Genomic DNA, 115,343 nt, shown 5'->3' on the forward strand with positions numbered 1-115,343 from the left:
AGCGCCGCCGCGTTGACGATGCGGGCAGCGCCGGAGACACCCAGGTTGGGCAGGTAGCTGAACCAGACCTGACGCTTGCCGATGCGCGCCAGCTCCACCGTCTCCTTCGCCGCGGCCACGTCCGCCCGTGCCTCGAGCGAGCGCTGGATGAGCTGGTCCGTGTCCGCCTTCGGGGGCACCTGCGGCTCGGGCGGCGGGGCCACCGTGAAGTTCGCGTCATCGAACGCCAGCAGGGTGGCGAGCACCAGCCGGGCGGAGGCCGCCGCGTTCTGCGCGCGGATGAGGTCCTGCTCGGCGCGGGACAGGTCCTGCTCGGCGCGCAGCTGCGCCACGCGCGTCACCGTGCCGGCCTCGAAGCGCACGCGGGTGTCCTTTGCCCGCGCGCCGTTCAGCTCCACCAGCCGCTCCTGCACCGTCACGGCCTGGGCCTGCGCCGCGGCGCCGTAGTACGCCTGCGCCACGCCGAAGAGGATTTCGCGGCGCGCCTGCTCCACGTTCAGCTCCGCCACGCGCTCCGACTTGTAGGCGCCCTGGATGGCGGCCCACAGCTGCGGGGCGATGAGGGCCTGACGCACCTCGAGCTGCGCCTGCCGCTGAATCAGCGGCTGGATGGTGACGGGCACCGGGCCGTCGGGGGTGGGGAAGGCCGCCGTCACCGACGTGTTGTTGCGGATGATGGCGCCGCTGGCGGTGATGGTGGGCAGGTAGCCCGCCCACGCCTTGCGCGAGGCCGTGTCCGCCTGCTTCAGGCGGGCCTGCGCGGCCCTCAGGTCCAGGTTCTCCTTGCGGGCCCGGGAGAGCGCGTCCTCCAGGGTCAATACGGGCGGCGGTGCCGCGGCCATCGAGGCCGCCAGGGTCAGCGCCAGAAGTGAGCTCATACCGCCTCTACCTCCTCAAGGGACTCGCGCCGGCGCGAGCCCAGGACGTCCAAGATGGACTTGCAACGGGTTGTGTCTGCACTCCGAGCGTCGGGCTTCTCACCCGGGTGCCCTCGAAAGGACAAGAAAAAGGCGGCGTGCGTCATGGCGGGGCTAATAGGACTCATCCACCGCATGACGACCGCCGTCCTCCTGTCCTTCAGGGCCCCGGACGCATAGGCCATGACGTCGGAAATTGGAAGCTCCGGAATGTATTAATCGTCAAAGGTTGATGAAGTCAATTGTTTAGGTGCTCGGAGGGTATTACATTGAAGGACATGAGCAGCGAGCACCTGGAGCGGAAGACGAAGTCAGCGGACTCGCGGCGGCGCGCCGAGGCCGTCACGGAACCGGAGCAGCGGGACTTGCCACGGCAGGCGTGGGCGCTCCTCTTCGAGCTGATGCACGCGCACATGCGCAACTTCCCCGCGCTGGCGGCGGAGTTCGAGCTGTCGCCGGTGCAGGCGCACGTGCTGAGGCAGCTCGGCGAGGCGCCGCTGGCGATGAGCACGCTGGCGGGCTACCTGTCCTGCGACGCGTCCAACGTGACGGGCCTGGTGGACCGGATGGAGGCGCGCGGGCTGGTGGAGCGGCGCAGCTCCGAGCAGGACCGGCGGGTGAAGATGCTGGTGCTGACGGACGCGGGCGCGGCGCTGCGCGAGCGGCTGCTGGAGCGGATGGCCGAGCCCCCCGAGGCCATCGCCGGGCTGGGTGACGACGACTTGCGCGCCCTGCGCGACATCATGCGCCGGGCGCTGCACTCGCAGTAGGCGGAGGCCGGAGCGGCCACGCTCCCCCGGGAAGGGGAGGGCCGCTCAGTCCAGCAGGAAGGTGTACGAGTACTTCATCTCCGTGGAGACGGCCTCGCCGCCCTTGAAGGCGGGCTTGAAGCGGAAGCGGCGGATGGCGTCGCGCGCCGCCTCGTTGAGCCCGTAGCCGGGCCCGTTGAGAATCTTCGCGGCCACCACCTTGCCCTCGTTGTCGATGGTGATGGACAGCGTCACCGTGCCCTCGACTCCGGCGCGGCGGGCCTCCTCCGGGTAGGGAATCTTCACCTCGGAGGCCACGGTGGGCTCGGAGTCCACCTGGTAGATGGGCGTGTACTTCGGCGCCGAGTACCCCTTCACCTCCTTGGGGTCCTTCGCGGTGCGGTCCACCCTGCCGTAGGACGTGTTGCCCACGGGCGCGGCGAAGGTGCCGGCGCTGGTGGTGGACGACATCGTCATGCCCACCACGAGCGGCGGAGGCTTCGCCTGCGGCTCCGGCGGGGGCGTGTTGTTGGGCGGCGGCGGGGCCTCCACGGGCGGAGGCGGCAGGGGCTTCGGGGCCTCGGCCACCTTGATGGGCGGAGGCTTCACCGGCTTCACCTTGGGCGGAGGCGGCTTGGGCTCCTCCTTCTTCTCCTCGGGCGGCGGCGGCGGGGGCGGCTTCTGCACCTCCACCATGACCAGCTCCACCGGGCGCTGCGCCACGGGCCGGGGCCGGTCGGCGATGCGGCCGAGCATCCAGAAGCCCCCGCCGTGAATCACCAGCGACACGAACAGGAAGACGCCCACCACGACGGTGGAGCGCTCCCGGCGGGGAGGAGAGAGGGACGAGCTGTCGAGGACCGCCTGGCTCATGGGCTGACGTCTCTCAGGGCGCGGCGGGCGTGGCCGCGGGGGTCACGTCCTTCTCGATGTTGAGCGCGAACTTGGCGATGCCCTGGCCCTTCACCACGTCGATGAGCCGCATGACGCGGCCGTAGGGAATCGACTGGTCGGCGCTGATGATGGCGCGGGTGTCCTTGTCCTTGGCCACCTGCTCGGCCACCTTCGCGGACAGGTCGGTCTCGCTCAGCTCGGTGCCGTCGAAGAAGAGCTTGCCGTCCTTGTCCATGACGACGTTGACCAGGCCCTGCACCGTCTCACCGCCGTTGGCGGCGCGGGGCAGGTCGACTTCCACCGTCTCGCGGACGATGAAGTTCGCCGTCACCATGAAGATGATGAGCAGCACCAGCACGATGTCCACCAGCGGCGTGACGTTGATGCCGGTGATTTCCTCTTCGTTGTCCTGCTGGGCTCCTCCGGCCATGGCCTAGCGGACCTCCGCGGCGCGCGCCGCGTCCGAAGCCGGGCGCTCGGCGCGCATGCTGCCCACCAGGGCGTAGCCCAGGGCGTTGGCGCGGCTGGTGAGCGTCTTGAGCTGGCGGTTGAAGATGTTGAAGGCGACCACCGCCGGAATGGCGACCGCGAGGCCCACCGCCGTGGCGACGAGCGCCTCGGAGATGCCGGCCATGACCGTCTGTTGAATCGCCGCGCCCTTCACGTTGGCGGAGCCCAAATCATGGAACGCCTTGATGATGCCGAGCACCGTGCCGAACAGGCCGATGAACGGGGCGTTGTTGCCCAGCGTGCCGAGGAAGGAGAGGAAGCGCTCGTACTGGGGGCGCTCGCGGGACATGGTGGAGGCAATCACCTGCTCCACGGTGTCCGCGCCCTGGGCGGTGGACGCCAGCGCCTCGCGGACGACGGCGGCCTCCATGCCGCTCTTGCCCTCCACGGCCTTGCGCGCGGCCTCGAAGTCACCGCGGGCGAGGCGCACGGCGAGGCCTTCCGAGTCCGGCAGCCGGTTGCGCACGAAGTACACCGTGCGCTCCAGCATGATGGCGATGGAGAGCACCGAGAGTACGACGAGAATCCAGAGCACCCACTCGGCGGAGGTGAGCGTCACGCCGAGCAGCTTGCTGCTGAGCCAGCCAAGCTCGGGTTGACCTGCCTGGGACAGAAGGAGATAGGGCGTCATGAAGGGAAGCCTGGGTAAAGGTGGGCTACGAGTCTCACGTAACCCGGTTGCCAACTCGCGCGCCCATCTCTTGTTCCCCTGGCGCGGAAAGTCAAATGCAACGGCCGGGTTGGAGCCCTTCCGCCTGCTGGGAGACTGGAGCGCGAAGTGGGGGAGGGAGGGAGCACGTCCCTGGTACGTCCCAGGGCTCATCGTGTTTCCGGGCGCCGGTGACAGACGCGTCACAGGGGGGCGCCGCCCTCCCTGCCCGCCCCCTATATAAGGATACGGCTCTACGGGCGGCGAGGCGGGCTCTCGGTGAGGGCCGGGTCCTTCTCGACGACGGGGCCGAGCACCGCGTCGATGCGGCGCAGCAGCTCGGTCTCCAGCTTCACGCCGGCGGCCTTCACGTTGTCGTGCACCTGCTCCGGGCGGGTGGCGCCGACGATGGCGGAAGAGACGCTCTTGTTCTGGAGCACCCAGGCGATGGCGAGCTGGGCCATGGTGAGGCCCGCCTCCTTCGCCAGGGGCTGGAGCTGCTGCACGCGGGTGAGTACGTCGTCCGTCAGCAGGCGGGTCATGAAGCGCGAGCCGCTCGGGTCCGTGGCGCGGCTGCCGGACGGAGGCGGCTTGCCGGGGAGGTACTTGCCGCTGAGCACGCCCTGGGCGATGGGGGACCAGACAATCTGCCCCAGCCCTTCCGCGTCGGACGCGGGGATGACCTGGGACTCGATGACCCGCCACAGCATGGAGTACTGCGGCTGGTTGGAGATGAAGGGCACGCGCAGCTCGCGGGCCAGCGCGGCGCCCTTGCGAATCTGGTCGGCGGTCCACTCGGAGACGCCGATGTAGAGCGCCTTGCCCTGGCGGACGACGTCGGCGAACGCGAGCATCGTCTCCTCCAGCGGCGTCTCGAAGTCGAAGCGGTGCGCCTGGTACAGGTCCACGTAGTCCGTCTGCAGGCGGCGCAGCGAGCCGTCAATGGACTCCAGGATGTGCTTGCGGGACAGGCCCCGGTCGTTCTTCCCGTTTCCGGTGGGCCAGTACACCTTGGTGAAGAGCTCGTAGCCGGCGCGGCGCTGGCCCTTCAGCGCGCGCCCGAGCACCTCCTCGGCCTTGGTGCCCGCGTAGACGTCCGCGGTGTCGAAGGTGGTGATGCCCACGTCCAGCGCCGCGCGCACGCACGCGAGCGCTGATTCCTCTTCGACCTGGGAGCCGTGGGTAATCCAGTTGCCGTAGGAGATTTCACTGACGACCAGACCGCTGCGACCGAGATGTCGGAAGTGCATGCGGCGCAAACTAGCCGTGGGCCTCCAGCCTCGCACGCGTCCTGATGCGCCAGAGTCCACCGGCCCACGCTACCCAGGCGACGTAGACGAGCTGGAAGGGAATGCGCAGCCAGAAGTACCAGTCCGGGAAGGGGAGCACGTGGGAGGCTGAGTTCGCCCGGGCCTCGTGGATGTTGGCCGGGAGGATGGCGAGCAGCAGGGCGATGAGTCCCAGGGACGCGAGCCGCCGGGTGCGACGGAGCAGCATTCCCACCCCGCCCGCCACCTGGAAGGCGCCGGAGAGGAGGACCCAGAAGCGCGGCGACGGGAGCTGCGGGGGAATCATCGCGTCGTAGCGCAGGGGCATGGCGAAGTGCATGACGCCAGCGCCGATGAAGAAGAGGCCCGCGGCCACGGCGGCGCGGTCCTGGGGCGTGGCGAGCGCCGGCAGGCGGCGCAGCGGGGGCAGGTGCAGCAGCGCGAAGAGGGTGAGCAGGACGATGGCGAAGGACATGACGGCGCTCCTCGAGGGGCCGCGGCGGGACGAGGTGTCCGCCGCTGTGCCTTCAAGATGCGGCGCCGGGCCGGGCCTTCGCTTGAACGAACTGGCTACGTCGTTGGAGGGAGGAGGGCGTGGTGCCGAACATGCGCCGGAAGGTGCGCGTCAGGTGCGCCGAGTCCGAGAAGCCGGCCGCGTGCGCCGCCTCTCCGAGCGTCCGGCCGGCGGCGATGGCGCCCGCCGCCCGCTGGAGGCGGAGCCAGAGCAGGTAGGGGCGCAGGGGGACGCCCATCGACTCCGTGAAGGCGTGCATCAGGCGGCCGGGGGACAGGCCGACCACCGCCGAGAGGGCTTCGAGCGAGGTGTCCTCCGGCGCCGGCTCGGCGCGCAGGTGGCGCAGCAACTTGCGCACGCGCGGGTGGACGCGGCGGGGTGGCTCGGGCGTGCCGGAGAGGGACTCCAGGGCGGACTCCATCCACGGGCCCACGGCGTCGTGGGGGATGGAGCCTGAGCGGGGCAGGGCGCCCAGCAGGGCATCGCGCCGGGCCTCGTCGAAGATGCGCACGGGGCCTTCGCCTTCCAGGGACGCCTTGAGCCGCAGGCCGTCGTCGCTCTCGGGCTCGATGAAGAGGAGGAGGACCTCGCTGCCCCGGGCGTCGATGGCGTGGGAGACGTCGGGGCCGACCAGGACGCCCGCCACCTGCTCGGCCGCCTTCATGCCCTGCGCGCGGACGGAGAGGGTGCCCTGGCGGCAGAGCACCAGGTGCATGGCGTGGTGGGCGTGCTTCGTCGACTGGTCCCCCGGGCCCCACATGGCGAGCGCGGCGGGCCAGACCACCAGCGGCATGTCCGGCCACGGGGCGCGTGGCGCGAGGTCTGGTGGTCGGGCGAGGAGCATGCGAGGCGGGTTCTACCAGCGGTCTCTCGAAAGGATGACCGCGCTGTAGCTCCCGAGCGCCAGGCCGCCGCGCGCGGGCAGGCCGTCCCGCCCGCCCCACGAGGCCCACACGTCATGGGTGGGCGTGTTGCCGAAGTCGGGCGCGTAGCCCGCCCAGTCGCTGTTGAAGCGCACCCGCCACAGCCCGTCCGAGGGCAGGCCCAGTTCGTACCAGGAGAAGGCGCGGTGGCCGAGGTTGACCAGCACCACCACGTCATCCCCCGGGCCGCCCTGCTGCCAGCGGTGGAAGGCCAGCACCTTGTCGGCGGGGTTGAGGTGGAAGACGTTGAGGTGCTCTCCGCGCAGGCCCGCGCTGGTGTCGTGCCAGTTGCGGCGCAGGCGGACGAGGTCCCGGTACGCCTGGCGGATGCCGCTGAACCAGCCGGCGCGGTTCCAGTCGAGCGGGGTGCCGTCGTCGAAGTGGCCGTCCTGCATGAACTCCTGCCCCATGAAGAGCATGGGGATGCCGGGAGTTGTGAGTGTGAGGGCCGCGCCCAGGAGGGACTTCTTCTTCGCCAGTCGGCCTCCGGTGTCGTGCGGCGCGACTTCCGAGGGGATGCGGCTCCTGCCGTTGGCCACCTCGTCGTGGCTCTCCGTGTAGATGATGCGCTGGGTGGCCTGGCCGTTGTATCGGGCGTACAGCGCGTCACGGACGGCGTTGAGGTCTCTGGCCTCATCGAACGGTGCGGTGAGCGCGGCGCGCACGGGGTGGACGAAGGAGGCGTCCCACTGCGAGTCGAACCCGGCGCCGTGGGAATGCGTAATGGCGGGGTCTCCGCCCATGTCCTCGGCGATGAGGAGCTTCCAGGGGAACTCGCGCTTCACGGCCTCGGAGATGGAGCGGAGCACTTCCCAGCCTGCCGGGTTGACCGCGCCGTTGGCGTTGCGGATTTCCTTCGTGGCGTCCAGGCGCAGGCCGTCCATGTGGTAGTCGCGCAGCCACATGAGTGCGTTGTCGCGCAGGTAGTCGCGCACCTCGGGGCGGCCGTAGTCGGGACGCGTCGCGCCCCAGGGCGTGTTCGCGCGCTCGTCCGTGTAGAAGTACATGCCGCCCCGGCCGAACGTCTCGCCGTCGAAGTCCCAGTGGGGCAGGTCGCTGGGGCCGAGGTGGTTGTAGACCACGTCGAGGATGACGCCGATGCCGCGCCGGTGGGCCTCGTCCACGAAGCGCTTGAGGTCGTTCGGCGTGCCGTAGGAGCTCTCCGGCGCGAAGGGGAAGGTGGGGTTGTAGCCCCAGGAGAAGTCGCCGGCGAACTCGGAGGAGGGCATCAACTCCACCAGGTTGACGCCCAGGTCGCGGAGGTAGTCGAGCTTGTCGATGGCGCTCAGCCAGTGGCCGGGGCCCCAGCCGGGCGAGTCGTGGAAGGTGCCCACGTGCAGCTCGTAGAGGACGACCTCGTGGAAGGCCGGCATGCGGAAGTGGTGGTCGTAGCGCCAGAGGAAGTCGCGGTGGTCGACGATGACGCTGTTGCCGGTGGAGTTGGTGACGTCCGCGGCGCGCGGGTCATTGCGCCAGCGCCAGTCGCCGTACTTGCCCTGGATGACGAACTGGTACTGGTGGCCGTTGCGGGCGCCGTTGATGTCGCGGGAGAAGTTGCCGGAGGGCTCGCGGGCGAGCTCCACGGCGTGCCAGTGGCTGAACTCGCCCACGACCTGGACGCGCTGGGCATGCGGGGCCCAGACACGGAAGGTGGTGCCGCCGTCGTAGGGGATGGCGCCCATGCCGGCGCGCCAGGAGGGCTGCGGCCAGGGCTCGGCGGGGACGAAGGCCGTGAGATTCGCTGGGGCCTGGAGTGTCTCCGCCGGGCCGAAGAGCTCCGGTGCGGAGCGTGTCCGCTGCGAGCGCTGGAGGACTTCATTGCCGCGCGCCTTGCAGACGGACTCGTGGAAGTCCTTGCGCCACTGTTTCAGTTCGTTCGGCTTCACCGTGCTCGTCGCCATGTCGTTCCTCGTCGCCATGTCGCCCCCCCGAGGCTTCAGGCTGCTCGATTGCGGGGGACATTCCGACAGCGCGGCGGAGCGAGGGCAACCCGGGGCAGGTGGGACGGGTTCAGTTCAGGGCAGTGGCCTTCGCGGGGCGTAGCGCTCAGTGGGGTGTGTTCTTCAGGGTCTGTGCCGCGACCTTGAACACGTGGAGCGCCCGGGCATAGCCACCTGGCCGAAGCGTGAGCTCCCCATCGCGCCGGGAGCAGTACTCCGCCTGGAGACGCAGGCTGCCGTCCTTCGCGGGGCTGGAGGGACAGGCCCACTCGATGACCACTATCCTACTGCTGGTCGAACCGCAGTCGGTCGGAGCCTCTTCATGAGTGGCCGCCTCCGCAACCTCCCGGACGATGCGCTCTCCCTCGGCGCGCGAGAGCTTCAGTTGCTCGACGCGCACGGAGTGGGGCCCCGCCAGGCTCGGCTCTTCCATCGTCCCCGAGAGACTGGCGCCGTCCCGGGTGAACTCCAATTGGAGCGCGTTCTTGACGGAGTGGAAGCAGCCCTGGTCGGTGAATCGAATCTGCATGGAGGCCGTCGCGGTGGACAGCAGGCACCCGAACGGGGCGCTCTCGAGGGGCTCACCCGTCGTGGGCTCGGCGTTCACCGCGAAGTCGTAGGCGTCCAGACCGTCCGTGGTGGTCACCCATTCGCGCCCGAAGAGGAGGTCCCTGGAGCGCAGCAGCGTGCCCCCCGCAGTCCTGGCCAGGGCCGTGCCCGTCTTCAGGAACACGAGCCGCTGGACGGGCGTCTGTGGGAAGCGCCCCACCGTCACCCAGCTCCGGCCCGCATCAAAGGTGGCGGCAACGTGCTCACCTGCCCATCCGAGCCACTCCTCCTGCGACTTCTGGGCGATGCCGTCCAGCGGCGTGAGGACGCCAGTACCCACGGTCCTCAGGCGGCCCGCCCACGCGAGCCGGCCCGAGACGTGGGTGCGCAGCTGGTTTCCCCCGAGCGTCACCACCGCGTCTCCTCCCATGGCGACCGCATCCTCGTTCAGGGCGGGAACCCACGTGTCCGGGGCCCCACGGGCCAGGCCCACGGTGATGACGTGTTGCCCGCCGGGTGTCACCGCGATGCCCAGACCCGAGTTCTGCTCTTCGGAGGTCAGGGCGCGGGCGTGCCACGTCTTCCCGCCGTCGGTCGTCTGGAAGCGGCTCGCCTTTCCAGCAATCCAGCCCACCTCGGGCGTGAGGCGGACCACTTGGAGGAGCCGGTCGGGCTCCGGGGGGAGCAAGGAGCTGTCGACCAATGGAGGGACGGGAGCCGTCAGTTGCCGCCAGCGCTCCCCGCCGTCCTGGGTCTCCCACAGGGTCCCGGTACTCCCCAGGGCCCAGCCCCGCTCCGTGTCGAGGAAGGACATGGACCTGCAGCGGTCATGGTCATTGAAGGGGGTGCCCGTCATCGCACGCCAGCTCGCACCGGCGTCGTCGCTGCGGTGGATGCCTCCGGAGGAGCCACAGACCCACGTGCGTCCGTTCGCGCGCTCCAGGTCATAGATCCACAGGGCCTCCGGCAGCGACACGGACTTCCAGGTGCGCCCCGCATCCACCGTGCGCAGCACCCGCGCCCCCATGTACCCCGCGATGACCCCGATTTCCGGCGTGTACCAGACGAAGACGTCGAGGCGGGGGGGATGGAGCTCGTCGGAGACGACCCGACCGAGCGCAGCGGACAGCTCCGGGTCCTCGCGCCAGGAGCGACCGGCATCCGAGCTACGGAATAGCTGGAACGAGGGCTCTCTTTGATTCGGGCTGTTCCCACGCGAGGCGTTCACCACGGCCCACCAGTCCCCCTCCGTCCGCTGGGAAACGCTCGCGATTCGCTGGTAGTCGAACTCCTGGACGCCCAGGTCCACACGGATGGCCAGGTCCATCGGACGGGCCGGCTCATTCGAGAGAAGAGGCTCATCCCGGGTGGGGCACCCGGACTCTGTCAGCAGCATCAGACCGAGCAAGACGGGCGGCCACGAAGTCAGCTGCATGAGGGAACCCTCCAGACACGCCAGTATACACCGACCTGGTGGCACCCTGCGCCAGGCCGCTCATGTGGCGTGAGATTGTTTTGGCGATGCTTGTGCACGCAGTCAGCGCTGCGCGCGCCTGGCTCCAGGGGCTTGAATGCCTGGCTTACGATTCCGGCAGGCCTTGAAGTCGTGCGGTGGGCTGTTCCCCGGCATCGAGGATCGCAAGGGCGAGCGGCTTCGCCTCGCGGTTCAGGTTGATCGGGCTCACCCCGCGAATGCGCTGGATGGACTGGTGGTCCCCGAGCAGCGCGAGTCCCAGAGCGGCCAATGCACACTCGTGCAGCGAGTTCGTCATGGCGAAGCCCGGCTCATCGAAGACGCGGCGCAGCGTGGTGACCATGCTGAGATCTCCCGCAAGTGCCCCCCTGACCGCGGCGTCGAGTTGGTCGTAGCTACTCTGCGGCTCCCCGGGAGTCGGCGGTTCGCAACGGCGCACGTGCTCCAAGAGGATGGAGCGAGCGCGGTCTATGAGTCTCTGTTTCTCCGCAGGGGGCATGGCGTTCACGAGGGTAGACCCACTCGTGGCCTACGGACAGGGGCGTGAGCTGGGCTCAAATCCTCTGCTCCGGAGGAGGTCCGCCCTTGCGTCTTGGAGCCAGCACGGACCGCGAAGACTCGCTCGCGGGCTGGAGTGGCCCGCCTGAGCAGGCCTGTGCTCCAAGCGGCTGCAGGGCTTCTCCGCCCGCCCGGCGTAACGCCCGCGTCTCACCCGGCCGCAGCCCTCCTCGGCTCCTCGTCACCTGCCTCGCCCCTCAACAGTGATTCAGTTCGTCTCGTGCTCTCGTTTGTTCCTCACCTGGGAGTGAGGAGCGCTCACTCCCTGGGTTGCCGAAAGGCCACCGTGACGAGGGGACGCCCGAGCGGCCTGCGGGTGTGCCTATCTCCGCCTCGGCACCTAGTTTGAGTCGGCTGCCCACTGCCGGACAGCGCTCCCCATGGGACGGACGAGATGACGACCCCTCCATCTGGAAGCATGTTCAACAGACTTCGCGCGCTCGCCATCGCTGGCGGGGCTGTCCTCGCACTCACCTCGCTGGCCGCGGGAGTTGCTCAAGTGTGACGGGCCGGTGGGCATGCTCATCCGCCAGGCGTTGACGGGCCGGCTGGTGTCGCCTGGCGCCGGAGCCCTGGCACTGAGCCTGCTCAGGTCCGCTTTCATGGAAGGGATTCAGCATGTCAAGCAAGCTTGTCTGGGGAATACTCTTCGGAGTTGTGTTGGGGACTGTGTTCGGCCAATCGGGCGGCAACCCAGGACTCTTCATTGCAATTTGCATCGCAGCCGGAGCCCTGGCCGCCGGGGTCTGGCATTATCTGGAGACACGCGGGAAGCGGGCTTGAGCCTCAGGTAACACCGCGCCGTGACGACACCCTCTCGCGAGGTCCCGACGCGCCCCCGCGCCCGGAGGCCGGCGTATTTGGGGGTCTTGACGTCATCGACATGAAGAAGCTGGGTCTCCACTGTCCATCATCACGGTGGCGCCAGATGGCGATCATGGCCTGAGTCCCACCGCGACAGTTTGTCAGCCCCTGCTGGTAATTCCGAAGCGCGCCCCTTGGCTGGACAGGCGCCCATGCGGGAGGACAGCAATGGCGTGTCGATGGGCCGTATCGCTGCTCCTGCTGCTTGTCGGGACGGGTTGTTCGACGTCCCGGGTCATTCGCCTGAACACCGGAGACGGCGTCCCCATCATCGTCACTCCCAGAGAGGAAGAGGGCGCCGAGCTGGAGGAGGCCGAAGTCGAGGCCGAAGAGTTCGAGGAGAGCCTGGTGGAGCTCGCTCGGGACGTGCGGCCCGTTGCGCACCCGCTACGCGCGGCTCGGGAGCTCTTCGATGTCCCGGCGAGAAGCGGAGTGTACTGGTACGAGGGGCGCAGCCAGAAGCTCATCCCGCAGGAGGAAGAGGACCCTGACGGCCCACGTTTGCTGGAGTCGTACGCGGACGAGGAACTGACGCGTGCCTATGGCCGTTGGTGCGAGCGCAAGGACCAGCCCGGAGACTGCCTCCGCCTGCTGGACGAAGGCCCGCTGCTGGCGAGCGACGGCAAGTACACGCTGGCCATGGCCATCGCCATGGACTCGGTCTGGGAGGAGACGTCAGGGGCGCTGAAGGACATGGCCGACCCTCAGGCGCTGCTCGCCACGGTGACGGCCTCGGTCAGCATGTATCTTCTTTTGTGGGCGCTCCCCGAGCCCGTGAGCAAGGGCGTGGCCGCTCTCGTCACGGCCTGTGCCATTGCATACCTGGGAGTGGACACGGTGTGGCGCTTGCTGGACGGGTGGGTGACGCTGGTGCGGAAGGTGGACCGGGCCACCACCTTCGAGCAGCTCAGCGATGCCGGTGAGGCGTACGGAGAGGTGCTCGGAGTGAACGCGGCGCGCGTCTTCGTCATGCTGGCCACGGCAGCCATCGGGAGCACGGCGGGACTGGCGGCGAAGGCGTCCAGGCTTCCCGGCTCCGCGCAGGCGGCCCTCGCCGTGGAGTCTCAGGCGGGCTACACGTATGCGGCCATCGGCAGCGTGGAGTCGGTGGCGATGACAGCCGAGGGCTTCACCGTCGCATTGGCGCCCAATGCCGTGGCGATGGCAGTCAAGGGGGGGCGGAGCCGCGGAACCCACGACCACCACCTCGCCACGGACAAGAACAGCGTCTCCTCAGCGCGTGGTGGGCCGTGGACGCCGAGGTTCAGGAAGATCTTCAAGAAGGCCGGGATGGAGCTGAAGGACCCCGAGAATGTCGTGCCTGTCAAAGGACACCAGGGGCCTCACCCCCAGAGGTATCACGAGATAGTCTTCGAGGAGTTGGATGCCGCAACGGCCCATTGCCGGACTGTCCAGGCGTGCCGTGCCTCCCTGGAGGTCGCGCTCCGGCGACTGGCCAGGGAAGTCACTACACCGGGAACAGAGCTGAACCTGCTCGTCAGCCGAGGTGCAAAACCGTAGGTTCCCACTCATGTCTCGGCGTTTCTTCCAGCTGTGCGACGATGTCCATGTCCCCGGACGCTGGCACCTGGACACTCCCACGGATGATAGGGGGCGCGAAGTCAGTGACCCTGACCGCTTCAGGGTAGGCGCTCCCGTTCAAGGAGTGGGGCGCCTGAGGATTCCCATCGAAGAGCCAGGCCGACCGCTGGACTTCACCGAGGCGGGGCTGCGCATCCCCGTCGTTCACGTCAGGGTGGCGGCTCTTTTTTCGGAGTTGGCCTCCGGAGACGTGCAGCTCATCCCCGTGGATATCAAGGGCCATCCGGACCAGTACCTCGTGCTGGTGGCAACCCGCCTCATCCGCTGCATTGACGAGAAGGCCTCCCGCATCCAGCGCTGGACGCATGAGGACGGAGTGCCCGAGAAGGTAGGGCACTACGCCTCGGTACGTGATTTGCGCATCGACAAGGCGAAGGTGGGGAGCGCCAGGGTACTCCGGCCAGAGGGCTGGACTGGAGCACTCATCGTCTCCGAGGGCATCAAGACGGCCATGGAGCGAGTGAAAGCCATGGGCGCGAAGTTCACGGAGGTCTGACCCGGCCGGTTCAGGCCCCTGTTTCGACCGCTCGGGGTGGGTCCGCGACGCATCGGCCGGGCGTCGCTTGTGGGCGCGGGCCGAGTGTCCGACACTCCTTCCCCTACATGGCTGCCAGCCAAGAACGCCGCTTCCAGGCCCTGGTGCTCGCGCCCGTCCGGCGTGTGCAGCGGCGTCTCAATGCCGTGGCCTGGGCCGACGCAGGCCTGGCTCCGGTGTGGGCCACCGCCACCGCGTGCGTGCTTGCTCGGCTGCTCCTTCGCGGCGCCGTTGTGTGGGCCCTGCCGCCCCTGCTGGCCGCCGGCCTCGCATGGTGGTTCTTGCGCGCTCGCTCGCGCGGCGTCTCGCTGGAGCATGCCGCCGTGCTCGCGGACCGCTCGGCCAACGCGGGGGGCCTGCTGCTCACGCGCCTGGAGCGGCCCGTCGGGGAGTGGGAGCTCACCGTCAACCAGCTCGCCAGCGCGGTGAAGTCCCCCGAGCTTCGGTGGCGCCGTCCCGTGGGCGCGCTGCTGGGCGCGGTGCTCTTCGGTGTGGCCGGCTTCCTCCTGCCGCTGCCCGCCCCGCGCGTACGCCCCGCCAATGCCGCTGCCGCCGCGAAGGTCGCCGCCGTGCAGGCCCAGGCGGAGGCGCTCGCGAAGGAGGAGGTGCTGGAGGAGGCCGTCCAGGACGAGCTGCGCCGGCTGGCCGAGGAGGTGGCTGATGGCCGCTTCGACTCGGGCGACTGGGAGGCCGCCGATGCGATGGAGAAGCGGCTTGCGGAGAAGGCCGCCGAAGCCGCCGCCGAGCTGTCCCGCGCCGCCGAGGCCGCGCGCGAGCTCGAAGATGCACTCGGCGCCGCCGGTGGCGCCGAGGCTGCCTCCCGCGAGCGCGAGGAACTGGAGCGCGCGCTGATGGAGCTGAGCGGCGGAGACTCCAACGCACCCACGGATGGCAGCGGCGACACGGGGACGCAGGGCCAGCAGGGTGGCGAGGAGGGGACGCCCCAGCAGGGCCAGCAGGCCCAGGCCCAGCAGGGACAAGGGCAACAAGGCCAGCAAGGTCAGCAGGGACAGCAGTCCGCCGCCGCGCGGGCCCGCTCGCAGGCGTCCGGCGCTCCGGACCAGATCGCCAACCTCCGCCAGTCACTGGAGCGACGGCGACAGGCGCTGGAGAATCGCTTCGACCCCCAGAAGGGCAACAGCTCCGAGGCCCAGGCCCAGCAGGGCTCCGGCCAGGGACAGAAGGGGCAGTCCGGCAAGGGGCGCAACGGCTCCGGCTCGGACGGGGAGGGGGAGGGGGAGGGGGAGGGCTCCGGACGGGGCCATGCGAGCCGGGGCGTCGGCAAGGGCGCGGGCGCGGGGCGCGGGGGAGAGAGTCAGCCGCTCGTCTTCGGTGACGAGGCGGCGATGGACCCGGAGCGGCTCGCGTTCGAGCCGCTGCCGCAGGGCAAGGGCGGCGACGAGGCCGAGGAGTTGTGGGGCCTCAAGGCCGCGGACCCGGAGCGGCGCGCGGGTCCGGCGGGGCCATCGGGAGCGCAGGGCACCAGCGCACAGGGTGATGCGACGGCGGGGCCCGGTGCGGCGCCGCTGCTGCCTCGCAACCGCGACCTGGTGAAGCGGTACTTTGGGGGCGAGTAGTCGGGGAGTCGTCCAGAAGGGGTGAACACGTGGCAGCGGAGCTTCTCAGTCCCGTCGAGGCGCAGGGTGCGGCGGAGGTGGCGGCACGGCTCAAGGACGGGCTGAACACGGTGCTGCTCGACCAGGAAGCCGTCGTCGAGCAGGTGGTGGTGGCCGTGCTCGCGCGCGGGCACGTGCTGCTCGAGGGCCTGCCCGGCCTGGGCAAGACGGAGCTGTGCAAGGCGCTGGCGCGGCTGCTCGCGCTGCCCTTCCGCCGCATCCAATTCACCCCCGACCTGCTCCCCGGCGACATCACCGGCACCTACGTGCTCGAAGGCGAGGGCCGCCGGGACTTCGTCTTCCGCGAGGGCCCCCTCTTCGCCAGCCTCGTGCTCGCGGACGAAATCAACCGCTCCAGCCCCAAGACGCAGTCCGCGCTGCTGGAGGCCATGCAGGAGCGCAGCGTGACGGTGCTCGGCCACACGCGCTCGCTGCCGGACCCGTTCTTCGTGCTCGCCACGCAGAACCCCATCGAGCTGGAGGGCACCTATCCGCTGCCCGAGGCGCAGCTGGACCGCTTCATGTTCCGCATCCAGGTGCCTCCCGTGGGCGCGAAGACGCTGCGCACGCTGCTCACCACGCGCGTGCGCGGCACCCCGCCGGACCTGTCCCCCGTGCTGGACGCGAGCGGCCTCGCGCGCCTGTTCACCGCGGTGGACCGCGTGCACCTGCCCGGCCCCGTCGCGGACTTCATCGGCCGGCTGGTGGAGGCCAGCGACCCACGGCAGCCGTCTGCTCCGGACGCGGTGCGCCGCTTCGTGCGCTATGGCGCCAGCCCTCGCGCGGCGCTCGCGATTGCGGCCTCCGGACGTGCCCTGGCCCTGCTGCACGGCCGTCCCAACGTGGGCTTCGACGACGTGGTGGCCACCGCGCCCGCCGCCCTCAACCACCGCCTGGTGCTCGCCTACGAGGCGTCGCTGGAGAAGGTCACCGCGCCCGACGTGGTGCGAGCCCTCCTGCAGGCCGTGCCCGAGGTGCCCCGTGCGTAGCGCCCTGCCGGTCGCGCTGCTCCTCGTGCTGCTCGGGGCCTCGCGCGTCTCCGCCTCGTCCGTTCCAGCCCTCGAGGAGCGGGTCCGCGCGGGCTACCGGAATGCCACGGGGAAGATGGAAGCGCTGAATGCGGGGCCCCTGCGCGCCTCCGTCCGCACCGGGATGCTGAAGCCTCCGCGGGGCTACACGCCGCTGGAGGTGGTGCTCCAGAACAGCGGTCCGAGGCCGCTCCAGGTCCGGCTGTCGTTCCAGGGCCACTACGGCACGGGCGCGCGCACCTCCCAGCGCACCTTGGAGGTGGGGCCTCTCAGTCGTGTCGTGGCCTGGCTGCCCGTCCCCGCGGTGCTGCAGGCCGGCAACCTCACGGTGGACGCTTCCGGGCTGGAGCGGATGGTCCAGCCCATGTACCTGGACGACGGAGGCGAGGCGTCCGTGCTGGTGCTGGGCACGGCGAAGGACTTCGAGGCGGGCCTCGGCATGCAGGAGACGCAGGAGGAGCAGGAGCCGCTCTTCGCCGTCCGCTTCGTCGAGGAGCGCGACGCCCCGCGCGAGCTCTCCGCGTACGTGGGCTACTCCGCGGTGGTCATCGCCGGGGATGCCACCCAGGTGCCCGCGGACGTGTGGGCCGTGCTGGAGGCGTACGCCGCCTCCGGAGGCCGGCTCCTCCTCACGCGCACGCCTCGTGACGTGAAGGAGCGCCTGCCGCTGCTGCCCGACGGTGCGTCCTCCCTGCCGAAGCTGTACGGCTTCGGAAGTGTGAGCCAGTGCAGCGCGTCGGCGGCCTGTGGCCCGCTGCTCACCGGCCTGCTGTCGGACATCAGCGGGGGGCCGGTGACTCCCATCGGCCCGCCGCCGCGCTGGGAGCGGGGCAACGCGCTCCAGGGGGGAGAGCAGCCCCTGCTGTCCAATGCCCGCGCTCCCGTGGGCCGCTTCCTCCTCCTCATCTTCGCCTTCACGCTGGCGGTGGGCCCGGGAGGGCTGATGCTGGCCCGGCGCAGGGGGCCGGTGTCGGTGCTCGTGGCGGTGCCGCTGGTGTCGCTCGTCACGTGCCTGGCCCTCGTCGCCTGGTCGGTGCTGGTGGATGGCTTCTCCGTCCACGCCGCGCGCTACAGCCTCACGTGGTTGGATGGCGAGCGCTCCCGCGCGGTGACGCTCGGCGTGGCGGCCTGGTACGCCAACCTGCCGCCGGACGCGGTGAAGCTCCCCGCCTCCAGCACGCTGCTGCCGCCGGATGGCAGCGACGAAGCACCGGCGGACCTGGACTGGACGGAGGGCCTGACGGTGACCGACGGCTTCCTGCCGCCGCGCACCTACCGGGAGTGGGGCGAGGTGGCCGTGCTGCCTTCGCGCGCACGGCTGGTGGTGCGGGACGAAGGTGGCGCGCTCCGGGTGCAGAACGCGCTGGGGACGGCGCTGGAGGACGGCTACCTGAAGCGGGGCGGCGTGCACTACCGGCTGCCCGCGCTGGAGGACGGCGCGGAGGGGACGCTGGGAGGGCCGGTGCCGGAGGCGGAGGTGCCCGTGCCCTCGGATGACCTGCTCCGCAATCTGGGAGAAGGGCTGTACGCGCGGCTCCTGAAGGACAAGACGCGCTTCCGTTCCGACCTGCCCGAGGGAGGCTTCCTCGTGCGCACCGGCGGACGGGGCATGACGCCCACCGCGACGCTGAAGGTGGAGCTGGATGCCGGCGTGCACCTGGTGCGGGGCCAGGTGGTGGAGGCGAGGCCATGAGTCTGCTGGAGGTGAAGGGGCTGCGGCGTGACTTCGGCACGCTGCGCGCGGTGGATGAAGTGTCCTTCCAACTGGAGGCCGGCAGCATCCTGGGCTTCATCGGCCCCAACGGCGCGGGGAAGAGCACCACGCTGCGCATCATCGCCACGCTGGACGTGCCCACCTCCGGCGAGGTGCTGCTGGACGGGCACTCGCTGGTGGATGCGCCGGACCGGGCCCGGCCGCTCATCGGCTACATGCCGGACCGGTACGGCACCTACGATGACGTCACCGTCTTCGAGTTCCTCGACTTCTTCGCGCGCGCCTACGGGCTGAAGGGGCCCCAGCGCCGGCAGCGGGTGGACTCCGTCATGGAGTTCACCGGCCTCACCCCGCTGGCGGACCGGCTCACCACGGCGCTGTCCAAGGGCATGCGGCAGCGCGTGGCGCTGGGGCGCACGCTGCTGCACGACCCGCGGCTGTTGCTGCTGGACGAGCCCGCCGACGGCCTGGACCCGCGCGCCCGCATCGAGCTGCGCGAGCTGCTGCGCGCGCTGGCGGACCAGGGCAAGGCGGTCATCATCTCCAGTCACATCCTCACGGAGCTGGCCGAAATCTGCGACACGTGCGCCATCATCGAGCAAGGGCGCCTGCTGGCCACGGGCAAGGTGGAGGACATCCTCCGGCAGGGCGGGGGCGCCACCGTGGCCCCGGAGCTGACGGTGCGGCTGGCGGCCGGCGTGGAGGGCGACGCCATCTGGGCGCGAGCGGAGCGGCTGCTGCTGGAGCAGCCCCGGGTGGCGCACGTGGCCCGCGAGGGTGAGGCGCTGCGCGTGCGGCTGGAGCTGGAGGCGGGCACCGGGCCCGCGCAGGTGGACGCGGCGGCGGCCGTGCTGCTGGCGGCGCTGGTGTCCGCGGGCCTGCCGGTGTGCGCGTTCAACGCCCGGGAGCGGAACCTCGAGGATGCGTTCATGACAGTGACGAAGGGGAGGGTGGCGTGAGCACGCCCATCGACCCGGCCGCGAGCGCGGCCCCGGAGACGGTGGCGTCCACGGCGGCGGGCGCGGTGGCGTCGGCCCCGTGGTGGGAGCGCTGGGGCGACCGGCTCAACCCGTTGGTGGTGAAGGAGGTCCGCCAGGGCCTGCGCACGCGCGTCTTCTGGGTGTGCTTCGGGCTGATGCTGCTGGCGTGCCTGGTGCTGTCGCTCATCGCCTACGTCGAGACTCGCGAGGCGGCCTTCGCCCGCCATGGCCAGGGCTTCTTCTACTCCTTCTTCTTCTGCCTGGGCGTGGTGCACTTCTTCGTCATCCCCTACAACGCCTATCGCTCGCTGGCCCGGGAGCGGGAGGACGAGACGTGGGTGCTGCTGGTGCTCACCGGCCTGGGGCCCCGTCGCATCCTCCGCGGCAAGGTGACGTCGTACCTGGTGCAGGCGGCCCTGTATGCCTCCGCGGTGGGGCCCTTCCTCCTCTTCAGCTACTTCCTCAACGGCATCGCCCTGCCCACCATCCTCATCATCCTGGTGCTGGGGGCGGCGTGGCTCGTCTTCCTCACCGTGGTAGGGGTGTGCGCGGCGACGCTGGCGGACGGGCGCCTGGGACGTGCCTTCATCCACTTCGCGCTCCTGGCCGTGCTGGGCACCGCGCTGGTGCAGGGACTGGTGGCTGCGTTCGTCGTGAGCGACGACGGGGACCGGCTGCTGCGCAACGACGACTTCCTCTACGTGGCGGGAGTCTCGCTGCTGCTGATGCTGTCCGACGGGTGGCTACTCTTCGAGGCGGCCGCGGCCCGGCTGGCGCTGCCCACGGAGGACTACACGCGAGGAGTCCGCCGCGCGCTGGTGGTGCAGTTCCTGGTGGCCGCGCTCTGCGGTGTGGGCGGGTGGTGGGTGGAGGGCCGCGAGCACGTCATCCCTGAGGTGTTCGGCATCATGGGCGCGCTGCACCTCGTCGCCGTGGGGCTCTTCGTCGTCACCGACGTGGACGGCCAGGCGCGGCGGCTGCGCGCGTCCACCCGGCCCTGGTCGCTGCTGCGCCCGGGGGCGCTGCGGGGCTTCCGGCTGGTGGTGCTGTTGCTGGTGGCCTGGGGGCTGCTGTGCGTGGGGCTGGAGTTCCTGTCCCTGGACGTCCCGCTGCGCCGCGAGTCGATGCGGATGGCAACGGCGGCGGCGCCCGCGTACGGCATCCTCTTCCTGTCGGTGGCGGTGCTGTTGGGGCGGATGGGCCGCTCGGACCGGCTGTCCTCGCCGGTGGCGTTGCGCCTGCTCTTCGTGGCGTCGGTGGGCCTTGCGTCGGCGCTGCCTCCGCTGGCGGCCGTGCTGCTGAACCTGGACGCGGGTGACGAGCTCCTGAACCTGCTCAACCCCGTGGTGGGCCTCGTCAACTTCGGCTCGCACGACTATGCGTCGGAGGGGCCGAAGCTGACGTGGGCGCTGCTGGGCTTCCTGGTGGGGGTGGCGGGGCTGTCCGCCTTCGCCGCGGACCGGGTGCTCGCCGAGCGCGAGAAGCGGGCCCACGCCTCGTGAGCGCGAGGATGGACGAGGCGGCCGTCGCGCGGCTGGTGCCGGGGCTGGCCCTGGCGCTGCCCCGGGTGCCCCACCGGGGCCGGGTGGGCGAGGTGCGTGCCACGTCCGCGGGCAGCTCGCTGGAGCTGCACGACTTCCGCACGTACCAGCCGGGCGATGACCTGCGGCAGGTGGACTGGAACGCGGTGGCTCGCACGGGGGAGCTCATCCTCCGGATTCGCCAGGACGAGGTGTCCCCGCGCGTGGAGGTGGTGCTGGACGGCTCCCGCTCCATGGCGCTGTCTCCGCGCAAGGCCGCGTGCGCGCGCGAGCTGGCGCTGCTCACGGCGGAGGTGGCGGCGCGGCAGGGACTGGCGCCCACGCTGCTGGTGGCGGGCGTGAGGCCCGAGCGGGCGCAGGGCACGGCGTGCCGGGCCGCGCTGCAGGCCGCGGACTTCGAGGCGCGGGATGACCTGTCGGCCTCGCTGGGGCGGCTGCCTCCGCTGCGTCCGTGCGGCCTGCGCGTGGTGGTGAGCGACTTCCTGTTCGAGGCGGACCTGCCGGCGCTGTGCTCGCGGCTGTCTCGCGGGGCGGCGGGGCTCTTCCTGGCGCAGGTGCTGGACGCGGAGGACCTGGACCCCTCGGGCGGAGAGGGCGCGCGACTGGTGGATGCGGAGAGTGGCGCGGCGCTGGAGGAGCTGCTGACGGAGGACGTGTTGGCCGCGTACTCGCGCCGGTTCGCGGAGCACCAGCGGGGCTTGAGGGCGGCGGCGGTGCGGGCGCGGGGGACGCTGGTGACGGCGCCTGCCTCCGAGTCGCTCTCCGCGCTGGTGGCCGGGCCGCTCCGGCCCCTGTTCCTCGCGGGCGGTGGCGCGTGAGCTTCGGCTTCCCGTGGGGGCTGCTCGCGCTGGGCGCCCTGGCGCCGCTCGTCGCCGCGTACTTCCTTCGACGCAGGCAGAAGCCCGTGGTGGTGAGCGCGCTGTTCCTGTGGCGCACGCCGCGTCCTCGCGCCGAGGCGGGCCCTCGCTTCGAGCGCTTCACGCGCGAGTCATCACTGCTGCTGGAGGCGCTGGCGGTGATTGCCGCGGCGCTGTTCCTCGCGGACGTGCGGTTCGGAGAGACGGCACGGACGCGGCACCTGGTGCTCGTGGTGGACGGCAGCCTCTCCATGTCCGCGCGGGGCCCGGACGGAGTCACGGTGCTGGAGCAGGCGCGCCGCGAAGCCGCGAAGCAGGTGGAGGAGGTGGGCGCCACGCAGGTGACGGTGCTGGCGACCGGTATCGCGCCGCGCGTGCTGGCGGGGCCGGAGGCGGAGCCGTCCCGTGCGCTCGCGGCGCTGGAGTCCTTCCAGGCGCTCGGCGCGGACCACGACTCCATGCCCACGCTCATCTGGGCGCAGGAGCTGGCCGGGGCGGGGCGGCGCGTGGTGTTCCTCACCGACGTGGCTCCCGAGAGCGCGGACCTCGTGCCGGCCTCGGTGCGGTGGCTGGCGCTCGGGACGGGGCGCGACAACGTGGCGCTCGTCTCCGCGCAGCGGCGGGACGAGGGCGCCACGGCCACGGTGACGCTGCGGGTGGCCCGCTTCGGCGCGGGGCCACAGGAGGTGGAGGCGCGGGTGCGCGCGCTGCCCGGCCCCGGCGCGAAGGCGGGCACCGAGCGCGTGGAGCGGGTGCGCCTGCCGGACGAGGGCACCGCCACCGTGCGCCTCACCTTCCAGGGGGCGGGAGACGTGGAAGTCTCTCTGCCGGACGACGCGCTGCCCGAGGATGGACGCGTGCGCCTGCCGCCCGCGCCTGGCCGTCCGGTGGCGGTGGGGCTGGCGGAGGGACTGGGCGCTCCCGAGCGTCAGGCCGTGGAGCGCTTCCTCGCGGTGGCGCCCGAAGTAGACCGGGGCGCGAAGGAGGGCACGCCCGAGGAGGAGCTGCTGCTCGTCGGCCCTCGGGGGACGGACGCGCGGATGACGGTGGGGGCGGCGGGGAAGCTGCGCACCTTCGTGGGGCCGTTCTTCTCGGAGAAGGGGCACCCGCTGCTGGATGACGTGCAGCTCGCGGGCGTGCGGTGGACGGCGGGCGACAATCCTCCGGGGCGTCCGCTGGTGACGGCGGGTGACGCAGTGCTGGTGTCCGAGGAGGAGGGTGGCCGGCTGCACCTCAACGTGGACCTGACGCGCTCCAACGTGCAGCGCGTGTCGGCCTGGCCTGTGCTGCTGGGCAACCTGGTGCGCGAGTCTCGGCGCACGCGCGAGGGCTTTCCCCGACGGCAGCTCACCCTGGGTGAGCCCCTGCCCGTGGTGACGGTGCCCGGTGCGCGCTACACGCTGGTGGGCCCGGGAGGAAGCCGCCCCGTCTTCGGCGCCGGAGCGGTGGACCTGCCGCCTCCCTCAGGCCCCGGTCGCTACGTGCTGGAGCGCGAGGGTGACGAGGTGGATACGGCGGAGGTGCTGGCGCTGGACGCGCGCGAGTCGGACCTGCGCGGGCGGGGCAGCGCGGACGTGCCGGCGCGCGAGTCCGGTGAGGACGACGAGCGAGGAGCACCGGGCCGTTCACGCTGGCCCCTGGTGCTGCTGCTCGCCGCGCTGGTGGCGGACTTCTACGTCACGCGGAGGGTATGACAGGAACCACGGTGTCCTGGCGGCCGGACCGGGCGCGGTGATGGTGAAGGTCTCCAAGAGGAGGTCCACGTGCTTCGATGGGCTCTGGTGTTGGGAATGCTGGCCGTTGCTGGATGCAATGACAGCGAGGTGCGGACCTACCGCCTTGCTCCGTATCTGGAGCCGGGGAAGGCAAACTGTAACGAGTGCAGCATCCAGCTGACGCTGGTGGGCGTCGAGGACGGGAAGGACCTGTCCACCACGCGGAACTTCTCCCCCGGCGCCTTCGCGAAGGGCGGCTTCACCTTTCGCTGGGGCGTGGAGCAGCTCGTCGAAGTCAAGGTGGTGCAATACGACACCGGCGGCATGGAGGATGCCCCCAGCGTGGGCTACCACTTCATGAGGGTCCTGGAGACACACCCGGTGGAGCCGGGCGGCCGCTTCGAGATGCGGTTCTGGGACGCACCGCCCGGCGTCTACGCCGACGACCTCCTCGTGCGGACTCCCGAGGGCTTCAACCTCGGGCCTGGAGAGGTCATCGAGTGCGAGTCGGAGGCGCTGTGTGAGCAGCTCGCCGAGAAGACGCTGGGCGAGGACGCCTTCGCGCTCGAGCTGTCGTACCCCGACGCGGAGATTGGGCGGCTCCTGCTCCATTCCCTCCGGGAGCTGTCCCGACCTTGAATCCCTGCCATCCAGACAGGCTCTGGCGCCGGGCGCTCCGGAAACCCTTCCCGCAAGGCGCTAGGCTCCCACGCTGATGACCTTCTCCCTCCCCCAGGCGTGGGTGCTGCTCCTGCCCCTGGGCCTGTTCCTCTGGAAGTACGGCCGCCGGCCCGGCCCGCCCATGTGGCTGCGGGCCGCGCTGCTCGTGCTCGCGGTGGGCGCGCTGGCCGGGCCGGAGCTGCGGCTGGCGGACGCGGGCAGCGACGTGGTGGTGGTGGTGGACCGCTCCGCCTCCATGCCCCGGGACGTGGACCGCACCGCGCAGGAGCTCATCACCCTGCTGGAAGCCCAGCGGCGCCCGGGAGACCGCGTCGGCGTCATCACCTTCGGCCGCGAGCCGCGAGTGGAGCATGCACTGTCCGCCACCGGCCGCTTCGGCGGCTTCACCCGTCCCGTCGACGTGGAGGCCTCCGACTTGTCGGCCGCGCTGGACGCCGCGGGGGGCCTCATCCCCGATGAGCGCACCGGCCGGGTGCTGGTGCTGTCAGACGGACGCGCCACCGGCGTGGACGCGCGCGGCGCGGCGCGGAGGCTGGCGGCGCGAGGGCTCGCCGTGGACTGGCGCCAGGTCGCCCGGCCCGAGCCTCCGCTCGACGTGGCCGTCGTCTCGCTGGACGTGCCCGCCGCCGTGGCCGTGCGTGAGCCCTTCCAGTTCTCCGCCGTGGTGCAGGCGTCGGCGGCCGTCACCGGCACGGTGCGCCTGGAGCGCAATGGCCGCGTGCTGGTGCAGGGCCCCTTCGACTTCGTGCCCGGCCCCAACGTGCTCCCGCTGCGAGACCTGGTGGAGGAGCCGGGCCTCGTGCGCTACCAGCTCACGGTGGAAGCACCCGGCGACGGCGTGGTGGAGAACGACAAGGGGCTCGCGGTGCTGCGCGTGGAGGGCCCGCCGCGCGTGCTGCTGCTGACGAATCAGGCTCGGGGGACGCTGGCGAAGGCGCTCGCGGCCACGGGTATGCAGCTGGAGGTCCGCGCGCCCTTCCGGCTCACGCTGGATGACCTGGATGGCGTGGGCTCGGTGGTGCTGGAGAACGTGGACGCCAATGCGCTGGGCGAGCCGGGGCTCAACGCGCTGGCGGCGTACGTGGAGCAGGCCGGTGGCGGGCTCGTCATGACGGGCGGGCGGACCAGCTTCGGCGAGGGCGGCTACCGGCGCTCTCCGGTGGAGCCGCTGCTGCCCGTGTCCCTGGAGATGCGCGAGGAGCAGCGCCGCGCGGCCGTGGCCCTCAGCGTGCTGATGGACTGCTCGTGCTCCATGGGCGTCACCGTGCCGGACGGGCGCACGAAGATGGAGCTGGCCGCCGAAGGCGTGGTGGCCGCCCTCACGCTGCTCAACCCGAAGGACGAGGCCTCCGTCCACATGGTGGACACGGAGACCCATGAAATCTTCCCGCTCAGTCCCGTGGAGTCCGGGCTTCCCCTGGGTGCGGTGGCACGCGGCTTCAGCGGCGGTGGCGGCATCTACGTGGGCGAGGCGCTGCGCACGGGCCGGCGGGAAATCTTCCGCAGCGAGAAGCCCACCCGTCATGTCCTGCTGTTCTCCGACGCGGCGGACTCCGAGGAGCCGGACGACTACCAGCGCACGCTGGCGGAGCTGCGCGCGAAGGACGTGACGGTGTCCGTCATCGGCCTGGGCACGCCGAAGGACCCGGACGCGGACCTGCTGAAGGAGGTGGCCACGCGCGGCGGCGGGCGCATCTACTTCGCCGAGGATGCGATGAGCCTGCCACGCATCTTCAGCCAGGAGACGCTCACCGTGGCGCGCGCCACCTTCGTGGACGAGCCCGCCTCGATGGAGGGCGCCCCGGACCTGTCGCTGCTGGGCCGCCTGTCCCCGCAGGGACTGCCGCAGGTGGGCGGCTACAACCTCACGTACCTCAAGCCCCGGGCCAGCGTGGCGCTGCGCACGCTGGACACCAACGCCGCGCCGGTGCTGGCGATGTGGCCGCGCGGCGCGGGCCGCACGGTGGCCTTCACCGCCGAGGTGGACGGGCCCTACACGGGCGAATTGCGCCAGTGGACCGCGCTGCGCGCGGCGCTGGAGGCCATGGTGCGCTGGACGCTCGCGGGCTCGGCGCCGGTGGGCGAGGCGGTGGTGCGCTCCGAGCGGCGGGGCCACCTGCTGCGCGTGACACTGGACCTGGCCCCGGGTGAGGCGCTGCCGGGCGCGCTGCCCACGCTGGTGCTGCTGCCCGGGGACGGACGCTCCGCGCCGGTGGAGCGGCCCATGCGCTGGGAGGACGAGGACCGGCTGGTGGCCGAGTATCCGCTGGAGGGCAGCGGCACCTGGCACCCCGTGGTGCGCCTGGGCTCGCGGGTGCTGCGCGCGCCGCCGGTGACGCTGCCGTACGCACCGGAGTTCGAGCCGGGCAGCGCGAAGGAGGGACTGGCATTGCTGCGCGCGGTGGCGGCCGTGGGCGGCGGGGTGGAGCGGCTCTCCATGACGGGCCTGTTCATGGAGGCACCCGAGTCCCAGGGACGCCTGGCCCTGGCCCCGTGGCTGGTGGGCCTCGCGCTGGCGGTGCTGCTGGCGGAGGTGGCCGTGCGCCGCTTCCTCTCCGGGCCTCGCGTGCGCAAGGTGGGCGCGGTGTCGGCGGCGAAGCCCGCGTTCGCTGGAGCGCCGGCCGCGGGGGCAGCTCCCGTTCGAGTGACAACGCCGGTGGAGCGGAAGGGTGATTCCGAGCGCCAGCCCCAGGTCGGAGTCGAGATTGCCGCCAACACGGAAGGCGAGGCCGCGAAGCCGAAAGAGGGAGGTGTGGATTCCGCGCTGGAGGCCGCGCGTGCCCGGTCCCGCCGACGACTGGACCGGTAGGACTGGCAGGGAAGGTACGGAGCGGCCCTCTCAGCCCCCCCCCGACGCCCAGCCCCAGCGCCCAACGCCCGGAAGGAACGTTCATTCCACGAGACGCCCCGCCCCGCCCTGCCCCGGAAGGAACGTTCGTTCCACAAGACGGTGGAGTCGGGACCTGTCCCGGGTGGACCGAGGACCTCCCCGCAACGCTGGACCGGGGCCTGAAGCCGTACCCGCGTACCCGCTGCGTGCCGAGAGGTCCGGTCGTGCAGGACTCGTCTGCTGGCTGAATCAGCCGGGCGGCCCGACGTCGGCGGTCCGGGATGAAGGTGCGAGCCGCCTCAATCTGGAGAGGGTCACGGCTGAGAGGCGGCTCGCGGTGAAGCCAGGTGCGGGCTGCCCCGAATCTGGATGCGCGTCGTGCTGGGAGGCGGCTCGCGGTGAAAAGGTGCAGGCCGCCCCTGGTCGAGCTGAGGAGTCACAGGTGAGGGGCGGCCTACGGTGAAAAGGTGCGGACCGCCCCTGGTCGAGCTGAGGAGTCACAGGTGAGGGGCGGCTCGCGGTGAAAAGGTGCAGGCCGCCCCATGTCGAGATGAGGAGTCAGGTTGAGGGGCGGCCTGCGGTGAAACGGTGCGGATCGTCCTTGCCTCAGGGTGCGGAATCACAGTTGAGGAGCGACCTGCGGTGAGGCACGGATGACCCCAAGACTTGGGAGGGGTAAGCACAGATGTCGGGTAATCCGTTCCCCGTGGGTCTCACAGGGCGAAGAGGAAGATACACAGGACGTGTGTTTCGGGCAACACAATTGGAATATTCTTTAGTGGTCAGAATTAGCGAGGGCCCCGGGGCATGATTGACCCCGCCTGGGCGCGCGTCCTGAGGCTCGGGCCCGTCCTGGGCTTCGTGGCCCTGGGCGGCTTCGGCGTCCAGGTCCTGCGGCTGGCGCTGCACAAGGCCTTCAGCATCGACGAGTTCCAGTACGCCCACGCCGCGTGGCTCGTGTCGCGCGGGCAGGTGCCCTACCGGGACTTCTTCGAGGTCCACTTCCCGCTCGTCTACCAGGTGCTGGCGCCGCTGTTCTCCCTGCTGGGGGATGCGCCGCTCAACGTGCTCGCGTTGCGGGCCGCCATGCTGGTGCCGCTCGCGGGGGCCTGTGTGGCGGTGGCGGTGCTCAACCGGCGCGAGGGCCGGGTTGCGGCGCTGCTGGCTCCGGTGCTGCTGCTCTCCCTGCCTCCCTTCGTGCGCTTCGCCACGGAGGTCCGTCCGGACGCGCTGGCCATCGCGCTGTTCCTGGGCGCGCTCGCCACGCTGTCGGCCCGTCCCGCCACGCGGGTGAAAGGCTTCGCGGCCGGGGCGCTGCTCGCGGCGTCCGTGTGGGGCTCGCAGAAGGTGCTGTTCTACGGCGGCGCCGTGGGGGTGGTGCTCGCCGTGGACCTCGTGCTGCGGCGAGGGAGGGCGCCCGCGCTGGTGTCCACGCCTCGCGCCTTCCTGGCCGGAGCGGGCACGGTGCTCGCGGCCGTGGCTGCGTACCTCACGGTGAGCGGCTCGTGGGCGGCGTGGTGGCGGTGGTGCTTCGCCTGGGCCTCCGAGCACCAGCGTCACTACCCTGGCTTCTCTCCGAACAAGTACCTGCTGCCCGCACTGGAGGAGCAGCCGTGGCTCTTCACCCTGGCGGCGCTGGGCTTCGTCGCCACCGTGCGCCGGTGGTGGCGCTCCGGCAGCGCACGCTGGAGTGATTTGGACCTGCCGCTGCTGCTCGCGGTGCCGGCGACGTTCGGCTCGTATGCGCTCCAGCGCGCGCCCTTCCCCTACAGCCTGCTGCCCTTCCTTGGCGTGCTCGCCCCCTTCATGGCGCGCGGCGCGGTGGAGGTGCTCGGGTGGCTGCGCTCGCCTCCCGCGCAGGTGGCGGGGGCCGTGGCGCTGGCGGTGCTGCTGGCCGTGCAGGGACTCCGGCTGGAGGCGCTGCTGGACGGGGACGGCAATGCCCGGCAGCGCGAGGTGCTGGCGCGCATCGCCACGCTCACCGGGCCCGAGGACGTCGTCTACGACAACTCCGGGGGCTACGTGAGCCGTCCGCACGCGCACTTCTACTTCTATACGGATGCGTACCTGCGTGGCTCCGAGGCAGCCAGGCTGGCACGCGAGGTTCCGGAGGCCCTGGTGGCCACCGGGTGTGTGCTGCGCGTGGATGACCTGCGCACCTCCGGTCTGCCTCCCACGCTGCGGCGCTTCCTCTCCGAGCACTATCAGCCTCTCGATGGGGACCTCTCCTTGTGGGGCCAGCGCTACGAGGTGTCCGGGAGCGGACCCTTGGAGGCCCGCTTCCTCGCCGTGCGTGAGGACCGCTACTTCGTCGAGCCCGAGTCCATCCTCTCGCGCGGCGCGCTGTTCATCGACGGTGCGCGCGTGACGGAGCCCGAGTTCGTGCTGAGCCGGGGTGAGCACTCCGTGCGCTACGAGGGGCCGGGGAGCCGGTTCCACCTGCTCTGGCTGCCGCGCGACGGACGGCGGTGGACGCCGCGGCCGGGGCTGCCTCCCACGTACTCGCGCCTGTTCTGAGGGCCAATGTGTGAAGCACCCGTCGCTCCGCGAGGTGTCACCCCTCACGCATGAACCGGAGCAATTCCCCTCGGCTCCGGTCGTGGCAGACTCGCGCCATGGACCTCCAAGAGACGATGCGGGAGCTGGAGTCGTTGGGCTCGGAGCAGACCCGGAAGACGTTCCTCCGTCACGGCGCGCCGGGGCCCCTCTTCGGCGTGAAGCTCGGGGACCTGGAGAAGCTGCGCAAGCGCATCAAGACGAATGCCGGCCTCGCCGAGGCGCTGTGGGACACCGGCAACGCGGATGCCCGGATGCTGGCGACCCTGGTGGCCGACGCCGCCTCCATGTCCTGGGAGCACCTGGATGCGTGGGCCCGGGCGCTGGACTGGCACACGCTCGTGGATGTCTTCATCAACAATGTGGCGCTGCGCTCGCAGCACGCCCGCAAGGCGGTGGAGACGTGGGCTCCGCTGTCCGGGGAGATGCAGAGCCGCGCGGGCTGGCAGTTGCTGGCGGCGCTGGCCACCAAGACGGAGCAACTGGCCGACGACGAGCTCTCCGTCTGGCTGCCGCGCATCGAGCAGGGCATCCACTCCGCCCAGAACCGGGTGCGCGAGTCGATGAACAGCGCGCTGATTGCCATTGGTGGGCGGGGCGGCGCGTTGCGGGACACGGCGCTCGAGGTGGCGAAGCGCATTGGCAAGGTGGAGGTCGACCACGGCGACACCGCCTGCGAGACGCCGGACGCGGCGGAGTACATCGAGCGGATCATCGCTCGCAGGGAGGGAGGCGTGGCGAAGGCCACCGCCCTGGCGAAGAACGCGGTGGACAGCGTCAAGGGCATGGCGGCGAAGGCCACGGCCGGCGCGCAGAACGTGGCCTCGGGCGCGATGAGCGCCGTGGCCAGCGCGAAGAATGTGATGGCGGAGGCGAGGAGCGTCGTGAGCAGCGCGCAGGACGCGGTGTCCGACGTGGCGAAGAAGGCGGCCGCGGGCGCGAAGAACGTGGTCGCCAATGCGCGGAATGTCCCGACAGGCGCGAAGACGGCTGGCGTGGCGAAGAAGGCCGCAGCGGGCGCGAAGGCGGCTGGCGCGGCGAAGAAGGCCGCAGCGAGCGCGAAGCAGAACGGCGCGGCAGGCACGTCGCAGGCGGTCGCCAAGAAGAGCAGCGCGGCGGGCAAGGCGCAGACGAGCGCGAAGCAGAACGGCGCGGATGGCAAATCGCAGATGAGCGCGAAGAAGAACGGCGCGGCAGGCAAGGTGCCGACGAGCGCGAAGAAGGCTGGCGCGGCCGGTAAGGCTTCGCTGAGCGCGAAGAAGAAAGGGCCCTCGGAGGGATCTCCCGCGGGCGTGAAGAAGAAGGGCGCGGCGAAGAAGGCCTCTCCGGCCCGCAAGGCGGCGGTGACGAAGCGCGCTCCGGCGGTGGCCAGGAAGGCCGCCGCGAAGCGCGGCGCACCCGCCCCGGTGAAGAGGGCCACGGTGAAGCGGGCCGCTCCCGCGCCGAAGAGGGCCAGCGCGAAGAAGGCCACTCCCACGTCCGCGAAGAAGACGACTTCGACCCAGAGCAGGACTGGTGCGAAGAAGAGCGCGCGGCCTCGTACCTGATTCCTGCTCCAGCCCGGAGCACGACGGGCGCGAAGGCGCGCGCTCGGCCACGCTCTTGATGCGGCGGCCGGGGCGGCTCGAAGCGATGCGGCACGAGGACCCGGCCCCGTGCCCTGCCTGTCCCGGGTGACGGCGCCACCGCGCCGTCCTCGACGTCACCGGGCCACCGAAGCTCTCGATGGCCCGGCGCTCACCCGACTACGGCACGCAGAGCCGCTGTCCGCCGCCCTGCTTGTAGCTGCGCACGCGGGCAATCAGGTTGCCCTCGTCCGACTCCGGCGTGGTCGTCTCGTCATTGCCGGCTCCGAACGCGAAGCCCACGGAGTGGGCCGCGGCCAGCTCGGCGGTGTGCGCGAAGAAGTAGTCCACGCGGTTGTCCTTCCAGGCCTGGCCCGAGTTGGGCAGGCCGGTATTGCCCACCGGGAGCTGCCACCAGAAGTTCGGCTTGTTCAGCCGCTCGGAGAGGGCCTTGGCCCAGGCGAAGGCCTGGTGGAAGTGGGGCAGGGTGGCGTTGGTGGCGTCCCACCACGTGTCGTCACCCCGCTGGACCTCGTACCAGCCCGCGTCGCGGTCCGACGCCTCGATGACGATGAAGTCCGTGTCGGCCGCCCCCAACTTCAACAGGAAGTCGGCCACCTTCCGGGCCTCGCCCGCCACGTCGAAGGACGTCTGCGTGTTGAGGTACACGTCGATGCGCGTGGCCCACGGGCTGGCGTGCAGGCTCACCTTCGCGTTGGGCGCGTACTTGCGCGCCATGGCAATCATGCAGCGCCCCAGGCCCGCGGCGTTGTTCGCCATTCCCGCGCAGTCCGTGGCGTTGGCGCTGGCCACCTGTGCCGGCACGGTGGCCGGGTCGCCATTCGAGTTGAACTGCAGGTAGCCCCACAGGTCCGGCTCGATGTGGAGCAGCGCGGGCTCGCTGCCCACCTGCTGCAGCGCATAGCGCCAGTCATTCAGGTAGCGCCGCATGAAGGCCACGTCATTCAGCGCGCTCAGCTGAGCCGCGCCCTCGCCCAGGCGGCTTCCCAGCAATTGCTGGTAGTAGCTGATGAAGGGAAGCTGGCCGCGCTCCTTGGCCGTGGAGACGAAGCTCCGCACGTAGGCTCCGGGGCGCTCGGTGAGGTCCTGCCAGCAGCCCCACCACAGACACTGGTACTGCCCGCAGGAGCCCTCCTGCGTCGTGCAGGTGTTGTCGCAAGCGGTACAGACGTTGGTCGAATCGACGAGGCGGCTCGCCAGGTACAGGTAGTGGACGTCGAAGGGCGTGTCGATGGCGGTCCGCTCCTCCATCTGCGCCCCCACCAGCAGCCGGTTCTTCCCCAGCGACGTCAGGAACGTGTCGCCCAGGCATGCCGAAGGCCCCGTGCCACCGTCCGTGTTGCCGCCCGTGCCCGCGTCCGTGTTGCCACCGGTGCCGGCATCCGTGTCCCCGCCGGAGCCCGCATCCGTGCCGGCATCCACGCCCGCGTCCTCCGAGGGCTTCTTGTCGTCGTCATCCGAGCTGGAACAGCCCGTCAGTGCCAGCAGGCCCAGGGTGAGGAACGCCAGCCGCTTCATCCGCTTCGCTGTGGGAGTGCGCATTCGGGCCTGACGCTACCGCGCGGCCGTCCCGTCGACCCAGCCAGGCGGAGCGCCTTCCGGGCCCACGCGCCCGCCTGCCCGTCCTCCGTCGCCCCATCCAGTCCGGAACCAACAATCCGCCAATCTTTCAAATCAAGAAATTCTTGAGAAGTGGTCAAAATCCCGGCTAGACGCACCCCTCCCCCCATTTCCCCCCTGAGGACGCGATGAAGACGCGAGTGTGGATGCTCCTGGTGCCCGTGCTGCTGGCGGCCGGCTGTGGCCCTGTCGAGGACGCGGAGGCCCCCGTCATCGACGAGCTGACCGGGCAGGTGCTCCTGGAGGCCACGACGAAGTACGACATGCACCGCCTGCTGGAGGACGCGGACATCACCGGCGGGCAGTGGATTACCACCGCGCAGGTGCAGGCCTTCCTCCAGCAGAACGGCTCGTACCTGGCCACCTACAAGGACCCGGTCTGGAGCAACAAGACGGCCGCCGCGCTCATCGTCGAGCGCTCCAAGGCGTACAGCATCAGCCCCCTCTACATGCTGGCGCGCATCCAGGTGGAGTCGAGCCTCGTGCAGAGCGGCACCTCCACCAACCTGGCCAAGGCCACCGGCTGCGGCTGTCCGGACACCAGCGGCTGCGACGCGCAGTACACGGGCTTCGGCAACCAGATTGAGTGCTCGGCGAAGAAGCTGCGCGGCTACTTCATCGACCTGGACGCGGGGCGCACCACCGTGTCCGGGTGGAAGGTGGGCCTGACGAAGAACACGTCGGACCCGTGCTCGGTGAAGCCCGTCAACAAGGCCACCGCGGCCCTCTACACGTACACGCCCTGGGTGGGCGCGTACGCCATCCAGTGTGGCCGCACCACGGTGGGCGGCTCGTCGCTCGTGGCCGTCATCTTCAACCGCTACAAGACGGCCTACAACTGGGGCAGCGCCCCCGCCACGTGCGTCTCCGAGACGGCGGGCACCGCGGTGCCGGAGCGGGGCTGCGTGCAGAGCTCGTCGGACGCCATCTGGCGGCAGTGCCTGTCGGGCACGTTCACCGCCGGCACCACGGCGAAGCCCACCAACTGCACCGTGTCCTATCCGTGGTGCTCCTCCGCCACGCTGGGCCGCTCCGTGCCCGCGCGCACCTGCGTGCAGTCCTCGGGTGATTCGCAGTGGCACCAGTGCGGCGTGGAGGGCGCATGGCAGAGCGCGCCCACGGCGCCCACCTCCGGCTCCGGCCCCGTCGGCGCCTGCTTCGCGATGTACGCGCTGTAGCCCGCGCGCCCTGGCTCCCGTCCGCCCGGGTGCATTCCGGGCCGGGCGGGGGCCGCCTCGCGCCTCAGTACTCGTTGCTCCAGATGAGGTCCAGGCCGCCCGAGCGCGCGTCGCCGTAGTTGCCTTCCAGGCTCCAGCGCGTGCCCAATTGGTACTCGAAGCGCACGGCGTTGGCATTCTCCCCCTGCTGGGGATTGGCGCCGACGCGGCCGGTGTAGCCCACGTAGATTTTGTCCGTCACGTACGTGCCCACCTCCAGCTTGGTGCCGGCGATGCCCGAGTCGCCCGCCTCGATGGAGAGCACGTCCAGCGGCAGCTTCGCCGCCAGCGCCTTGCGTGCCTCGTTGGCCACCAGCGAGCCCACCACGGAGGCGGCCTGCGCGCTGGCCGTCATGGACGCGCCCGAGCCGCGCTCCAGCGTGCGGCGGCCGGTGGCGAGCAGCGTATAGATTTCCGACTCCGGCAGCGGCGGGTCGCTGGTGGGCTTGAGGGTGAGGTCCTGGCCCTGGCCGCGGATGGTGACGAAGACGGTGACCTTGGCGGAGTCGTTGCGGTGCTCGGCGGTGACGTTGATGTACGGCACCGTCGCTGGCCCGGTGAAGCGCACCTGGCTGTCCCGCTGCACGTCGAAGCGGCGGCCCAGCACGTCCACGCGCCCGCGCAGCACGCGCACCTCGCCGAACAGGCGCGCCTCGTCGCGGTACTCCACCCGGAAGTCGTCGGACAGGCCCAGCTCGACATTCACGTCCGAGCCCTTCACCCAGAGGTTGCGCGGCGCATTCACGTTCACCCAGTACGTGCGCAGCGGCGCCTCCTGCTCCACCTCGACGTCCTCGTCGGCCCCGGCCTCGTCCACGGCCCGGGCCAGGTCCGCCGCCTGCGCCGCCACGCCGCTGCCGCCCACGGCGGTCCGGTCAGGCACGCTGGGGGTGGGGTCGGGGAGGTTCTCCTCCTGGTCCTTCTCGGGCGTGCCGGGGGAGGGCTGCTGTTGCCGCTTGCGCTTCTTGCGCTCCACGGGCACGCCGTTGCGCACGAGGACGACATCGCCGGGCCGCTCCAGCGGCTGCAGGTCCTTTCGCCTCAGCTCCGGCAGGACGATGGTGGCCTCTGGGACGGAGACGTTGCGCAGGTTGACGAGCCGCCCCGTCAGCGTGCCTTCAATCTTGGCCCGCATGCTCACCACGGCCATGAGCTGGTCGTCGAAGACGATGGGGAAGTCCTGCGTCACCAGCGGGTGCTCGTTGCCCTTGGGGCTGGACAACTCGTACTCACCCCTGCGGCTGCGCACGGCGGTCAGCGGCGCCTCCAGCCGCAGCGAGCCATTGCCGGCCTTCGCCGACAGCGTCCGCAGGGCGAAGGACTCCTCGGTGGCCTCCAGGGCGAGCTGGATGTCGCGGTACTCGCCCAGGCCCATCAGCCCCAGCAGTCCGTCCTTCCAGGCCAGGGTGCCCTGGAAGGTGGGCGCTCCCACGGTGCCGGCGACGGCGGCGTCCGCCTGCACCACGCCGCCCAGGCTGCGCACCATCTCCGTGACGCCGGAGAGGAAGGACGGGTCGAAGTCGCGCGCCTTGAGCGTCACCTCCAGCGGCGCGCGCGTGTACTGCAGACCCTGTTGTAGCGCGGGCAGTGACACGTCCAGGTCCACGCCGCCGTTCACCATCATCGTTCCGCCCGCTGGCGCGGTGAGGAGCACGTCGAAGTCGGAGCGGGTGCCCTTGTAGACGTAGTGCAGCCGCGCCTGTCCCAGCCCCAGGTCCCCCACGCCCAGCTTCTGCACGCCGGCGGTGAGGTCCAACTCAGGCGTGTCCAGCGTGCCGCGCGCGGCAACCTCCATCGCCAGCACGCCTTGCACGCCCTGGGGGTTGGTGCCCGGCGTGGGCGGAGCGCCCCCCTGGGAGCGCGCCAGTCCGGGCAGCTCCTGCAGCGACACCGGCATCAGCCTGCCGCGGATGCGGAAGGGGATGCGGCCATAGACTTCGCGGTCCTGCAGCGCGCCGAGGGGCGCCAGCAAGGTGGCGTCCAGCTGCGCCAGCGGCCCTTCCTGGCGCTGCACCGCCAGCGCCACCTTCACGTCCTTCTCTCCGCCCGTCACGGTGAGCTGGCCATTCTGCGGAGGGATTCCGTTGGCGGTCGCCCCGGCCACCTGCACGGCCAGCCGGCCCTGCGGCACCAGCACCGAGCCCTGGATGTCCACCTGCGCGGACACCGCGCCGCCCGGCTTGTCCACACCCGGCATTCCTTCGAGCAGGGTGAGGGGCAGCTCGGCCACGCGGGCCTCCAGCTCCAGCGCCGCCGCGAAGACGTCGTCGGGCGTGGGCGGCTTCGCCAGCAGTCCGCCCAGCGTGAAGGGCGTGCGCAGCGCCACGTAGGCCTGCTTCGCCAGCCCCTGCAGCTCCAGGCGCGCGTCCAGCGTGCCGTCCTCCGCGTCCGATGCCGCGCGCAGCTCGAAGGCCAGCGGCGCCTTCAGCGAGAAGCCGGGAGGCGGCACCTCGTAGCGCACGTCCCGGCCGCGCAGGGTGAAGTCCAGCCGGGGCTCGCGCGCCGGGCCCACCACCGCCAGCGTGCCGGCGACGTGGCCGCTCGGGCCCGCGGGCTGCTTCGCCAGCTTCATCACCCCGGCCACGTCCAGGTCCTCCAGGTTCACCTTGAGGGACATGGCGTCCCGGCGGCGCTTCAGCACGCCCTGCACGGGCACGTCGAAGTCCGCCGTGAGCTTCGCCACGGGCAGGTTCGCGGACAGCGTGCCGGTGGCGCGGTCCTTCACGTAGCGCCCGTTCAGCGCCGCCTGGAGTCCCTCGTACCCGCTCACGCGCCCGTCGTCCCAGCGCAGGTTCGCCTCCGCCTCCGGACGGGGCAGCCGCCCGCGCGCCGACACGAAGCCCGTCACCGTGCCGCCCAGGCCGAGCGACTCGGGGACGAAGGCGCGCGGCAGCTTCGTCAGGTCGAACGCGCCCAGCTCCACGCGCGCGGTCACCTGCTCACCCTCCTTGGCGCCGCGCAGCGACAGCGACTGCGGGCCCGAGGTGAGCGTCAGCGCGGGCTCCACCTCCACCCGGCCGCCGCCGAAGCCCACGTGCGTGGGGCGCTGCAGGCTCCAGGTGGCCTCCGGCCAGGACAGGGACAGCGCGTCCACCGCCAGCCCCTGTCCGTCCTCATCCACCAGGCCACCCAGGGTGATGCCGACCTGCGCGTCTCCCTGCACTCGCACGGTGGCGTCCAGCTCGCGCTCGCGCGTGGCGACGGTGGCCGCCAGGTCCTTGAAGGTGCGCCCGCCCGTGCGCAGCTCGGCCACCACCAGCGACGCGTCCGTGTCCAGCGGCCGGGTGACGTCCGGCAGCTCCACCTTCACGGTGATGTCTCTCAGCGCCAGGTCCGCGCCATACGCCAGCGTGGCGAAGCCGCCGTGCGCCTCCAGGCCCGGCGTGCGCAGCGGGCCCTCCACCACGAAGTCCAGCGTGCCGCTGCCCGCCATGGGCGGCACCGCGCCCGGCAGCAGCCGCGACAGCGCCTGCGACAGCAGGGCGAGGTTGCCTGCGGTGAAGCCGCCGTCCACGCGCATCCTCTCCTGGGTGCCCTGGCCCTGCGCGCGGAGCGACGCGCCCGGCAGCAGCACCTGGAGCCGCGACAGCGCGAACTGCCCGTCCTTCGCGCTGGCCTCCAGCTCCACCGGGCCCAGCGGCTGGCCCTGGTACTCGGACGGGGAGACGGTGAGGTCCACCTCGCCGTCCAGCGTCTCCAGGCTCGTGCCGCCGCCTTTGGCGAGCAGGTCCGCGTGGAGCTTCGTCTTCGGGCCCTCCTCCACCAGCTGCGACAGGTCCACGTCCCGCGCCTTCGCGGTGAAGCCGCGGGTGCGCAGGTGCTCCAGGTCCAGGTCGCCTTCCACGTCCAGCGTGGCGTCCGCCGCCTTCGCCAGCGCGTCCACGCGCACCACGTCCCCGTCCAGGCCCGCCGTCCCCTCCAGCGACACGGGCACCACGAGGGGCCACGTGGGTACGAAGCCCTTCAGCAGCGCCGGTGGCGCGGAGAGCTGGCGCACCGTCACCTGCCCTTGCAGTTTCCCCTCCGGCTGGCCCGGGGCCACCTCCGGAGGCAGCTTCAGGTTGCCGCTGGCATCCAGCACCAGCCCGGCGACGCCCAGGTCCACGTCCGCCTGGAGCGCGCCCTCCTCGCCGCCGCCCTTCAGCACCAGTCGCACCGGCCCGGCGACGGGGCGCGTGAGGCCGCCCGTGGCCTCCAGGTCGGCGCCAAAGCCCTGCGTGGCCGCCGCGTAGCGCGCGGAGCCCTTCGCGTCGAAGTCCTCCAGCCGCACCTGGCGCTCGGGGCCGTCCTCCACCTCCTGGCGGAAGTCGACGTAGCCGTCCTCCAGCACCAGCTCGCGCAGGTCCAGCTGGAGCTTGCCCCGGCCCTGGGGGGGCTCCTCGGGCTTGGGGTTGCGGGGCTCCAGCGCGCGGGACAGGTTGAGGCCGCGCTCGTCCTGCGCGAGGTACAGGCGCGGACGCTCCACCTTCACCGAGGTGAGGTCCACGTGCTGGCGCACCAGCGGGCCCAGGCGCACGCGCGCGTCCACCCGGGCGATTTCCGCCACCAGCTCGCCCTCCGGGTCATACAGCTTCAAGTCGGTGAGGACGGCGCCGCCCGGCGACAAGTCCAGGCCCCCCAGCTCGAGGCGCCCGGAGAGCTGCTCGTTCGCCAGCGCCACGCCCTTGCGGACGAGCCACGCCTCTCCGCTGGGGCTGGTGAGGTAGATGAGCGCACCCACCACCAGCAGCACCACCAGCCCCACCAGGCCGAGCAGCCCCCACAGCAGGCGACGCCCCCAGCGCTTGCGGTCGCTCAAAACGCCTCTCCAATCGACAGGTGCAGCGCGCACTGCCCGTCCGGGGCACCCGCGAAGGCGGCGCCGCGGGTCTTCGGGCCGTTGGTACTCCAGCTGCTGCCGATACCGAAGCAGCCCCCGGAGTCGGGATAGATGTACCCCGGGGTGGAGACGGGCAATCCCCCGCCGATGTCCAGGCGGCGCGCGATGTCCAGTCGGATGGGGCCCACCACCGTGAGGTAGCGCAGTCCCACCCCCAGCGCGTGGTAGTGGTCAGGACCGAACAGCTTGGGCGCCTGGCTGTGGCCGAAGTTTTCGATGCCCACCAGGCCCGAGTCGTAGAAGGCCGCCACCATGATGCTCTCCGTGAACTGGTAGCGCAGCTCCAGCGAGCTCTCGAAGTAGCTGTTGCCGCCCACCGGCACGGTGTCCCACTGCTCGTTCTGGGAGATGACGAGGTTCTCCTCATCCCCCACAATCGGCTCGTTCTCCGTGCGTGGCAGGGCGGCCATGGGGGACAGGCGCTGGCCGTTGAAGCCGCGCATGGCGGTGGCGCCGCCGGAGAAGAAGCGGGTGACGATGGAGCTCTGGCCCCCACCCGCCGGGTTCAGCGTGCCCAGCCGCACCTTCGCCGCCAGGATGAGGCGCCGGTCGTTGTCCAGCGGCCGGTAGTAGCGCATGTCCGGCAGCAGGCGCACGTAGGTGTACTTGCCGAAGAAGGGGCCGCCGCCCTTCTGCACGGACAGGCTCAGGTAGTAGCCCTCGCGGGGCTCAATCGGGTCGTCCCGGCGGTCCCACGCGAAGGCCACCTCCAGGTAGCTCAGCGCCTGGTTGCACTGCTCCTGCGCGTCCTCGCAGCCCAGGACGATGGGCGGCACGCGCGCGTCGGCGGAGACGCGGCCCGTCAGCCGGTAGATTTCGAGGTTGTACGAGGGGAAGATGGAGAAGCTGCGGTGGGGCTGCCAGATGACGCCCGCCTTGAGCTTCCCGCCCCAGTAGTCGTACGCCTGCTCCAGGCCCCGCTCCGCGGTGAGCGACGTCTGCAGGCGCAAGTCACGGAAGAGGAAGCGCGGCTGCTCGAACTCGGTGGTGACTTCGAAGATGGGGCCGGCCTTGCTCCGGTCGAGGATGTTGGGGATGAACGCGTAGCCCAGGCGACCGCGCACGGTGAAGCGGCGCAGGCCGCCCCGGAAGTTGCGGTGGGTCCACTCGCCCAGCACGCGGACCTCCTGGCGCGCGGCGTCCACGCCCACGCCGCCGCCCAGCCGCACCGAGCGGAAGGGCGCCTCGCGCACGTCCACCACCACCGGCACCGTGCCGGACTCCCGGTCCGGCGCCCCGCGGTTCACCTTCACCGCGCCGAACACGCCCATGCGGAAGACGCGCGCCTGGGCCTCGGCCAGCGCCGTCTCGCTGTACCAGTCCCCCTTCTTCAGGCTGCCCTGCACCTGCTCGATGATGCGGCGCGGTGGCACCTGGGGGTTGGCGTCCGTGGCCACGAAGGTGTTGCCGAAGCGGTAGCGGACACCCGGCTGGATGCGCAGGTCCACCCTGGCCTCCTGCCGCGTCAGCTCCACCTGCACCTCGCCGCCCACCTCCGCCTCGGCGTAGCCCAGCTCGCGCAGCCGGCCCTCGATGAGCGTCTTCGTCTCCTCCCAGGCCGCCTCGCGGAAGATGTCCCCCTTCTTCAGGGGCAGGTCCGCCAGCACCCGGTTGCGGTGCTCCTCGCGGAACTCCGCTGGCAGCGCGTCCAGGCCGGAGTCATGGATTTCGACAATCCTGGTGGGCTCACCCTCCTTCACCTGGACCTGGAGGGCGACCTCGTCGGGCCCCTGCGGCTTCACCTCGCTGGAGACGACCTCCGCCTCGTAGAAGCCCTGGGCCTGGTAGTAGCGCTGGATGCGGCGCAGGTCGGCCTGCCAGGCGTTGGCGTCGAAGTAGCGCGGCCCGCCAAAGGGCCAGAAGCCCCACCAGGGCGTCTCCGAGGTGAGGATGCGTTCCTTGATGTCACCCTCGCCGACCTGGTCCGTGCCCTGGATGGTCAGGTCATTGACCTTGGGGCCCGAGGGGCGCTCCTGCGTCGTGGCGCAGGCGGCCAGCAGCAGCAGGGCGGTGGTGGTGGCGAGGCGGAGGGTTCGGGGATGGGCGGCGGCCACGGGGTGTTCATAGCCGGAAGGCCCGCCGCTGACTCGCTCCTTGCCAGGGGAAAGACGCGACATTGTCGCATTCCGAGACCTGCGCCGGGGCAACAGTGTCCGGTGCCTCGCGCGGGAAACCCCTCGAAATATACCGAGACGTGCAAGCCGGGCCGAGGTGCGCAAGATTGGCCCCCTATGCCCCTGTCCTGGCGAATGAGAGTCCTGGTGTTCTCCACGCTGGCGGTGCTCGGCTCCGCGTGCGGCGTGGACGATGACGAAGTGGTGCGGCTGAAGGATGGCGAGAGCTTCGCCGACGCGCCCTACTGCGGCTCCTTCGGCTGCGAGGACGTGTTCCAGTTCTGCGCCGAGGTGTTCCTGGAGTTCGGCCGCTCGCCGGCCATCTGCGTCAGCGATGACATCTGCGAGCGGCTGGAGTGCGCCAACCCCGGCCGCCGCTGCGCCGTGTTCGACGGCTTCCCCGGCCAGGTGAAGTGCATCGAGTGACGGCGCGCCCGGAGGCTGCTGGCGTCCGGGTGGGGGCTGCCGCCAGCGCCCGCGTGGGCGGAGGACTCCTCGCGGGAGGTCCTCCGGCGCGGGCCGTGCGGGACTTCAGCGCCGCGCGGAGGCGGTGAGCCACGCCAGGCGCTGACCGGCGTCACGCGTCTGCTCGTCCGTCAGCAGCGCGTCCGCGTTCTGGGTGATGCGGTAGGCCCAGTTCGAGTCGCTCATGGAGCCCGGCAGGTTGATGCGGTCCCTTGTGCCGAGGATGTCCTGCCAGGGCAGCACGCACAAATCGCTGCCGGAGTTGAGCGCCGAGGCCAGCATGGCGCGGTGGACTTCCGGGGTGAACTCGCGCGTGACGGGCACGCCGTTCATCTCCGGCCACGCGCGGGCGGCCGCCTGGCGCTCGTCGTCGCGGGCGCCCTCCCACCACTCGGCCACGGTGTCCGTGTCATGGGTGCCCGTCGTGACGAGGGACACCGCGGGGAACTGGTGCGGGTCCCGGTAGGTGTTGTCGTCGCGCTCCCAGCGCATCACCCGGTAGCCCGGCAGCTTCAGGTCCGCGAGGATGCGGCGCACGAAGGGCGGAATCACGCCCAGGTCCTCGGCGACGATTCCGGCGCCCTCCGACAAGAGCCGGAAGTGCTTCTCGCCCAGGCGCTTGTGGCTCTCCTCGTCCGGGGGGACGAAGCGGCCGGTGGGCGTCTGCTCGTCGCGAATCCACTGGCGGAAGTAGCCCACCGCGTGGTCCACGCGGCGCAAGTCGTAGTAGCTGGCCGCCTTCTTCGCGCGCTTCTTCAGCCACGCGTAGTCGTCCTTCTCCATGGCGGCGAAGTTGAAGTAGGGCAGGCCCCAGTCCTGGCCGGTGGCGGAGAAGTCGTCCGGGGGCACGCCCAGGCGCGCGTCGCGCGGGAGGATGTCCGGGTGGGCCCAGCAGTCCGCGCTGTCCTGGCCGATGATGAAGGGCTCGTCGCCGCACAGCAGCACGCCGCGCGCCCGGGCCTGCTCGCGCACCGCGTCCCACTGCACCTCGGCCACCCACTGCAGCCACGCGTGGTAGCGCACCCGGCGCTCCAGCTCCTTCGACTTGATGCCCAGCGCCTCGGGCTGGCGATGCTTGAGGCCCTCCGGCCACTCCCACCAGGGGCGGCGGTCCTCCTGCTCGCTGATGGCGGTGAAGAGGGCGTAGCTCTCCAGCCACTCGCCCTGCGCGTCGCGCCACTGGCGGAAGGCCTTCGCGCGCTCGGACTGGGGGGCCCAGTGCTGCTGCTCGAAGGTGTCGAAGGCGCGCGCGAAGGCGGCGTCCTTGAGCGGGAAGACGAGGTCGTAGCGCACGCGCGGGGCGGCGCGGGCCTCGGCGAGCTGGCCGCGCTGCGCCTCGGAGAGGGCGGCCTCGCCTCCGGAGGCGATGAACTCCGGCAGCTGCCGCAGGTCGATGAAGAGCGGGTTGAGGCCGAAGGCCGAGCGCGTGGAGTAGGGGGACGGGTCGCCTGGCGCGGTCGGCAGCAGCGGGAGCACCATCAGCAGGCGCTGGCGCGCGGACTTCATCCAGGCGAAGAGGCCGTCCATGGCGCCGAAGTCGCCGATGCCGAAGTCCGTCTGGGAGCGGAGTGAGAAGAGAGGAAGCAGGAGACCGGAGAGCCGGCCAGGTGTGGACATGGTGCGGCGCAATCTGCCCCAGCGGCGCCCCGGTGTGAACTCCTCCGACACCGGGGAATGCGCGGGGGCTCCACTGGCTGACGGAAGGGATTCCGAGCGGCGGCGCCTGTTGTCCGAGGGTACAATTCCCCTGTGAATTGGTTGCTGGAAGACTTCTATGCGCGGCCCGCGCTGGTGGTGGCCCGGGAGCTGCTCGGTACCCTGCTGGTGGTGGAGGAGGGCGGGGTGCGGCGGGTGGGCCGCATCGTCGAGACGGAGGCCTACATCGGGGAGCACGACCTGGCGTGCCATGCCGCCAAGGGTGTCACCCCGCGAACGGAGGTCATGTTCGGGCCGCCGGGACGGGCGTACGTCTACCTCATCTACGGCATGCACAACTGCTTCAACGTGGTGACGGATGCCACCGGGGTGGGGGCGGCGGTGCTGATCCGCGGGGTGGAACCCGTGGAGGGCGTGCCCGAGGGCGAGCGCACGGACGGGCCCGGGCGGGTGTGCAAGGCGCTGGGCCTCACCCGGGAGCACAACCGGGTGGCGCTCTTCTCCCCGGGGCTGCACCTGCTGCCGGGCGAGCCCGTCCCGGAGGCGCGGGTGACCCGGGGGCCTCGAATCGGGGTGGACTACGCGGGGGCCTGGGCCGCGGAGCCCTTCCGGCTATGGGTCCGGGACAGTCGACACGTCAGCAGGCCGCCGTCCAAGAGCGGGGCGCGGAAGCGACCTTGACGGAAGCCCTCCCGGCTGGTTGGGTGCGCCCCGCCATGTCCGACGAGGCCGCCAGGGAAGAGGACCGCCAGCTCCTCGCGAGGGCACAGGATGGGGACGTCTCCGCTTTCGAGGCCCTGGTGGATGCCCACCGGGACAAGGTGTACGGCCTGGCCCTGCGGATGACCCGCTCCGAGGCCGACGCCGCCGAAATCACCCAGGACACCTTCCTGTCCGCCTACCAGCACCTGAAGGACTTCCGGGGGGATGCCGCCTTCGGCTCCTGGGTGCATCGCATCGCCGCCAACCATGCCCTCATGCGCCTGCGCCACCGGCGGGTGGCCCAGGCGGCCGAGCAGGAGCTCCAGGGCCCGGAGTTCACCGAGCGGGGCTCCCTGGCCGAGTACCCCGTCTCGGACTGGAGCCGGGACGCCGAGGAGAAGGCCCTGGACGCCGAGCTGGGCACGGCCATCCAGCAGGCAACCGACCTGCTTCCGCAGGGTTACCGGGAAGTCTTCCTCTTGAAAGACGTGGACGGCCTCAGTTACGAACAGATTGCAGAGACAACGGGGGACTCCATCCCCGCCATCAAGAGCCGTTTGCACCGTGCCCGGCTCGCGCTCCGTGAAGCCATCGATGATTTCTACAACCGGGACAGTCGCGGGGCGTGAAACGCGACGCGGCGCTCGGCATCTTCGACAGGGACGAGGGCGCGCCGCAGCCAGCCGAGGTTCGGATGTACAACTGTAAAGATTCGATCAACCTCCTGCTGGAATTCCTCGATGGCGAGATGTCCGCCGAGGAGGCACAGCATCTGAAGGAGCATCTGCGCGGGTGCAGCCCCTGCGTGGACTTCCTGCGCACGTACCGGGCGACGCCCGGGCTGTGCAAGAAGGCCCTGGCGTCGAAGATGCCCAAGGAAGTCTCCGAGAAGCTGACCGAGTACCTTCGCTCCAAGATCAAGTCCGCCTCGTGAACCTGAAGCAACTGTCGCTCCCGGAGCTGGAGGCCGTGCTGGCCCCGCTCACCCCTTCGCCCACCGCCGTCCGCAAGGTCTTCGCGGCCGTCTTCGCGCATGGCGCGCAGACGGTGGAGGACGTGGCCAACGCCCGGCAGGTGCCGCGCCGCGTCGGAGACTTCCTGCGGGCGCAGGCGGAGCTGCCGAAGCTGGCGGTGGTGGAGCGGCGCCGGGCGGACGACGGCTTCGTGAAGTACCTCTTCGACTCGCCGCTGGGCGGGCGCGTGGAGGCGGTGCGCATCCCCATCTTCGACGAGAAGTACGTCATCTGCGTGTCCAGCCAGGTGGGATGTGCGCTGGCCTGCGACTTCTGCATGACGGGGAAGCTGGGCTTCAAGCGCAACCTCCAGACCTGGGAGATTTTGGACCAGGTGCTCCAGGTGCGCGCGGAGGCGGACCGGCCGGTGCGCGGCGTCGTGTTCATGGGGATGGGCGAGCCGCTGCTGAACTACAAGGAGACGCTGCGGGCGGCGGACATCCTGCGTCACCCGGCGGGGCTCTCCATCGCGGGTGACGCGATTACCTTCTCCACGGCGGGCCATGTGCCGGCCATCCGCCGCTACACGCGCGAGGGCCACCCGTACCGGTTGGCCTTCTCCGTGACGAGCGCGATTCCGGAGAAGCGCGCGCAGGTGCTGCCGATTGAGAAGACGCACCCGCTGCCGGAGCTGATTGAGGCCATCCGCGAGTACAGCACCGTGCGGCGCGAGCGGGCCATGATTGCGTACGTGGCCATCAGCGGGTTCAACCTGGGGCTGGAGGACGCGGAGGCGCTGAAGGCGGCCTTCGAGGGCATCCCCATCAAGGTGGACCTCATCGACGTGACGGACCCGACGGGGAAGTACCTGCCGCCCACGCCCGAGGAGCTGAGCGCCTTCCGGGACCACCTGCAGATTCTCAAGTCGCCGGTGGCGCGGCGGTACTCGGGCGGCAAGGAGATTGGCGCGGCGTGCGGCACGCTGGCGGCCACGCAGTACGGCGGCACGGTGATGCCGCGGCCTGAGTCCACTCCGTAGGCTGTGCTCGGTGGGGCGGCGCTGGAGCCCACGCTCAGCGGGGTGGCTCCGACGGCTGCTCGCGAGCGCGCCGCTCGGTGAGCAGCTCCAATTGGAGTTGCTGGAGCTCCAGCATGCGCTCCCACTGCGCGTGCATCAGGTGGTCCAGCTTCTCGTGCAGCGTGGCCACCTCCAGCTCCGCCTTGAGGTTGACGCGGTAGTCCTGGTCCGCCTGCCGCCTGTCGCGGAGGGCCTGGCGGTTCTGCGACATCATGATGATGGGGGCCTGGAGCGCGGCGACGCAGGACAGGACGAGGTTGAGGAGGATGAAGGGGTAGGGGTCGAAGGGACGCTCTCCGCTCCAGCCTGAATTGAGGAGGACCCAGACTCCGAGCGCGGAGAGGCCGCCCAGCACGAAGGCCCAGGAGCCGCCGACCCGGGCCACGGCGTCCGCCGCGCGCTGGCCGAAGGTGAGGTTGCGGGTGAACTCGCGCTCCAGGTCCTCGGCGACGGTGGAGTGCTGGGCCGCGCGCCGTGCCACGTCCGCTTCGACGGCGGTGAGCTGGCCGCGCTCCTCCTCCAGGCGCGCGGTGACGAGGGCGAGGCGCTCGGCGTCGCGACAGCTCCGGCAGATGACGGCGCCGGGCTCGGCGGCCTCCGGGTGACGCTGGAGGATGTACTGGGAGAGCCCGGCGCGCAGGGCGTCCAGGCGCGCGCGCTCGCGGGCCGGACGCTCCTGGCGGCACACGCTGCACTGGAAGGTGGGCGGAGGGTGGGCTCCGTGGTGGTGCCGCCCGTTGTGCCCGTCTCCGCCGGTACTGGTCGTCATGGCGCCTCCCGCCGGGGTGACTTCTCCCCGCCGTTACTGTGCCACCCCTGCGGGGTGTGAGGACGGAGAGGCTCATGACGCTTCTGATTCCCGGTCCTGGCGGAGGAGCGCACGCGTCCTCATTCAAGGAGTTCGCTGCGCTCCAACACCGAAGCAATCCTGCCCTCCCTGATGACGATGCTCCAGCTCACCCGGTGCCGAAGGAGCGTGACGGGGTCGGTCCCCTCCACCACGAGCGAGGCAGTGTCGCCAGTGATGGAGCAGGATTTCACGTCAGCGTGTTCCCAGGGAGGACTCTGCTCGATGAACCACACGGCGTCATCGCCGGACAAGCCGGCGGGCTCCATCTGATAGGTGAACCCTGGTTCAAACCGACTGCGAAGGTCTGGAACGCTGGTTGGATTCGCCCACCAGCGCAGGAAGTCGGATGCAACCTGTTCTGAATCGTCCACAATGCCCTCGTACCCGTGTGCCCATGGAAGAGGCAGCTAACCTTGGCCTCCTTGATCATCGTGGTGACAGCGCTTTCGATGGCCTGCAACCTGACCTTCCTCCTCAAGGTCCGCTGAGTGCCGAGGTTGAAGACCGTTGGACTGGCTCTCCGAGAGGTGGACCTTCGGGTCCTGCCCATCATCATCAGGTGGTTCGGAAAGAAACCTCACGCTGTGCTGGGTAGATCTGCAGATTCCCCACAGGGAGAGCCTCCCCCTCGGCAACCAGTAGCTGCGCACCGAACTGGGAGATCTCGGCCTCCAAGTCGTCCACCAGGGACAGCATCTGCCCGTTCACCAGCTCCTCGAATCGAGTGAAGAGCGACACGATGCTCGGTGCAGAGCCGGTGAGGTCAATCTCGCCCGACCAAAGACCGCCCAACATCGACACACGAACCAAGCCAATGAGGTTGCCTTGAGCATCGACCAACCGTCCCTTGAGCTTGGAGCGCGACATCGTTGAACGCCTCGGAGAGCCGACACAGGCTACTGTCACAGATGCCGGCGGCACGAGTCTTATCGAGCGTCGGCAGCCATCCGGCTCATTCGGCCATCAACAAATATGCGAGGTAACAGCACAGCCGGGAACGTCCTTGGATTTCCCCAGCCCGCCTGAGCTTTCATCCTCATGCGCCAAGTCTGAGTTCAGCTCTACTCTCGCGGAAAGGAAACCTTCCAATTCTCATCAACGAACTCCACCCGCGCATCGGCTTCTGAATGGCCCAAGGATTTCCACGCTGCCAATGCGGCAGCACATTCGACCGCGTCTGGGCGTGTATCGGCAGTCGCTTCAATGATCGAGATTACCTCTATCGACTGAGGCATACCCCCGCGAGCTTCATGCTCGCGCGCAGCTGACTTCACCCCCCTCTCGACGGCCGCTCCATACTCACGCTTGAGCGCCTCCTGCGTGATACTCCAACCGACTTGCCACGCGTCACCAGGCTGGGACCGCACTCCAACAACAGCAAAGGACGGAACCCCTCCCTGATGGCGCAAGAACTTGTATTCGACTACGCTCATATTTCCTCAGAATTTGAATTGGTGAAATACGTCTTTCGAGAAGAAGAACTCGGGTCTCAGCCGAGCCGAACGGCTGGGCCGCTCACTCTCCGACGGATGTAGAACTCACCCCCGTCGCTTGGCCCTCGAGCAGAAAGATGTTCGGGGCTACCTGCTTGGCACAGAGGCCGGTCAAATCCACCTCGACAACGTGGCGCAGCTTCCGGGTGTTCCAGGGCACGCGGAAGCTATCGCCACGCTCCTTGTGGGGGCAGTGGTGCTTTGGCAGGCGCTGCAACGTGACGAGTCATTTGCTTTCGGTTGCCCACTCACGTAGCGGCGTCCAATGCTCACGAGGTTGGTCCTCAACGGAGCTTATGCGCGCGACCATATGGTCAAACACTTTCAACGCATTGTAGATCGCGTACAAGAACCGTCCTTGCGCTGGGTCAGCTCGAAGGGTGACGAGCAGGTCCACGGAGCGTCTCCCAGTCAGGTCAATTCTCACGTCAAAAGCGTCTTGACTCATGACCCTCTCGGCTGAATCCAGGATGGCCCGTTCTGTGGGAATATCGACGTCCGTTTCTACTCGCCACCTCTGGCCCCATGCGCCGCTGGAGAGTTGCTTGGTCGGCGGGAAGTGCACCTTGACAATGCTCTTTGCCGCATCGCTGTAGTCAGTTTCCATTGAGTATCAAAAGGAGTTCTTGGCCGCCTCGCGGCGAAGCCGCGCGACCAGTTCGCGCAGTCGTACCACGGCAACATGCGGCGGCAGGGGCGGAGGCTGAGACTGGGGCGGCGGTGGGTTGGAGCGACGTGCCATGGCACGAACAAGGTTGCCACAGGCGTGGGGCATCGGCACAGAAGGCAGCGGTGCCAAGGTGCACCGGCCCGCACTGGACGCGCTGAAGGCCGCCGCCCAGAGGGGGAGGCCCGGCCATGTGCTGGTCTTCGCACTCGACCGACCGGGGCGCTCCCTGCGCGACCTGTTGATGCTCCTCGATGACCTCGCCGCCAGCGGCGCCTCCGTCATCACTCCGGGAGCCGTCCATCGACCTGTCCACCCCCACCGGCAGCCTGCTGGTCCACCTCCTCGCCTCCCTGGCGGAGTTCGAGCGGGAGTTGCTCCGCGCCCGGCTGCGTACCGGCCTGGCCCGGGTGAAGGCCACGGGCCGCACGCGCTCGGGCCGGCGTGTGGGCCGGCCCAGGCGACAGGTGGACCTTCAGGCCGTCGCGGGGCTGCGCGCCGCCAGCCGGAGCTGGCGGGAGGTGGCCATGGCCCTGTACGGTCCCAGGCGCACGCTGACGCGCGCCTGGGCACTGGAGCAAAGCCGTGGACCGGTGACGGCATTCCATAAAGCCGTGCGCCAACTGAGGGGCGCCAGCAGGGGACCATTGCCCCCGAGCCCTGCCCAGCACAACCACTCGAAGGACAACGATCAACCGTCGCGTGCTCTACGGAATTCCTCAACCAAACGCCAGAATAGCTCCCACGCCGCCTCCTCGCTGCCCGCAGCCCTAAGAACAGCGGCAGCAATTCCGGCTGACGCACTCCACTCCCTCGTCTCCCAAAGAAACGCACCAAAGTCCCGCGGAAAATCGACCACCGACTCCTGAATGCCGTGCTGCCGCAGCGCGAGAGAATACCCATGAATGAGCTGCTCAAGGCTACGCAGACGCAACGCGCCCTGAGACTCATCCCCGTCGACATACATACTGGGCCGCCTTCGGACCTCCTCAAGCAAATCGAAGATCGACATCATTCCCCTCAGAAGCCGAAATTAATTGCATCGCCATACTCCCAGAGCTGTTTATACGCTGAGGCCGACATTCCCTGAGGGCCAGTAAGCGCATCGTACACCCGGCCCTCCTTGAATACGGCCCTGTGAAAAATCCAGCCGGGAGCCGAATTGCCCGCAGGATTTACAAGCTCGCCAGCAGAGTTACGCACGCGCCCGAGCCAACGCGCCTGCCCGGTGATGTTCTTGATCTCGCCTCCAATCGCCTTTTGGATCGATCTTGCGACAGCTTCGCATCCGTATTGGCACGCCTTCGCTCCTGGCTCTAGCGCAGTCCAAGGCTCACCGCCAACCTTTACGCCCTTTGCGGCTGCCGCGCTGACACCGGAAGCCGCCGTGGTCGCCTTGGTTTCCGAAAAGAGGACGGCGCGGCCCAGCGAGCCAGGGTTCCCCACACCGCGAGTTCCGTAGACGCTCGCCGCGAGCGAGAGGGTCGTGAGGGTCCTGGGGAACCGCTGCGACAAGTCCAGGAGGCCTCCCAGGCCCAGGCCCCGCATGATGCGATGCGAGTTGTAGCCATGGACAGGGACGTTCTGCATCACGCCTGCTTCGAAGTTCCCTATCGAATAGGCCGCGCCGTTGATGAAGTTGTCGCCAAGGAGGGCGTTCCCCAGGTCATTGGCGAAGGTCTCGCTCGTCAGGTACTCGCGGTTCATTTGGCCAGCTGGCGAAGCTCGCCAGAGCGCCTCGCCGAGCATGAGCCCCGTGTCGAGGAGGCTAGGCTGCGGCCCCGGTGTGGGGGAGGCGCTGCTGCCGGAGTCGTCCTTGTACTGGTTGGGCAGGTGGGTGCCGTCATCCACCGCCCAGGACGGGGCCTGGGGAGCGGCGGTGACGTCGAGGAGCGGGTCGCGTCGGGGATCGTTCGGAGACGGGCCGACGGGGAAGACCTGGGCCGTCCAGCCGCCGCCGTAGTCATAGGTGTCGCGGAAGCTGACTCCGGGCAGCCCGCCGCCTTCGGGCGTCAGTCCGCTCGGGTCCGTGTACTTCAGGGGGTTGTTGAGAACGTATGCGTAGGGGTGGAAGGCCTGGCTGCGAGTGGTGTCCACCACCACAGGGTCCGGGCTCAGAAAGCGCGCCAGCCGCGCGTCATACAGTCGGCCGCCCATGTTGGTGAGGCCTCCTGCTGCTTCTTCATGACCTGTGAAGCCCGTGCGGACAGCCGCCCCTCCACTGGGACGCTGCATCAAATTGGACGCGCTTCGTCGCTCGCCGAAGGGCTCGTACTTGATGCGCTCGACGAGAGTGCCCTCCTGACTCACCACGGTGTCCGGGCTACCCAATCTGTCGGAGAGCAGGAACAGAGGGGAGACAGAGGCATTCGCCGCCAACGTCACCTCTGCGACGGTGCCGGTGGGGCCCTGGACGCTCATGCGATGCGTCACCGTGCCGCCCTGGCGGCGGCGCTGGTAGAGGCTGCCGACGGAGACGACGTCCTCGCTACCGCCATTCACGGACGTACGCACGCGGGAGCCAAACGCGTCGTAGGCGTAGATCCAAGTGTGACCCGTGCTCGTCTCATGGAGCGTCTTGGGCAGGTGGAACGACGTATAGCTCGCTTCGCGCACGAGCGCGCCCTGGTCGCTCGTCACCCTCACCTGGTTGCCACGCGTGTCGTAGTCGTAGCGGAAGCTGGCGCCGTCCAGTGATGCTGAGTCAACAGCATTGCGAGGGAAGGTGCCGACGGACGTGGGAATGTACGAAGCCGACACCTGGCCGCCAGTGGTGCGCGTCTTCAGGTTGCCCGCGTCGTCATAGATGTACTCGACGGCAGCGGAGGTGCCGCAGGTACCCTGTGCCACCTCCCAGCGCTTGAGCCGGTCGAGCGCGTCATATGTGAAGGACTCGGAGGCGGGGTTGGGGCCCAGCACGTCATGGCGCGCGGTCAGATTGCCGCCGGGTGAGTACTCATAGGCCAGGCGCTGCACGGGCGTCATTCCATGCCGTGCGTCGAGATAGCGCAGTCGCCCCAGGCCGTCATAGCGATGCACCCGCTCCACCCCGGTGCCGAAGAGCTCCTTCGTCAGCTGGCCAGCGCCGTTGTAGGCCAGCGCCGTCCAGTACACGTCCCCGGTGTGGGCGTTGTGCACCGCTTTCACGCCACCCTCGGACGCATACGTGTAATTGATCGCGAAGCGCGGCAGGCCCGGCACCTCGGGGTACAGCAACTGCGAGGGACGTCCCAGGGTGTCGTACCGCTGCTCAGTGGTGAAGCTCTCCGTCCCCACGCTCAGGGTGGTGGTGGCCGGGCGTCCCAGTCCGTCGTAGGTGTAGCGCGTCTCGACCACGGGCTGTGCCGGTTGGGATGCCTCGGGAGTCATCTCGCGTCGGGCCTCCCCAAGGAGTCCCCGTGCCTTGCTGTCGGAGTTGCCCAGGTCCGCGGTGTCCCAAAGGAAGGTGACACGCTCGAGGAACGCATCGCCCATGTGGTGGGGGGCCCGCACCACTTGCTGGGTGACGCGCCCCACTGCGTCGCGCGTGAAGACCGTCCGCAGGCCGAACGTCGCCGTCGGGAGAGGCTCGGGCAACGGCGGGGACAGCGGTCGCCACGCTCCTTCCGCCTCCCACTTCACTTCACCAAAGGCGTTGTACGCCAGGAAGCGCTCGCCTGCGGACTCGTCCGAGGTCCACTCGGTGCGGCCCAGCACATCGTGACGCTGGAGGAGGCGTGCGCCGTCAGGCGCCATCGTCGCTGACAGCCGGCCGAAGGGGCCATACTCGTAGCGGGTGGTGAGGAGGCGTCCGCCGTCGGCCACCTCGTTGCTCTCCACCAGCAGGCCACGGGTGTCCGTCAACTGCTCGCGACGACGGTTGTCTGCGTCTGTCACGGACGTGCGCACGCCCGAAGGGGTGGCCAGATAGCCGTAGGTGGTGGCGCTTCCGTCGGGCTGCGTTTGCCGAACGAGCCGGTCGAGGCCGTCATACTGGAAGGTGACGTAGCGCGGCATCTCCGTGGTCTTCCAAGGCAGCGACTGTGTTTCCACCCGCCCCAGCCCGTCGTACGTCGTATCGACGAAGATGCGCGCGCCTTCGAAGCCACTGCCCTCCTGCTGCACCACGCGTCCGCGGGCGTCGTAGCGGACGAGGCTGTCGCCGCCACCCTGTGTCCACGTGCGAACCAGCGGCAGCCGCTCTTCCCAGGCGTACTCCACGGACTGCCTGCCACCGATAGCCGTGGACGCCCCGCGCGGGCGGCCAAAGCCGTCGTACTGCATGTGCTGCCACACCCCGTTGGCATCCTCCACCGCCGCGAGCACCCCCAGACCTGGAACGAAGGCGTAGCGCGCCCCGTTGCCCATACTGTCGTAGGTGTGGCGCAGGGTGATGGCCTCGGAGTCGTCGTAGACGTACGACTCGTCACGCGTGACCCCCAAGCCGTCCGTGCGCACCACGCGCGTCACCAGTCCGCGCCCATCATGCTCGTACGTGGTTTTCAAGTAGAAGGCTGACGTCTTCTCGTCGCCCCCCTCGCCCATTCTGTCCGGCATCAGCTCGGTGTTGGTGACTTCGCCGCGGCTGCCATATGTCGCGCGGGATACCTGTTGCAAGGGAGCGGAGGGCGGCACGCCGTCGCATGGACCCATCGACGCGCGCACGCACTCCACCCAGTGGGTCCGGGCCACCCAGGTGCCTCTGGGAAGCCACGTGGTGACGTCGAACAGGGGCCCATCGCCCGCGAGTGGTTCCACCGTTCTCCGAATCTCCTCCACCTTGTTGCCGGTGAAGAGTCGCGAGAAGGCGGTCGTGACCATTCCGTCCGCGTCTCGCGTCTGCCCCATCTCCTTGTTCGAGAGTGTGACCGCCTCACTGTTCGACCGCTGCTCGGTCACCACCTCGTGCATGCTGGACACGTACTGCTGGTAACTGCCTGGGCGCTCGGTGGTGTTGGCCGGTGTTCTGGACGTCTGCTGGTACGTCCAAGTCAACTCCCGCCTGCGCACGGTGCCGTTACCCACCTGCACCGTTTCTAGCTGATAGGTGGGCCGATGCGCCTGGGCCGCCCAGGACTGGCCCTGGGTACCCGCCGCATTCAGGCCAACGAGGTAATTGCCGTTGTCCCTTCCATCCTTGTCCTGATGCCCGTTGTTGTAGCGCGTCGTCGTCGTGTCGCCCGTCAGGGTGTCCGTCGCGGTGCGCTCCGCGAAGCCGAGCCACCCTCGGCCCTGCACGTCCACGCGGCCGTCCTTGTACGTGTAGGTCCACGAGCGCTGCGACATCGCATCATTGAGGTGCTTGACGACGTGCATCGTCTCCGAGGCACGCCGAAGGTGCCACATGCCGGGAGCGAAGCTCTCAGTGAAGCGTGTGGTGTAGACCGATGGGTCCGCGAGCGATGCATAGGTGAAGCTGATTTCCGGCCCCGTCCTGCCCTCTGCGTCCGGGAGTTGAGTGCCTGGCCTTACCGCTCGCAGCACGTCGGGCCTGTCCTTGCGGAAGGCTACGTGCAGCCGGTTGCCCTGCCGGTGCGTCACATCGAGCAGTCCATCATTGTCGACATCCGCCACCTGGACCCACGCCAGGTCGCTGCCTGCGGGTACGGCCAGTTCTTCCACTCGAGAGAACGTGCCTTCCGCATCTGCCAGCAGGACGCGCACCGGCAAGCCTGGCGACACCACCAGCACATCCTGACGCCCATCCTCGTTGAAGTCGCCACTCCGTATTCTACTGCCCACCTGCGTGTACGGATTCAGCCCGGTGAAGTGCTGCACTCGAGGAGGGAGGAAGGAACTCTCCCCCACCACTCGTCCCTCCTGGGTCGCGTTCTCCTTGAGGCCCGAATTGACCTGGGAGTCCAGGCGGGTCGCGTTCTCCTTATCGTCGTACCCGAAGGACACTGCGTCACCGAGGCCGTCCCCATTTACGTCAGCGAAGAAGAATTCATGCGGATGGAGTGCCAGTTTCAGGTCCGTCTGCGTGTTCCAGAAGGGCCGCTGAATGCTTGTCTTCACCGGCACCAGTGTATGCGCCCTGTTATCGTTGTACACGGACCAGCGCTCATGCCGGTATGCGTAGAGGGTGGGGGGCTCTAGAGGCGACGTCCCATCGCCTGAAGAAGGTAGGAGCGCCTCGCCGACAACCGCCATCTTCCCATCGCCATACAAATCGACGACGCGAGCACCGAACTTTGTTTCGGCAAGGCCTGGTTTTGCCATGACGTGCAGTTCGGACGTGTCAAGATGGAGTTCACGCTGGTCGCTCGCCGTAGGAAGGCTATATGCGAAGTCGTTCCTCCGGTCCCCGTCCATGTCCAGCCAGAGGGCCATTTTGGAGACGGTCCCAATGTTGCGAGGCCTGTCGGGAAGGCCACGGATGGTCCCGATGAACATGTGGGTCCATCCGGTTGGTTGAGCTGAAGTTGCATATGTAATGCAAGACAGTGCCGCCAGCGACGACTTTCCGTGGCCATCCCAGTCCACGACCTGTGGGTGATAGTCACCCCAATCCATCGTCTGGCATCCGGGATGGTCCTCATCCCAGATGGAGGTGCCGCTGCTGACGTGATAGGTGCTCTCGAACGTGCCTCCTGGCCTGAAGGTGAGGAGTCGGTGCCAGTACCGGCGCCAGAACTCGCACGGCACGGGCTGGTCCGGGTCGCACGCGTCCTCTGCGGGGCTGGTGTGGGTGAAGAACGATAGCCCGGTGCGACCGGCTCCGAGTCCGAAGGCATGCACTCCCACGCCGGGCCGGGCGTCGAGGAGCTCCGTCACCGGCTTGTCGACGAAGTCCCAGCTGCCAAGCTGCCAGTCAAAGCGCACTGGTGACTTGCATATGCCGGCACCGTCACACTCCTGGACAGAGGACAGCAGGCTGCGTCCGCTCACGCTCATGTTGACGTATGTGAAATCGTAGCTCCGCAGCACGATCCCCCCCGAAGCTCCAGTGTCGTCCGTGGGACCTGACATGACCACCTGCGCGAGGCGGTGTGCGCGCCCGAGGCGTGCGCCCTTCTGGTATCCAAGGAACGTGTCTGGGCGATCCTCATAGATGAAGCCCACGGCGCGCCGAGCCGCCAGGCCTCCGGACTGGGGACCCTCCACGGCATGGCGCGTGTACTCAATGCGCTCAGGCCGGTGCCAGGAACCGTGTCCGTCCTCAGGGGGGGCGGATTCGTAGAAGACATCCATCCGGTTGCCCCACCTGTCGCGCACGCTGGAGAGTCGCCAGGCGAGAACCTTATTCTCCTGGGTCGGGTACAGACGCGCACGCCAGACGGCGTCTTCGCGTGCTCCGTCCTTTCCGTAGGTGGAGATCCGCCCGTCCGGTGTGCTCACTTCGAAGCTGGATGCAGTCGAACGCACCCGAGTATGGGAGTCTACCTCAAGGCGATACTCGTCCGCCGCTATGGGCACCAGTCGCATGCCGTCCAGACACAGGGGCGCGGCGGGACGTGCATAAATGCCATCCTGTGCGGTCGTCTGCGGGCAGCCCACAATCTGAGACAGTCCAGCCAGCTGGAACCCCACGCCCAGCCAACCGTCCTCCGCCCGGCTATTGTAGGACAGGGAGAGGCTTGGCTGGATGCCCGCACGCCCGGGCGGCACCCACAGGGGTAGCACCACGGAGGCGGCGCCGTCAGCCGTCACATCTGCATGTACGGGGGTGGTGCCTGTCGCCAGGGTTTCGGCGGGGGCCGAAGGTAGCAGCGTATCGGAAGGTACGGACAGCTTGGGAGTGTTCGCGTCGAGCGCGACGACGATACGCCCCGAGCTCGTTCCGACCGGAATCGATTCATCGTAGGTCATTGCCCCATTGGGGCCGCAGCTCACAAGTTGTACCCAGTACACCAGGGTCAACATGCCAGCAGCCCATTTGCGACGGATCACTCGCGTTTCCGAACGTGGAGAAGTCTTTCGAAGCGTCACTGAGGTGTACCTCAAGCAGAGAATGGAAGAGGAAGATGAATCGCAGGCCCGCGCGTCTACAGCGGGGGCTGCCTCGTGCTGCTATGGCACTACCGTCCACTTCTGATTGAGGCCGCCATTGCAATCCCACAGCACCGTCCGTGTGCCGTTGGGCCAACTGTCGTTCCAGAAGGCATCGAGACATCTGCCAGTGGCACCGCGCAGGCTTCCATCCGCCTGCCGCAGCCACTTCTGGTTCAACGTCCCGGTGCACTGCCCCAGGACCACCGGGGTGCCGTTGGCAATGCCGTTGCGCCAGTCCACGGACAGGCACTTGCCACCCGGGTCCTGCACGGTGCCGTCCGACTGCAGCGTCCAGCGTTGGTTGCCCTCGCCGTGGCAGTCCCACAGTTGCGTGGGGACGCCATCCGCCCCCTGATAGTTCCCATCGGCGTCGAGACACTTGTTGGAGACGCCGCGCAGCATCACCGCGCCTCGCTCCGCGCACACGGCTGCTGCCCGGCACACCCCCGCCTCGTCGATGCTCCCATTGCAGTCATTGTCCTGACCGTCACAGACGTCGGGGGTGCCCGGCGCCACGTCAGGAGCTGCGTCGTCGCAATCCCCTGCGCTGGCGGAGGTGTTCGCCGGCCTCCGACACGCGCGGTGTGGCTCGCTGGAGGAGCCGTAACCGTCATAGTCCCGGTCCGTGAAGAAGGTGACCCATGCCGTGGGGTTCGTCGAGTCGTCTGCGGCGCCGGTGCAGTCCTCGTCGATGTTGTTGTTGCAGACCTCTGCGGTTGGTAGTCCTGGGTTGCACACGCCGTGCTCGCCCCACTCGCAGACCTGCCTTGGAGGTTTGCCGTCTTGCGTCTCCTCCATCCAACAGAGGTTGGCACACGTGGGAGCGGTGCGCTCGCAGGCTCCCGTGCCACAATGAAGGGCAGGCACGTTATCGACCTGCTCGTCGCAGTCGTTGTCGATGCGGTCGCACTGCTCGGCGGTCGGGAGGCCAGGTTTGCATGGTCGTTCCACCCCGTCGACGCAAGCCTGGACTCTGTCGGCGCATGCGCCTATTCCGCATGTCTTCCACGCCCCGGGCTTTACGGCTGCATTGCCATCATTGCAGTCCTGGTTGTTGAGAGACCGACCGGCGGGCACGGTGCAGGCAGCACCCATCGGGGCTCCTGCGCCGTAGCCGTCCCCGTCAGAGTCGCGGTAATAGTTGCGAAGGACGCCTTCATCGATGAGACCGTCACAGTCGTTATCGAACCCGTCACACATCTCCGGTTCGCAGATGGTTTCAGGTGGTGGCTCGCAGCCGTTGAGCGGACAGAGTGAGGTGTCGCCGGAATCCGTCCCTCCATCTCCACCATTTCCGGCAAGAGACTCGCTGGCCGCCAAAGCCCAGGACGCGGTCATTGTGAGCGCCAGCACCAACGCGATAGGGATACGGCCACATCCTGGCACCAGGACGTTTTTCTTTGAGGACATGGAGCGCTTTCGTCTGTGGCCAACTGGCTGCATTTCCTCCACGGCGTCGTTCACAGCAGGCGTTTCGTGGCTTCGGTGCCGTCTTCGGGCAGCACCGAATGGGCATCACGCCTGCTGATGGGCTGGAATACGGCTTCTTCAAGCCCTGCGGAGGAACGGGTCGGAGGTACCCGTGAGCGTTGGCGAACCGACTATGTGCAACGGGTGCGCCATTGGCTGTGGCGTCAGGTGCAAGGGGCGGGATGTGCGAGCGCTGCGTTGGACATCGTCCGAGAAATGAGACGTGGGTCCAGGTTCAGACACGCCGTGAATCCGCCTTTCCTGCTGCTTCCGGCGCGCACGCGGCGCCTGTCACGCAGTGTCGGCGCAGGCGGGTGACCCGGTGCCGAGCGGCACGCGGAGAATCACCAGGGAGCCCGGGATGTCGTGATGGGGCTTTTCTCAGGGTCGCCCCCGGTCCGAGGGCCCACGACGCCCTGACCACCACGTGACATCCGCCCCGGTGGGCTGGCGCTTCAGCTCCGAGGCGCCGGGTAGGGTGCCGCCGCGTGGAGTCGGGCCGCCGGCCGTCGCCGGGGGGCACGCGGCTCCTGGTGGAGCTCTTCCATGTCCGTGCTCTCGGAGTTCAAGCAGTTCGCGCTGAAGGGCAACGTGGTGGACCTGGCGGTGGCGGTGGTCATCGGCAACGCGTTCACCTCCATCGTCAACGCGGTGGTGGCGGACCTGGTGATGCCGGTGGTGGGGCTGGTGCTGCCCGGCGGGGACTGGCGCAACGTCACCGTCACGCCGTTGCAGCTGCGCCTCGGCCACCTGCTGGGCGCGCTGCTGGACTTCATCATCATCGCCCTGGTGCTGTTCATCGTGGTGGTGAAGGTGGGCTCGCTGTGGAGCCGCAAGGAGGCGCCGCCACCGCCCTCGACGCGGGTCTGCCCGGAGTGCCGGGAAACTGTCCCCCTGGAGGCGCGGCGCTGCCGGGCGTGTACGTCCGTGCTGGAGCCCCTCGCACCCACACCCGCCTGAACGTTGCCGCGGAGCTCTACGCGAGCGGGCTGACGCAGCGGGAGCTCGCCGAGGGCCAGGGCTCTGCCCTTGGGCATCGTGCAGTCGTGGATTTGCCACGGAGATGCTGCAGCGCCGCACGTCGCGGTGGGCCTGGCCTCTTCACCCGGCATGAAGCTCGGCACCAGGGGCGTCAGAGGCCATAGCGCCCGGTGTATTCGGCACGCAGGGTGCCGAGATACCAGTCATCCAGCGAGTCGAAGAGCTGGGACGGTGCGTCACTCTGGCCTTCGAACCATGCATAGCGCCCGTCACTCGCACGGAAGGCGGACATTCCGAGCCCGACGTGGAACACAACCCAGTCTTGGGAGAGGCCCTTCTCTCGATGCACGCGTGTGACGCTGTCGATATCGTCACCCATGGCCGGCTCGCCCAGGGGTGAGAGGAGGGTCTCTGATTCGAACACCTCACCTCCCCCCGTCGAGGTCCAGAACGACAATAACTCCTCGGGAACAGGTCCGTGGCTCCTGACCCACCCCTCCAGTGCTTGAGCAGAAAGCGGACCATTCCATCGAAACAGCTCAGGCCGCTTTCGCGCGTCCAACTCCATTCCGCTATCGCGACGCAAAGGATTTCCTCCAGGAAGCCAATGAACTCGCCAGTCGACTTGTTGAAGCGGAGTCCCATCTGGTCGGGGCCATGAACATCGACGGTCTTCCCCCAATTTGGGTTCTCGTGGGGGCCTGCATGATGCTCTGGATGACGTTTTCGGCGGTCTCCTGCGTCGCCGAGACTGTTCCCCTGGAGGCGCGGCCGGGCGTGTACGTCCGTGCTGGAGCCCCTCGCACCCACCCCCGCCTGACGGTGTTCACCTCCGGCAGGCCGGAGCGGATGTCTCTTTCCCCCCGAGCCCCCCGGCCTTAAGTCTGCCCCAGGGTCGGGTCGCCGGAGGTCGCACGCGCGGATGGTGGAATACATCGACCAGCTCATCTCCTCGCTGGGGCCCCTGGGGCTGCTGGTCCTCGGGCTCGCGGCGGCGCTGGAGTACATCGTCCCGCCCTTCCCTGGGGACACCGTCACCCTGCTGGGAGGGGTGTACGCGGTGCGTGGCACGCAGCCCTGGCCGCTCGTCTTCCTGGTGGTGACGGCGGGCAGCGTCGCGGGCGCGGCCATCAACTACTGGGTGGGCCACTGGTTGGCGAGGCGCTTCGCCGCCCACCCCGAGTGGAGCTTCTTCGGCATCACCCACGCCCGGCTCGAGCTCGTGCAGGCGAGGATGCGGCGCAACGGGCCGTGGCTGCTACTGGCCAACCGTTTCCTACCGGGCATCCGCGGGCTCATCTTCGTCGCGGCGGGCGCCGCGAACATGCCCCGCTTCAACGCGCTGCTCCTGGGAACACTGTCGGCCATGGCCCACACCGCGCTGGTGCTGGCGCTGGGCGCGGCGGTGGGCGGCAACCTGGAGCGGCTGGCCTCGCTCGTCAGCCGCTACCAGTACGCGGTGGTGGGCCTGGTCGGGGTGGGCGTGGTGGCGGTGGTGGTGCGCATGCTGGCCCGGCGTCGCACCCCCGCGCCCGAGCCCTGAGTCCGGGGGTAGGACGCGGCGGAAGGCCGGGATTGCGTGCCCCGGGCGGGCGCGCTTGAGTCGGGGCCATGGCCTTTTCTGCCCGCATCTGGACTCCCCTGCTCGTGGCGCTCGTGGTCGTCAGCGGCTGCCGCTGCGGCGACCCGGGCCTGGGCGGCACGCGCGAGGGCTTCCGTCCCCAGGAGGAGTCCGTGGACTTCGGCCGCGTGCTGCAGGGCGAGCAGGCCCGCCGCCAGGTGACGCTGCTGGCCACCGCCCGCGCCAGCATCACCGTGACGGCGTCCGCGAACGCCCCCTTCTCCGTGGCGACGCCGGAAGTGACGGTGCCGGGCAGCGGCACGGCCACGGTGGAGGTGGTGTTCACCGCGGGCAACGGCGTCGCGGAGGGGACGCTGACGCTGGAGGGCGGCGGAGACTCGGAGTCCGTGCGCCTCACCGGCATCGGCGTGCCGTCCAAGCCCTGTCCGGCCCCGCAGTGCCGTGACTCGCGCTTCGACGTGGAGTCCGGCGAGTGCGTGGAGACGCCCCGCGAGGACGGCGCCAGCTGCATTCCCGCCAGCCGCTGCGAGGAGCTCGGCCTCTGCGAGTCGGGCGTCTGCGTGGGCCGCCCGCGCACGTGTGATGACAACAACCCGTGCACGGTGGACGCATGCTCTCCCACGCAGGGCTGCGTGACGTCGCAGGTGGCGTGCCCCGCGCCGAGCAACCCCTGCAGGGTGGGCCTGTGCGACCGCGACGAGGGCTGCACGGAGGTGGACGCCGACGACTTCAGCCCCTGCGGCCCGGTGAACTGCAAGACGGCCAATGTCTGTGTCAGCGGACGCTGCACCGGCGTGCCCACACCGGATGGCACCGTCTGCGCCCCCGCCACCGCCTGCCAGGGCGAGGGGACGTGCCAGGAGGGCGAGTGCGAGCGCCCGGACGCGGGGGACCTCGAGCCCGAGTGGGAGCGGCAGGTGGACGGCGAGCCGGTGGAGGCGCCCGGCGCGCCCGTGCTGCTCGTCCAGGACGGCGCGCTCTTCGCCTCGGTGTGTGGCGGTGATGCGGGCTGCCGGCTCGTCTCGTACACGGCCGGCGGGCTGGTGCGCTTCGAGTCGCCCTACCCGGATGGTGGCGCCCGCTCGCTGCTGGCTGTCTCGGGCGCGGGCGTGGTGGTGCTAGGCCCGGAAGGGCTGGAGGGCTACGCCCCGCGTGAGGATGGCGCGCGGCTGTGGGAGTCGACGTGGGAGGCCATGGGCACGCCGCCCGCTTCGGACGCGGGGACGTGGCGTGGCGGGACGGGCGCTGGGCGCGTGGCCGTCACCGTGGAGGGCGACGTGCTGGCGTACGTGGACTGGCGAGCCGTGCCGGATGCCGGCGTGGACGGAGACCCGGTGCCCCTGCCGGAGCCGGAGGCCTCGCGGCTGGTGTGGCTGGCCGGGAGTGGTGACGCGGGCACGCTGCTGCGCGCGTCGCCGGTGGAGTCGTGGCCCGGTGAGGCGCGGCTCGCCCTGGACGTGACGGGCGAGGCCTTCCTCTACTCGGTGGACGGACGGCTGGCGCGCGCCGAGGCAGAGGAGGATGGCGGCACGGCGTTGCTGCTGTCCTCGTGGGTGGACGGCGGCGTGCCGGACGGGGGCGCGTCGCTGGCGGTGGCGGGCGGGACGCTGCTGGTGGGCGGCCGGGCCTTCGTGCCCACGGAGCGCGGAGACGGCGGCACGGACGGCGGCGCCGCCGTGGTGACGGTGGACTGGGACGCTGGCACTCGCACGCGGGTGCCGCTGGCGGAGCCGGCGCTGCTGTCCGTGGCGGGCACACCCGGCTACCTCTTCGCGCGCGCGTGTGAGCGCACGGACGGAGTGCCCTGCACGCCCGAGGAGGAGCGCGTGGTGCTGCGCGCGGTGGACTCCGACACGGGGCAGCTCGCCTGGGAGGTGGACGCGCTGCCGGACCTGGAGCTGCCCGGCGCGCTGCACGACGCGACGCTGGTGCGGGGCGGGGCGGTGGGAGTGCTGGCGGCCGCGGAGCAGGAGGACGGGCCCCGCGTCTGGTACCAGCTCTTCGTCCGGGGAGAGCGGCTGGGCATGTGCCCGCTGCCGGGCCGCCCGCGCGTGGCGGGCTCGGCCTTCGTGGAGAACCGGCTGTACGTCCTGGCGGAGCGCGACGGCGCGTGGCTGCTGGAGTCCTACACAGTGGACGGGAGCGCGGAGACGCTCGGCTGGCCCCAGCGGCACGGTGGCGCGGGTGGGGCGCGGCGCGAGTCGCCCTGACTCAGGCGCCTCAGGAGGCCGCGCCCGGGTCCACCCAGAGGTCCTCGAAGCGCACCTGCGGCGGCGTCTGGTGCAGCCGCAGGTTCTGCACCGTGGGCGTGGCGGCCGCGTGGATGCGGTCGTGGTACAGGGGGATGAGCGGGCAGTCCTCCAGGAAGAGCTTCTCCGCGCGCACGTAGAGCTGCAGGCGCAGCCCCGGGTCGATGGACACGCGCGCTTCCGTGGTGATGCGGTCCAGCTCCGGGTTGCGGTAGCCCAGCGGGTACACCGTCTGCGCGCTGGAGTTGAGGAGGAAGTAGAGGAAGGTGTCCGGGTCGGGGAAGTCCGCCAGCCACAGCGTGCGGAAGGCGGGAATCTTCCCCTCGCGCAGCCGGGCCGTGTACTCCTCCGGCGTCAGCTCCACGTGGCGCAGCTCCAGCAGGCCCGCCTGCAACAGCGGACGGAAGAGCACCGCGTCCTCGGCGGAGGTGTCCCGGCCGGTGGGCTGGTGCAGCGACAGCCGCAGCCGGCGCAGGCCCGCGTCGCGCAGTAGCTGCTCCGCCAGGCCCACGTCCGGAGCGGGCGTCGGCCCCACCTCGCTGTCGTCCAGCAGCTCCGGGGGCGTCAGGGTGCGCGCCAGGCGGGCGCCCGGGTGGAACTGCTCCACCATGGCGCGGATGTCCATGCCCGCGCGCAGGGCCCGCCGCACGCGCACGTCGTCGTACGGGGCCTCGCGCTGGTTGAGCGCCACGAAGGCGGTGGAGGGCGTGGTGCTGGCCACCACCTGGAAGGACTCCAGGCCGGGCACCTCGACGTGCTCGGCGGCGAGGAAGGACACCAGGTCGAGCGCGCCCTGCCGCAGGCGCGTCACCGCGTCCTGCCGCGAGTTCAGCAGCTGGAACTCCAGCCGGTCCACCAGCGGTCCCCCGGCGCGCCAGTAGGCGGGGTTGCGCTCCAGCACCGCGCGCTCCGGGTCCAGGGAGATGAGGCGGAAGGGGCCGGTGCCCACCAGCCGCCCGCTCGAGTCCGTCCGAGCTATCGCCGTGGGCGTGAGCGCCATGAGGTGCAGGAAGAAGGCCTTGGGCTCGCGCAGGCGGATTTCGAGGGTGCCGTCGTCCAGCGCCTCGAGGCCGGACACCTCGCGGGCCAGGCCGGAGGTGAACTCGGGCGCGCCCTCGACGTCCTCCAGCAGGCTGCGGTCCGGCGAGCGCACCGCCGGGTCCAGCAGCCGCTCCAGGTGGCGCTTCACGTCGGTGGCGGTGAGCAGCGTGCCGTCGTGGAAGGTGACGCCGCGGCGCAGGTAGAAGCGGTAGCGGCGCGCGGACGGGTCCGCGTCCCAGCGCTCGGCGAGGTCCGGCTCCAGCCCGCCGTCCTCCAGCCGCAGCAGGCTGGAGAAGACGCACGAGGTGAGCTCGGCGACCTGGTTCTCCACGCTGAAGAGGGGGTCCACCGCCTGCCGGTTGCGCAGGGACGCCGCCTGGTGCAGTCCCACGCGCAGCGTGCCGCCCGCGCGGGGCGTGGGCAGCTTGAAGCGGAACACCTCCGTCTCCAGGCCCACGGCCTCGTGGCCGAGCTGGTCCACCGTGCGCGTCAGCCCGTCGCCGATGCGGATGACCCGGCGCGCATCCTCGCGCACCTGCGCCACCTCCTCGCGGATGGAGGCGTCGCCCTTGGTGAGCACCACGTTGGCGGAGCGCAGCTCTTCAATCGCCGCGCTCAGGCGCACCACGGAATCGGACAAGTCGCGTCCGGTGCGGGCCTGGGCCTCCGCCTTCTGCGAGGCGCCCTGGCCCACGCGCGCCATCTCGTGCGTCTGGCGCACCAGCTCGCGGGCGTGGCCGGACTGTTCAATGGCCATGCGCGTGACGTCTTCCACGCGCCGGGCCACGCGGCGGCTGGCCTCCACGACGGTGGCGCCCTGCGTCTCCAGCCGCTGCGTCTCCGCCACCGTGGCCTCCACGGCGGTGAAGGTGCGCTGGGTAATGGTGCGAATCTCCACCAGCGCCTCGGCGGCGCGGTCCCCGAGCGCCACGCCGGCGGTGGCCTGCTCGCGGCCCTCCTGCACCAGCGTCACGGCGGTCTGCACCGCGTCGCGCACGCCGGACACCATCTTCGCGATTTCGCGCGTGGAGCGCGTGGTGCGCTCGGCGAGGTTGCGAATCTCGTTGGCCACCACGCCGAAGGGGCGGCCGTGCTCGCCTGCCTGGGCGGCGATGATGGCGGCGTTGAGGGCGAGTAGGTTCGTCTGGTCGGCGATTTCCTGGATGACGTCGACGATGCGGCCAATCTCGGTGGAGCGGGTGCCCAGCGTGCCCATCAGCTCGGCGGCCTTGCGGACCGTTTCCTCCACCCGGTACATGCCCTGGACGCTGTCGCCCACGAGCACCTCGCCGCGCTCGGCGGTGGCCGTCACGGCGATGGCCAGCTGGTTCGTCTCGCTGGCGCGGCGGCGCACGGAGTCGATGCCGCCCTCCACCGCGGCCACGAAGTCCTCGGCCTCGCTGGCGAAGCGGCCCAGCTCGTCGCCGGAGGAGGCGATGTTGGCCAGCCGCTCGGCCATGGCCTGCATCAGCGCGCTGGTGTTGTGGGCGAAGCTGTTGACCTGCTCGAGCGCGTGCACCACCTGCTCCAGCCGCTCGGTCATCTCCAGCAGCGCGCCGGTGGTGTCGACGGCGAAGACCTCCAGCTGGTGCACGCGCTTGACGGCGACCTGGAGGCTGCCGCCCATGCCGCTGACGGCTTCGAGGGTGCGCTCCACGGCGCCGCCCTGGCGGCGGGCGGCCTCCAGCAGGATGCGGGCCTGCTCGCTCACCTCGTTGCTGGTGCGGTGGAGGTTGGCCGTCACCCGCTGCACCTGGGACAGCGCGCGGCGCAGCGACAGGATGAGCCGGCGCATGTCTTCGTGGCCCTCGTAGCGGGTGCTCACCGTGTTGGTGAGGTCCCCCTCCGCGAGCCGGGACATGACCTGCTGGCGCACGCGCCGACGGCGGGCCGCCCAGCGGAACCACGCGAGGTAACCGCCCACGAGGTAGAGCGTCGGCGTGCCGACGAGCAGCACCGCCCACGTCGAGCCTGGGAGCGGGGCGCCGTGAACAGCCCGTAGCAGTCCCCCCAGGACGAGCGCGGAGATGAGGCCTGCCGCCAGGCCGAAAGCGAACAGGTACCGTTTTGCGCCCATGTACGGACGCCACGCTACCCCGCCTTCTCGCGCCGGTCCTCAAAACGCCGCACACTGACGTCCGTGGCCGCCCTCCTCGCCTTCCTCCTCCTCGCGCTCCCCGTGAAGCCCGTGAACCCTGGTGCGGAGGGCGGGTCGCCCGCGCCTCGCGAAGAGGCACGCTTCGTCTTCGCCTGGCGTGGAGTTCCGGTGGGGATGGTGACGCTGAAGTTGTCACAGGGACACTTCACGTACGCCAGCCAGCACCTGCACACGCGCGACGGCCAGCCGGGCGAGCGACGGCGCGAGGTGACGCTGGCGGTGGATGCCGCGGGGCGGGTGAAGGAGGAGCGGGGCGCGAAGGCAGGCGAGGCGGGACGGATGCGCGGCTCAGGCGTGGAGGCGGGCGAGGCGGCACGCGGGCCTGACGCGAAAGAGGTGGTGCCGCAGTCGCTGTGGCTGTGGCGCGGACCGCCAGCGGTGGGCTGCGTCGTCGCGCGAGAGGAGCTGTCCGGCCGCGAGGGCCCTCACTGCGTCACCCGGGCGGAGGGACATCGGGCGGAGGGCACCCTGCTGGGCGCCCCCTTCCGTGCGAGCTACGGAGAGAGCGGCCGGCTGGAGGCGCTGGAGGTGGGCGACTCCCGCTTCACCGCGGCGGCACCCGACGAGCGACTGCGCGCGCCGCCGGAGCTCTTCGCGCAGGGCCTGCCGGTGGAGGGCGCGCGAGGCCCGCTGGCGCTGGAGCCTCCGCTGCCGGTGCCCGAGCGCCTGGAGGCGATGACGCCCTGGGAGGCGGGCGCGGCGAAGGCGCTGGCGGCGCGGGTCCACGCGGCCTTCACCGACAAGGCGCCGGGCGCGGCGGACTGGAACGAGGACGGCGAGGGCGAGGCGGGCGGGTGCCTTGCCCATGCGCTGCGCTTCGCGGCGCGAGCGCGGGAGCGCGGGGTGAAGGTGGCGCTGGTGCACGGGCTGCTGGTGGTGGACGGAGGCCCGGCGCGCCCCCACGCCTGGGTGCGGGTGGCGCTGGCGCGGGGCGGGACGTTGGATTTGGACCCCACGTCGCTGGACGCGGTGATGCCGGACACGCACCTGCCCCTGGCGCTGGCGGACGCGCGAGGCCCGGCGCTGGAAGCCGGGCAGCGCTGGCTGGCCCTGCTGCGCGGGGCGCACCGGGTGGTGCGCCGGCCGTGACGGCGAGGCGGGCTACTCGAAGGGGATGAGCGACAGCTTCACGCCCGGCTCCGCGCCGAGGATTTCCTTGGCGCGGGCGGGCAGGTAGGCCACGGTGTTGTCCAGACGGGCCTGGCAGCGCACGGAGCGGAAGCGGTTGCGGCCCGCGTCGCGCTCGAAGGCGACGAGCACGTCATCGCCCTCCAGCTCGAAGTCCTCCTCGGCCAGCTTCACCGTGCGGTACTTGCGCACCAGGGAGATGTCGGCGGTGTTGGCCTCGAAGTGGGGGCCGCCGTCGAACGGGTCGATGCGCTCCACGTACCTGAAGCCGATGCGCTCCAGCATGCGCTGCACGCCGCGCGTCTGGGGGCCCACCTCGCCGAGCACCTTCTGCACGCGGTCCGGGAAGAGCGACGCGTAGATGTCCGAGGAGGGGAACAGCTCCTTGATGAACTCCTTGTTCTGCCGGCTGAGGCGGTCCGCCTCCTGGTAGGTGAGGGCGGTGAACTTCTTGCCGCACGCCTCCCACAGCAGGCTGCGCCCGTCCGGCAGCAGCGGCGGCAGCAACTCCGCCAGCACGCGCGGGCGGAAGATGCGCCGGTGCATGGCGACGAAGAGGAAGCGCACGTAGGACAATTGCTTGCCGGGCTTGTCCGGCGTGGCGCGGTAGGGCGGGTCCACCACGAGGCCGCCGACTTCGGTGGGGCCCTCGTAGTTGTAGGCGATGGAGAGCACCTTGTGGCGCAGGTGCCGCTCCAGGGACGCGGAGTAGTGCTCGCGCTCGCTCACCTCGTAGTAGATGTGCGGGGCCTCGTACGTCCCGTGCTGGGCGATGATCATCGACGTGCCGATGATGAGGTTGTTGCGCACGTCCTCCAGGACGAAGAGGTACTCGCGGTCGAAGGGGTTCTTCACCTTTCCCGCGAAGCTCTTCACCGACTTGTCGATGATGGCCTCGAGCGTCTCTTCGTTGTTCGGCAGGTTCACCGTGTTGAGCACGGCGGCGAGCCGCTTGAGGCCGGCCAGGTCGGTCTTCTGGACGTCACGCAGGACAAGCATGGGTGCACCGGGGACGCCCCCTTCAGAGGGGGTGCCGGAAGGGTGGGGACCATACACCACGCCTGCCGTCAGTCAGCCCCTTGGTTGCTCGGCCTGTCGGTGGCGCGCTGCGTTGACGGGTTGACAGGCCGGGCCGCCTGGGGGGTGGCCTCGGACGGCTCCGGAGGTGAAACATGTTTCACGCCGCACGGGGGCTTGTCTGGTTGGCTGCCCTGTTGTCAGGCAGGTGGGAAGGAATGGGCGGCGGAATGAAGTGCGGAATGCCTTGCGCTACGGTGTGTCAATCGTTGGATGTCAAACCTTCGCAAGGACACAGCATTGAGAGCCTTCGTCCCCGTAGCGCTTGCGATGTGCCTGGTTCCTGTTCTGGCCTCGGCCGGAATCGTGTGGCGCGGTGACTTCGAGTCGGGAGACCGCTCGCAGTACTCGGGCACGCAGATGGTGAGCGCGGACCGCTTGCAGGTGGTGACGTCGCCAGTCGCGGAAGGGAAGTACGCGCTGAAGGCGACGGTGCGGCAGGGCGATGACCCCATCAACTCCAGCGGGAATCGCAACGAGCTGGTGTACCAGGGCAAGGAGGCGGTGGGCTCGGAGTACTACTACCGCTGGAAGGTGATGTTCGCGACGGACTTCCCGAGCGTGGACACGTGGCAGCTCTTCACGCAGTGGCACCATGACGGGTGCTGCGGCTCGCCGCCGGTGGAGTTCTACGTGAGGGGCGAGGAGATTCGCCTGTCGCTCCCCGGCACGGGTGAGGTGCCCTGGCGCACGAAGCTGGTCCGCGGCGTGTGGCACGAGTTCATCATGCACGTGAAGTGGGGTGCCACCGCGAACACGGGCTTCATCGAGCTGTGGCACAACAAGGAGCTCGTGCTGCCCAAGCGGGGCGCGGTGACGATGTACTCGGGGCAGAAGAACTATCTGAAGCTGGGGCTGTATCGGAATGACACCGTGAAGCCGGTGGGCGTCGTCTATCACGACGGTTTCGTGCAGGCGACGACGCTGGCGGATGTGATGCCGGTGGTGGTGCCGCCGCCCGTGGACGCTGGGACGCCGCCCGTGGACGCCGGGACGCCGCCCGTGGACGCCGGGAGCCCGGGGAATGTGGATGCCGGTGCTCCCGAGGAGCCGGGTGACGTGGATGCGGGAACGCCGCCGGTGGAAGAGGCCCCGGAGGACCCGGAGCCGATGCCGGGGACGGGCGTGCCGCCCGCTCAGGGCTTCCCGACGGAGGAGGCGATTGCCGGTGAGGTGGGGTGCAGCAGTGCCGGAGGTGTACCGCTCGCGGCCTTCACGTTGCTGGGCCTGCTGGGACTGGCGCGGGTCCGGCGTCGGCGGAGCTGAGGAGTTACGGGGCGCGCGAGCCGTGGGCTCGCGCGCCTCTGTCGTGAAGGCGCGTGGCATGGGCCCGTGGTCGCCCGCCGCGAGCTTGACTTGATGGACCCCTCCTTCTGGAGTGGCGCGGCTCGAACGCAGGCGCCCGGTTGGAGGGGTTCACGTGAAGTCTCTCGGATGGTGGCCGCTGCTGTGGGTGCTGTTGGCCGCGTGTGGCGGAGCCCGGCAGGTCGTGCGTCTGGAGACCGGGGAGGGTGCTCCCCTCGTCCATGTTCCGCGTGACGCGGACGCCGCGCCGGTGTCGCTGGACGAGGACGACTTCCAGGAGGGCGTGGCGGAGCTGGCGCGCGATGTGCGTCCTCCAGTGCGGCCGCAGGAGGCAGCGCGGCGGCTGTTCGAGATGGATGCGCGCGGCGGCACGTACACCTTTGAGCCACGCAGTCGCCGCCGCACTTCGGTGGAGCCGGGCGAGTAGCTGGAGGCGGAGCTGCCAGCGGCGGAGGTGTCACTGACGCGCGCCTATCTGGCCTGGTGCGAGCGGACAGGGATGCAGGGCGACTGCCTGCGACTGCTGGTGGAGAGTCCTGTCGTCACCGGGGATGGGCGCTTCGCGCTGGCGTTGGGTATGGCTCGAGGGGCCGTGCTGGAGGAGATGCTGGAGGCCTTCAAGGACATGGCGGACCCGGAGGCCATGGTGGCCGCGGCTCTGTGGACGATGACGATGTACGCAATCTTGTGGACGGTGCCGGAGCCTTTTTCCAAAGGCCTGGCCGCGACCTTGACTGCGTCCCTCCTCGTCTACGTGGGAGTGGACACGTTCAGGGGGCTCATCCTGGGCTTCCAGCGGCTCTGGGAGGAGTCGGAGCGGGCGACGAGCTTCGATGAGCTGCGCGAAGCGGGGGAGCGGTACGGGAAGGTGATGGGAAGGAACGCGGCGAGGGCGTTCGCGATGCTGGCCATGGCGGCGATGGGGAGCACGTCGACGGCCTTCGCGGCGAAGTTGCCGAAGCTGCCAGGGGCCGCGCAGGCGACGGTGCGGGCCGAGGCGCAGGCCGGACTCGTCTACGGAGCGGTGGGGCAGGTGGAGACGGTGGCGGTGACGGCTGAAGGCGTCACGCTGGGGCTGGCGCCGGGTGCCGTGGCGATGGCTGCCCGTGGGACGCGGGGCGGGGGCACATCGGCTTCGTCCCAGCCGCCTGGAGTCAGGGCCTGGAAGTCGCACAGCGGCTTCAAGAAGGCGATGGGCAAGGCGGGCCCAGGGAAGGAGTGGCACCACATTGTCGAGCAGACGCCGGGGAACGTGCAGCGGTTCGGGCCCGAGTCCATCCACAACACGCGGAACGTCATCCCCCTGGACGAGGCGCTTCACACCCGAGTCAGCGCGCTCTACTCATCCATCCGACGAGGTATTACCAGTTCGCGCAGTCTGACCGTGCGACAATGGCTGAGGACGAAGTCGTACGAGGTGCAGCGCGACTTCGGGTTGCTCGCCATCGAGAATGTCAGGAAGGGCATCTGGTGATGACTCTCGAGAAACTTGTGGAGCAGTTCGCGGAGCATGTTGCCGAGCAGACCGATGCCATCTGGCGAGGTGATGCCAGGACCGGTAACAAGCACGCTAGAAAGTATGGTGCCGCTGTCGACAAGCTTCTCGCTCAAGGCGACGCAGGTCGTGACGCGCTATGCGTACTACTCAAGCACCCGCGCATGGATGTGCGCGTCATGGCCGCAGCGCATTTGCTCCGTTACCGGACGGCTGAAGCCAAGGCCGTGTTGGAAGATGCGGCCAAGGGGGAAGGGTTGGTGCCCTTCGAGGCCGGCCAGGCCCTGAAGCGGTGGGAAGAGGGCACATGGGCGCTTGACCCAGAGTAGCGACGCAGGATGGAGGGCTTCGCTGTTTGCAGGAACTCTGGAGATGAAACTGGAAGACCTCGCAGAAGAGTTTGCGGCAGGCGTGGCCGCACAAACTGATGCGCTCTGGAACGGGGATGCCAGGACAGGGAATCGGCATGCCAGGAAGTACATCGCCGTGTTCAAGAAGCTCCGCGAACATGGTGAGGATGGGATGGATGCTCTCTCCACGTTGTTCGCCCACCCCCGGATGGATGTCCGGGTCAAGGCCGCAATCTACCTGCTCAGCGAAAGACCTGAGCAGGCCAGGCCCGTGCTGGAAGATGCAGCGAAGAGCGAAGGGATGATTCCATTCGAGGCTGCCCAAGCCTTGAAGTACTGGAGCGAAGGTACGTGGACCCTGGACGTGGACTGACTCTTGCTGCCTGCGATGGATGACCCATTGGAAGCCGCGCTCACCGAACTCGTGGAAGAGTTCGCCCGCCATGCGGCCGCGCAGACCGATGCCATCTGGCAGGGGGATGCCAGGACCGGTAACAAGTACGCCAGGCAGGTCAACATCGCGTTCGACAAGTTGTGCGCGCATGGGAACGCCGGAAGGGACGCGCTTGCGGCATTGCTCACCCATCCCCGAATGGACGTACGGGTCAAAGCGGCGGCCTTCCTACTCCGCCACCGAACTGATGAAGCGAAGGCGGTGCTCTCTGAAGCCGCAGGGGGCGAAGGAATGGTTTCCTTCGCGGCCTCCGAGGCCCTGAAGCGGTGGGAGGAGGGTACCTGGGCCCTCGACCCTGAGTAGCACTCCGCCTCCGCACCCATGCGCTTGAAGCCTTGCGCCACCCGTGGGAGGAACCGCGCCCATGAGCCACGACGCGCGTGACGCTGACGGAGCGGTGCCCCACCTGAGCCCGGAGGAGTTTCGGAAGCTCGGGCACCGGATGGTCGACTGGATTGCCGACTACTGGTCCCGCCTGGAGTCCTTCCCCGTCCGCTCCCAGGTCGCCCCGGGCGGCGTCGCATCGAAGCTCCCCATTCATCCTCCCGAAGAGGGCCTCGACGGTGAGCAGGGCTGGGACGCTGTCTTCCGAGACCTCGAGGACGTGGTGCTGCCCGGCCTGACGCACTGGCAGTCCCCCTCCTTCTTCGCCTACTTCCCCGCCAATGCCTCCGGCCCCGCCGTGCTCGGCGAGCTGCTGTCCGCGGGCCTCGGCGTGCAGGGCATGCTCTGGTCCACCAGCCCCGCCGCCACGGAGATGGAGACGCGGGTGCTCGACTGGCTCGCCGAGCTGACGGGCCTGCCCGCGTCCTTTTACTCCACCTCCGCCACCGGCGGCTGTGTCATCCAGGGTACCGCCAGTGAGGCCACCCTCGTCGCCATGGTGGCTGCCCGCGAGCGCGTCCGCCGCCACGGCGCACCCGCTGACACCGAGTGGGTCGCGTACTCCTCCACGCAGGCCCACTCGTCCGTGCTCAAGGCCGCCATGCTGTGCGGAGTCGCCCGGGGCGCCGATGACACGGTGCACGTGCGGCAGCTCGAAACCGACGCCCACTATGCGCTTCGCCCGGACGTGCTGGAGCGCGCCATCCGCGAGGACCTGGCGGCGGGCCGGCGCCCCTTCTTTGTCTGCGCCACCCTGGGCTCCACTTCCTCCGGAGCGTTCGACCCGGTCCGCGCCGTGGGCGCGGTGCTGGAGCGCACGGGCGTCACCGCGGCGGGTGGCTGGCTGCACGTGGACGCCGCATGGGCGGGTGCCGCGCTCGTCTGCCCCGAGCACCGGGGCCTGCTGGACGGCGTGGAGGTCGCGGACTCGTTCGCCTTCAACCCGCACAAGTGGCTGCTCACCAACTTCGACTGCAACTCCTTCTACACGCGAGACCGCCGTGCCCTCCTCGACGCACTGAGCGTGACGCCCGAGTACCTTCGCAACGCGGCGAGCGCGAGCGGCGCCGTCATCGACTACCGCGACTGGCAGGTACCCCTCGGCCGCCGCTTCCGCGCGCTGAAGCTCTGGTTCGTGCTGCGCCACTACGGTGCGCGCGGCCTGCGCGCCCATGTGCGGGGCCACATCCGGATGGCCGAGCAGTTCGAGTCCTGGGCGTCCCACGACGCCCGCTTCGAAATCGCCGCGCCCCGCTCGCTCTCCCTGGTGTGCTTCCGCCTGAAGCCCGAGCCGGGCGAGACGCCCGAGGCCACCGACGCGCGCAACCGCGCCCTGCTGGAGCGGGTGAACGCCTCGGGGAAGCTGTTCCTCACGCACACGGTGCTGCCCTCCGTGGAGGGACGGCCGGCCCGCTACGTGCTCCGCATGGCCATTGGGGGCACGTACACGGAGGAGCGCCACGTGCGCGCCGCCTGGGAGGCGCTCGCCGCCGCCTCGGGCTGAACCCCGGTCGAGCGGCGGCGGTGCGCCTGCCCGCCCGCTCACTGAAAGCGTTGCGGCGCGGCCCGTGTGGCATCATGCCCTCCCTGTATGGAGCCCCACCGCCGCGTCGCGCTCGTCCTCAGCTACCAATACCCGGGCAAGTACGCCTTCACCGTGCTGGCCGGCGCCGTGGAGTCGGACCCGGCGCTCGCGGACGTGTCGCTCCACTTCCCACGAGACCGCGAGACGCTCCTCGCCACCGTGCGCGAGCGCGCCGACGCCGGGGACACCGTGGTGGCCGCGTGGTCCTTCTACTCGGCCAGCTTCGGCCCCGCGGTGGAGGAGCTCGCCTGGGTCCGTGAGCGGCTGGACGGGCGGAGCGTGCTCTGCATCGCTGGCGGCGTCCATGCCACCGCCGAGCCCCTCCAGACGCTCCAGGCCGGCTTCGACGTGATTGCCGTGGGCGAGGGCGAGCACTCCCTGCGCGAGTTGCTCGGCCGCGTGCTGCGCGGTGAAGACCCGCGCGCCACGCACGGCGTCGCGTACCTCAAGGACGGGAAGCTGGCGCAGAACGGCCGGGGCGAGGGCGTCCAGCTCGACGACTTCCCTCCCTTCGCCGCGCGCAACGCCATGTACGGCGCCATCGAAATCACGCGCGGCTGCATCTACGCCTGCCGCTTCTGCCAGACGCCCTTCATGAGCAAGGCGCGCTTCCGCCACCGCTCCGTGGCCAACGTGGCGCACTGGGCGCGCGAGCTGCGGCGCTCGGGCCGGCGCGACATCCGCTTCATCACCCCCACGTCCATGTCCTACGGCACCGCGGACGAGTCCGTGAATCTGTCCGCCGTGGAGGAGTTGCTCGCGGCGGTGCGCGAGGCCATGGCTCCCGACGGGCGCATCTACTACGGCACCTTCCCCTCCGAGGTGCGCCCCGAGCACGTCACCCCCGAGGCGCTGGCGCTGCTCAAGCGCTACGTGCACAACGACAACCTCATCATCGGCGGGCAGTCCGGCTCCGAGCGCATCCTCCAGAGCACCCGCCGGGGCCACGACGTGGAGACGGTGGTGCGCGCCACCCGCCTCGCGGTGGAGGGAGGCTTCGTGCCCAACGTGGACTTCATCCTCGGGCTGCCCGGCGAGGAGCCCGCGGACGTGGACGCCACCGTGGCCCTCATGGAGCGGCTGGCCGCGCTGGGCGCCCGCGTGCACGGGCACACCTTCATGCCGCTGCCCGGCACGCCCTACCGCGACGCCCCCGCCGGCCGGGTGGACGGGGAGACGCAGCGCAAGCTGGATCGGCTCGCCTCGCAGGGCCGGCTGTATGGCCACTGGAAGCACCAGGCCGTGCTGGCCGAGGGCATCGTCTCGCGCCGCAAGCCCCGGGCGAATCGGGCCTCCACCCCCTGAGCCCGGCACTTCCTCGGGCCCGCGTCCCCCGAGGCGTTTAGGATGGGAGCGCGATGTCTTCCGACCAGGCTCCTCCCTATTGGGTCCTCATCTCCGTCCTGTTCAGCTCCCAGCCGCTGACGCCGGCGCTGGCGATGACGCTGCACCAGGCCGCCTACGAGCTGCACCAGCGCGGTGACGGGATGAAGGAGGTGGCGGGCGACATGCTGAGCGGCCGGGTGGTGAACCTGCGCAAGGACGTGTCGCTGGGTGGCATCTACGGCCCGGCCTTCGAGGCGGAAATCGACACCGAGCGGGGCTCGGGCGTGGTGCGCTTCGTCCTCACCCGCCAGGGGCTGGAGATGATGAAGCAGCAGCCCGCCGAGCCGCCCCGGCCGAAGTACCTCAACTAGTCCAGCGGGGGCTCGTCAGGCGGCTCGCTCCCTGCGCGGGGTGGGCGTCCGTCCCCACCTTCGAGGCAAGGCGTCAACGTCCCCTTCCCGAAGGAGCCCCGCATGGACCCGAAGGACGAATACCTCAAGCGCAGCGTCGGCATCCCCCTGGACCCCGCGAAGCAGAAGGACCCGGAGGCGGCGGGGGACGAGGTGCCCGCCGAGGGCCGCGCCGAGTACCTCAACGACATCTCCGAGCAGCACGGCGGTCAGCGCACCGAAGCCAGCCTGCCGTGGAACGGCACCTCCGAGATTCATGAGGAGTACCGGAAGAAGTACGACAAGAGCAGCAACAAGAAGAAGGGCTAGCCAGGGCCCCTGTAAATCGAAAGGGCGGGGCCACCACTCGCGTGGTGCGCTCCCGCCCTTCAGACCTTCGACTCGAGGAACAGCTCAGGTGTCGAGGCTGATCTTGTTCTTGTTGCCCATGTGGATGATGGAGTTGCCCAGCGTCGCGGCGGAGAGCGCGGCCAGGTCCATCATGGCCTGCTCCTGCTTCGCCTGCTCCGAGCCCGGCTGCGCGGTGGTGGCACCCTGAGTCTGCGCCGCGGCGCCCTCCGGGGCGATGGGCTTGCGGCCCACGGCCGACAGGTAGGAGTTCATCAGCCCGCTGTGCGGCGAGCTGCCCACCGACGCCAGCGCCGAGGACACCACGGCGCCACCGGACATCATCAGCGGGTCGCCCGGCCGGTTGGCCGCCGCCGACATCCCGCCCTGCTGCACCAGCGAGCCGAAGCCCGTGCGGGAAGGGCCGCTGCTGGCCTGGGTGGCGGGCGTCTGGACCCGGGGACTCGTGAAGGAGTTGATGCGGCTCATGGCGGCTCCGTCGCGGCCCGGGGAGCGCACACCTCGCGCGCTTCAGGCCTCTGATCCACATTATCGCCCGGACCGGCCGGAAGTTGCGTCCCCCCGAAAAAGGCCGAAGGCCGCGGACTTACGGGCGTGCTGCCCGCCGTCCACGGCCTCCGGGTGTGGCTTTCCGGGGCCCTTCAGGCCCCCGGGAGTCCTAGAACTGGTGCGCCTCGGTGGACTCGTGCAGGGCGAGCGTGCTGGCGTTGCCGCCGGAGATGACCTCGGCCACCTGGTCGAAGTAGCCGGTGCCCACCTCGCGCTGGTGGCGCGTGGCGGTGTAGCCGTCCTTCTCCGCGCTGAACTCGGCCTGCTGCAGCTCGCTGTAGGCCGCCATTCCGCGGTCCTTGTACTTCCGGGCCAGCTCGTACATCGCGAAGTTCAGCGCGTGGAAGCCGGCCAGGGTGACGAACTGGAACTTGTAGCCCATGGCGCCCAGCTCACGCTGGAACTTCGCGATGGTGGCGTCGTCCAGGTTCTTCTTCCAGTTGAAGGACGGCGAGCAGTTGTAGGCCAGCAGCTTGTTCGGGTACTTCGCGCGGATGCTCTCGGCGAACTTCTTCGCCTGGGCCAGGTCCGGGGTGCTCGTCTCGCACCACACCAGGTCCGCGTACGGGGCATACGCCAGGCCGCGGGCAATGGCGCAGTCCAGGCCGCCGTTGAGGCGGTAGAAGCCCTCGGGGGTGCGGCCGCCCTTCTTGTCGATGAAGGCGTGGTCGTATTCGTCCGCGTCGCTCATCAGCAGCTTGGCGCTGTCCGCGTCCGTGCGGGCGACGACGAGCGTGGGCACGTCCATGACGTCCGCCGCCAGGCGCGCCGCCGTCAGGGTACGGATGAAGTGGCTGGTGGGCACCAGCACCTTGCCGCCCATGTGGCCGCACTTCTTCTCGCTGGCCAGCTGGTCCTCGAAGTGGACGCCCGCGGCGCCCGCCTCAATCATGCTCTTCATCAGCTCGAAGGCGTTGAGCGGGCCGCCGAAGCCGGCCTCCGCGTCCGCGATGATGGGCGCGAACCAGTAGCGGTCATCGCGGCCCTCCGCGTGGTCAATCTGGTCCGCGCGGCGCAGCGAGTTGTTGATCTTCTTCACCACGGCCGGGACGCTGTCCACCGGGTAGAGGCTCTGGTCCGGGTACATCTGCCCGGCCGAGTTGGCGTCCGCCGCCACCTGCCAGCCGGAGAGATAGATGGCCTTGAGGCCCGCGCGGACCATCTGCACCGCCTGGTTGCCCGTGAGCGAGCCCAGCGCGTTGATGTAGTCCTCGGTGTGGAGCAGCTCCCAGAGCTTCTTGGCGCCCATCTCCGCCAGCGTGTAGCTCACGGTGATGGAGCCGCGCAGCTTCTCCACATCCTTCTGCGTGTAGTTGCGGGTGATTCCCTCGAAGCGCTGGGCGTGGAGCTTGGCGTGAGGGGAGGCTTCGGTGGTCGTCGGCGTGGCGTCGTACATCGCAGGCTCCTCGCTACAGTTTGAAGTGGTTGACTGAAGGTGCTGCTGGGTCATCCCCGCGAGTCCAGGGCCTCGTAGGCCGGCAGGGTCAGGAAGTCCTCGAAGGTGGACGCGGTGGACAGCTGCTCGAAGAGGACGCGGGCGCGCTCCAGGTGGGCGGCGCCGTAGCGCTCCCTCGCGCCCTCCTTGTCGATGCGAGCCATCTCCTCGACGAGCAGCGTGCGGAACAGCTCCGCCGTCACCTTGCGGCCGTCGTCCAGCGAGGCGTCGTGGTGAATCCACTGCCACACCTGGGCGCGGGAGATTTCCGCGGTGGCCGCGTCCTCCATCAGGTTGTAGAGCGGCACGCAGCCCAGGCCCCCCAGCCACGCGGCGGTGTACTGGATGCCGACGCGGATGTTGTGGCGCAGGCCGTCCTCGGTGCGCGTGCCGGACGGCACCTTGAGCAGCTCCGCCTCGCCGATGCGCACGTCCTCGCGCTTGTTGGCGAGCTGATTGGCGCCCTTCATGTGCTCGTCGAAGATGGCCTTCGCCACCGGCACGAGGCCCGGGTGGGCCACCCAGGTGCCGTCGTGGCCGTTCTTCACCTCGCGCAGTTTGTCGGTGCGGACCTTCTCCAGCACCGCCTCGTTGGCCGCCGCGTCACCCTTGATGGGGATGAAGGCCGCCATGCCGCCCATGGCGTGCACGTTGCGGCGGTGGCAGGTCTGGATGAGCAGCTGCGAGTAGGCGTTGAGGAACGCCTTGTCCATCGTCACCTGCCCGCGGTCGGGCAGGACGACGCCGGTGTCCGACTGGAGCGTCTTGATGAAGCTGAAGATGTAGTCCCAGCGGCCGCAGTTGAGGCCGGCCGAGTGCTCGCGCAGCTCGTAGAGGATTTCGTCCATCTCGAACGCGGCGGGCAGCGTCTCGATGAGGACGGTGGCCTTGATGGTGCCGCGCGGGATGTTCAGCTCCGACTGGGCCAGGTGGAACACGTCGTTCCAGAGCCGGGCCTCCAGGTGGCTCTGCATCTTCGGCAGGTAGAAGTACGGGCCGGTGCCGCGCGCGAGCTGCTCGCGGGCGTTGTGGAAGAAGAAGAGGGCGAAGTCGAAGAGGGAGCCGGAGATGGGCTTGCCGTCGATTTCGACGTGGCGCTCGGGCAGGTGCCAGCCGCGGGGACGCACGAAGAGGACGGCCGGCTTCGGGTTGAGGGCGTAGTGCTTGCCCCCCTCGGCGGTGAAGCTGATGGTGCGGCGGACGGCGTCGCGCAGGTTGAGCTGCCCGCGCACCACGTTGTCCCAGGTGGGGCTGTTGGCGTCCTCGAAGTCCGCCATGAAGACATTCGCGCCCGAGTTGAGCGCGTTGATGATCATCTTCCGCTCCACCGGGCCGGTGATTTCCACCCGGCGGTCCTGGAGGTCCTCGGGCAGCGGAGCCACCGTCCAGTTCCCCTCACGGATGGCTTTCGTCTCCGGCAGGAAGTGGGGCCGCTCGCCCTTGCGCCACGCCTGCTGCACCACCTTGCGGCGCTCCAGCAGGGCCTCGCGGCGCTCTCCGAAGGTGCGCACCAGCTTCGCGACGAACTCCATCGCCTCGGGGGTGAGCACCTCGGCGTAGTCGGGGTGCCAGGGCCCCTTCACCACCACGCCCGCGCCGAAGGCCGGGGTCTGCTTCGAAGGGGCTGCGGGGCTCATCCGGACTCCTTGGCTTGGTGCGTTGTAAATCGGTTCGACGGTTCGGAAAATGGATCTTCCGAGGGAGGAATGGAAGTGCTGGTGAAGTTCTGCCTGCTTGCCTGTAATCCTGTCAACAGGGATGGGATTAAATCTGTAAATCAACAAACGCGCTGTGGGCAACCCACCCACCCGGAGGGGGCGAGCGGGGGCGCAATCGGGAGCGCCAGCCTCCGTAGGTAGGAATGCGGGCCGCTGACGCCAAGGGGGCCCGCAGAGGAGTGACGCACCATGGACGCAATGAAGCGCTGCACGGCTTGCGCGGAGGAGATGAGGGTGGAGGCCCGGAAGTGCCCGCACTGCGGCTCGCGCACGGAGCCACTGCACCGGGACGTCGAGGGGCGGAAGCTGTTCGGAGTGTGCGCCGCGCTCGGCCACCACTTCGACGTGGACCCGGCCCTGGTGCGCGTGGGCTTCGTCGTGGCGCTGGCCGTGTCCTTCGGTACCGCGATGCTCGTGTACCTGCTGCTGTGGGCCTTCACGCCGCCTTCCCTCCACGGGACGGCCCCCTTGCAGCGCACCGTGGACTGGCTCGGCGGCCTCGGCAACGCCGACTCCCCCGAGGTCGAGAAGCGCGTCTAGGCGCTCCGGTTGTGGTGGGAGTGCTCACGGGACAACGGTAGTCAGGCGGGGCTCGTGGTCGCGAGCCCGGCCTGTTATTCGCTGACGCCCCGCCTTCCACCCTTTCGAGGAGTCCCGCGCGTGAGCACGAAGAACGTTCGCATCGAGAAGGACACCTTCGGCCCCATCGAGGTGCCCGCCGAGCGCCTCTGGGGCGCGCAGACGCAGCGCAGCCTCCAGAACTTCGCCATCTCCACCGAGCGCATGCCGCCCGCGCTCATCCGCTCGCTCGTGCTGGTGAAGAAGGCCGCCGCGCTGGTCAACATGGAGAACGGCTCCCTGTCGCGCGAGAAGGGCGAGGTCATCGTCAAGGCCGCCGACGAGGTCCTCGCCGGCCAGCACGACGGCGAGTTCCCCCTGAGCATCTGGCAGACGGGCAGCGGCACCCAGACGAACATGAACTGCAACGAGGTGCTGGCCAACCGCGCCTCGGAGCTGCTCGGCGGCGAGCGCGGCGAGGCCCGCAAGGTCCACCCCAACGACGACGTCAACAAGGGGCAGAGCTCCAACGACGTCTTCCCCACCGCGATGAGCGTGGCCGCCGCCACCGCCCTCGTCGAGCACGTGCTCCCCGAGCTGAAGTCGCTCCGCGAGGTGCTCGCGGAGAAGTCCCGCGCCTTCAAGGACATCGTCAAGATTGGCCGCACCCACCTCCAGGACGCGACGCCGCTCACCCTGGGGCAGGAGCTCAGCGGCTACGTGGCCCAGTTGGAGCACGCGCGGGGACACCTGGAGCGGACCCTGCCGCACCTGTACGAGCTGGCCCTGGGCGGCACCGCCGTGGGCACCGGCCTCAATGCGCCCAGGGGCTACGCCGAGCGTGTCGCGAAGGAGATTGCCCGCCTCACCGGCCACCCCTTCGTCACCGCGCCCAACAAGTTCGAGGCGCTCGCCGCCAACGACGCGCTCGTCCAGGCGCACGGCGCCCTGAAGGGCCTGGCCGCGGTGCTCTTCAAGGTGGCCAATGACGTGCGCTGGCTGGCCTCCGGGCCCCGCTCCGGCCTGGGAGAAATCACCATTCCGGAGAACGAGCCGGGCAGCTCCATCATGCCGGGCAAGGTGAACCCCACCCAGAGCGAGGCGCTCACCATGCTGTGCGCCCAGGTGATGGGGAACGACGTCGCCGTCACCGTGGGCGGCGCGTCCGGCAACTTCGAGCTGAACGTCTTCAAGCCCCTCATCATCCACAACACCCTGCAGACCTGCCGGCTGCTGGCGGACGGCATGCGCAGCTTCCGCCTCAACTGCGCCGTGGGACTCGAGCCCAACATGCCGCGCATCCGGGAGAACCTGGAGCGCAGCCTGATGCTCGTCACCGCCCTCAACCCGCACATCGGCTACGACAACGCGGCGAAAATCGCGAAGAAGGCCCACAAGGAGGGCAAGACGCTCAAGGAGGTCGCCGTCGAGCTGGGCCTGCTCACCGCGGAGCAGTTCGACCAGTGGGTCCGCCCGGAGGCGATGACGGGGCAGAAGGACTGATTCTCGCGCGCTCCCGCTTCACCGCGCCGGGGCGTGTGCGGGAAGGTGGGCCTGACCTCCAGGCCTCGAAGGCCTCGCCCTCCTTCCGGGGAGGCAGGCCCCAAGCGTGGTGCAGCGCACGCTCCGGGAAGAAGGGACGGGCGCGTCGGGGGGAGGGAGATTAGGGTACTGAGGCCATGAACGTCCCCTTCGTCATTGAGACCACGCACCGCGGCGAGCGGGCGTACGACCTCTACAGCCGGCTCCTCAAGGACCGCATCATCATGCTGGGCACGCCCGTCAACGACGACGTGGCCAACATCATCGTCGCCCAGCTCCTGTTCCTGGAGTCCGAGGACCCCGACAAGGGCATCAACCTCTACATCAACTCGCCCGGTGGCTCCGTGACGGCGGGCCTGGCCATCTACGACACCATGCAGTACGTGAAGTGTCCGGTGTCCACCATCTGCGTCGGGCAGGCCGCGTCCATGGGCGCGCTGCTGCTGCTGGCCGGGGCCAAGGGCAAGCGCTACGCGCTCCCCAACAGCCGCATCATGATTCACCAGCCGCTGGGCGGCGCGCAGGGCCAGGCCACGGACATCGACATCCAGGCCAAGGAAATCCTCCGCCTCCGCGCCTACATCAACGGCCTCATCGTGAAGCACACGGGCCACACCATCGAGCGCATCGAGAAGGACACCGAGCGCGACTACTTCATGAGCGCCGAGGATGCCCGGCAGTACGGCCTCATCGACGAGGTGGTGGAGAAGCAGCGCGTCATCACCCCCACCCCGGGGAAGTAGGCTCCCGCCGCCCCCGCTCCAGCCGAGCGGGGGCCGGGCCGACCGGGTTCGCTCCAGGCAGGGCGAGGCCGCCCGCCCCCGGTCATACGTAGCTTGAGGCGTGGCCGTGGTGGTGCACCTGCCCGGCGCCTCGCATTCCCGCCATTTTCGTGGCGCAGGCTCCGCGCTGGAGGCCCTGGCAGGCGCAGGTTCTGCGCGGTCCGCGCGCCCGCTCCCTCGGCTGCGCGTGGCATGGCGCATGCTCAAGCTTCAGGCATGCCCCCGCCCCGCATACTCCTGTCCTTCGCTTCGCTCGTGCCCGCGCTCGTGGCCGGCCTCGCGTGCGGTACGACGCCCACGGGCCGCCCGCCCGAGCCGCCCTCGGCGTACACCATCCAGCAGGAGCTCGGACAGCGGGACGTCATCCAGGCGGGGCAGGAATACGCCCGGCACAACAGCCTCCTGGTGGCCGAGGCCAGTGAGGCCATCGAGATACGCCCCAACTACTGGCGGCTGCGCTTCGGGCTCCCGGACCAGCCTGGCCGCCTGCTGGAGCTGGAGTTCGACGAGCTGGCCCGCCGCGTGACGCGCGCCCAGGAGATTGAAGTCATCCCGCGTGACCTGCCCAGCGACGCGGCTGTGGGCGGGAGCGGAGACCCGGGCAGCAGGGGCCCCATTCCCTGACGTCAGGTGGCCGGGCTCTCGTGGCCGGTGTCTTCCGCTTCAACGAGGCCGGTCGGCAGGCCATCGATGCTGAGCAGGTTCTTCTGGTGCCGGTAGGTCTTCAGCCCCTCCGGGCCCTTGGCCTCGGCCCACTTCGTGAGCGTGGGACGCTCGCCGCCGTACTCGTAGAGCGGGACGCCATAGCCGCAGGAGGTCTGCACGAGCTCGAGGTCGAGCCACACCATCTGCCGGGCGCCCACGGGCTCCACGCCGCCGAAGTCGGAGGCCAGCAGGCGGGTGTACTCGGGGCCGCCACGAGGAAGCACGCGGCCGCGTCCGTAGAGGCGCAGAATCAGGGGCGGCCCCTCGAAGGCGCAGAACATGAGGGTGAGGCGCCCGTCCGCCAGCAGGTGCGCCGCCGTCTCGTTGCCGCTGCCGGTGCGGTCGAGGTAGGCGACCGCCGTGTCACTGAGGATGCGGAGCGCGTCGAGCCCCTTGGGCGAGAGGTTCACATGCCCGGTGGACGCGGCGGAGGCGGTGAAGAACAGCCGCTGGCGCTGGATGAACTCACGGTGGGTGGGCTCGAGGTGCGGGAACTGTTTCGCCACGACTGCGTTCCTCCTGCCGCGAGCGAGGTGCCACGCCGCGGTCGTGGGCATGCTAACGGCCGCGTCGTCCGCCCCGCCAGACTTCAGGGGATGACGCGGCGCCGCCGGAAGTCGTCGAAGATGCGCAGGAACATCGCCTCGGTGTCCACGTACTCGTGGAAGCCGAACCGGCGGGCCTTGGTGCCGTCGGCAATCACGTCGTAGTCCCAGGCGAAGACGAAGTCGCCGAAGCGCCAGGACGACACGTCCTTGTAGGGGTGCCGCTCCAGCCCGTGCTTCTCCTGCATGGCCTTCCACAGCGGCTCCTTGTCGGCCATGACCACGTCGAGCGACATCGGCAGCGGTGGGGCCACCTCCAGCTCGAAGTAGCGGGCGATTTTCGGCCACAGCTCGCTCCACCGGAACAGGTCGCCGTTGTTGATGTTGAAGGCCTGGTTGGCGCAGCGCTCGTCGGTCGCCGCCCACACGGTGGCCTTCGCCAGCAGGTCCGCGTCCGTCATCTCCAGCAGCTTGTCGTAGGCGCCCGGCTTGCCCGGGAAGCGCAGCGGCAGCCCCAGCTCCTTCGAGATGGCCGCGTACACGGCAATCACCATCGTCAGGTTCATCGGGTTGCCCAGTCCGAAGCCGCACACCACGGACGGGCGGATGGCGGACCAGCTCCACGCCTTGCCCCGCTGCCGTGACTCCAGGAAGGCCTGCTGGTCCACGTTGAACTCGGGCGGCATGTGGTGCGCGTCCGTCTCGCGGGCCGGCGTCTTGAACGGGCCCAGGTGCGCGCCGTAGACCTTGTAGCCCTGCATCAGGCTGACGTGCCGCAGGCCGGGGGCGATGGGCTCGAGGGCGTCCACCACGTTGACGAGCATGCCCAGGTTCGGCGGCACCAGCTCCGCCCAGGTGGGTCGGTCCTGGTACGCGGCGTAGAAGATGTGCGTGACGTGGGAGAGCGCGCCCAGCTTCTCGCGGGTGTCGTTCCGGTCGAGCAGGTCCACCGCGAGGTACCGGACGCGGCCCTCGGACGCGCCGCCCCGGCGCGACACGCCGATGACGTCCCAGTCGCCGAGCGCCGCGAGGTGGGTGACGAGGTTGCGGCCGATGACTCCCTGGGCTCCGACGACCAGGGCGACCTTGCGCTGCGTGCTCATGACTCACTCCTGTGGGAAGGGCGCCTGCCGTGCGGCGGTGGCGGAGGGGCCACGCACGGCGGGCGGGGAAGGCTGGCCTCGCGGCGACAACCGCGAACGCACCTGATAATGGGCGCGGCATCGCTCGTGGGCCATGCCGCCGCACGGCACAGGACTTGTGAGGTGAACTCACGATGGCGCGTCTGGACGTCAACCGCTCTGGGGAGATGGAGGTGTTCGTCCGGGTCGTCGAGCTCGGCGGCTTCTCCGCCGCGGCGCGCGCGTTCCGGATGACGCCTTCCGCGGTCAGCAAGCTCGTGGCACGGCTCGAAGGCCGGCTGGGCGCCCGGCTCATCAATCGCTCGACGCGGCGACTCCAGCTCACCCCCGAGGGCGTCACCTTCTACGAGCGGAGCGTCCGCGTCCTCGCCGACCTGGAGGAGGCCGAGCGTGGGGCCGCCACGAGCGCCGCGCCGCAAGGCCGCCTGCGGGTCAACGCCAGCGTGCCCTTCGGCACACACTTCCTGCTGCCGCTCGTTCCGGAGTTCCTCTCACTCCACCCCGCCATCACCCTGGACCTCGTCCTGACCGACGAGGTGGTCAACCTCCTGGAGGAGCGCACGGACGTGGCGATTCGCAGCGGGCCGCTCAAGAGCTCGGACCTCGTCGCGCGCAAGCTGGGCGAGACGCGGATGGTCGTCGTCGGGGCGCCCGCCTACCTGAAGCGCGTGGGGACTCCGGCGACTCCGAGGGAGCTGGAGCGGCACAACCTGCTCCGGTTCGGCTATGCGCGCGCGGTGGAGGGGTGGCCCTTCGTGCACCGTGGCGCCGAGGTGGTGATTTCCCCCGTCGGGAACGCGCAGGCGAGCAATGGCGAGGCGCTGCGGCAGCTCGCGCTCGGGGGGCTCGGCCTCGCGCGGCTCGCGGCCTTCCAGGTGAAGGACGACGTCGCCGCCGGGCGACTGGTGCTGGTGCTGGAGGACCACAACCCCGGGGACACCGAGGCGATTCATGCGGTGTTCCTCGGCGCGGGAGGGCCGCTGCCTCCCCGCGTGCGGGCCTTCCTGGACTACCTGTCCGCGAAGGTGCGGCTGGACTGACGGGCCCGGCGCACGCGGCGAATTCTTTCGCCCGCGCCTGAGACAATTTCCCGGTCATTACGTTTCCTGGATGTCCGCACCTGGAGACCCCGGACACGGGGCCCGGGCGGGGACGCCGCTGAAGTCCCTCGCTCAGCGGAGTCAGGAGCCCACGCCAGCGCCGCGCACGCGCTGTCTGGCGTTACGAGCCAGGTGACCGGGCACTCGTGTGCGCGCGAAGTCCCGGACGGCTGGCTCTCGTGGGGCTCCGCAAGAAACACCTCTCACGGCTGCACCCACCCCAGCGCCTGCCGGTTGGCGGATGCCTGGACCTCGTTTGTCAGGAGATGGCAATGAACATCAGACGCATGCTGCTTGTGATTGCAACGGTGGCGGTTTCCTCTCTCAGTGCCTGCGGCACGGACGGCTCCGAGACGGCCGCGGATGGCGCGACGTCCGTCGTCGACCCGGCCACCGGCGAGCCCGTGGCGACCAACTACCCCACGGACGCGAAGTTCGTCGACGTGTCCATGGAGACGGCCAGCTCCCCGCTGGTGTCGAGAATCTGCCCGGTGGATGACCCCTTCTGTGTGCCCCGCGAGTGCTTCCCCTGGGACCCGGACTGCATCTGCGACCCGGTGAACGACTTCGGCTGCGAGCCCTGCGACCCGACCAATGAGCTGGCGTGGTGCTACGAGCCGCCGCCCCCTCCTCCCTGCACGGCCGCGGACGGGCTCATCAGCCAGTACCGCGTGCAGCGCACGGGCCGTGAGGCGAGCGAGCAGGCCGAGGTCACCATCTTCGGGGGCAGCCGCTGCAACCGCTTCGTCGTCACCGGTATCGGTGGTGCCATCGTCTCCGACAGCAACTACGAGACGCTGCACATCGAGTACCGGCAGCTCTACGCGGACGGCACCATGGGGCCGCGCACCATCCACCGCACGGGCAGCAACCCCAACCGCATCCCGGAGGCCTGGGTGCAGGCGCCGGACGGCTACGCCATCGTGGGCGTGGCGGCGGGCCAGCAGAGCTCGCATGACCTGAAGACCCTCATCGGCTACTCCCGCCAGGTCGTGGTGACCTCGGCCGGCGTGCGCATGAGCGGCCCGTACCAGCCCATCCATGGCGGCGTGAACCCCTACGGCACGCTCGACTCCCTCGCCGTCAACCAGACGCCGAATGACAACGAGGTCTTCGTCGGCCTGGGCCTGCGGTCGGCCGTCCAGCAGACCAAGACCCTCGTCGCGTTCATCGGCACGCTCCCGTAGTCCGCACGCTCTCGGAGCGCTGACAGGGACCCGCGGCGGCGGTGTGGCCGCGGGTCCTCGTGGCGTACCCCTCCGCGGGTGGCCCTGAAGGGGGTGACGGCCCTTCAGGAGCCGTAGCGCTCAGCTGGGATGTCGCAGAAGAGCAGCTCCGCCGGAGCGCCCGTGCGGCCCACCAGCACCGCCACCTGTCCGTAGGCGCAGCCGAAGCGCTCGGCCTCCGCGCGAGGCAGGCCGGGGACGAAGAGGCTCTGCTCGGACCAGCTCCCGTCCTCCGCCTCGCCGATGGCCGCGGCCACCACCCAGCCTCCGGCCACCAACTGGGAGACGAGGCGCTCCTGCGCGCGGCGGTTCTCGTCCTCGCCGCGTGGGCGCGAGCCCGGGTTCCACGCCGTCAGGAAGCTCCACTCCCGGTGGCCGCGCGCCGCGAGCGCCGCGTCCAGTGCGGGGTGGAGCGCCCCCACCCGCAGGAGCAGCTCGTGCCCCCCGGTGGACGCATGGGGACGGACGACGTAGCGCGTCGTCCGGTAGGCCTCCATCAACCGCGTTCTCTCGGGATGGCTCATTCCCGCATTGTCGCGCCCGCACGGTGTCGCTGTCAGCCCGGGGGGCTCCGAAAGTGTGGGCTCCATCACGGGAGCGCGCGTCATCGTGAGGGCTTCACCCCGCCAGTGACGCGCTTCACCGTGTGTCCCGCGGGCAGCGAGTCCCCGGGCTGCACGCCGTTGATGAGGGCCACCTCCTCCAGGGGAATGGTGGAGGGGTAGCGCTGGTGGAACTCGCGCACCGTCATGGGCGCGTCCAGCTTCACCAGCTCGATTCGCGCCGGCTGCATGTTCAGCGCGGCCGGGTCGGTCAGCTCGCCGAAGCTGGTGAAGGTGGCGCGGAAGGCGTCGTCATACGCCGGGAGCTGTTCCGCCACCGTGTAGCCCAGCAACTGCAGCGTGGCGCCCGCGTGCCTGAAGAAGGTGGTGACGCCGCGGATGACGCCCTGCTCGGTCTGCGCCTGGAAGTACGCCGAGCCTCGGGGGTAGCCCTCGGCGGCCGCGCTCAGCGGCTGGATGCCCTGCTGCGAGAGGAAGGTCCGGAGGGCCTCCTCGGGTGCGATGTCGCCGGCCGGCGCGAGGCCGAGGATGGCGTCCTCCTTCGGGCTGACGGCGAGCACCGCCTGCGTCTGGTTCGCCGTCTTCCACCCCTGCGGGAAGGTGAGCTGGAAGCGAAGCCCTGGGTGGAGGAAGCGGCTGCCCTGGAAGAAGCCCTGGCGCGGGTCCTCTCCGTAGGCCATGCCCTGGAGCATCGCGAGGTACTCCTCGCGGCCCTGCTTCAGGCGGCTGAAGTCCACGTTGGCCTTCGCGGCGCGCGCTCGCGCGGTCTCCACCCGGTCCTCCGGGTTGGGGTGCGTGGCCAGCCAGGAAGGGAGGGAGCCGCCGCCCGAGGACTCACCCACGCGGCCCAGCGTGACGAAGACGTCCGCCGCCTCGCGCACGTCGTAGCCGGCCTCCAGCATGTAGCGGAAGCCCAGCTCGTCCGCCTGGCGCTCGTCGTCCCGGCCGTGCTTGAGGAAGAGGAGCTGGAGGCCCACGGTGGCCAGGCCTCCGAACTTCGCGACGTCCTCACTGAGGACGCTGCCCACCACGAGGCCGACCTGCGCGAGCTGCGCCTTGGAGAGCTGCTCCACCGAGTGCCGCGCGGTGATGTGGCCGATTTCGTGTCCCAGCACCGATGCCAGCTCCGCCTCCGAGTTGAGGTGGGTGAGCAGCCCGCGCGTGACGAAGACGGGGCCGCCCGGCAGGGCGAAGGCATTCACCACCGGGTCTTCCACTGCCTGCACGCTCCAGGGCAGCTCCGGCCGCTCGGAGCGCTTCGCCATGGGCAGGCCCACCGCCGACACGTACTGCTGCACCTTCGCGTCGTCGACCAGGCCGATGGACTGCCGCACGTCCTGGGCGCCCTGCTTGCCGAGGGAAATCTCGTCGTTCTGGGAGACGAGGGACAGCATGCGCTTGCCCGTGGCGGGGTTGCGCACACAGGCGCTCATCGCGAGCAGGAGCAGTGGCAGCAGCACCCGGAGTCGTGGGGCCATGAGACCTCCTGAGAGGGTGGACGCGCCCCGGGAGGGCCGGGCCCGGGGTGGGGTCCGACTTAGGGCAGCGGCGCCGGGACGGCCACGGGCGGTGTGGGCGCGGTGTCACTGCCGGACAGTCGGGCGCGCGGGCGGGCTGGACTTTCGTTAGCTTCTCCTCGTCCCGGGGCGGGGTTGCACGGGCAGGAGGTGGCTCGAGGATGGATACGCTCGACGCACGGCTGGAGCGGCTGGAGCGCCGCTGCCGGCAATGGCAGGGGCTGACCTTCGCGGCGCTCGCGCTGGCCGGAGTGGGGCTGGGCGTGGCGGCGATGCGGGACACGCCGACGCCGTCCGGGGAGCTGGTGGCCTCGCGGCTGGTGCTCACCGATGCCCAGGGGCGCACCCGCGCCACCCTGGGGGCCGACGAGGAGGGCCTGTCGGGGCTGGTGCTGCGCGACGTCGAGGGGCGGCCTCGCGCGCTGCTGGGCGTGGGCGAGGACGGCTCGCCCCGGCTGCGCTTCTCCACCGCGGGCGGCGAGTCGCTGGCGGAGCTGACCGTGTACTCGGACGAGGCGCCGCGCCTGACGCTGTCCACGCCCGGTGGCGCGGACCTGTTCTCCGTGGGCCTCCAGGTGGATGGCTCTTCGCGGCTGGAGCTGGCGGACGCGGATGGCCGGCCCCGCGCGATTCTGGGCGCGGACGAGCATGGCTCTCCGGGCCTGGTGCTGGTGGACCGGCGCGGGCAGACGCGCGCGGCCCTGCGGGTGACGCCGGCGGACGGCGCCAGCCTCGTGGTTGAAGGGCGCGACGGCGAGGTGTTCCGCGCGCCCGGAGTGCAGTGAGTCGGGGGCCTCCGGGCGGCAGCCTCGACTTCCGCCATTCTGGACCGACGCCCTCGGGTTTCCCTCTGGGAAACCGCCACTGCAGCGGCTCGGCCTCCCGCGGGGACGCCCCAGCCTGGCGAGAGTCGAGGCTGCCGCTGGAGACGTTGGGGAGAGAGCCTGGAAAGCAGCCAGCGCCGCCGACACGGCCCGTGCCTGAGCGAAGCGCGAGTCGCGCCATCTGGCGGGCGCGAGTCGGCCCGTGGCGACTCAGCCACCTCTGTCGATGGCGCCGCCGCGAGCCTGCCAGGTGTGGCGGGTGACGGCACGTCGCTCCCTGGGGCAGGCGTGGCCGTGCCTCGGGGGACGGAGTCTTCGCCGGGGCAATCCGTGCCTGCGCCTTGGGGTCCTGAGCCCTCGCCTGAAGGCGCGCCGGTTCCTCGTGGGCCGGAGTCTCCTTCGCGCGCCAGGGCACGCCAGAGGGCGCGGGCTGGGGCGAGCACTTCGGCTTCCTCCACCTTCTCGCGCTGCTGAGCCGCGCGTGCCAGCTCCAGCAACGCGCCCCACACCAGCCCCTCGCCCAGTTGGGCGCAGCCGGGCGCCAGCGCCCCCTCACGCTCGCCCTTCTCCAGCACCTCGCGGACCAGGGCCCGTGTAGCGCCTCCATTCGACTGCCGCGGGATGAGCGCCCCGGCCACTCGTGGCGCGGGAGCAGGGGGCGAGTGCGGCCCGTACTCGTGCGCGTGCCAGTGCAGGAAGGTGAAGTTGAAGAGACCCGGCTGCCTCAGCGCCCACCAGGCCAGCTCCCACCAGAAGGTGAGGAAGGCCTGGGCGAAGTCCACCCCCGGCCTGCCGTGCTTCAACAGGAAGGCCACCTCCACGTGGTAGCTCAGTTGCTTCTCGGTGAAGTCGCGCACCGCCAGAGCCAGGCCCAGCTTGCTGCCGTAGCGCCGGTACACCGAGCCCACTGACATTCGCATGGCCTCGGCCAGCCCCGCGGCCTGCACGTTGTCGTAGCCCCGCCGCGCCAACAGCGCCGCCGCGTCGCGCATGGACTCGGCGTGCATCATCTCCAGGAAATCCATCCCCCTCCCCCTTCCCGCCCCTCGGGCGACTGGCTGTCGCGAACGAGACGTCCTTCCGCTTCGCTCCCCCCGGGGGAGGAACCTCCGCGGAAGGAACGTTCCTTCCACCGGCACCTGTCTACCGGGTGGGTCCGACATGGGGTGTCGCCCCTGCAACGCCCCGGGTTGTGGACCCAGCATGCGGTGACGCTCTCAACAAGGCCCGGGTCATAGGCCCTTGCGGCTCGCCTGCAGGCGGGTGTGTTTCGTACGGGGCCACGGATGGCCTGACAAAGCCCTCCGGGGGCGGCGCGCTTTGACGTGCCACGCGGAAGGTGCGTCCCGGCGCAGGGGCTTCGGGCCCGACTCCTGTCGGACAGGCCGCCCGGCAGGCATTCCCTGAGACTGCCTCGGAGCCTGCCGCGTTTCGCGCTCCCAGCCTGGAGCGCGGACTCCGGGCGACTCAGACGGATGACCGACACGCTCCGCACTTGCCCTCTGGAAAGTCGGGCCCTTGGCGACGCGGCCTGGCGTCTGGCTCGACTCTCGGCAGGTTGACGCGTCCCAGAGGGAGGCCGAGCCGCTGAAGTGGTGGCCTCCCAGCGGAAACCCGAGGGCGTCGGTCCAGAATGGTGAACGTCGAGTCAGGGCTTCGGGGGCACCACCTTGTAGCCGCGCTGGAGGAGTGGGGAGAGCCGGTCCGAGATGTCCCAGGCCTCCACCACCTTGCCCTCGCGCATCCGATACAGGGAGTGGCCGTCGAGCGTGAGGGCCTTGGGCTTGCCGGCCGCGTCGAGGTTCTTCGGGTCCGTGCCCGTGGCCTTCCAGTGCACCACCACCAGGTCGCCGTCCGCGACGAGGTGGAGGATGTCGAACTTGAGGTCGGGGAGCTGCTGGAAGCTGGCCTCGGCCTGCTGGCGCACGAGGGCCGGGCCCACCACGTTCGCCGGGGCGCCCTGGGAGTGGTCCACGAAGTCCTGGGCGATGTACTCGGGGATGCGGTCGAGCTTGCGCAGGTTGTAGAGCTCCTCGGTGAGCTGCCTCGCGCGCTCCTTGTTCTGGGCTTCCAGCGCGGCGGCGTGCTCCACCGGGGACACGGTGGCGCAGCCCGACAGCCACCCCAGGGCACACAGCAACATCGTCACGTGTCGTGTCATGGCGCGGGGAGTCTGCCCGGGCCACCGCAAGCCCGTCAGCGCTCCCCGGCCCGTAACGTTCACCTCAGGGCGCCAGCCGGCCCAGGGCGATGGGTGCGGCGATGCAGGTGTCCGGAATCCCAAACGCGTCCACCAGCGCCACCGCGTCCGGCCGCACCTCCGCGCACAGCCGCTCCACCTCCTTGCGGATGGCCCTCGCCTTGGCGCCCTCCAGCAGCCCGTGCTCCAGGAACCAGCCGCTCGCCGACTCCAGGCAGGACAGGCCGTAGAGGTCGCAGAGCCGCCCGAGCACCGTCTTCAGCCCTGGCTCCTTCACCGCCGCCACGCCGTGGAGGAACTGCTCCAGCACCAGCCGCTCCACGTGCGCGTGCGCCAGCGCGAGCAGGTGCTCCTGACACTGGTTGAAGGCCTCGAACGCCTCCACCCCCGCGCCCAGCCGCTTGCGCAGCCGGCGTGACACGGAGGCCATCAGGTCCTCCTCGCGGTAGCGCAGCGCCCGGAGCTGGAAGTCGCCGTCGCGCAGGTGCTCGCTCTCCGTGCGGCGCGTGGTGAAGGGGTTGCGCTCCATCACCCCCGTCGCCCGGTCCGCCAGCAGCTTCAGCACCGCGAAGACGCGGTCGTCCTCGAAGCGCTGCCGGTAGCCCGTCAGCAGGCCCTTGGACACGAGCTGCATCAGCACCGTGTTGTCGCCCTCGAACGTGGTGAACACGTCCGTGTCCGCCTTCAGCGCCGGCACCCGGTTGGCCTCCAGGTAGCCCTGCCCGCCGCACGCCTCGCGCGCCTCCTGGAGCACCGCCGTGGTGTGCCACGTCGTGTACGCCTTCAGCCCTGCCGCCAGCGCCTCCACCTCGCGCGCGTCCTCCTCCGTGCGCTTCACGTACCGCTCCACCAGGTGCTCCAGCGCGAAGTCCAGCGCGTACGTCTTCGCCAGCGGCTTCAGCAGCCGGAGCTGGTGCGTCTGGTGGTCCAGCAGCCGCACCTCCTGCGCACCCACCGGGCCGAACTGGCGCCGCATGTCGCCGTAGCGGATGGCAATCGTCAGCCCGCTCTTCGCCGCGCTCAGCCCCGCGCACGCCACGCTCACCCGGCCCGCCACCAGCGTGCCCAGCATGGTGAAGAAGCGCTTCGAGTCCCCGGGAATCGAGCTGTGGTACTGGCCCTTCGCGTCCACCTGGCCGAAGCGGTCCAGAAGGTTCTCTCGCGGGACGCGCACGTGGTCGAACCAGATGCGGCCGTTGTCCACGCCGTTGAGGCCCATCTTCTCGCCGCAGTCTTCAATGCGAATCCCGGGCAGCACCTTCCCCTGCGCGTCGCGCAGCGGCACCAGCAGCGCGTGGACGCCCAGGGCCTTGCCGTCCACCTCCAGCTGCGCGAACACCGTGGCGATGCGCCCGTGCCGGGCGGCGTTGCCAATCCACTCCTTGCGCGCGCCGTCCTCGGGCGTGTGCACCACGAACTCGCCGGCCTTCGCGTCGTAGCGCGCCGTCGTCTCCACGTCGCGCACGTTGGAGCCGTGGCGCAGCTCACTCATCGCGAAGCAGCCGGGCAGCTCCAGCGAGGCCACCTTCGGCAGGTACTCGCGGTGGTGCCGCTCCGTGCCGAGGAAGAGGATGCTCGCGCCGAACAGGCCGAAGTGCACGCCCGCCTTCACCACGAGGCTCATGTCGAAGAAGGCCAGCGTCTCGAACGCGGCGATGAAGGCGCCCAGGTCCGCGCTCGTCTCGTTCCCCTCGGGGAAGGCGATGCGCCCCAGCCCCTGGTCCGCCATCGACTTCAGCCAGGAGAACACCTGGTCGCGGTAGGCGTCCGTGTCGCGCGTGGACCCGTAGCGGAAGGCCGGGTCCGCCAGCCAGTCGCGCACCTTCTGGCGGGCCTCCGGGTACTTGCGGTCCAGCACCGCGCGCAGCGCCTCCGGGTCGAAGGAGGTGGTCTCCGTGGGCCCGTGGGTCGGCGGCGCGGGCGCGGCGGCGGGCACCAGGGAGCGCACTGCCTCCCGGCCGGAGATGCCCAGCGACTCCTCCAGCGCCGTCAGCGCTCGCGCCAGCTCCGGCATGGGCGCGGGAAGCCCGTCCGTGCCGTTGGCCACCTCCGCGAGCCGTGCGCCCAGCTCCGCGAGGTTCTGGTGACTGCTATGGGACAGTTGCTCGGCGGTGCGGCGGATGTGCTCCTTCACCGCCGAGAGCTCCCCGGCGCTCGGCGGGAACACCGGGTCCAGCCAGCGCGCCAGCACCACGTTGGAGCGCAGGTCCAACCAGGGCTGCTGGCGGGCCGCGTCGGCGAGCGCCCGAATCTCCTGGTGGGTCAGCTCTCCGTCCGTCCACGCGACGTACAGCATGGGCACCAGCGGCGCGAGGCGGGGCAGCGAGAGCAGTTCGTGCGCCGTCGGACGGCTGTCTTCCACCATGGTTGGCTCTCCAGGAGGCGAGGGAACGGGCGCAGTCTGGCCAGCCCGGCCCCTGGCGGCAATGGGAGAAGACGCTCCTTCGTGGGGCAGGCGAGAGAGCACGCCATGGCGGGGGCAGGGAAGCGTCCCCACGTTGCCGCGCATGGACGAGATGCAGCAGCTGGAAGACCTCCTGCCCCAGGCCGGGGCCCACTTCCTCGAGAGCGACCGCGAGCGGGCCCGCCACGAGATGCAGGGCCCCTTCATGCTTCCACCCGGGCCCACGGGCTTCTCCTTCGCGCTGTACCAGTCCGTCGGCGTGGGGCTGATTCCGGGCCACCGGCTGGAGCTGCTGGAGAACGGCACCGTCTTCGACCGCATGGTGGAGGACATCCGCAACGCGAAGCAGAGCGTTCACATCCTCGTCTACATCTGGCGTCCCTGCGACGTGTCGGACCGCATCATCGAGGCGCTGGTGGACCGGGCCCGCGCGGGCGTGCAGTGCCGCGTGGTGGTGGACCCGGTGGGCAGCGAGGAGCTGCGCGGCAGCAAGGACTTCGACCTCAAGGTGGAGAAGGTCCTCACCGACGCGGGCGTGGAGGTGCACTACTACCGGCTGCTCGCGGGCAAGGTGATGGGCCGGCTGCTGGGGCGCACCCACAACAAGATTGTCGTGGTGGATGGACGCATCGGCTACACGGGCGGCTTCGGCATCTGGAAGGTGTGGGAGGGCGACGGGCTGAAGGAGGAGGAGTGGCGCGACACCAACGTGCGCGTCGAGGGGCCCGAGGTGCGCCGCATGCAGCTGTCCTTCTCGCGCCACTGGCAGGAGTCCGGTGGCGGGCTGCTTCCTCCGAGCGCCTTCCCCGAGGTGGAGGAACAGGAGACGGACGGCCCGGCGAGCGCGGGCTTCGTCGACAGCGCGGGCAAGCTGGGTGTCACCGACGCCGAGCGCATGGTCCGCCTGGTCATCGCCGCCGCGCGCGAGCGCCTGTGGATTGCCAACGCGTACTTCACTCCGCCCAACGCGATGCTGGAGCAGCTCGAGGAGAAGCTTCGCCAGGGCGTGGAGGTCCGCATCCTGGGGCCGGGCCCCGTCCACGACGTGCCCATCATCCGCGCGTCCCAGCGCTCCACCTACGAGCGGCTGCTGTCCGCGGGCGCGCGCATCTACGAGTACCAGCCGTCGATGATGCACGCGAAGACGATTCTCGTGGACGACTGGCTCGCGGTGGTGGGCTCCACCAACCTGGACGTGCTGTCGCTCAACAAGCTGGGTGAGGGCTCGCTCCTGATGAACGACCCGGAGTTCGTCCGCAAGCTGGAGCGGTGCTGGGCGAAGGACCTGCGGCACTCGAAGGAAATCACCCTGGAGAACGGGGGCCGCACCAACCCGTGGCGCCGCGTGGCCCGGCGTGCCACGCAGTTGGTGGGGCGGGACAGGTAGGCCACCGCGGCGGGGCGGCACTTGCTTCAGCGATGGTCCGTCACGCCGACCTGGCGGCAGTACCGGAGCACCGGGCACGTGGTGCACTTGGGCCTCGTGCCCGTGCACACGTGCTTGCCGAAGGGCACCAGCAGTCGGTTGATTTCCACCCAGTACGCGCGTGGGAGCTGGGTCTCCAGGGCTGCCAGCGTGGCCTCCGGCGAGCGCGCCCGCACATAGCCCCAGCGGTTCGTCACCCGGTGCACGTGGATGTCCACGCTGATGGCCTCGTGCCCGCAGGCGATGCCGAGCGCCAGGTGCGCGCACTTGGGGCCCACGCCCTTGAAGGACTGGAGCACCTCCGCGTCACACGGGAGCTTCCCGCCGAACTCGTCCCGCGTCCTCACGGCGATGGCGTGGAGCTGCCGGGCTTTCGGCTCGTGGAAGGTGACGGGGCTGATGATTTCGTCAATCTCGTCCGGCGTCAGCCGGGCCAGGGCCTCCGGTGTGGACGCTCGGCCGAGCAGCGCGAGCGACACCGGCAGGCTCACCTCGTCCCTCGTGCGGATGGAGAGGATGCAGGCCACGAGCTGCTCGAAGAGTGAGTCATGGCCATTCGCCGCCAGCGCGAACATCGCGGCGTCCGCGAAGTGGCGGACCTCCTCGCGGATGCGGCCGAGCACCTCGTCGATGTCGAAGGGGGCCTTGTCCGGGCGGGGCGGAGGCTCGGCCACCACCCCCGGCGCCGGAGGCTGCTCCGGTTCCGGGGGCTGGCGGGCCGTCCTCGCGCTCACTCGCGCGGGGGCTCGCCGGCTAGCTGTCCTGGGTTTCCGAGCCGACGTCATCCGAGCGCTTCTCGACGTTCTTGTTCGGGCCGCCGTGCGTGCCGAAGTCACCCGCGTTGCGGCTGGCGGGGTAGACGTCCGTGTCGTCCCGGCGCTCGCGGCCCTGGCCCGACACGTCTCCGGAGTTCGCCTTGCGGGTCTGGCTCTCCGGCTCGCCCATCCGTCCCTTGTCCTGCTTCTTCGCCATGGTTCGCCTCCTGGTCTCCCAAAGGTGGCGACGGCGGCGAGACATGGCTCGGGCTCGCTCCCGGGCCCGCAGGGAGGGCAGGGGGGCGAGGGTTCTCTGGCGGGCGGGTGACCTGGAAGGTCAGGCAGGCGGCTTCGTCAGGTCCAGCGTGTACCAGTTGTCGCAGCCGAAGTGCCCCGTGTTGCCCATGGGCCCGTCGAGCGGCTCGAAGCCGAGGCGGCGGTAGAGCTTCTGGGCCTGCTTCATCCCGGTGGTGGTCTCCAGGTAGCAGAGTCGGAAGCCCGCCTCGCGCGCGAAGTCCAGGCAGCGGCGCAGCAGCCGCTCGCCCATGCCGTGGCCGCGTGCCTCCTTCAGGAAGTACATCTTGCGCAGCTCGCACACGCCCGGGTCTCCGCCCTCCAGCGGCGCGATGCCGCCTCCACCGACGATGCGGCCTCCCCGCTCCGCGACGAAGTAGGCGTGGCGCGGCTTCGAGTACGCCGCGCTCATCGTCGACACCTCGGGGTCCTGCATGGCGAAGCCGGGGCCGTCCATGCCGAACTCCGGCATCACCGTGCGGATGACGGAGGCCACCGCCGCGTCGTCCCGGGGCTCGATGGGACGGAGGACCCAGGGTTCCGTGCTCGTGCTCATGGGAGCAGCAACGTTCCACAGTCCGCGCCCGGGGGCCAGGGGCGCCCGGGTGCGTCAGGGTCCTCGCACCCGCTGTGCACCCGGATGCACAGGTGACACCGGGGCGACGCACCCGTGGAGGCGTTTCGGAGGGGGTGGGTTTCCCTCTCGCCCGGGTTCCGGGGCATTCTGGGTGGCATGTCCGTTGTAGAGGGGGGAAGGCATGTACTGCCCTGACTGCCGGCAGGAACGGCTCGGTAACGCCCAGCAATGCGCGCTTTGTGGCAAGGCGATGCACGCGCGCACGCGCAACGTCGTGGAGGCGGAGCTCGCGCATGTGCACTTCCTCCTGGATGAGCTGAAGCGCTGGGACACCTCCGAGGTGCCGCGCAACGTCTCCCGGTTCATCTCCGAGAGGTACGAGCGACAGGTCCGCATCCTCCTCTCCGTGCTCACCGAGCTGCCTCCGGTCTCGGTGGAGCAGGGCGCGACGGTGGTGGCTCCGGCCGCGCTTCCGGTGGAGCAGGTGGCTTCCGGGGTTGCGCCTCCGGTGATGGGCGAGTCCGCGTTGGCGCTGGGGACGCAGGCGTGGGTTGCGGCGGCTGACTCCGCGCAGGTGATGGCGGTGGGCGCCCCGGTGGCGGCGGTCTCCGCGCAGCAGGTGGACTCGGCCGCCGTGGAGTCACTGGCGCAGGCCGCTGCGTCCGTTCAGACAGGCTCGGAGGAGGGGACCGAAGCGCTTCCGTCGCAGGTGGCAGCGGTAGCGCAGGCGAAGGTGGAGGGGAGTGCCGAGGCGCTTGCGTCGAATGGGGTGACGGCCTCGCAGGTGGCAGCGGAAGGTGCCGCCGGAGAACTTCCGGCGCAGGCGACGGATGCGGTGTCCATGCCGGCGGAGGAGTCCGCCAGGCGCGAGGAGGCAGAGTCCTCGCAGGCCGCGGCTTCCGCCAGCGTTGCTGGGGAGGAAGAGGCTCAAGGCGCTTCGGAAGAGCCTGCTCGCGAGCGGACGTCCCGCGCTCGGGGCCTGCCTCGCCCTCAGCTCCCGCTGCCCCCGAATCCCGCGGAGGCGTATGCCGAGCCTCCGCAGCCGCGCAACCTCACCGCGCGCCTCGTCGAGGAGACCTCCACCTGGAACCGGGTGTGGAGGCCCTTCCTCTACGAGAGCATCATGTGGTTCATCGGTGCCTTCCTCATCCTCTCGGGCACCCTCTACTTCGTCTTCGAGAGCTGGGCGGGGATGTCCTCCAGCGTCCGCTCGCTCACCGTGTTCGGGATGACGGCGGGCTACTCGGCCGGCTTCTCCATCTGGGGCGCGTTCCTCGCCCGCCGTGAGGCGCTGCGCAACCCTGGCAACATCCTCGGGCTCATCGGCTCGGCCGTGGCTCCGCTCGCGGGCATCGCGCTGGGGCCGCTCGACCTGGGCGAGGCGCTTCAAATCGGCGGTGTGGGCCCCGTGCTGCTCATCCCCATGTTGCTCGGGTGGGCCGCCGTGTCCGCCGTCCTCGTCCGCAAGCCGGCGGAGGCCCTCGACGCTGCTTCCCGCCCGCTCGTGCAGGCCGCGCTCGCCGCCAGCACGTTGATGATGGGGCTGGCGCCGCTCGCCGTGAAGCTCGGCACCTTCGCGCCCTGGCTCAACGTCCTGCCGTGTGCGCTCTTCTTCGTCCTCTCTTCCCGGCCCACGGCCGAGCCGCGCAAGGGCCCCGCGCTGTTCTTCGCCGTGACTGCGCCGCTCTACCTCTTCGTCCTCTACGCGGTGCGCCTGCACGTGGGGCTGGCGGAGGTGGACCTGGAGCCCGTGCCGGGCACCTACGCCCCGTTCGTCGCCTTCCTGTTCGCCACCGCCCTTCGCTTCCGCACGCTGGAGCCGGAGCGCGCCGCCGACCCGCTCGTGCTTGGCGTGGTGCCGCTCCAGGTGGCCTGCCTCATCGCCGCCGCGACGGCCCCCGCGCCTGGCTTCTTCGCCACCGCCGCCGTCCTCACCTGGACGCTGGTGTCGCTGGCGCGCGGCGGGCTCGCCCGGCTGCCCTGGGTGTACGGCGCCTATGCGAGCACGTACTTCGCCTACGCCTCCAGCGCGCAGCTCATCCCCGGTCCGGTGCGGCGCTTCATCGACGCGCTCAAGGCCGCGCTCGGCTACCCCGTCACGGGCGACCTGCCCCTTCAGTACGGTGCCCTGTCCGCGCTGCCCTTCGTCGCCGCTGGCGCGGTGCTCGCGGTGTCGCGGCTGTGGCGTGGTGAGCGCACGGGCAACGCGCGGGACCTCGCCTTCGCGGAGGTGCTGCTGCGTGCCACCGCCGTGGCCAGCCCGCTGTTCGCGCTCTACGGCACGTCCGGCCCCGACTCGCGCCCGGCGTTCTGGAGCGCGCTGGGGCTGTCGCTGGTGTGCCTCGTCGTGGGCCTGTTGGTGGAGCGCTTCTACCTGGCCGCCGTGGGCGCCGGGGTGGCGATGTTCCTGCCCTTCCAGGCGCTCGCCATGCAGGGGGCTCCGGCCGCGTCCGTCACGTCCGGAGTCATGGCGCTGGTGCTCGCGGGCGTGTGCCTGCTGTGCACTTCGCGCACGCGGTGGCTGCTCGGCTCCGTCGTGGCGGTGATGGCTTCCGCCGGCTTCCTCATGGGCCTCTTCGGGGGCGGCACCCTGGCGTTGACGGGCGTGGTGCTGTGCGGCGCCGCCGCGCTCATTACCGCCTGGGCGCTCCAGAGTCCGGCGGCCATGGCGGTCGCCGCCTTCCTCGCCGCGGCGGCCCTGCCGAAGTTCGCCAGCCAGGTGTCTTCGGACGCGGTGGCGCCCGCGCTCGCCCTCGTCGCGCTCGGCCTCGCGCTGCTGGGGGAGCGCGGGAGGATGGCGCGGCTGCTCGGCGTGCCCGCCGTCTTCTACGCCGTGCTCGCGCTGCCCTGGGGCATGGTGTCCCAGGTGCCGGGGCTGGGTCTGGTGGTGCTCACCGCCGCGGCCGCCGTCGCCGTGACGTCGCGCACGTTCCGTCTCGTGCGGCCGCTGGCGGTCGTCATCGCCGCCCTCGCGCTGCTGCCGGACGTGCGCGGCGTGTACATGCCGTGGGGCGGGTGGATGTCGCCGGGCCTGTCCATGGTGCTGTTCGTCCTCGGCTCCCTGGGCACTTCGCTCACCGCCGTGCGCTCGGGGCGGAGCGCGAGCACCACCACCGCCGCGATGGTGGCGCTCCTCTTCCCCCTGCTGACTGTCACGGTGGCGGGCGCCCAGACGGGCCGGTTCGTGCCGCTGATGCTGGGTGCCGCGCTCGCGGCCCTGCTCACCGCGCGCGCCCTGCCCGCGGGATTCAGCGTCGCCATCGCCTCGCTGTACGCGGCCGTCGCTCTCGCCAGTGTGGGCCCCGTGGCGCTGCTGGGGCTGGCCGCGGTGCTGGGCGTCCTGGCCGTGCTGGAGGAAGTGTCCGCCGTGCTCCGCGTCGGCGCGGGAGGCGAGCGCTTCGCCCTGGTCGCCACCCTGGCCTCCGTCATCACCCTGGGCATCGCCGTGGTGGACTGGGACGATGCGGGCCTGCCGTTGCTCGTGGCGGCCACGCTGACGCTGCCGCTGCTGTGGACGCGCGCCAGCCGGCTGCCCTTCTTCGCCGCCCTCATGGTGCCCTACACGCTGGTGGGCATCGCCGTGGTGGGCGGGACGCGGCCTGCCTGGGTGCAGGTGCTGCCCCTCTTCGTGCTGGTCGTGGTGCGCGCCGTGGAGCACTTCCCGGCCGTGGCCTCGCTGCTGCTGCGCTCGCAGGAGGAGAAGCCCCGGCGGGACTTGTCCCTGTGGATGCAGGGCGCGCTCGCGGTGGTGGCGCCGCTGCTGTTGCTGTCGTCCTGGGTGGAGCCCGGGCCCCTGTACTTCCTCACGGCCTCGCTGGCGCTGATGCCAGGGCCGCGTCCCTTCCTGCGCGTCTGCGGCGCCGCGCTGTTCCTCCTCTTCGTGCCGGAGGCGCGGCCCGTCGTCACCGGCCTGCTGCTGGCGCTCGCCCTGGTCGAGCACCACCGGCCCCAGGCGCTGTGGGCCTTCTTCCGGAGCCCGCCGGACGCGACGCTGCGCCCCGCCGCTGTCTTCACGGCGCTCGCCTTCGCCGCGCTGCCCGTGCTGGGACTTCCCACGCCGTCGAGCCTGGCCGGGCTGGCGGGCGTGTTGGCCGCCGCCGCGTTCCTGCTGTCGCGACGCTGGCTGCTCACCCCCGCCGTGTGGGCCCTGGCGCTGGCGCCCGTGGGGCAGGTGGACGGTGCCAGCTTCCTGGAGTGGCGGCCCGAGGCGGGGCTGCCCATCATCGCCGTGGCGCTCGGCGCCGCGCTGCTGTCCGCCGCGTGCCAGTCCGGCCGCGTGCAGCGGGCGCTCGCCGCCGCGTCCGCCCGCGTGCTGCCGGGACTCGAAGGCACCTGGAGCGAGCCGCTGTGGGTGGGCGGCGCGGGGGCCCTGGGCCTGTTGCTCGTGGGGCGACTGCTGGACTCGGGGCCGGGCTCGCTGACGCTGGTGGTGGCGCTGGGCGCGGGGCTGACGGCGTGCGTGCTGATGGTGGCGCGCAGCCGGTGGATGGCCAATGTGGCCACGGTGTTGCTCGGCATGGCGCTCATCGCGGCGGTGCCCCCGGCGTGGGCGCCCGCGGTGGTCAGCGGGGCGGGGCTGCTGCTGTGCCTGCTGGGCATGTGGCTGGACGGGCGCGGCGTGCACGTGGGCGCGGCGCTGCACCATGGCGGCTGGGTGCTGGCGCTGCTGTCGCTGTCGGGCCTTCGCGACCTGGAGCACACGGCGACGCCGCTGAGCATCCTCTTCGCGTTGGGCGCCGCATGGGCCGTGGTGCTGCGGCGCCGCGAGCGTGAGGTGGTGGGCTGGCTGGCCTCGCTCGCCGCCGTGCACGGCTGGCTCATGCACCTGGGCGCGGTGTACTCGTCCGGCCGGGGCTCGGAGTTCATCCTCCCGCACTTCGGCGCTGCCAGCGCGCTGCTCGCCACCCTGGCGCTGTTCGTGGCGGGGAAGAAGTGGCGCAGGGGCGTGGGGCATGGCTTCGCCGTCGTCGCCCTCGTCGAGGTGCTGCTGGGCCTGTCGCTGCTGGGGGCCCACGGGGACGCGCTGCGCGAGGCGCTCGTCGCCTCCGTCTCGCTGGGCGTGCTGCTGTTCGCGCTGGTGCGCCGCGCCGCCGTGGAGGCGGACGAGACCTCCGCCTTCCTCGCGCAAGGGGTGCTCGCACTGGGCTATCTGTCGGTGCGCATGCTGGGCATGGGCGTGAGCCCGGGCCCCGCCGACAGCCTCGCCGCGCTGGTGGGCGGTGCCGTCTTCACCGGCCTCTACTTCTTCGTCCAGCGCGAGGGCTCGGGGCTGGAGGCGTTCCGTCGGCCCGCGCTGGTGGGCGCGTTCCTCTTCCCGCTGGCCGGTCTGCTGTCCGCGCCGTGGGGCGAGCCGCTCCAGGTGGCGGCCCTGCTGGTGGGCCACGCCGCGCACTTCGCCGCCCTGGGTACGCACCCGACACGCCGGGGGATGGCCTCGATGGCGTCGGTGGTGGCCTTCAACGCGGCGCTGCTCCTGGTGTGGCAGGGCACCGGCGCTGGGGAGCCGCAGTACTACGTCATCCCCGCGGGCCTCTCGCTGCTCGCGCTGCTGCGGGTGTTCCGCGCCTCCATCGAGGAGGACACGTATGCGCGGCTGCGAGCGATTGCTGTCACCGGCATCTACGTGGCCGGCGCGTGGAAGCCGCTCATGTTCAGCGACGGCGGCTCCATGCTCCTGTGCGTGGTGCTCTGCGTGGTGGGCGTGGGCTTCGGCATCGCCCTGCGCATCCGCTCGTACGTGTACCTGGGCACCGCGTTCCTGGTGACGTGCATCGCCGCCAACCTCGTGCGCTTCGGCATGCGAGACCACCGCATCGCCGCCGCGTCGCTGTTCATGCTGGGCCTGCTCGTCATCGGCTCCATGGTGATGCTCAGCGCCTACCGCGCCGCCCTGCTCCAGAGGTACGCGCGGGTGCGAGAGCTGCTCTCCACCTGGGAGGGGTGACACGGTCAGTTCTTGGCTCGGACCCCGGGAGGTGGCATTGAATGCAGCCCCAACCATCCCCGGGAGGACCGCTGTTGCTTCGCCTGCTCGCCGCCATTCCCCTGTGTGCTCTCGTCGGCTGTGCCACCGTGAAGACCCGCGCCTCGGCGTCCGAGCCCCCGGTGGTGATGGCGACAGCACCCGTGGAGAACAGCGTGGCGCTTGCCGACCCTCACTCAGAGGCAGGGCAGGCAGGCACGGTGGAGGGGGCCGCGCAGGACAAGATGCGGCTGGTGACGGCGGGCGTGATTGCCGCCGCGCTGCAGGCCGCGGCCATGGTGACGGGGCCCGCCAGCACCTCGGGCCGCTTCTGGGATGAGCTGCTGTCTCCGACGGAGCTGAGCCGCTCCATCGTCCAGCGCTCCATCCAGCTCGTCGGCGCGCGCACCCTCGGCAAGAGCGTGCCCAATGACTGCTCGGGCTTCGTGCGGCTCGCGTACCTCGCGGGCGGCATCGACCTGGTGAACCACGGCTTCCTCGCGGGGGAGAACGCCGTCTCCGCCATCTTCCGCCGCGCCCTGGACGTGGGCACCGTCCACCACCAGGCTCCGCGCCCCGGCGACCTCGTCTTCTTCCGCGAGACGTATGACCGCAACCGCGACGGCCGGCGCAACGACGGGATGACCCACATCGGCGTCGTGGAGGGCGTGGACGGCGAAGGCACCGTCACCTTCATCCACCGGGGCGGCAAGGGCGTGGCGCGCGGGCGGCTCAACCTGGCGGCCCCCGCGAAGCACCAGCTCGGCCAGGGCGGGCCGGTGCTGAATGACTACATCCGCCCCGCCGCCAAGGGCTCCCGGGCGTACCTCGCGGGAGAGCTGTTCGCCGCGTTCGCTTCGCCTGAGGGCCTGTAACGTTACAGTGGCGCACCCGTACCCGGCGTGGCTTTGAAGAGTCGCCGCGCTGGGGCGTCATACGCGGCATGCGAATCGCCCTGCTGCTCGTTGGGGGTCTGCTTCTTGCCCCGGGCTGTGTCCTCCACACGCGGCCCCTGCCGCGCCCGGCGCCGCGCCCCCAGCCTTCTCCTCCTCCGCCCCCACGTCCGTCGGCCATGTCCTACAACGAGGCCGTGGACCTGGGCTTCGGCCAGTGCCGCTCGCGCGGCTACGAGTGCCGGCTGAAGGAGGCCCACCGCAAAGGCAATGACGTGTGGAAGGTGAAGTTCCACGCCTTCGCTGACGGCGCGAAGGGCCACCTCCATCTGGAGTACGACGCCTGGTCTCGCAACCTCCTCAAGGTGGACGAGAAGGTGAAGGCCCGCCGCGACGACAGGGACGATGACGACGACTGGGATGACGACGACCATCGCCACGGCCACGGTAGGGGCAAGAAGAAGGGCCACGCGAGGCACGACGACTGACGCGCTGCTCCCGTCCTGGCATCCGCCTGTGGGGCTGGCCCTCCCACGCCGCCCCACAGGGGCCGGAGGCCGGGCGGTGCCTTTCTTCCCGACGGGTGTCCGCGGATTCGCGCCCGGGTGTCTCCAGGGTGCCGCGTCATGACTCCCACTCCCCAGGTCGACATCTCCACGCTGTACCGGCGCCACGTGGCGCTGGTGCGCGGCTGTGCGCTGCGCATCCTGGGTGAGCCCGCCGCCGCCGAGGACGTCGCGCAGGAGGTGTTCATCCGCTTCCTGCAGCATCGGGACCGCAGCGGCAGCGAGCAGGACACCGCCGCCTTCCTCTACCGCACCAGCACCAACCTCGCCCTCAACCGGCTGCGCGACGCTCGCCGCCGCAAGGGCCTGCATGACGCGCACCTGCCGGACGGGGAGCCGCACAGCCCCCACTCCCCGGAGGACGGGCTGGCGCTGCGCAAGGTGCTGGCGGAGGCGGACCCGGAGCAGGCGCAGATTGCCGCCTGCTACTTCATCCACGGCATGGAGCACGAGGAGATTGCCGGGATGCTCGGCGTCCCGCGCCGCACCGTGGGCCGCCGGCTGGAGAAGTTCCGCGCCCACGCCGAGCACATGCTGCAAGGCGTACGGAGAAAGGAAGCAGGCCATGGTGGCTGAGCCGTTCCCCAGGTCCAAGGCGTCCGCTGACTGCCTGTCCGGATGGTGTGTCTCGCAAGTCGTGCTCGGACTGCTGTCCCCCGAGGAGCGCGCGCCGGCCGAGGCGCACCTCACCTCCTGCGCGTCTTGCCGGCAGCGGGTGGACGTGGAGCATGCCCAGGCTCGCGCGGCGGCCTTCGAGAAGGTGCCGGAGGCGCTGCTCGCGGCAGCGGCGGCCGTGCCCCCGCGTCCGGAGCGGCAGGGGTGGCTTCCGTGGAGGTGGGTGCCCGCCTTCGCCGTCCCCGCGCTGGCGGTGGGCGTGTTCCTCGCGGTGCGGCCTCCCTCCGGGGTGGAGCGTCCCGGCGTGCAATTGAAGGGCAGCGCGTCACTGGACGTGGCGGTTGCGCGAGAGGGGACGCTCGTGGTCAACGGCATCCCCGCGGAAGAGGTTGCGGGGCTGAGGGCGGGAGACCGGCTGCGCCTGCGCGTGCAGGGGGCGGAGTCGTCCGCGTGGCTCATCCTCCAGGGAGACGAGGAAGGACAATGGACCCCGTACTTCGAGGGCCTCGCGCCCCAGGGCGGCTGGCTGCCCATGGGCATCACCGTCACGCCGGACGGGCGCACGCGGATGCGGCTGCTGACGTGCGCGGCGAAGCCTCCGCCTGGAGTGCCGGTGGAGGACGTGTGCCGCGTGCGCGTCTACGACTGGGGCATGGCTGGGACGCCGTGAGCCGCGTGGCGGCGCTGTGGCTGGGCGTGCTGCTGGCCGTGGTGCCCATGGCCGTGCAGGCGGGAGAGGCCCGCTACGCGCTGCTGGTGGGCGCGCACAAGGGCAACGCGGACGAGCCCCGGCTCCACTTCGCCGGACGCGATGCGGAGCGCCTGCGCGAGGTGCTCGTCACCCTGGGCGACTTCCCGCAGGAGAACGTCACCGTGCTCGCGGACCCGAGCGCGGACCGGATGCGCACCGCGCTGGCGCGGATGAACGCGCGCATCCGCGAGGAGGTGGCGCATGACCGCTCCAGCGTGCTGCTCGTCTTCTACTCGGGCCATGCGGACGCGGAGTCGCTGCACCTGGGCGGCACGCTGCTGCCGTGGGAGGAGCTGCGCAACCTCACCTCCGGCTCGGCGGCGGCGGCGCGTCTGCTGGTGGTGGATGCGTGTCGTTCCGGGCAGGCCACGCGCGTGAAGGGCACGAAGCTGGCGGCGCCCTTCGCGCTGCCTCCGGACGTGGAATCGCACGGACTGCCGGAGGGCTTCGCGATTCTCTCCTCATCGGCGGCAGGGGAGAGCGCTCAGGAGTCGGACTCGCTGCAGGGTTCCTTCTTCACGCACCACCTGGTGGCCGCGCTGCGCGGCGTGGCGGATACCAGCTCGGATGGGCTCGTCAGCCTGGCGGAGGCGTACCAGTACGCCGCGGACCGCACGGTGGCGAGCACCGTGGCCACGGTGGGCGGCGTGCAGCACCCCACGTACCTCTACGAGTTGAAGGGGCGCTCGGAGCTGGTGCTCACGCGGCCGGGGCGCAGCCAGGGACTTGCGGCGGTGCGGCTGGAGGGGGCGGGGCAGTACTTCTTCCGGCAGGGCGGGCGTGATGGCCCGGTGGTGCTGGAGGCGGGCATCTCTCGCGAGGCTCGCACCGCGCGGTTGGTGCCTGGGAGTTACTTCGTCCAGCACCGCCTGCCGGACCGGCTGCGCGAGGCGCGCGTGGTGGCGGAGGAGGGCCGCCCGCTGGAGCTGGCCGAGGCGGCGTGGAGCGTGGTGGAGCTGGACCAGCTCGTGCGCAAGGGCGGCGGTGGACGGCCCACCTGGGCACTGAGCGGGTGGGGCGGTGGGACGGCGAGCCTCCTGGACGGCTATCCGTTCTCTCCGTCTGGCGCGGTGCAGGCGTCGCTGGACACGGCGGCGCTCACGCTGGATGCGCAAGTGGAGCTGGCCCTGGCGGGCTTCGTCCAGGCTGGCTTCGAGCGGCGGCTCACCTCCGGGGCGCTGCGGGTGGGGGCTCGCAAGGTGTTCGACATGGGGCGGTTCTCCCTGTCGGGAGGCGTGCGGGTGGGGGCGTCGTACGTGGACCAGCGCTTCTTTGGGCGGACGGCGCCGCGCCACTGGCAGGTGGTGCCGCAGTTGGACACGGTGCTGCGCGCGGACCTGCACCTGCCCCGGGGCCTCTTCGTGGGCGCGGAGGCGGGGCTGCGTGCGTCGCGGGTGCGCGTGCTGTCGTCGCTGGGACGCGAGGAGGTGCGCACGCCGGTGACGCCGATGCTCGCGGCAGGGACGGGGCTTCGCTGGTGAGGTTGTCCGTGGCGTGGGGCTCGCGGGTCTCTTCCGTGTCTCTGGCGCGCGGCGGTGGCCGGGCGGTATGCGCGCTTCACGTGGATGGAGTCCTGTCATGAAGCTGAAGCGGTTCGTGGAGTCGCTGGCCCTGTCGCTTGCGTTGGGGAGCACCGCCGGGTGCGGGGATGCGCTGATGGATGGCTCGTATGCCGGCGAGCCCCGCTACGTGGTGCAGGGCGAGGTGAAGTCGTTGGCGCCCTCCTCGGAGAAGGGGACGACGCGCGTCACCCTGGCCTGGGACAACTGGGCGCGGGAGGGGGACATCACCACCTACCAGAGCGTGGAGCTGACCAGCATGAATCCCCCGTTCGACTACCAGTTGCGCGTCGTCGACAACCCTCCCGACGAAGTGCTCAACGACTTCAATCCGGGCCTCATCGGGTTCGCCTACCTCATCGTCTACGAGGACCTGGATGGGAATGGCGTGCCCAACGGCGAGGAGGCCAATCGCTGGAGCAACCTGCGCGGCATGGCGCGCAACCACGTGGTCCTCTTCGCGCCCGAGCTCACCGGGGCGCTGAAGGCGTCACTTCGCGAGTGGGGCCGCATCGTCAACGTGGACGACTTGAAGCCGGGCTTCAACCTGGCGCGCGGCGTCTGCGTGGGGACGGACTCCAGCTTCGATGACCTGGAAATCGTCCCCAACGAGCCCGTGGCCGTGGCGGATCCGCAGGACGACAGCGTGAGGTCCTGCATCAACTACCACTGAGGCGCCGGAGCCGGACCTGTTCCGGCCCTGCATCCGGTGGACGTAGTTCACTGCCGCTTCACGTAACGCAGGAGGAGTGTCACCAGTTCCTCCTGGAGCACGCCCTGGGACAGGGCCTCGGGGCGCTCCACCACCGCGCGGTGGATGACCGCGTGGGCCACCGTGTCGATGAGCCAATGGGCCAGTTCCGGATCCGGGACGTCGGTGGCGTATTCGCGGAACGCCTCCAGCATCGGCGCGTCCTCCGGCCCCAGGGACCGGGCTCGGCGCGTGGGCAGCTCCTCCGTCAACGCATGGTGCAGCTTCGGGTTCACCGCGTGGGCCGCGAAGCCCATGGACACCAGCGTCCGGATGAGGTCCTCCAGCCCTTGGAACTTCCGCGTCGCCATCACCTCCCGCACCGCCTTGCGCTGCTCCTTCACGTGCCGGCGCGACACCTCCGCCACCAGCGCCTCCTTGCCGGGAAAGAACTGGTACAGCGAGGCCACGTTGACGCCAGCGCGCTCCGCGATGCGGTTGGTCGTCAGCTTCGCGTACCCGTCGCGCACCAGAATGTCAGCAGTCGCCTGCACCAGCGCATCCACCGTCGCGCGCGAGCGCTCCTGCAGAGGCGTCTTCCGAGGGGAAAGCTTCGCGCGCGGCATGCCGGACTCCTGGGACGGGAACGCAAGCTGACAACATAAGCACTTCCTTACATTCTCCACTCCATCGCATCCGGGGCGCCAGGGCCTCTCGCGACAGGAGACAGCCATGACTCGGGTAGCGACTCAGGTGCTGATTGTCGGCGCCGGTCCCACGGGCCTCACGCTCGCTTGCGACCTTGCACGCCGGGGGAGCGCCTTCCGCATCGTGGACGCGGCACCCGGGCCCTTCGTGGGCTCGCGTGGAAAGGGACTGCAGCCCCGCACGCTGGAGGTGCTGGAGGACCTGGGCGTGCTCGACGCGGTGCTCGCGGCCGGCACGGCATATCCCCGCCTCCGCATCCACTGGCGGGGCTTCGTCGTGGGCCGCTGGACGATGATTCCCCGCCATGCCGCGACACCAGACGTGCCCCATCCCGACCCGTGGCTCGTGCCGCAGGCTCGCACCGAAGGCATCCTGCGCGAGCGACTCACCGCGCTCGGCCATGCGGTGGAGTTCGGAACCGCGCTCACCGACTTCACCCAGGACGACACCGGTGTCAGCGCCACCCTCACCCGTGGCGGCGCTTCGGAGGTCGTGCGTGCGGAGTACCTGGTGGGCGCGGATGGCGGCCACAGTCGCGTGCGCAAGGCCCTGGGTGTGGGCTTCCACGGAACGACGCACGAGGAGGAGCGCATGGTCGTGGGAGATGTGCGCGTGGACGGCCTGGGCCGCGACCACTGGCACGTGTGGCCCTTCGCGAAGGGCGGCATGGTGGCGCTGTGTCCCCTGCCTGGCACGGAGCGCTTCCAGCTCACCCTCCAGGTGAAGCCCGGTGGCACCGTGCTGGAGCTCACCGAAGCCGCCCTGAACCAGCGCCTCCAGGACGCCGCCCGTCCCGGCCCCCGGCTCCGATTGCACGACGCGAGCTGGCTGTCCGTGTACCGCCCCAACGTGCGCATGGTGGACCGCTATCGCGTGGGCCGCGTCATGCTCGCGGGCGACGCCGCGCACGTCCACCCTCCCGCCGGAGGCCAGGGGCTCAACACCGGCGTCCAGGATGCCTACAACCTGGGCTGGAAGCTGGGCCACGTCCTCGCCGGGGCCTCACCGGACCTGCTCGATACCTACGAAGCGGAGCGGCTGCCCATCGCCGCGCACGTGCTCGGCCTGTCCACGAAGCTCTACCAGGGCATGCGCCAGAACAGCCTGGGCTCCCAGCGGCGTGGAGCCGAGACACGGCAACTGGGGTTGCACTATCGCGGCGGTCCGCTCGCGCCCCAGACGGACGGCGACACGTCCCGCCTGCGCGCGGGAGACCGGGCCCCCGATGCGCCGTGCGTGGATGCGACAGGCAAGCCCTCACGTCTGTTCGAGGCCTTTCGGGGTTCCCACTGGACGCTGCTCGCCTTCGGGCCGGCGCACGAGGACGCACCCGCGTGGGCCCGCTCGCGCTTCGGTGACTTCGTACGCGCCATCCACGTCCGCGCGGGGGGAACGTCCGCCGATTCAGAGTCCCTGCTCGACCTCGGAGGACACGCGCACCGGGCCTACGACGCGGGCACAGGTGCGTTGGTGCTGGTGCGCCCGGACGGCTACGTGGGGCACGTTTCCCGGCCCGGGACGCGCGTGGCGCTGGAACGGTTCCTGGCGCCGCTCGTGCCACCTGCCCCCTCTGGACAGGCAAGTCATGGTGGCCGCGGCTCAAGTCCAGGACTCCCGTCCAGGGAAGCTTCGTGACACGGGGGAAGGCGGGGCTGGCCGTCCGGGCCGCCCAGGCCTTCCAGTCGCACCGCCGGGGCTTCCAAGCGCGGTAGGCTCGCCGCTCCTCTCTCACCGGAGCCCTGCCCCGTGCGCGTCCCCGCCCTGCTGGTGGCCTCGCTGGTCCTCGTCCCGCTGCACCCGCACGCCGCCCCGGCGCCTGCCCGGCGCGCCGCCGACGGTGCGCCCGGGAGTGCTGCGCAGCGGGTCGAGCCCACCGTGGCGCTCGACCGCAAGCTCGAGCGGCGCGTGGACGCCATCCTCGACGAGGAGATGCAGCGGCAGGAGCTGCCCGGCGCCATCGTCGCGGTGGTGCGTGGCGGGACTGTCGTCGTGAAGAAGGGATACGGCGAGAAGCGCCGGGGCGGCGGCGAGCGGCCTGACTCCGCCACCGTCTTCCACATCGGCTCGTTCTCCAAAGCGCTGGCCGCGGTGGGCGCGCTGACGCTCGTGCAGCGCGGCCAGCTCGGCCTGGACGTGCCGGCCGCGCGCTACCTGCCCGAGCTTCCCCCGGCCTGGCGCGCCATTACGGTGCGCCAGGTCCTGGCGCACGCGAGCGGCATCGGGGACAAGGTCGGCCAGCCGGCCACCTGGGAGGAGGCAATCGCGGGCTACGCGGGCGCGCCGCTCACCTTCGCCCCGGGCACGCGCACCGACTACACCAACTTCAACTACGCGGTGGTCGGCAGGCTGGTGGAGTCGGCCAGCGGCCGGCCCTTCGTCACCTTCATGCGCGAGGACGTCTGGCGTCCCGTGGGCATGGTGGACACGGGCTACCCGGCCACCGCGCGAAACCTCGCCACCGGCCACGAGCGGAAGAAGGGCGGCTGGCGGGAGATGCTCCCCGAGCCCCAGGGCTCCTACGGCGTGCCCTCCGGGTTCCTCTCCACGACGCTGGACGACCTGGTGCGGTTGCACGCAGCCCTCGAGCGCAACGTCGCGCTCGACGCTGCCACGCGCGAGGAGATGCTCACGCCCTACCCGGCGGGGAAGAAGCGCGGCGCTGGCATGGTGCTCGGTTGGAGCGCGAGCCGCGTGGGTGGGCGCAACGGTGCGCTCGTCGTCAGCAAGAACGGCGCGGCGGATGGATTCTCCAGCCTCTTCACCTGGCTGCCCGGCCGCGGCGACGCGGTCATCGTGGTGGTCAACCGCAAGGGCGAGGGCGTGGAGACGGCGCGCATCGTGGCGAGGCTGGCCGAGGCGGCCTTCGGGCTCGAGCTGCGCGCGCTGGAGAAGGAGGGCTGAGGCCCGGCTCCCGCGCTCACGGCCACGCAGTTGCCGTGCGGCGGCTTGCCGCAGGCGTCACCCCGCTTTCCGCATCCGTTCCAGCCCGTCGAGCAGGATGTCGAGCCCCAGTTCGAGGTGCTGCACGCCGTCGTGCCTGCCGGCGACGACCTCCTGCGACATCCCGTTGAGGTACGGAAAGCGCTCTGGCGGAATCATGGGCAGGAACTTCGACGCGGCGGCGGCGTACTGGTCGGGGTCCAGCGGGAAGTTCAGCCGCTGCAGCGTGAACCCGTAGATGTATGCGTCCAGCGCGTTCCACGCGTAGTCAGCCTGGGGGTACGTGAAGCCCCCTGCTCGCAGACAGCCGATGGTGGCGTCGACGTAACGCAGCATGTTCGGCCCGATGTTGAGCCGCGACACGAATAGCAGGGTCGCCCACGGATGCCGCATGAGGACGCCGTGCGCGGACTGTGCTCGCTCGCGCATCGCTGCCTTCCAGTCGCCGCCCGGCCGGGGGACGGCAATCTCACCAGCGACGAGGTCCACGATTCCGTCGAGGATGTGCTCCTTGCTCGGGACATGGTTGTAGAGCGACATCGCCTCGACCTTGAGCGCCTGGGCCAGGTTGCGCATCGACAACCAGTCCAGGCCCTTCTTGTCCGCGAGCTTGAGTGCGGTCTCGAGCACCCGCGCTGGCGTCAGCGGCGTCCGCCCCGCACGCTTCTTCGTCGCCATCACTCCTCCAGCAGAAGACGCTTACTTACGCCGTAAGTCAATATTGACAGTCGGTGAAATCGATTGCTACTTACGCCGTAAGTACCACGACGGGCATCACCCACGTAGCCCGAAAGAGGGGGACATCATGCAGGCAGCCCACCAGACCACCGCGGCGCTCACCGCCGCATCCACCGGGGACGCAGCCGGGGCCATGCGCGCGGTCGTCCATCGCCGGTACGGCACGCCGGACGTGCTGGAGCTCGGGGAGACGGAGCGTCCCGTCCCCGGCGACGAAGACGTCCTCGTCCACGTGCACGCGGCCGCGGTGACCATCGGCGACCATCACATGGTGACGGGGAAGCCGTACCTGGTCCGGCTCAGCCCGTACGGCGGCCTGCCAGGCCCCCGCAACAAGGTGCCGGGTGGGGCGCTCGCGGGCCGCGTCCACGCGGTCGGCGCGAAGGTCACGGGCTTCCGCGCGGGCGACGAGGTCTTCGGTCAGGCCATGGCGGGCGCGTTCGCGGAGTACGCGGTGGTGCCTGCGGCGGCGCTCGTGCTCAAGCCCCACAACCTCTCGATGGAAGAGGCCGCGACCGTTCCCTGGGCGGCCACCGCGCTGCAGGGGCTCCGTGAAGCAGGCCAGGTCACCGCGGGGCAGCGCGTTCTCATCAATGGTGCGTCCGGCGGCGTGGGGACGTGGGCGGTGCAAATCGCGCGCGCACTTGGCGCTGAGGTGACGGCTGTCTGCAGCGCGCGCAATGCGGAGCTGGTGCGCTCGCTCGGCGCGGCCGAAGTGATTGACTACGCGAAGGAGGACTTCGTCGGGGGCGGTGCCCGCTTCGACGTGATGCTGGACCTCGTCGGCAACCGAGCGCTGTCGGACTGCCTGCGCGTGTTGAACCCGAAGGGCGTCTACGTCGCGTGCGGGGGTGGCGGCGGCGATTGGCTCGGGCCACTGCCCCGGTTCGCGGGCATGGGACTCCGGTCTCTCTTCTCCAGCCAGCGGCTCAGGACGTTCTTCTCTGACCCGAAGCAGAAGGAGCTGCTGTTCCTCAAGGAACTGGTGGAGGCCGGCAAGGCCAGGCCCGTCATCGAGCGTTCGTGGGCGCTGAGTGAAATCGCCGAAGCGCTGCGCCATGTGGGCGAAGGACACAGCCGCGGCCAGTCGGTCGTCCGCGTCGCGGGTTGACCCGCGGCCTCTCCGGCAACGCGCTGCTCAGCGCCTGGGCACGTGCGACGCCACGCCCGTGAAGCACCGGCGGATGTAACGGCCCTGTAACCGCGCCTCCTTTCGCCCGACCCGACAGTGAGGGGCCGAGACGGACGGGGCCCTCGGGCGTCCAGTTGCGCGTGTAGCGACTCCAGCGCTCGGGTGACGGGCTCGGGCGCGCTGGAGGCCAGCTTGCTGCGGCAGACCGAGCTGCTCGGCAAGATGCGCTCCCAGGTGGCCGTTGTGACGTCCGAGGCGCACTTCCAGGCGCAGGAGCTGCGGGTGGTGAACGTAACCGTCCGGGTTTGGGCGTCTTGCCGGCAGACGTGGCCGTCCCGGTCGCGAGTGCCAGCCCTGAGCCGCTGCGGGTTGCACCGCCCTTCCCTCCGACAACGTGACGGCGCTGGCGGCCACCGACGGCGGAGCCGTCTACGTGGGCACCGACGACGAAGGACTGTGGCGCATCGAGAAGGACGGCGAGACGCTCACCCGCGTGGAGACGGTGAAGGGAACGCAGGTGCTCCGGCTCGTGTATGACCCCACCGTGACGCCTGCCATGCTGTATGTCCTGACCGATACGGGCCTTACCGTGCTGCGGGAGGAGTAGGCACCTGCCAGCCGAGCTTGAGGGGGATCTTCTGGACGAGGGACTCGAAGCCCCGACGGGCTTTGTCCGGTGGAATCCCCATCTGCTCCTCGATTTCCTTCAGCCGGGCATCATCGACCGTGGCACTCGGATCCATGTAGCTGATGTCACGGTACTCATGGACGAGCAACAGCCGCACATCCAGCTCTCCCTCCGGATACAGGCCTGCGAGGAGCTCCAGGGCCCCCATTCGTGCCGCGTGGGACTCCGACGCGAGTT

At 70.3% G+C, this 115,343-nt stretch carries 90 protein-coding genes and 4 pseudogenes (1 of these 94 only partly in view); 53 read left to right on the forward strand and 41 right to left on the reverse strand.

Annotated features, from left to right (window positions below):
- Positions 1-878, reverse strand: the 5' portion of a protein-coding gene (locus tag G4D85_RS22845) for a TolC family protein (protein WP_164015396.1). 571 nt of this gene lie to the left of the window's left edge; only the first 878 of its 1,449 coding nucleotides appear in the window; the start codon lies at positions 876-878; its stop codon lies beyond the left edge, outside the window.
- A gap of 317 nt (positions 879-1,195) precedes the next feature.
- On the opposite strand from G4D85_RS22845, the gene G4D85_RS22850 reads away from it, so the two are divergent.
- Positions 1,196-1,687, forward strand: a complete 492-nt coding sequence (locus G4D85_RS22850) for a MarR family winged helix-turn-helix transcriptional regulator (RefSeq protein WP_205525662.1) — start codon at positions 1,196-1,198, stop codon at positions 1,685-1,687.
- 45 nt (positions 1,688-1,732) lie between these two features.
- On the opposite strand, the gene G4D85_RS22855 is transcribed toward G4D85_RS22850, so the two are convergent.
- From G4D85_RS22855 to G4D85_RS22895, 9 genes are all read right to left on the reverse strand, one after another.
- On the reverse strand, positions 1,733-2,539 hold the full coding sequence (locus G4D85_RS22855; RefSeq protein WP_164015400.1) for an energy transducer TonB: 807 nt from the start codon (positions 2,537-2,539) through the stop codon (positions 1,733-1,735).
- Between the two features lie 13 nt (positions 2,540-2,552).
- Positions 2,553-2,990, reverse strand: coding sequence for an ExbD/TolR family protein (locus tag G4D85_RS22860; RefSeq protein ID WP_164015402.1), 438 nt, complete (start codon positions 2,988-2,990; stop codon positions 2,553-2,555).
- 3 nt (positions 2,991-2,993) lie between these two features.
- Positions 2,994-3,701, reverse strand: coding sequence for a MotA/TolQ/ExbB proton channel family protein (locus G4D85_RS22865; protein WP_164015404.1), 708 nt, complete (start codon positions 3,699-3,701; stop codon positions 2,994-2,996).
- A gap of 272 nt (positions 3,702-3,973) precedes the next feature.
- A complete protein-coding gene (locus G4D85_RS22870) occupies positions 3,974-4,969 on the reverse strand; it encodes an aldo/keto reductase family protein (RefSeq protein WP_164015407.1) in 996 nt (331 codons plus the stop codon).
- 10 nt (positions 4,970-4,979) lie between these two features.
- Positions 4,980-5,462, reverse strand: a complete 483-nt coding sequence (locus G4D85_RS22875; RefSeq protein ID WP_164015409.1) for a DoxX family protein — start codon at positions 5,460-5,462, stop codon at positions 4,980-4,982.
- Between the two features lie 52 nt (positions 5,463-5,514).
- Entirely contained in the window at positions 5,515-6,345 is an 831-nt protein-coding gene (locus G4D85_RS22880; protein ID WP_164015411.1) for a helix-turn-helix transcriptional regulator, read from the reverse strand.
- A 12-nt stretch (positions 6,346-6,357) separates the two neighbouring features.
- A complete protein-coding gene (locus tag G4D85_RS22885; protein WP_240359441.1) occupies positions 6,358-8,343 on the reverse strand; it encodes an alpha-amylase family glycosyl hydrolase in 1,986 nt (661 codons plus the stop codon).
- 127 nt (positions 8,344-8,470) lie between these two features.
- Positions 8,471-10,348 carry a WD40/YVTN/BNR-like repeat-containing protein gene (locus tag G4D85_RS22890; protein ID WP_164015413.1) on the reverse strand — a complete coding sequence of 626 codons (1,878 nt, stop codon included), beginning with the start codon at positions 10,346-10,348 and terminating at the stop codon, positions 8,471-8,473.
- Positions 10,349-10,493: 145 nt separating this feature from the next.
- Positions 10,494-10,730, reverse strand: coding sequence for a hypothetical protein (locus G4D85_RS22895; RefSeq protein WP_164015416.1), 237 nt, complete (start codon positions 10,728-10,730; stop codon positions 10,494-10,496).
- A gap of 1,247 nt (positions 10,731-11,977) precedes the next feature.
- On the opposite strand from G4D85_RS22895, the gene G4D85_RS22900 reads away from it, so the two are divergent.
- The 13 genes from G4D85_RS22900 to G4D85_RS22960 all read left to right on the forward strand — a co-directional run bounded on the left by G4D85_RS22900 (position 11,978) and on the right by G4D85_RS22960 (position 31,011).
- Entirely contained in the window at positions 11,978-13,330 is a 1,353-nt protein-coding gene (locus G4D85_RS22900; protein WP_164015418.1) for an AHH domain-containing protein, read from the forward strand.
- Between the two features lie 10 nt (positions 13,331-13,340).
- Positions 13,341-13,907 carry an imm11 family protein gene (locus tag G4D85_RS22905; RefSeq protein WP_164015420.1) on the forward strand — a complete coding sequence of 189 codons (567 nt, stop codon included), beginning with the start codon at positions 13,341-13,343 and terminating at the stop codon, positions 13,905-13,907.
- 107 nt (positions 13,908-14,014) lie between these two features.
- Positions 14,015-15,523, forward strand: coding sequence for a hypothetical protein (locus G4D85_RS22910; RefSeq protein ID WP_164015423.1), 1,509 nt, complete (start codon positions 14,015-14,017; stop codon positions 15,521-15,523).
- Between the two features lie 29 nt (positions 15,524-15,552).
- Positions 15,553-16,551 carry an AAA family ATPase gene (locus G4D85_RS22915; protein ID WP_205525663.1) on the forward strand — a complete coding sequence of 333 codons (999 nt, stop codon included), beginning with the start codon at positions 15,553-15,555 and terminating at the stop codon, positions 16,549-16,551.
- Positions 16,544-18,283, forward strand: coding sequence for a hypothetical protein (locus tag G4D85_RS22920; protein WP_164015425.1), 1,740 nt, complete (start codon positions 16,544-16,546; stop codon positions 18,281-18,283). Before G4D85_RS22915 ends, G4D85_RS22920 begins: the two co-directional genes overlap by 8 nt.
- Positions 18,280-19,263 (forward strand): ABC transporter ATP-binding protein, encoded by a 984-nt coding sequence (locus tag G4D85_RS22925; protein WP_164015427.1) that lies wholly within the window; start codon positions 18,280-18,282, stop codon positions 19,261-19,263. Before G4D85_RS22920 ends, G4D85_RS22925 begins: the two co-directional genes overlap by 4 nt.
- Complete coding sequence (locus G4D85_RS22930) at positions 19,260-20,786, forward strand: ABC transporter permease (protein ID WP_205525664.1); 1,527 nt, start codon at positions 19,260-19,262, stop codon at positions 20,784-20,786. The genes G4D85_RS22925 and G4D85_RS22930 overlap by 4 nt, the downstream gene beginning before the upstream one ends.
- Before the next feature lie 8 nt (positions 20,787-20,794).
- Positions 20,795-21,643, forward strand: coding sequence for a DUF58 domain-containing protein (locus G4D85_RS22935; protein ID WP_205525681.1), 849 nt, complete (start codon positions 20,795-20,797; stop codon positions 21,641-21,643).
- Positions 21,640-23,376 carry a BatA domain-containing protein gene (locus tag G4D85_RS22940; protein WP_164015440.1) on the forward strand — a complete coding sequence of 579 codons (1,737 nt, stop codon included), beginning with the start codon at positions 21,640-21,642 and terminating at the stop codon, positions 23,374-23,376. The genes G4D85_RS22935 and G4D85_RS22940 overlap by 4 nt, the downstream gene beginning before the upstream one ends.
- A gap of 69 nt (positions 23,377-23,445) precedes the next feature.
- Positions 23,446-24,036 (forward strand): hypothetical protein, encoded by a 591-nt coding sequence (locus tag G4D85_RS22945; protein WP_164015442.1) that lies wholly within the window; start codon positions 23,446-23,448, stop codon positions 24,034-24,036.
- A 76-nt stretch (positions 24,037-24,112) separates the two neighbouring features.
- A complete protein-coding gene (locus G4D85_RS22950; protein ID WP_164015444.1) occupies positions 24,113-26,887 on the forward strand; it encodes a VWA domain-containing protein in 2,775 nt (924 codons plus the stop codon).
- 828 nt (positions 26,888-27,715) lie between these two features.
- Positions 27,716-29,425 (forward strand): hypothetical protein, encoded by a 1,710-nt coding sequence (locus G4D85_RS22955; protein ID WP_164015446.1) that lies wholly within the window; start codon positions 27,716-27,718, stop codon positions 29,423-29,425.
- A gap of 98 nt (positions 29,426-29,523) precedes the next feature.
- Positions 29,524-31,011: a DNA alkylation repair protein gene (locus G4D85_RS22960; protein ID WP_164015448.1), complete on the forward strand. Its 1,488-nt coding sequence runs from the start codon at positions 29,524-29,526 to the stop codon at positions 31,009-31,011.
- Between the two features lie 198 nt (positions 31,012-31,209).
- Here G4D85_RS22960 and G4D85_RS22965 read toward each other — a convergent pair whose 3' ends face one another.
- Positions 31,210-32,592 (reverse strand): hypothetical protein, encoded by a 1,383-nt coding sequence (locus tag G4D85_RS22965; protein WP_164015450.1) that lies wholly within the window; start codon positions 32,590-32,592, stop codon positions 31,210-31,212.
- Between the two features lie 206 nt (positions 32,593-32,798).
- Here G4D85_RS22965 and G4D85_RS22970 point away from each other — a divergent pair, with 206 nt between their 5' ends.
- Positions 32,799-33,848 (forward strand): hypothetical protein, encoded by a 1,050-nt coding sequence (locus G4D85_RS22970; RefSeq protein WP_164015452.1) that lies wholly within the window; start codon positions 32,799-32,801, stop codon positions 33,846-33,848.
- 64 nt (positions 33,849-33,912) lie between these two features.
- Here the strand turns inward: G4D85_RS22970 and G4D85_RS22975 are convergent, their stop codons facing one another.
- Together G4D85_RS22975 and G4D85_RS22980 are read right to left on the reverse strand one after the other, a co-directional pair.
- The gene (locus tag G4D85_RS22975; protein ID WP_240359442.1) at positions 33,913-38,685 is read right to left on the reverse strand and encodes a translocation/assembly module TamB domain-containing protein; all 4,773 of its coding nucleotides are present in this window, start codon (positions 38,683-38,685) and stop codon (positions 33,913-33,915) included.
- Positions 38,682-40,883 (reverse strand): BamA/OMP85 family outer membrane protein, encoded by a 2,202-nt coding sequence (locus G4D85_RS22980; protein WP_164015453.1) that lies wholly within the window; start codon positions 40,881-40,883, stop codon positions 38,682-38,684. Before G4D85_RS22980 ends, G4D85_RS22975 begins: the two co-directional genes overlap by 4 nt.
- Positions 40,884-41,027: 144 nt before the next feature.
- Here G4D85_RS22980 and G4D85_RS22985 point away from each other — a divergent pair, with 144 nt between their 5' ends.
- Complete coding sequence (locus G4D85_RS22985) at positions 41,028-41,306, forward strand: hypothetical protein (RefSeq protein WP_420821718.1); 279 nt, start codon at positions 41,028-41,030, stop codon at positions 41,304-41,306.
- A 105-nt stretch (positions 41,307-41,411) separates the two neighbouring features.
- On the opposite strand, the gene G4D85_RS22990 is transcribed toward G4D85_RS22985, so the two are convergent.
- Entirely contained in the window at positions 41,412-42,962 is a 1,551-nt protein-coding gene (locus tag G4D85_RS22990; RefSeq protein ID WP_164015463.1) for a 4-alpha-glucanotransferase, read from the reverse strand.
- Positions 42,963-43,094: 132 nt separating this feature from the next.
- Here G4D85_RS22990 and G4D85_RS22995 point away from each other — a divergent pair, with 132 nt between their 5' ends.
- From G4D85_RS22995 to G4D85_RS23010, 4 genes are read left to right on the forward strand one after another with little or no spacing between them, the layout of a single operon-like run.
- Positions 43,095-43,682, forward strand: a complete 588-nt coding sequence (locus G4D85_RS22995) for a DNA-3-methyladenine glycosylase (protein ID WP_164015465.1) — start codon at positions 43,095-43,097, stop codon at positions 43,680-43,682.
- Positions 43,683-43,717: 35 nt separating this feature from the next.
- Positions 43,718-44,332, forward strand: a complete 615-nt coding sequence (locus G4D85_RS23000) for an RNA polymerase sigma factor (RefSeq protein ID WP_164015467.1) — start codon at positions 43,718-43,720, stop codon at positions 44,330-44,332.
- Positions 44,329-44,637, forward strand: a complete 309-nt coding sequence (locus tag G4D85_RS23005) for an anti-sigma factor family protein (RefSeq protein WP_240359443.1) — start codon at positions 44,329-44,331, stop codon at positions 44,635-44,637. Before G4D85_RS23000 ends, G4D85_RS23005 begins: the two co-directional genes overlap by 4 nt.
- Positions 44,634-45,695, forward strand: coding sequence for a radical SAM protein (locus tag G4D85_RS23010; protein WP_164015469.1), 1,062 nt, complete (start codon positions 44,634-44,636; stop codon positions 45,693-45,695). The genes G4D85_RS23005 and G4D85_RS23010 overlap by 4 nt, the downstream gene beginning before the upstream one ends.
- Positions 45,696-45,729: 34 nt before the next feature.
- Here the strand turns inward: G4D85_RS23010 and G4D85_RS23015 are convergent, their stop codons facing one another.
- The 4 genes from G4D85_RS23015 to G4D85_RS23030 form a co-directional block, all read right to left on the reverse strand.
- Positions 45,730-46,503 carry a DUF1003 domain-containing protein gene (locus G4D85_RS23015; protein WP_164015471.1) on the reverse strand — a complete coding sequence of 258 codons (774 nt, stop codon included), beginning with the start codon at positions 46,501-46,503 and terminating at the stop codon, positions 45,730-45,732.
- A 119-nt stretch (positions 46,504-46,622) separates the two neighbouring features.
- Complete coding sequence (locus G4D85_RS23020; RefSeq protein WP_164015473.1) at positions 46,623-46,955, reverse strand: hypothetical protein; 333 nt, start codon at positions 46,953-46,955, stop codon at positions 46,623-46,625.
- Between the two features lie 184 nt (positions 46,956-47,139).
- A complete protein-coding gene (locus tag G4D85_RS23025) occupies positions 47,140-47,451 on the reverse strand; it encodes a hypothetical protein (RefSeq protein WP_164015475.1) in 312 nt (103 codons plus the stop codon).
- Between the two features lie 852 nt (positions 47,452-48,303).
- Positions 48,304-48,684, reverse strand: a complete 381-nt coding sequence (locus G4D85_RS23030; protein ID WP_164015477.1) for a hypothetical protein — start codon at positions 48,682-48,684, stop codon at positions 48,304-48,306.
- 133 nt (positions 48,685-48,817) lie between these two features.
- Between G4D85_RS23030 and G4D85_RS50780 the strand changes: the two are divergent.
- A pseudogene (locus tag G4D85_RS50780) lies at positions 48,818-49,160 on the forward strand (recombinase family protein); the annotation flags it as partial.
- Between the two features lie 275 nt (positions 49,161-49,435).
- Here G4D85_RS50780 and G4D85_RS49565 read toward each other — a convergent pair.
- The 4 genes and pseudogenes from G4D85_RS49565 to G4D85_RS50785 form a co-directional block, all read right to left on the reverse strand.
- A complete protein-coding gene (locus G4D85_RS49565) occupies positions 49,436-49,756 on the reverse strand; it encodes a hypothetical protein (protein ID WP_240359444.1) in 321 nt (106 codons plus the stop codon).
- A gap of 8 nt (positions 49,757-49,764) precedes the next feature.
- Entirely contained in the window at positions 49,765-56,589 is a 6,825-nt protein-coding gene (locus G4D85_RS23045) for an RHS repeat-associated core domain-containing protein (protein WP_205525665.1), read from the reverse strand.
- A gap of 147 nt (positions 56,590-56,736) precedes the next feature.
- A complete protein-coding gene (locus G4D85_RS49570) occupies positions 56,737-57,456 on the reverse strand; it encodes a ricin-type beta-trefoil lectin domain protein (RefSeq protein ID WP_240359445.1) in 720 nt (239 codons plus the stop codon).
- A 153-nt stretch (positions 57,457-57,609) separates the two neighbouring features.
- Positions 57,610-58,161: pseudogene (locus tag G4D85_RS50785) on the reverse strand (MopE-related protein); the annotation flags it as partial.
- A 573-nt stretch (positions 58,162-58,734) separates the two neighbouring features.
- Between G4D85_RS50785 and mscL the strand changes: the two are divergent.
- Complete coding sequence (gene mscL, locus G4D85_RS23055) at positions 58,735-59,148, forward strand: large conductance mechanosensitive channel protein MscL (RefSeq protein ID WP_164015485.1); 414 nt, start codon at positions 58,735-58,737, stop codon at positions 59,146-59,148.
- Between the two features lie 172 nt (positions 59,149-59,320).
- Here mscL and G4D85_RS23060 read toward each other — a convergent pair whose 3' ends face one another.
- Positions 59,321-59,548 (reverse strand): hypothetical protein, encoded by a 228-nt coding sequence (locus G4D85_RS23060; RefSeq protein WP_205525666.1) that lies wholly within the window; start codon positions 59,546-59,548, stop codon positions 59,321-59,323.
- A gap of 543 nt (positions 59,549-60,091) precedes the next feature.
- Here G4D85_RS23060 and G4D85_RS23065 point away from each other — a divergent pair.
- Together G4D85_RS23065 and G4D85_RS23070 are read left to right on the forward strand one after the other, a co-directional pair.
- The gene (locus G4D85_RS23065) at positions 60,092-60,712 is read left to right on the forward strand and encodes a DedA family protein (protein ID WP_164015490.1); all 621 of its coding nucleotides are present in this window, start codon (positions 60,092-60,094) and stop codon (positions 60,710-60,712) included.
- 68 nt (positions 60,713-60,780) lie between these two features.
- Positions 60,781-62,961, forward strand: coding sequence for a hypothetical protein (locus G4D85_RS23070; RefSeq protein WP_164015492.1), 2,181 nt, complete (start codon positions 60,781-60,783; stop codon positions 62,959-62,961).
- A gap of 10 nt (positions 62,962-62,971) precedes the next feature.
- Here G4D85_RS23070 and G4D85_RS23075 read toward each other — a convergent pair whose 3' ends face one another.
- Positions 62,972-66,118, reverse strand: a complete 3,147-nt coding sequence (locus G4D85_RS23075) for an ABC transporter substrate-binding protein (RefSeq protein ID WP_164015494.1) — start codon at positions 66,116-66,118, stop codon at positions 62,972-62,974.
- Between the two features lie 63 nt (positions 66,119-66,181).
- Between G4D85_RS23075 and G4D85_RS23080 the strand changes: the two genes are divergently transcribed.
- On the forward strand, positions 66,182-67,288 hold the full coding sequence (locus tag G4D85_RS23080) for a lasso peptide biosynthesis protein (protein ID WP_164015496.1): 1,107 nt from the start codon (positions 66,182-66,184) through the stop codon (positions 67,286-67,288).
- A 12-nt stretch (positions 67,289-67,300) separates the two neighbouring features.
- Here G4D85_RS23080 and G4D85_RS23085 read toward each other — a convergent pair whose 3' ends face one another.
- Complete coding sequence (locus G4D85_RS23085) at positions 67,301-68,326, reverse strand: arginine N-succinyltransferase (protein WP_164015498.1); 1,026 nt, start codon at positions 68,324-68,326, stop codon at positions 67,301-67,303.
- A gap of 348 nt (positions 68,327-68,674) precedes the next feature.
- On the opposite strand from G4D85_RS23085, the gene G4D85_RS23090 reads away from it, so the two are divergent.
- From G4D85_RS23090 to G4D85_RS23130, 9 genes and pseudogenes are all read left to right on the forward strand, one after another.
- Entirely contained in the window at positions 68,675-69,670 is a 996-nt protein-coding gene (locus tag G4D85_RS23090) for a heparin lyase I family protein (RefSeq protein ID WP_164016080.1), read from the forward strand.
- 154 nt (positions 69,671-69,824) lie between these two features.
- Positions 69,825-71,183 (forward strand): annotated as a pseudogene (gene sitA5 / locus G4D85_RS23095) (SitA5 family polymorphic toxin).
- On the forward strand, positions 71,183-71,533 hold the full coding sequence (locus tag G4D85_RS23100; protein ID WP_164016082.1) for a DUF2019 domain-containing protein: 351 nt from the start codon (positions 71,183-71,185) through the stop codon (positions 71,531-71,533). The pseudogene sitA5 and the gene G4D85_RS23100 overlap by 1 nt, the downstream one beginning before the upstream one ends.
- 43 nt (positions 71,534-71,576) lie before the next feature.
- On the forward strand, positions 71,577-71,927 hold the full coding sequence (locus G4D85_RS23105; protein ID WP_164015500.1) for a DUF2019 domain-containing protein: 351 nt from the start codon (positions 71,577-71,579) through the stop codon (positions 71,925-71,927).
- Positions 71,928-71,942: 15 nt separating this feature from the next.
- Entirely contained in the window at positions 71,943-72,311 is a 369-nt protein-coding gene (locus tag G4D85_RS23110; protein ID WP_164015502.1) for a DUF2019 domain-containing protein, read from the forward strand.
- Positions 72,312-72,372: 61 nt separating this feature from the next.
- Positions 72,373-73,896 carry a pyridoxal-dependent decarboxylase gene (locus G4D85_RS23115; protein WP_164015504.1) on the forward strand — a complete coding sequence of 508 codons (1,524 nt, stop codon included), beginning with the start codon at positions 72,373-72,375 and terminating at the stop codon, positions 73,894-73,896.
- An 87-nt stretch (positions 73,897-73,983) separates the two neighbouring features.
- Positions 73,984-75,282: a TIGR04013 family B12-binding domain/radical SAM domain-containing protein gene (locus tag G4D85_RS23120; RefSeq protein WP_164015506.1), complete on the forward strand. Its 1,299-nt coding sequence runs from the start codon at positions 73,984-73,986 to the stop codon at positions 75,280-75,282.
- A gap of 53 nt (positions 75,283-75,335) precedes the next feature.
- On the forward strand, positions 75,336-75,674 hold the full coding sequence (locus tag G4D85_RS23125) for a hypothetical protein (RefSeq protein ID WP_164015508.1): 339 nt from the start codon (positions 75,336-75,338) through the stop codon (positions 75,672-75,674).
- A 102-nt stretch (positions 75,675-75,776) separates the two neighbouring features.
- Positions 75,777-76,022 (forward strand): hypothetical protein, encoded by a 246-nt coding sequence (locus G4D85_RS23130; RefSeq protein WP_164015511.1) that lies wholly within the window; start codon positions 75,777-75,779, stop codon positions 76,020-76,022.
- Positions 76,023-76,106: 84 nt separating this feature from the next.
- Here G4D85_RS23130 and G4D85_RS23135 read toward each other — a convergent pair whose 3' ends face one another.
- The 3 genes from G4D85_RS23135 to aceB form a co-directional block, all read right to left on the reverse strand.
- Positions 76,107-76,529 carry a hypothetical protein gene (locus G4D85_RS23135; RefSeq protein ID WP_164015513.1) on the reverse strand — a complete coding sequence of 141 codons (423 nt, stop codon included), beginning with the start codon at positions 76,527-76,529 and terminating at the stop codon, positions 76,107-76,109.
- A 190-nt stretch (positions 76,530-76,719) separates the two neighbouring features.
- Positions 76,720-78,006: an isocitrate lyase gene (gene aceA, locus G4D85_RS23140; RefSeq protein ID WP_164015514.1), complete on the reverse strand. Its 1,287-nt coding sequence runs from the start codon at positions 78,004-78,006 to the stop codon at positions 76,720-76,722.
- Positions 78,007-78,056: 50 nt separating this feature from the next.
- Positions 78,057-79,682, reverse strand: a complete 1,626-nt coding sequence (gene aceB, locus G4D85_RS23145) for a malate synthase A (protein ID WP_164015516.1) — start codon at positions 79,680-79,682, stop codon at positions 78,057-78,059.
- A 270-nt stretch (positions 79,683-79,952) separates the two neighbouring features.
- Between aceB and G4D85_RS23150 the strand changes: the two genes are divergently transcribed.
- The 4 genes from G4D85_RS23150 (at position 79,953) to G4D85_RS23165 (ending at position 83,269) form a co-directional block, all read left to right on the forward strand.
- A complete protein-coding gene (locus G4D85_RS23150; protein ID WP_164015518.1) occupies positions 79,953-80,303 on the forward strand; it encodes a PspC domain-containing protein in 351 nt (116 codons plus the stop codon).
- A gap of 120 nt (positions 80,304-80,423) precedes the next feature.
- Positions 80,424-81,824: a class II fumarate hydratase gene (gene fumC / locus G4D85_RS23155; protein ID WP_164015520.1), complete on the forward strand. Its 1,401-nt coding sequence runs from the start codon at positions 80,424-80,426 to the stop codon at positions 81,822-81,824.
- A 176-nt stretch (positions 81,825-82,000) separates the two neighbouring features.
- A complete protein-coding gene (gene clpP / locus G4D85_RS23160) occupies positions 82,001-82,606 on the forward strand; it encodes an ATP-dependent Clp endopeptidase proteolytic subunit ClpP (RefSeq protein ID WP_164015522.1) in 606 nt (201 codons plus the stop codon).
- A gap of 255 nt (positions 82,607-82,861) precedes the next feature.
- On the forward strand, positions 82,862-83,269 hold the full coding sequence (locus tag G4D85_RS23165; protein WP_164015524.1) for a hypothetical protein: 408 nt from the start codon (positions 82,862-82,864) through the stop codon (positions 83,267-83,269).
- A 2-nt stretch (positions 83,270-83,271) separates the two neighbouring features.
- On the opposite strand, the gene G4D85_RS23170 is transcribed toward G4D85_RS23165, so the two are convergent.
- Positions 83,272-83,856 carry a pyridoxamine 5'-phosphate oxidase family protein gene (locus tag G4D85_RS23170; protein WP_164015526.1) on the reverse strand — a complete coding sequence of 195 codons (585 nt, stop codon included), beginning with the start codon at positions 83,854-83,856 and terminating at the stop codon, positions 83,272-83,274.
- Between the two features lie 83 nt (positions 83,857-83,939).
- Complete coding sequence (locus tag G4D85_RS23175; protein ID WP_164015528.1) at positions 83,940-84,998, reverse strand: SDR family oxidoreductase; 1,059 nt, start codon at positions 84,996-84,998, stop codon at positions 83,940-83,942.
- Positions 84,999-85,171: 173 nt separating this feature from the next.
- Here G4D85_RS23175 and G4D85_RS23180 point away from each other — a divergent pair, with 173 nt between their 5' ends.
- Both G4D85_RS23180 and G4D85_RS23185 read left to right on the forward strand, forming a co-directional pair.
- Positions 85,172-86,077 carry a LysR family transcriptional regulator gene (locus G4D85_RS23180; RefSeq protein ID WP_164015530.1) on the forward strand — a complete coding sequence of 302 codons (906 nt, stop codon included), beginning with the start codon at positions 85,172-85,174 and terminating at the stop codon, positions 86,075-86,077.
- 332 nt (positions 86,078-86,409) lie between these two features.
- A complete protein-coding gene (locus G4D85_RS23185) occupies positions 86,410-87,324 on the forward strand; it encodes a hypothetical protein (RefSeq protein WP_164015532.1) in 915 nt (304 codons plus the stop codon).
- A 104-nt stretch (positions 87,325-87,428) separates the two neighbouring features.
- Here G4D85_RS23185 and G4D85_RS23190 read toward each other — a convergent pair whose 3' ends face one another.
- Together G4D85_RS23190 and G4D85_RS23195 are read right to left on the reverse strand one after the other, a co-directional pair.
- Positions 87,429-87,887 (reverse strand): DUF3293 domain-containing protein, encoded by a 459-nt coding sequence (locus G4D85_RS23190; protein ID WP_164015535.1) that lies wholly within the window; start codon positions 87,885-87,887, stop codon positions 87,429-87,431.
- Positions 87,888-87,967: 80 nt separating this feature from the next.
- Positions 87,968-89,404 carry a M48 family metalloprotease gene (locus tag G4D85_RS23195; RefSeq protein WP_164015538.1) on the reverse strand — a complete coding sequence of 479 codons (1,437 nt, stop codon included), beginning with the start codon at positions 89,402-89,404 and terminating at the stop codon, positions 87,968-87,970.
- 200 nt (positions 89,405-89,604) lie between these two features.
- On the opposite strand from G4D85_RS23195, the gene G4D85_RS23200 reads away from it, so the two are divergent.
- On the forward strand, positions 89,605-90,228 hold the full coding sequence (locus tag G4D85_RS23200; RefSeq protein ID WP_164015539.1) for a hypothetical protein: 624 nt from the start codon (positions 89,605-89,607) through the stop codon (positions 90,226-90,228).
- A gap of 905 nt (positions 90,229-91,133) precedes the next feature.
- Here the strand turns inward: G4D85_RS23200 and G4D85_RS50790 are convergent.
- From G4D85_RS50790 to G4D85_RS23215, 3 genes and pseudogenes are all read right to left on the reverse strand, one after another.
- Positions 91,134-91,472: pseudogene (locus G4D85_RS50790) on the reverse strand (helix-turn-helix domain-containing protein); the annotation flags it as partial.
- Between the two features lie 443 nt (positions 91,473-91,915).
- A complete protein-coding gene (locus G4D85_RS23210; RefSeq protein ID WP_164015544.1) occupies positions 91,916-92,428 on the reverse strand; it encodes an ester cyclase in 513 nt (170 codons plus the stop codon).
- Between the two features lie 64 nt (positions 92,429-92,492).
- Positions 92,493-94,832, reverse strand: a complete 2,340-nt coding sequence (locus tag G4D85_RS23215; RefSeq protein WP_164015546.1) for an acyl-CoA dehydrogenase family protein — start codon at positions 94,830-94,832, stop codon at positions 92,493-92,495.
- Positions 94,833-94,974: 142 nt separating this feature from the next.
- Between G4D85_RS23215 and G4D85_RS23220 the strand changes: the two genes are divergently transcribed.
- Positions 94,975-96,258: a phospholipase D-like domain-containing protein gene (locus tag G4D85_RS23220; RefSeq protein ID WP_164016084.1), complete on the forward strand. Its 1,284-nt coding sequence runs from the start codon at positions 94,975-94,977 to the stop codon at positions 96,256-96,258.
- A gap of 26 nt (positions 96,259-96,284) precedes the next feature.
- Here G4D85_RS23220 and G4D85_RS23225 read toward each other — a convergent pair whose 3' ends face one another.
- The 3 genes from G4D85_RS23225 to G4D85_RS23235 form a co-directional block, all read right to left on the reverse strand.
- Positions 96,285-97,031, reverse strand: a complete 747-nt coding sequence (locus G4D85_RS23225; RefSeq protein ID WP_420821719.1) for an endonuclease III domain-containing protein — start codon at positions 97,029-97,031, stop codon at positions 96,285-96,287.
- 19 nt (positions 97,032-97,050) lie between these two features.
- Positions 97,051-97,269, reverse strand: a complete 219-nt coding sequence (locus G4D85_RS23230; RefSeq protein ID WP_164015577.1) for a hypothetical protein — start codon at positions 97,267-97,269, stop codon at positions 97,051-97,053.
- A 120-nt stretch (positions 97,270-97,389) separates the two neighbouring features.
- Positions 97,390-97,902, reverse strand: a complete 513-nt coding sequence (locus G4D85_RS23235; protein WP_164015579.1) for a GNAT family N-acetyltransferase — start codon at positions 97,900-97,902, stop codon at positions 97,390-97,392.
- 202 nt (positions 97,903-98,104) lie between these two features.
- Between G4D85_RS23235 and G4D85_RS23240 the strand changes: the two genes are divergently transcribed.
- The 7 genes from G4D85_RS23240 to G4D85_RS23270 all read left to right on the forward strand — a co-directional run bounded on the left by G4D85_RS23240 (position 98,105) and on the right by G4D85_RS23270 (position 108,942).
- Positions 98,105-103,867, forward strand: a complete 5,763-nt coding sequence (locus tag G4D85_RS23240; protein WP_164015582.1) for a ribonuclease E domain-containing protein — start codon at positions 98,105-98,107, stop codon at positions 103,865-103,867.
- A gap of 41 nt (positions 103,868-103,908) precedes the next feature.
- The gene (locus tag G4D85_RS23245) at positions 103,909-104,760 is read left to right on the forward strand and encodes a CHAP domain-containing protein (RefSeq protein ID WP_164015585.1); all 852 of its coding nucleotides are present in this window, start codon (positions 103,909-103,911) and stop codon (positions 104,758-104,760) included.
- Positions 104,761-104,957: 197 nt separating this feature from the next.
- Positions 104,958-105,266 carry a hypothetical protein gene (locus G4D85_RS23250; protein WP_240359450.1) on the forward strand — a complete coding sequence of 103 codons (309 nt, stop codon included), beginning with the start codon at positions 104,958-104,960 and terminating at the stop codon, positions 105,264-105,266.
- Positions 105,267-105,404: 138 nt separating this feature from the next.
- Complete coding sequence (locus G4D85_RS23255) at positions 105,405-105,920, forward strand: RNA polymerase sigma factor (RefSeq protein WP_164015588.1); 516 nt, start codon at positions 105,405-105,407, stop codon at positions 105,918-105,920.
- Positions 105,910-106,629: a zf-HC2 domain-containing protein gene (locus G4D85_RS23260; protein WP_164015590.1), complete on the forward strand. Its 720-nt coding sequence runs from the start codon at positions 105,910-105,912 to the stop codon at positions 106,627-106,629. The genes G4D85_RS23255 and G4D85_RS23260 overlap by 11 nt, the downstream gene beginning before the upstream one ends.
- Entirely contained in the window at positions 106,584-108,191 is a 1,608-nt protein-coding gene (locus G4D85_RS23265) for a caspase family protein (protein ID WP_164015593.1), read from the forward strand. The genes G4D85_RS23260 and G4D85_RS23265 overlap by 46 nt, the downstream gene beginning before the upstream one ends.
- A gap of 97 nt (positions 108,192-108,288) precedes the next feature.
- A complete protein-coding gene (locus G4D85_RS23270; protein ID WP_164015596.1) occupies positions 108,289-108,942 on the forward strand; it encodes a hypothetical protein in 654 nt (217 codons plus the stop codon).
- 47 nt (positions 108,943-108,989) lie between these two features.
- Here the strand turns inward: G4D85_RS23270 and G4D85_RS23275 are convergent, their stop codons facing one another.
- Positions 108,990-109,586, reverse strand: a complete 597-nt coding sequence (locus G4D85_RS23275) for a TetR/AcrR family transcriptional regulator (protein WP_164015599.1) — start codon at positions 109,584-109,586, stop codon at positions 108,990-108,992.
- Between the two features lie 106 nt (positions 109,587-109,692).
- Between G4D85_RS23275 and G4D85_RS23280 the strand changes: the two genes are divergently transcribed.
- A complete protein-coding gene (locus tag G4D85_RS23280; RefSeq protein ID WP_164015602.1) occupies positions 109,693-111,303 on the forward strand; it encodes an FAD-dependent oxidoreductase in 1,611 nt (536 codons plus the stop codon).
- 111 nt (positions 111,304-111,414) lie between these two features.
- The gene (locus G4D85_RS23285; RefSeq protein WP_164015604.1) at positions 111,415-112,569 is read left to right on the forward strand and encodes a serine hydrolase domain-containing protein; all 1,155 of its coding nucleotides are present in this window, start codon (positions 111,415-111,417) and stop codon (positions 112,567-112,569) included.
- Between the two features lie 57 nt (positions 112,570-112,626).
- Here G4D85_RS23285 and G4D85_RS23290 read toward each other — a convergent pair whose 3' ends face one another.
- Complete coding sequence (locus tag G4D85_RS23290) at positions 112,627-113,286, reverse strand: TetR/AcrR family transcriptional regulator (protein WP_164015607.1); 660 nt, start codon at positions 113,284-113,286, stop codon at positions 112,627-112,629.
- A 127-nt stretch (positions 113,287-113,413) separates the two neighbouring features.
- Between G4D85_RS23290 and G4D85_RS23295 the strand changes: the two genes are divergently transcribed.
- A complete protein-coding gene (locus tag G4D85_RS23295; protein ID WP_240359451.1) occupies positions 113,414-114,457 on the forward strand; it encodes an NAD(P)-dependent alcohol dehydrogenase in 1,044 nt (347 codons plus the stop codon).
- Between the two features lie 415 nt (positions 114,458-114,872).
- Positions 114,873-115,085, forward strand: coding sequence for a beta propeller repeat protein (locus G4D85_RS23300; RefSeq protein ID WP_164015610.1), 213 nt, complete (start codon positions 114,873-114,875; stop codon positions 115,083-115,085).
- On the opposite strand, the gene G4D85_RS23305 is transcribed toward G4D85_RS23300, so the two are convergent.
- Positions 115,063-115,314, reverse strand: a complete 252-nt coding sequence (locus G4D85_RS23305; RefSeq protein ID WP_164015613.1) for a hypothetical protein — start codon at positions 115,312-115,314, stop codon at positions 115,063-115,065. The two genes, G4D85_RS23300 and G4D85_RS23305, sit on opposite strands and share 23 nt — an antisense overlap.
- Positions 115,315-115,343: the final 29 nt, after the last annotated feature.

Origin of the sequence: Pyxidicoccus trucidator, assembly GCF_010894435.1 — a bacterium.
Lineage (GTDB): Bacteria > Myxococcota > Myxococcia > Myxococcales > Myxococcaceae > Myxococcus > Myxococcus trucidator.

Coding starts and splice junctions, on each gene's coding strand:
- G4D85_RS23270 (WP_164015596.1), top strand. CDS start 108,289: ATGAAGCTGAAGCGGTTCGTGGAGTCGCTGGCCCTGTCGCTTGCGTTG.
- G4D85_RS23105 (WP_164015500.1), top strand. CDS start 71,577: ATGAAACTGGAAGACCTCGCAGAAGAGTTTGCGGCAGGCGTGGCCGCA.
- G4D85_RS22850 (WP_205525662.1), top strand. CDS start 1,196: ATGAGCAGCGAGCACCTGGAGCGGAAGACGAAGTCAGCGGACTCGCGG.
- G4D85_RS23110 (WP_164015502.1), top strand. CDS start 71,943: ATGGATGACCCATTGGAAGCCGCGCTCACCGAACTCGTGGAAGAGTTC.
- G4D85_RS23190 (WP_164015535.1), bottom strand. CDS start 87,887: ATGAGCCATCCCGAGAGAACGCGGTTGATGGAGGCCTACCGGACGACG.
- G4D85_RS22950 (WP_164015444.1), top strand. CDS start 24,113: ATGACCTTCTCCCTCCCCCAGGCGTGGGTGCTGCTCCTGCCCCTGGGC.
- G4D85_RS23235 (WP_164015579.1), bottom strand. CDS start 97,902: ATGAGCACGAGCACGGAACCCTGGGTCCTCCGTCCCATCGAGCCCCGG.
- G4D85_RS23075 (WP_164015494.1), bottom strand. CDS start 66,118: ATGGGCGCAAAACGGTACCTGTTCGCTTTCGGCCTGGCGGCAGGCCTC.
- G4D85_RS22925 (WP_164015427.1), top strand. CDS start 18,280: ATGAGTCTGCTGGAGGTGAAGGGGCTGCGGCGTGACTTCGGCACGCTG.
- G4D85_RS23305 (WP_164015613.1), bottom strand. CDS start 115,314: ATGGGGGCCCTGGAGCTCCTCGCAGGCCTGTATCCGGAGGGAGAGCTG.
- G4D85_RS22860 (WP_164015402.1), bottom strand. CDS start 2,990: ATGGCCGGAGGAGCCCAGCAGGACAACGAAGAGGAAATCACCGGCATC.
- G4D85_RS23195 (WP_164015538.1), bottom strand. CDS start 89,404: ATGGCCCCACGACTCCGGGTGCTGCTGCCACTGCTCCTGCTCGCGATG.
- G4D85_RS23125 (WP_164015508.1), top strand. CDS start 75,336: ATGTCTTCCGACCAGGCTCCTCCCTATTGGGTCCTCATCTCCGTCCTG.
- G4D85_RS22935 (WP_205525681.1), top strand. CDS start 20,795: ATGGACGAGGCGGCCGTCGCGCGGCTGGTGCCGGGGCTGGCCCTGGCG.
- G4D85_RS23185 (WP_164015532.1), top strand. CDS start 86,410: ATGAACATCAGACGCATGCTGCTTGTGATTGCAACGGTGGCGGTTTCC.
- G4D85_RS22910 (WP_164015423.1), top strand. CDS start 14,015: ATGGCTGCCAGCCAAGAACGCCGCTTCCAGGCCCTGGTGCTCGCGCCC.
- G4D85_RS22870 (WP_164015407.1), bottom strand. CDS start 4,969: ATGCACTTCCGACATCTCGGTCGCAGCGGTCTGGTCGTCAGTGAAATC.
- G4D85_RS23130 (WP_164015511.1), top strand. CDS start 75,777: ATGGACCCGAAGGACGAATACCTCAAGCGCAGCGTCGGCATCCCCCTG.
- G4D85_RS22875 (WP_164015409.1), bottom strand. CDS start 5,462: ATGTCCTTCGCCATCGTCCTGCTCACCCTCTTCGCGCTGCTGCACCTG.
- G4D85_RS23275 (WP_164015599.1), bottom strand. CDS start 109,586: ATGCCGCGCGCGAAGCTTTCCCCTCGGAAGACGCCTCTGCAGGAGCGC.
- G4D85_RS23030 (WP_164015477.1), bottom strand. CDS start 48,684: ATGGAAACTGACTACAGCGATGCGGCAAAGAGCATTGTCAAGGTGCAC.
- G4D85_RS23165 (WP_164015524.1), top strand. CDS start 82,862: ATGCCCCCGCCCCGCATACTCCTGTCCTTCGCTTCGCTCGTGCCCGCG.
- G4D85_RS23115 (WP_164015504.1), top strand. CDS start 72,373: ATGAGCCACGACGCGCGTGACGCTGACGGAGCGGTGCCCCACCTGAGC.
- G4D85_RS22965 (WP_164015450.1), bottom strand. CDS start 32,592: ATGCGCACTCCCACAGCGAAGCGGATGAAGCGGCTGGCGTTCCTCACC.
- G4D85_RS22990 (WP_164015463.1), bottom strand. CDS start 42,962: ATGTCCACACCTGGCCGGCTCTCCGGTCTCCTGCTTCCTCTCTTCTCA.
- G4D85_RS23240 (WP_164015582.1), top strand. CDS start 98,105: ATGTACTGCCCTGACTGCCGGCAGGAACGGCTCGGTAACGCCCAGCAA.
- G4D85_RS22880 (WP_164015411.1), bottom strand. CDS start 6,345: ATGCTCCTCGCCCGACCACCAGACCTCGCGCCACGCGCCCCGTGGCCG.
- G4D85_RS22980 (WP_164015453.1), bottom strand. CDS start 40,883: ATGTCGCGTCTTTCCCCTGGCAAGGAGCGAGTCAGCGGCGGGCCTTCC.
- G4D85_RS22885 (WP_240359441.1), bottom strand. CDS start 8,343: ATGGCGACGAGGAACGACATGGCGACGAGCACGGTGAAGCCGAACGAA.
- G4D85_RS22890 (WP_164015413.1), bottom strand. CDS start 10,348: ATGCAGCTGACTTCGTGGCCGCCCGTCTTGCTCGGTCTGATGCTGCTG.
- G4D85_RS22865 (WP_164015404.1), bottom strand. CDS start 3,701: ATGACGCCCTATCTCCTTCTGTCCCAGGCAGGTCAACCCGAGCTTGGC.
- G4D85_RS23250 (WP_240359450.1), top strand. CDS start 104,958: ATGTCCTACAACGAGGCCGTGGACCTGGGCTTCGGCCAGTGCCGCTCG.
- aceA (WP_164015514.1), bottom strand. CDS start 78,006: ATGTACGACGCCACGCCGACGACCACCGAAGCCTCCCCTCACGCCAAG.
- G4D85_RS23175 (WP_164015528.1), bottom strand. CDS start 84,998: ATGAGCACGCAGCGCAAGGTCGCCCTGGTCGTCGGAGCCCAGGGAGTC.
- G4D85_RS22900 (WP_164015418.1), top strand. CDS start 11,978: ATGGCGTGTCGATGGGCCGTATCGCTGCTCCTGCTGCTTGTCGGGACG.
- G4D85_RS23065 (WP_164015490.1), top strand. CDS start 60,092: ATGGTGGAATACATCGACCAGCTCATCTCCTCGCTGGGGCCCCTGGGG.
- G4D85_RS23025 (WP_164015475.1), bottom strand. CDS start 47,451: ATGTCGCGCTCCAAGCTCAAGGGACGGTTGGTCGATGCTCAAGGCAAC.
- G4D85_RS23120 (WP_164015506.1), top strand. CDS start 73,984: ATGGAGCCCCACCGCCGCGTCGCGCTCGTCCTCAGCTACCAATACCCG.
- G4D85_RS22895 (WP_164015416.1), bottom strand. CDS start 10,730: ATGGTCACCACGCTGCGCCGCGTCTTCGATGAGCCGGGCTTCGCCATG.
- clpP (WP_164015522.1), top strand. CDS start 82,001: ATGAACGTCCCCTTCGTCATTGAGACCACGCACCGCGGCGAGCGGGCG.
- G4D85_RS23245 (WP_164015585.1), top strand. CDS start 103,909: ATGCAGCCCCAACCATCCCCGGGAGGACCGCTGTTGCTTCGCCTGCTC.
- G4D85_RS23070 (WP_164015492.1), top strand. CDS start 60,781: ATGGCCTTTTCTGCCCGCATCTGGACTCCCCTGCTCGTGGCGCTCGTG.
- G4D85_RS23180 (WP_164015530.1), top strand. CDS start 85,172: ATGGCGCGTCTGGACGTCAACCGCTCTGGGGAGATGGAGGTGTTCGTC.
- G4D85_RS23060 (WP_205525666.1), bottom strand. CDS start 59,548: ATGGGTGACGATATCGACAGCGTCACACGCGTGCATCGAGAGAAGGGC.
- G4D85_RS23200 (WP_164015539.1), top strand. CDS start 89,605: ATGGATACGCTCGACGCACGGCTGGAGCGGCTGGAGCGCCGCTGCCGG.
- aceB (WP_164015516.1), bottom strand. CDS start 79,682: ATGAGCCCCGCAGCCCCTTCGAAGCAGACCCCGGCCTTCGGCGCGGGC.
- G4D85_RS23230 (WP_164015577.1), bottom strand. CDS start 97,269: ATGGCGAAGAAGCAGGACAAGGGACGGATGGGCGAGCCGGAGAGCCAG.
- G4D85_RS23015 (WP_164015471.1), bottom strand. CDS start 46,503: ATGACGACCAGTACCGGCGGAGACGGGCACAACGGGCGGCACCACCAC.
- G4D85_RS22960 (WP_164015448.1), top strand. CDS start 29,524: ATGGACCTCCAAGAGACGATGCGGGAGCTGGAGTCGTTGGGCTCGGAG.
- G4D85_RS22970 (WP_164015452.1), top strand. CDS start 32,799: ATGAAGACGCGAGTGTGGATGCTCCTGGTGCCCGTGCTGCTGGCGGCC.
- G4D85_RS23220 (WP_164016084.1), top strand. CDS start 94,975: ATGGACGAGATGCAGCAGCTGGAAGACCTCCTGCCCCAGGCCGGGGCC.
- G4D85_RS23135 (WP_164015513.1), bottom strand. CDS start 76,529: ATGAGCCGCATCAACTCCTTCACGAGTCCCCGGGTCCAGACGCCCGCC.
- G4D85_RS23255 (WP_164015588.1), top strand. CDS start 105,405: ATGACTCCCACTCCCCAGGTCGACATCTCCACGCTGTACCGGCGCCAC.
- G4D85_RS23045 (WP_205525665.1), bottom strand. CDS start 56,589: ATGTTGACCCTGGTGTACTGGGTACAACTTGTGAGCTGCGGCCCCAAT.
- G4D85_RS23215 (WP_164015546.1), bottom strand. CDS start 94,832: ATGGTGGAAGACAGCCGTCCGACGGCGCACGAACTGCTCTCGCTGCCC.
- G4D85_RS23150 (WP_164015518.1), top strand. CDS start 79,953: ATGGACGCAATGAAGCGCTGCACGGCTTGCGCGGAGGAGATGAGGGTG.
- G4D85_RS23210 (WP_164015544.1), bottom strand. CDS start 92,428: ATGACACGACACGTGACGATGTTGCTGTGTGCCCTGGGGTGGCTGTCG.
- G4D85_RS23100 (WP_164016082.1), top strand. CDS start 71,183: ATGACTCTCGAGAAACTTGTGGAGCAGTTCGCGGAGCATGTTGCCGAG.
- G4D85_RS23090 (WP_164016080.1), top strand. CDS start 68,675: ATGTGCCTGGTTCCTGTTCTGGCCTCGGCCGGAATCGTGTGGCGCGGT.
- G4D85_RS22855 (WP_164015400.1), bottom strand. CDS start 2,539: ATGAGCCAGGCGGTCCTCGACAGCTCGTCCCTCTCTCCTCCCCGCCGG.
- mscL (WP_164015485.1), top strand. CDS start 58,735: ATGTCCGTGCTCTCGGAGTTCAAGCAGTTCGCGCTGAAGGGCAACGTG.
- G4D85_RS23280 (WP_164015602.1), top strand. CDS start 109,693: ATGACTCGGGTAGCGACTCAGGTGCTGATTGTCGGCGCCGGTCCCACG.
- G4D85_RS23085 (WP_164015498.1), bottom strand. CDS start 68,326: ATGCTTGTCCTGCGTGACGTCCAGAAGACCGACCTGGCCGGCCTCAAG.
- G4D85_RS23295 (WP_240359451.1), top strand. CDS start 113,414: ATGCAGGCAGCCCACCAGACCACCGCGGCGCTCACCGCCGCATCCACC.
- G4D85_RS23260 (WP_164015590.1), top strand. CDS start 105,910: ATGGTGGCTGAGCCGTTCCCCAGGTCCAAGGCGTCCGCTGACTGCCTG.
- G4D85_RS49565 (WP_240359444.1), bottom strand. CDS start 49,756: ATGTCGATCTTCGATTTGCTTGAGGAGGTCCGAAGGCGGCCCAGTATG.
- G4D85_RS22955 (WP_164015446.1), top strand. CDS start 27,716: ATGATTGACCCCGCCTGGGCGCGCGTCCTGAGGCTCGGGCCCGTCCTG.
- G4D85_RS23000 (WP_164015467.1), top strand. CDS start 43,718: ATGTCCGACGAGGCCGCCAGGGAAGAGGACCGCCAGCTCCTCGCGAGG.
- G4D85_RS23290 (WP_164015607.1), bottom strand. CDS start 113,286: ATGGCGACGAAGAAGCGTGCGGGGCGGACGCCGCTGACGCCAGCGCGG.
- G4D85_RS22905 (WP_164015420.1), top strand. CDS start 13,341: ATGTCTCGGCGTTTCTTCCAGCTGTGCGACGATGTCCATGTCCCCGGA.